Source organism: Enterobacter sp. DTU_2021_1002640_1_SI_PRY_ASU_LCPMC_013 (assembly GCF_032389435.1).
GTDB classification, from domain to species: domain Bacteria; phylum Pseudomonadota; class Gammaproteobacteria; order Enterobacterales; family Enterobacteriaceae; genus Enterobacter; species Enterobacter hormaechei_C.
Map to the genome: position 1 here is coordinate 228772 of NZ_CP135594.1, position 115343 is coordinate 344114.

95 protein-coding genes, 5 tRNA genes, 3 rRNA genes and 1 riboswitch (1 of these 104 running past the window's edge) are annotated in these 115343 nt (G+C 55.1%); of the genes, 73 read left to right on the top strand and 30 right to left on the bottom strand.

The window, feature by feature from the left end; all coding sequences use genetic code 11:
- Positions 1 to 57 precede the first annotated feature (57 nt).
- The gene (locus RS584_RS01135; RefSeq protein ID WP_315748805.1) at positions 58 to 2427 is read left to right on the top strand and encodes a molybdopterin guanine dinucleotide-containing S/N-oxide reductase; all 2370 of its coding nucleotides are present in this window, start codon (positions 58 to 60) and stop codon (positions 2425 to 2427) included.
- On the opposite strand, the gene RS584_RS01140 is transcribed toward RS584_RS01135, so the two are convergent.
- Positions 2396 to 2836, bottom strand: a complete 441-nt coding sequence (locus RS584_RS01140) for an N-acetyltransferase (protein WP_047057048.1) — start codon at positions 2834 to 2836, stop codon at positions 2396 to 2398. The genes RS584_RS01135 and RS584_RS01140 overlap by 32 nt on opposite strands.
- Entirely contained in the window at positions 2814 to 3395 is a 582-nt protein-coding gene (tag, locus tag RS584_RS01145; RefSeq protein ID WP_047057050.1) for a DNA-3-methyladenine glycosylase I, read from the bottom strand. Before tag ends, RS584_RS01140 begins: the two co-directional genes overlap by 23 nt.
- Positions 3396 to 3555: 160 nt before the next feature.
- On the opposite strand from tag, the gene RS584_RS01150 reads away from it, so the two are divergent.
- The 9 genes from RS584_RS01150 to dppF all read left to right on the top strand — a co-directional run bounded on the left by RS584_RS01150 (position 3556) and on the right by dppF (position 13965).
- Positions 3556 to 4098: a lipase gene (locus RS584_RS01150; protein ID WP_045342706.1), complete on the top strand. Its 543-nt coding sequence runs from the start codon at positions 3556 to 3558 to the stop codon at positions 4096 to 4098.
- A gap of 237 nt (positions 4099 to 4335) precedes the next feature.
- Positions 4336 to 5538, top strand: a complete 1203-nt coding sequence (locus tag RS584_RS01155; protein ID WP_015569982.1) for an MFS transporter — start codon at positions 4336 to 4338, stop codon at positions 5536 to 5538.
- A gap of 238 nt (positions 5539 to 5776) precedes the next feature.
- Positions 5777 to 7471, top strand: coding sequence for a kdo(2)-lipid A phosphoethanolamine 7''-transferase (eptB, locus tag RS584_RS01160; protein WP_045342707.1), 1695 nt, complete (start codon positions 5777 to 5779; stop codon positions 7469 to 7471).
- Between the two features lie 91 nt (positions 7472 to 7562).
- A tRNA-Pro gene (locus RS584_RS01165) sits at positions 7563 to 7639 on the top strand.
- 621 nt (positions 7640 to 8260) lie between these two features.
- Positions 8261 to 9868 (top strand): dipeptide ABC transporter periplasmic-binding protein DppA, encoded by a 1608-nt coding sequence (gene dppA / locus RS584_RS01170; protein ID WP_003860756.1) that lies wholly within the window; start codon positions 8261 to 8263, stop codon positions 9866 to 9868.
- A gap of 161 nt (positions 9869 to 10029) precedes the next feature.
- Positions 10030 to 11049 (top strand): dipeptide ABC transporter permease DppB, encoded by a 1020-nt coding sequence (dppB, locus tag RS584_RS01175; RefSeq protein WP_006810536.1) that lies wholly within the window; start codon positions 10030 to 10032, stop codon positions 11047 to 11049.
- 9 nt (positions 11050 to 11058) lie between these two features.
- A complete protein-coding gene (gene dppC, locus RS584_RS01180; protein WP_017383569.1) occupies positions 11059 to 11961 on the top strand; it encodes a dipeptide ABC transporter permease DppC in 903 nt (300 codons plus the stop codon).
- Positions 11962 to 11971: 10 nt separating this feature from the next.
- Positions 11972 to 12955: a dipeptide ABC transporter ATP-binding protein gene (dppD, locus tag RS584_RS01185; protein ID WP_315748807.1), complete on the top strand. Its 984-nt coding sequence runs from the start codon at positions 11972 to 11974 to the stop codon at positions 12953 to 12955.
- Entirely contained in the window at positions 12952 to 13965 is a 1014-nt protein-coding gene (gene dppF, locus RS584_RS01190) for a dipeptide ABC transporter ATP-binding subunit DppF (protein WP_017383568.1), read from the top strand. Before dppD ends, dppF begins: the two co-directional genes overlap by 4 nt.
- Positions 13966 to 14007: 42 nt before the next feature.
- Here the strand turns inward: dppF and coaA are convergent, their stop codons facing one another.
- Positions 14008 to 14958, bottom strand: coding sequence for a type I pantothenate kinase (gene coaA / locus RS584_RS01195; RefSeq protein ID WP_015569977.1), 951 nt, complete (start codon positions 14956 to 14958; stop codon positions 14008 to 14010).
- 317 nt (positions 14959 to 15275) lie between these two features.
- Here coaA and RS584_RS01200 point away from each other — a divergent pair.
- The 13 genes from RS584_RS01200 (at position 15276) to rpoC (ending at position 29338) form a co-directional block, all read left to right on the top strand.
- Positions 15276 to 15351, top strand: a tRNA-Thr gene (locus tag RS584_RS01200).
- An 8-nt stretch (positions 15352 to 15359) separates the two neighbouring features.
- Positions 15360 to 15444: transfer RNA gene (locus RS584_RS01205), tRNA-Tyr, on the top strand.
- A 116-nt stretch (positions 15445 to 15560) separates the two neighbouring features.
- Positions 15561 to 15635: transfer RNA gene (locus tag RS584_RS01210), tRNA-Gly, on the top strand.
- A 6-nt stretch (positions 15636 to 15641) separates the two neighbouring features.
- Positions 15642 to 15717, top strand: a tRNA-Thr gene (locus tag RS584_RS01215).
- A 118-nt stretch (positions 15718 to 15835) separates the two neighbouring features.
- Complete coding sequence (gene tuf, locus RS584_RS01220) at positions 15836 to 17020, top strand: elongation factor Tu (RefSeq protein ID WP_014885484.1); 1185 nt, start codon at positions 15836 to 15838, stop codon at positions 17018 to 17020.
- A gap of 227 nt (positions 17021 to 17247) precedes the next feature.
- On the top strand, positions 17248 to 17631 hold the full coding sequence (gene secE / locus RS584_RS01225; RefSeq protein WP_003862342.1) for a preprotein translocase subunit SecE: 384 nt from the start codon (positions 17248 to 17250) through the stop codon (positions 17629 to 17631).
- A 1-nt stretch (position 17632) separates the two neighbouring features.
- On the top strand, positions 17633 to 18178 hold the full coding sequence (gene nusG, locus RS584_RS01230; RefSeq protein WP_003862341.1) for a transcription termination/antitermination protein NusG: 546 nt from the start codon (positions 17633 to 17635) through the stop codon (positions 18176 to 18178).
- A 156-nt stretch (positions 18179 to 18334) separates the two neighbouring features.
- Positions 18335 to 18763 (top strand): 50S ribosomal protein L11, encoded by a 429-nt coding sequence (rplK, locus tag RS584_RS01235; protein ID WP_003862340.1) that lies wholly within the window; start codon positions 18335 to 18337, stop codon positions 18761 to 18763.
- 3 nt (positions 18764 to 18766) lie between these two features.
- Entirely contained in the window at positions 18767 to 19471 is a 705-nt protein-coding gene (gene rplA / locus RS584_RS01240; RefSeq protein WP_006810530.1) for a 50S ribosomal protein L1, read from the top strand.
- A 289-nt stretch (positions 19472 to 19760) separates the two neighbouring features.
- Positions 19761 to 20258, top strand: coding sequence for a 50S ribosomal protein L10 (gene rplJ, locus RS584_RS01245; RefSeq protein WP_003862338.1), 498 nt, complete (start codon positions 19761 to 19763; stop codon positions 20256 to 20258).
- Between the two features lie 66 nt (positions 20259 to 20324).
- Entirely contained in the window at positions 20325 to 20690 is a 366-nt protein-coding gene (gene rplL / locus RS584_RS01250) for a 50S ribosomal protein L7/L12 (protein ID WP_002445276.1), read from the top strand.
- Positions 20691 to 21009: 319 nt separating this feature from the next.
- Positions 21010 to 25038, top strand: coding sequence for a DNA-directed RNA polymerase subunit beta (gene rpoB / locus RS584_RS01255; protein WP_015569976.1), 4029 nt, complete (start codon positions 21010 to 21012; stop codon positions 25036 to 25038).
- Between the two features lie 76 nt (positions 25039 to 25114).
- Complete coding sequence (gene rpoC, locus RS584_RS01260) at positions 25115 to 29338, top strand: DNA-directed RNA polymerase subunit beta' (protein WP_017384083.1); 4224 nt, start codon at positions 25115 to 25117, stop codon at positions 29336 to 29338.
- Positions 29339 to 29396: 58 nt separating this feature from the next.
- On the opposite strand, the gene RS584_RS01265 is transcribed toward rpoC, so the two are convergent.
- The 10 genes from RS584_RS01265 to RS584_RS01310 all read right to left on the bottom strand — a co-directional run bounded on the left by RS584_RS01265 (position 29397) and on the right by RS584_RS01310 (position 38182).
- On the bottom strand, positions 29397 to 29714 hold the full coding sequence (locus RS584_RS01265; protein ID WP_003862327.1) for a PTS lactose/cellobiose transporter subunit IIA: 318 nt from the start codon (positions 29712 to 29714) through the stop codon (positions 29397 to 29399).
- Positions 29714 to 30022, bottom strand: coding sequence for a PTS sugar transporter subunit IIB (locus tag RS584_RS01270; protein ID WP_010425948.1), 309 nt, complete (start codon positions 30020 to 30022; stop codon positions 29714 to 29716). Before RS584_RS01270 ends, RS584_RS01265 begins: the two co-directional genes overlap by 1 nt.
- A 180-nt stretch (positions 30023 to 30202) precedes the next feature.
- Positions 30203 to 31744 carry a sensor domain-containing diguanylate cyclase gene (locus RS584_RS01275; protein WP_315748808.1) on the bottom strand — a complete coding sequence of 514 codons (1542 nt, stop codon included), beginning with the start codon at positions 31742 to 31744 and terminating at the stop codon, positions 30203 to 30205.
- Positions 31745 to 32082: 338 nt separating this feature from the next.
- On the bottom strand, positions 32083 to 33210 hold the full coding sequence (gene thiH, locus RS584_RS01280; protein ID WP_193042387.1) for a 2-iminoacetate synthase ThiH: 1128 nt from the start codon (positions 33208 to 33210) through the stop codon (positions 32083 to 32085).
- Positions 33210 to 33977 carry a thiazole synthase gene (thiG, locus tag RS584_RS01285; protein ID WP_015569972.1) on the bottom strand — a complete coding sequence of 256 codons (768 nt, stop codon included), beginning with the start codon at positions 33975 to 33977 and terminating at the stop codon, positions 33210 to 33212. The genes thiH and thiG overlap by 1 nt, the downstream gene beginning before the upstream one ends.
- 1 nt (position 33978) lies before the next feature.
- Positions 33979 to 34179 carry a sulfur carrier protein ThiS gene (gene thiS, locus RS584_RS01290; protein WP_015569971.1) on the bottom strand — a complete coding sequence of 67 codons (201 nt, stop codon included), beginning with the start codon at positions 34177 to 34179 and terminating at the stop codon, positions 33979 to 33981.
- On the bottom strand, positions 34163 to 34918 hold the full coding sequence (gene thiF, locus RS584_RS01295; RefSeq protein ID WP_023302918.1) for a thiazole biosynthesis adenylyltransferase ThiF: 756 nt from the start codon (positions 34916 to 34918) through the stop codon (positions 34163 to 34165). Before thiF ends, thiS begins: the two co-directional genes overlap by 17 nt.
- The gene (thiE, locus tag RS584_RS01300; RefSeq protein WP_315748810.1) at positions 34905 to 35546 is read right to left on the bottom strand and encodes a thiamine phosphate synthase; all 642 of its coding nucleotides are present in this window, start codon (positions 35544 to 35546) and stop codon (positions 34905 to 34907) included. The genes thiF and thiE overlap by 14 nt, the downstream gene beginning before the upstream one ends.
- Positions 35546 to 37441 carry a phosphomethylpyrimidine synthase ThiC gene (gene thiC, locus RS584_RS01305; RefSeq protein WP_315748811.1) on the bottom strand — a complete coding sequence of 632 codons (1896 nt, stop codon included), beginning with the start codon at positions 37439 to 37441 and terminating at the stop codon, positions 35546 to 35548. Before thiC ends, thiE begins: the two co-directional genes overlap by 1 nt.
- Before the next feature lie 79 nt (positions 37442 to 37520).
- A riboswitch (TPP riboswitch) is annotated at positions 37521 to 37630 on the bottom strand.
- Between the two features lie 54 nt (positions 37631 to 37684).
- Positions 37685 to 38182 (bottom strand): Rsd/AlgQ family anti-sigma factor, encoded by a 498-nt coding sequence (locus tag RS584_RS01310; protein ID WP_017384077.1) that lies wholly within the window; start codon positions 38180 to 38182, stop codon positions 37685 to 37687.
- Between the two features lie 95 nt (positions 38183 to 38277).
- On the opposite strand from RS584_RS01310, the gene nudC reads away from it, so the two are divergent.
- The 6 genes from nudC to RS584_RS01340 all read left to right on the top strand — a co-directional run bounded on the left by nudC (position 38278) and on the right by RS584_RS01340 (position 42630).
- A complete protein-coding gene (nudC, locus tag RS584_RS01315) occupies positions 38278 to 39051 on the top strand; it encodes an NAD(+) diphosphatase (protein WP_015569966.1) in 774 nt (257 codons plus the stop codon).
- Between the two features lie 38 nt (positions 39052 to 39089).
- Positions 39090 to 40154 (top strand): uroporphyrinogen decarboxylase, encoded by a 1065-nt coding sequence (hemE, locus tag RS584_RS01320; protein ID WP_315748812.1) that lies wholly within the window; start codon positions 39090 to 39092, stop codon positions 40152 to 40154.
- A 9-nt stretch (positions 40155 to 40163) separates the two neighbouring features.
- Positions 40164 to 40835: a deoxyribonuclease V gene (gene nfi, locus RS584_RS01325; RefSeq protein WP_003862312.1), complete on the top strand. Its 672-nt coding sequence runs from the start codon at positions 40164 to 40166 to the stop codon at positions 40833 to 40835.
- A 41-nt stretch (positions 40836 to 40876) separates the two neighbouring features.
- Positions 40877 to 41467: a YjaG family protein gene (locus tag RS584_RS01330; RefSeq protein ID WP_315748813.1), complete on the top strand. Its 591-nt coding sequence runs from the start codon at positions 40877 to 40879 to the stop codon at positions 41465 to 41467.
- 186 nt (positions 41468 to 41653) lie between these two features.
- A complete protein-coding gene (hupA, locus tag RS584_RS01335; RefSeq protein WP_002445246.1) occupies positions 41654 to 41926 on the top strand; it encodes a nucleoid-associated protein HU-alpha in 273 nt (90 codons plus the stop codon).
- An 11-nt stretch (positions 41927 to 41937) separates the two neighbouring features.
- Complete coding sequence (locus RS584_RS01340; protein WP_315749900.1) at positions 41938 to 42630, top strand: DUF1481 domain-containing protein; 693 nt, start codon at positions 41938 to 41940, stop codon at positions 42628 to 42630.
- Between the two features lie 96 nt (positions 42631 to 42726).
- Here the strand turns inward: RS584_RS01340 and purD are convergent, their stop codons facing one another.
- Both purD and purH read right to left on the bottom strand, forming a co-directional pair.
- Positions 42727 to 44019, bottom strand: a complete 1293-nt coding sequence (gene purD, locus RS584_RS01345; protein WP_193042390.1) for a phosphoribosylamine--glycine ligase — start codon at positions 44017 to 44019, stop codon at positions 42727 to 42729.
- A 15-nt stretch (positions 44020 to 44034) separates the two neighbouring features.
- Positions 44035 to 45624 carry a bifunctional phosphoribosylaminoimidazolecarboxamide formyltransferase/IMP cyclohydrolase gene (gene purH, locus RS584_RS01350; RefSeq protein ID WP_315748814.1) on the bottom strand — a complete coding sequence of 530 codons (1590 nt, stop codon included), beginning with the start codon at positions 45622 to 45624 and terminating at the stop codon, positions 44035 to 44037.
- 563 nt (positions 45625 to 46187) lie between these two features.
- Between purH and RS584_RS01355 the strand changes: the two genes are divergently transcribed.
- The 7 genes from RS584_RS01355 to aceK all read left to right on the top strand — a co-directional run bounded on the left by RS584_RS01355 (position 46188) and on the right by aceK (position 57301).
- Positions 46188 to 47729 (top strand): 16S ribosomal RNA (locus RS584_RS01355).
- A 198-nt stretch (positions 47730 to 47927) separates the two neighbouring features.
- Positions 47928 to 50833: ribosomal RNA gene (locus RS584_RS01360) — 23S ribosomal RNA — on the top strand.
- Between the two features lie 193 nt (positions 50834 to 51026).
- Positions 51027 to 51142: ribosomal RNA gene (gene rrf / locus RS584_RS01365) — 5S ribosomal RNA — on the top strand.
- The 16S, 23S and 5S rRNA genes sit together here, the layout of an rRNA operon.
- Positions 51143 to 51360: 218 nt before the next feature.
- Complete coding sequence (metA, locus tag RS584_RS01370) at positions 51361 to 52290, top strand: homoserine O-succinyltransferase MetA (RefSeq protein WP_017382604.1); 930 nt, start codon at positions 51361 to 51363, stop codon at positions 52288 to 52290.
- A 270-nt stretch (positions 52291 to 52560) separates the two neighbouring features.
- On the top strand, positions 52561 to 54162 hold the full coding sequence (aceB, locus tag RS584_RS01375) for a malate synthase A (RefSeq protein ID WP_032646862.1): 1602 nt from the start codon (positions 52561 to 52563) through the stop codon (positions 54160 to 54162).
- A gap of 31 nt (positions 54163 to 54193) precedes the next feature.
- On the top strand, positions 54194 to 55498 hold the full coding sequence (aceA, locus tag RS584_RS01380) for an isocitrate lyase (RefSeq protein WP_315748816.1): 1305 nt from the start codon (positions 54194 to 54196) through the stop codon (positions 55496 to 55498).
- Between the two features lie 51 nt (positions 55499 to 55549).
- Positions 55550 to 57301: a bifunctional isocitrate dehydrogenase kinase/phosphatase gene (gene aceK, locus RS584_RS01385; protein WP_315748817.1), complete on the top strand. Its 1752-nt coding sequence runs from the start codon at positions 55550 to 55552 to the stop codon at positions 57299 to 57301.
- A 23-nt stretch (positions 57302 to 57324) separates the two neighbouring features.
- Here aceK and iclR read toward each other — a convergent pair whose 3' ends face one another.
- Positions 57325 to 58152, bottom strand: a complete 828-nt coding sequence (gene iclR, locus RS584_RS01390; protein ID WP_125915538.1) for a glyoxylate bypass operon transcriptional repressor IclR — start codon at positions 58150 to 58152, stop codon at positions 57325 to 57327.
- Between the two features lie 193 nt (positions 58153 to 58345).
- On the opposite strand from iclR, the gene metH reads away from it, so the two are divergent.
- The 5 genes from metH to rluF all read left to right on the top strand — a co-directional run bounded on the left by metH (position 58346) and on the right by rluF (position 65510).
- Positions 58346 to 62029 carry a methionine synthase gene (gene metH, locus RS584_RS01395; protein WP_315748818.1) on the top strand — a complete coding sequence of 1228 codons (3684 nt, stop codon included), beginning with the start codon at positions 58346 to 58348 and terminating at the stop codon, positions 62027 to 62029.
- Between the two features lie 217 nt (positions 62030 to 62246).
- Entirely contained in the window at positions 62247 to 63878 is a 1632-nt protein-coding gene (locus tag RS584_RS01400) for a Na/Pi cotransporter family protein (RefSeq protein ID WP_003860350.1), read from the top strand.
- 95 nt (positions 63879 to 63973) lie between these two features.
- On the top strand, positions 63974 to 64267 hold the full coding sequence (locus RS584_RS01405; RefSeq protein ID WP_017382609.1) for a type II toxin-antitoxin system CcdA family antitoxin: 294 nt from the start codon (positions 63974 to 63976) through the stop codon (positions 64265 to 64267).
- Positions 64267 to 64584, top strand: coding sequence for a CcdB family protein (locus RS584_RS01410; protein ID WP_017382610.1), 318 nt, complete (start codon positions 64267 to 64269; stop codon positions 64582 to 64584). Before RS584_RS01405 ends, RS584_RS01410 begins: the two co-directional genes overlap by 1 nt.
- 53 nt (positions 64585 to 64637) lie before the next feature.
- Positions 64638 to 65510: a 23S rRNA pseudouridine(2604) synthase RluF gene (gene rluF / locus RS584_RS01415; RefSeq protein ID WP_022646725.1), complete on the top strand. Its 873-nt coding sequence runs from the start codon at positions 64638 to 64640 to the stop codon at positions 65508 to 65510.
- Here rluF and RS584_RS01420 read toward each other — a convergent pair whose 3' ends face one another.
- The 3 genes from RS584_RS01420 to lysC form a co-directional block, all read right to left on the bottom strand.
- Entirely contained in the window at positions 65511 to 65783 is a 273-nt protein-coding gene (locus RS584_RS01420) for a DUF3811 domain-containing protein (protein ID WP_017382612.1), read from the bottom strand.
- A 50-nt stretch (positions 65784 to 65833) separates the two neighbouring features.
- Complete coding sequence (panS, locus tag RS584_RS01425; protein ID WP_315748819.1) at positions 65834 to 66778, bottom strand: ketopantoate/pantoate/pantothenate transporter PanS; 945 nt, start codon at positions 66776 to 66778, stop codon at positions 65834 to 65836.
- Between the two features lie 93 nt (positions 66779 to 66871).
- A complete protein-coding gene (gene lysC / locus RS584_RS01430; RefSeq protein WP_045344657.1) occupies positions 66872 to 68221 on the bottom strand; it encodes a lysine-sensitive aspartokinase 3 in 1350 nt (449 codons plus the stop codon).
- Between the two features lie 374 nt (positions 68222 to 68595).
- Here lysC and pgi point away from each other — a divergent pair, with 374 nt between their 5' ends.
- The 6 genes from pgi to psiE all read left to right on the top strand — a co-directional run bounded on the left by pgi (position 68596) and on the right by psiE (position 74975).
- Complete coding sequence (gene pgi, locus RS584_RS01435) at positions 68596 to 70245, top strand: glucose-6-phosphate isomerase (RefSeq protein WP_315748820.1); 1650 nt, start codon at positions 68596 to 68598, stop codon at positions 70243 to 70245.
- Between the two features lie 366 nt (positions 70246 to 70611).
- Complete coding sequence (yjbE, locus tag RS584_RS01440; RefSeq protein ID WP_003860341.1) at positions 70612 to 70854, top strand: exopolysaccharide production protein YjbE; 243 nt, start codon at positions 70612 to 70614, stop codon at positions 70852 to 70854.
- A 63-nt stretch (positions 70855 to 70917) separates the two neighbouring features.
- Positions 70918 to 71556, top strand: coding sequence for a YjbF family lipoprotein (locus RS584_RS01445; protein WP_017382614.1), 639 nt, complete (start codon positions 70918 to 70920; stop codon positions 71554 to 71556).
- On the top strand, positions 71553 to 72290 hold the full coding sequence (locus tag RS584_RS01450) for a capsule biosynthesis GfcC D2 domain-containing protein (protein WP_047734705.1): 738 nt from the start codon (positions 71553 to 71555) through the stop codon (positions 72288 to 72290). The genes RS584_RS01445 and RS584_RS01450 overlap by 4 nt, the downstream gene beginning before the upstream one ends.
- A complete protein-coding gene (locus RS584_RS01455; RefSeq protein ID WP_032103673.1) occupies positions 72290 to 74386 on the top strand; it encodes a YjbH domain-containing protein in 2097 nt (698 codons plus the stop codon). Before RS584_RS01450 ends, RS584_RS01455 begins: the two co-directional genes overlap by 1 nt.
- A gap of 178 nt (positions 74387 to 74564) precedes the next feature.
- On the top strand, positions 74565 to 74975 hold the full coding sequence (psiE, locus tag RS584_RS01460) for a phosphate-starvation-inducible protein PsiE (protein ID WP_000202963.1): 411 nt from the start codon (positions 74565 to 74567) through the stop codon (positions 74973 to 74975).
- A 98-nt stretch (positions 74976 to 75073) separates the two neighbouring features.
- Here the strand turns inward: psiE and malG are convergent, their stop codons facing one another.
- The 3 genes from malG to malE form a co-directional block, all read right to left on the bottom strand.
- Positions 75074 to 75964: a maltose ABC transporter permease MalG gene (malG, locus tag RS584_RS01465; RefSeq protein ID WP_003860332.1), complete on the bottom strand. Its 891-nt coding sequence runs from the start codon at positions 75962 to 75964 to the stop codon at positions 75074 to 75076.
- A gap of 14 nt (positions 75965 to 75978) precedes the next feature.
- Positions 75979 to 77523: a maltose ABC transporter permease MalF gene (gene malF / locus RS584_RS01470; RefSeq protein ID WP_017694723.1), complete on the bottom strand. Its 1545-nt coding sequence runs from the start codon at positions 77521 to 77523 to the stop codon at positions 75979 to 75981.
- Between the two features lie 125 nt (positions 77524 to 77648).
- A complete protein-coding gene (gene malE, locus RS584_RS01475) occupies positions 77649 to 78839 on the bottom strand; it encodes a maltose/maltodextrin ABC transporter substrate-binding protein MalE (protein WP_017382618.1) in 1191 nt (396 codons plus the stop codon).
- A 371-nt stretch (positions 78840 to 79210) separates the two neighbouring features.
- Between malE and malK the strand changes: the two genes are divergently transcribed.
- The 3 genes from malK (at position 79211) to malM (ending at position 82723) form a co-directional block, all read left to right on the top strand.
- The gene (malK, locus tag RS584_RS01480) at positions 79211 to 80320 is read left to right on the top strand and encodes a maltose/maltodextrin ABC transporter ATP-binding protein MalK (RefSeq protein ID WP_003860329.1); all 1110 of its coding nucleotides are present in this window, start codon (positions 79211 to 79213) and stop codon (positions 80318 to 80320) included.
- Between the two features lie 42 nt (positions 80321 to 80362).
- The gene (locus RS584_RS01485; RefSeq protein ID WP_026094413.1) at positions 80363 to 81670 is read left to right on the top strand and encodes a maltoporin; all 1308 of its coding nucleotides are present in this window, start codon (positions 80363 to 80365) and stop codon (positions 81668 to 81670) included.
- 114 nt (positions 81671 to 81784) lie between these two features.
- The gene (gene malM / locus RS584_RS01490) at positions 81785 to 82723 is read left to right on the top strand and encodes a maltose operon protein MalM (protein ID WP_015570172.1); all 939 of its coding nucleotides are present in this window, start codon (positions 81785 to 81787) and stop codon (positions 82721 to 82723) included.
- Positions 82724 to 82809: 86 nt separating this feature from the next.
- Here the strand turns inward: malM and RS584_RS01495 are convergent, their stop codons facing one another.
- Both RS584_RS01495 and RS584_RS01500 read right to left on the bottom strand, forming a co-directional pair.
- Positions 82810 to 83943 carry a T6SS immunity protein Tli4 family protein gene (locus tag RS584_RS01495; protein ID WP_315748822.1) on the bottom strand — a complete coding sequence of 378 codons (1134 nt, stop codon included), beginning with the start codon at positions 83941 to 83943 and terminating at the stop codon, positions 82810 to 82812.
- Positions 83940 to 85481 (bottom strand): lipase/acyltransferase domain-containing protein, encoded by a 1542-nt coding sequence (locus RS584_RS01500; RefSeq protein WP_315748823.1) that lies wholly within the window; start codon positions 85479 to 85481, stop codon positions 83940 to 83942. Before RS584_RS01500 ends, RS584_RS01495 begins: the two co-directional genes overlap by 4 nt.
- Before the next feature lie 217 nt (positions 85482 to 85698).
- Here RS584_RS01500 and ubiC point away from each other — a divergent pair, with 217 nt between their 5' ends.
- A complete protein-coding gene (gene ubiC, locus RS584_RS01505) occupies positions 85699 to 86196 on the top strand; it encodes a chorismate lyase (protein WP_015570175.1) in 498 nt (165 codons plus the stop codon).
- 12 nt (positions 86197 to 86208) lie between these two features.
- A complete protein-coding gene (ubiA, locus tag RS584_RS01510) occupies positions 86209 to 87075 on the top strand; it encodes a 4-hydroxybenzoate octaprenyltransferase (RefSeq protein WP_015570176.1) in 867 nt (288 codons plus the stop codon).
- Between the two features lie 92 nt (positions 87076 to 87167).
- On the opposite strand, the gene plsB is transcribed toward ubiA, so the two are convergent.
- On the bottom strand, positions 87168 to 89588 hold the full coding sequence (plsB, locus tag RS584_RS01515; RefSeq protein WP_003860322.1) for a glycerol-3-phosphate 1-O-acyltransferase PlsB: 2421 nt from the start codon (positions 89586 to 89588) through the stop codon (positions 87168 to 87170).
- A gap of 154 nt (positions 89589 to 89742) precedes the next feature.
- Here plsB and RS584_RS01520 point away from each other — a divergent pair, with 154 nt between their 5' ends.
- The 4 genes from RS584_RS01520 (at position 89743) to RS584_RS01535 (ending at position 92558) form a co-directional block, all read left to right on the top strand.
- Positions 89743 to 90111, top strand: coding sequence for a diacylglycerol kinase (locus RS584_RS01520; RefSeq protein WP_017382619.1), 369 nt, complete (start codon positions 89743 to 89745; stop codon positions 90109 to 90111).
- A gap of 108 nt (positions 90112 to 90219) precedes the next feature.
- Positions 90220 to 90828, top strand: coding sequence for a transcriptional repressor LexA (lexA, locus tag RS584_RS01525; RefSeq protein ID WP_003860318.1), 609 nt, complete (start codon positions 90220 to 90222; stop codon positions 90826 to 90828).
- A gap of 63 nt (positions 90829 to 90891) precedes the next feature.
- The gene (dinF, locus tag RS584_RS01530; protein WP_023302925.1) at positions 90892 to 92229 is read left to right on the top strand and encodes an MATE family efflux transporter DinF; all 1338 of its coding nucleotides are present in this window, start codon (positions 90892 to 90894) and stop codon (positions 92227 to 92229) included.
- 119 nt (positions 92230 to 92348) lie between these two features.
- A complete protein-coding gene (locus RS584_RS01535; protein ID WP_003860314.1) occupies positions 92349 to 92558 on the top strand; it encodes a CsbD family protein in 210 nt (69 codons plus the stop codon).
- A gap of 47 nt (positions 92559 to 92605) precedes the next feature.
- Here the strand turns inward: RS584_RS01535 and zur are convergent, their stop codons facing one another.
- A complete protein-coding gene (gene zur / locus RS584_RS01540) occupies positions 92606 to 93118 on the bottom strand; it encodes a zinc uptake transcriptional repressor Zur (RefSeq protein WP_006810484.1) in 513 nt (170 codons plus the stop codon).
- A 117-nt stretch (positions 93119 to 93235) separates the two neighbouring features.
- On the opposite strand from zur, the gene RS584_RS01545 reads away from it, so the two are divergent.
- The 4 genes from RS584_RS01545 (at position 93236) to pspG (ending at position 96660) form a co-directional block, all read left to right on the top strand.
- Entirely contained in the window at positions 93236 to 93724 is a 489-nt protein-coding gene (locus tag RS584_RS01545) for a cupin domain-containing protein (RefSeq protein WP_047364525.1), read from the top strand.
- Between the two features lie 192 nt (positions 93725 to 93916).
- Positions 93917 to 95203, top strand: coding sequence for a conjugal transfer protein TraF (traF, locus tag RS584_RS01550; protein WP_410493172.1), 1287 nt, complete (start codon positions 93917 to 93919; stop codon positions 95201 to 95203).
- A gap of 82 nt (positions 95204 to 95285) precedes the next feature.
- Positions 95286 to 96281 (top strand): tRNA dihydrouridine(20/20a) synthase DusA, encoded by a 996-nt coding sequence (gene dusA / locus RS584_RS01555; RefSeq protein ID WP_315748826.1) that lies wholly within the window; start codon positions 95286 to 95288, stop codon positions 96279 to 96281.
- Between the two features lie 136 nt (positions 96282 to 96417).
- Positions 96418 to 96660, top strand: a complete 243-nt coding sequence (gene pspG, locus RS584_RS01560; protein WP_315748827.1) for an envelope stress response protein PspG — start codon at positions 96418 to 96420, stop codon at positions 96658 to 96660.
- Between the two features lie 184 nt (positions 96661 to 96844).
- Here the strand turns inward: pspG and RS584_RS01565 are convergent, their stop codons facing one another.
- The gene (locus RS584_RS01565; RefSeq protein WP_003860300.1) at positions 96845 to 97828 is read right to left on the bottom strand and encodes a quinone oxidoreductase; all 984 of its coding nucleotides are present in this window, start codon (positions 97826 to 97828) and stop codon (positions 96845 to 96847) included.
- A 60-nt stretch (positions 97829 to 97888) separates the two neighbouring features.
- Between RS584_RS01565 and dnaB the strand changes: the two genes are divergently transcribed.
- From dnaB to RS584_RS01595, 6 genes are all read left to right on the top strand, one after another.
- The gene (dnaB, locus tag RS584_RS01570; protein ID WP_003860298.1) at positions 97889 to 99301 is read left to right on the top strand and encodes a replicative DNA helicase; all 1413 of its coding nucleotides are present in this window, start codon (positions 97889 to 97891) and stop codon (positions 99299 to 99301) included.
- A 16-nt stretch (positions 99302 to 99317) separates the two neighbouring features.
- A complete protein-coding gene (gene alr / locus RS584_RS01575; protein ID WP_023295763.1) occupies positions 99318 to 100397 on the top strand; it encodes an alanine racemase in 1080 nt (359 codons plus the stop codon).
- Between the two features lie 109 nt (positions 100398 to 100506).
- Positions 100507 to 101700 carry an aromatic amino acid transaminase gene (gene tyrB / locus RS584_RS01580; protein WP_315748828.1) on the top strand — a complete coding sequence of 398 codons (1194 nt, stop codon included), beginning with the start codon at positions 100507 to 100509 and terminating at the stop codon, positions 101698 to 101700.
- A gap of 268 nt (positions 101701 to 101968) precedes the next feature.
- Positions 101969 to 102682, top strand: a complete 714-nt coding sequence (gene aphA / locus RS584_RS01585) for an acid phosphatase AphA (protein ID WP_017382626.1) — start codon at positions 101969 to 101971, stop codon at positions 102680 to 102682.
- A 112-nt stretch (positions 102683 to 102794) separates the two neighbouring features.
- Complete coding sequence (locus RS584_RS01590; protein WP_022650227.1) at positions 102795 to 103211, top strand: secondary thiamine-phosphate synthase enzyme YjbQ; 417 nt, start codon at positions 102795 to 102797, stop codon at positions 103209 to 103211.
- A 2-nt stretch (positions 103212 to 103213) separates the two neighbouring features.
- Positions 103214 to 103567: an MmcQ/YjbR family DNA-binding protein gene (locus RS584_RS01595; protein WP_017382628.1), complete on the top strand. Its 354-nt coding sequence runs from the start codon at positions 103214 to 103216 to the stop codon at positions 103565 to 103567.
- Between the two features lie 3 nt (positions 103568 to 103570).
- Here the strand turns inward: RS584_RS01595 and uvrA are convergent, their stop codons facing one another.
- Complete coding sequence (gene uvrA / locus RS584_RS01600; RefSeq protein WP_015570187.1) at positions 103571 to 106393, bottom strand: excinuclease ABC subunit UvrA; 2823 nt, start codon at positions 106391 to 106393, stop codon at positions 103571 to 103573.
- A gap of 251 nt (positions 106394 to 106644) precedes the next feature.
- Between uvrA and ssb1 the strand changes: the two genes are divergently transcribed.
- Complete coding sequence (gene ssb1, locus RS584_RS01605; protein ID WP_003860284.1) at positions 106645 to 107169, top strand: single-stranded DNA-binding protein SSB1; 525 nt, start codon at positions 106645 to 106647, stop codon at positions 107167 to 107169.
- A gap of 60 nt (positions 107170 to 107229) precedes the next feature.
- Here ssb1 and RS584_RS01610 read toward each other — a convergent pair whose 3' ends face one another.
- A complete protein-coding gene (locus RS584_RS01610) occupies positions 107230 to 107511 on the bottom strand; it encodes a YjcB family protein (protein WP_003860282.1) in 282 nt (93 codons plus the stop codon).
- Positions 107512 to 107954: 443 nt separating this feature from the next.
- Between RS584_RS01610 and RS584_RS01615 the strand changes: the two genes are divergently transcribed.
- Positions 107955 to 109355 (top strand): sensor domain-containing diguanylate cyclase, encoded by a 1401-nt coding sequence (locus tag RS584_RS01615; protein WP_315748829.1) that lies wholly within the window; start codon positions 107955 to 107957, stop codon positions 109353 to 109355.
- Between the two features lie 265 nt (positions 109356 to 109620).
- Positions 109621 to 111186 (top strand): EAL domain-containing protein, encoded by a 1566-nt coding sequence (locus RS584_RS01620; protein ID WP_315748830.1) that lies wholly within the window; start codon positions 109621 to 109623, stop codon positions 111184 to 111186.
- 6 nt (positions 111187 to 111192) lie between these two features.
- Here RS584_RS01620 and soxS read toward each other — a convergent pair whose 3' ends face one another.
- A complete protein-coding gene (gene soxS / locus RS584_RS01625; protein ID WP_003860277.1) occupies positions 111193 to 111519 on the bottom strand; it encodes a superoxide response transcriptional regulator SoxS in 327 nt (108 codons plus the stop codon).
- 98 nt (positions 111520 to 111617) lie between these two features.
- Between soxS and soxR the strand changes: the two genes are divergently transcribed.
- The 4 genes from soxR to RS584_RS01645 all read left to right on the top strand — a co-directional run.
- Complete coding sequence (soxR, locus tag RS584_RS01630; RefSeq protein WP_003860275.1) at positions 111618 to 112076, top strand: redox-sensitive transcriptional activator SoxR; 459 nt, start codon at positions 111618 to 111620, stop codon at positions 112074 to 112076.
- Positions 112077 to 112432: 356 nt separating this feature from the next.
- Positions 112433 to 113104 carry a glutathione S-transferase family protein gene (locus tag RS584_RS01635; protein WP_193042105.1) on the top strand — a complete coding sequence of 224 codons (672 nt, stop codon included), beginning with the start codon at positions 112433 to 112435 and terminating at the stop codon, positions 113102 to 113104.
- A 297-nt stretch (positions 113105 to 113401) separates the two neighbouring features.
- Entirely contained in the window at positions 113402 to 114751 is a 1350-nt protein-coding gene (gene ghxP, locus RS584_RS01640) for a guanine/hypoxanthine transporter GhxP (RefSeq protein ID WP_006810466.1), read from the top strand.
- A gap of 151 nt (positions 114752 to 114902) precedes the next feature.
- On the top strand, positions 114903 to 115343 hold the 5' end (the start) of the coding sequence (locus tag RS584_RS01645) for a Na+/H+ antiporter (RefSeq protein WP_003860270.1). The gene runs 1206 nt beyond the window's last position; the window shows 441 of its 1647 coding nt (coding positions 1-441); the start codon lies at positions 114903 to 114905; the stop codon falls past the right edge of the window.

Below are 115343 nucleotides of genomic sequence, written 5' to 3' on the forward strand. Positions count from 1 at the left end.
TACGGAGAAAATTCAGTGTATAACTCTGAAATTTGTCACAAACGATAAACTGCCTCAATGAAAGGCCGAAACACCTGCACGCAACCAGGAGCGCACGCTTTGAGCACCTCAACAAAAACCATTCTGACCGCCGCCCACTGGGGGCCGATGCTGGTCGAAACCGATGGCGACACTGTGCTGTCGTCTCGCGGGGCTTTGCCTTCGCGCCATCTCAACTCTTTACAGACCGTCGTTCGCGATCAGGTACACAGTAAAACCCGCGTCCGCTGGCCGATGGTGCGTAAAGGCTTTCTGGCGTCACCGGATAAGCCGCAGGGTATTCGCGGGCAGGATGAGTTCGTACGCGTGAGCTGGGACGACGCGCTGGCGCTGATCCATACCCAGCATAAACGCATTCGCGACAGCTATGGCCCGTCGTCCATTTTTGCCGGCTCCTATGGCTGGCGCTCGAACGGCGTGCTGCATAAGGCCGCAACCCTGCTGCAACGCTATATGAGCCTGGCCGGAGGATACACCGGCCATCTGGGTGATTACTCGACCGGCGCGGCGCAGGCGATCATGCCGTATGTCGTGGGCGGGAATGAGGTTTATCAGCAGCAGACCAGCTGGCCGCTGGTGCTGGAGCATGCGGAGGTGGTGGTGCTCTGGAGCGCCAACCCGCTCAATACCCTGAAAATTGCCTGGAATGCGTCCGACGAGCAGGGCGTTTCCTACTTTGATGCGCTGCGCAAAAGCGGCAAGCGCATCATCTGTATCGATCCGATGCGTTCTGAAACGCTGGATTTCTTCGGCGACAGCGCCGAGTGGATCGCGCCGCATATGGGCACCGACGTGGCGATGATGCTGGGCATCGCCCACACCCTGGTGGAGAACGGCTGGCACGATACGGAATTTCTGGCGCGCTGCACCACGGGCTTCGATAAATTTGCCGACTACCTGACGGGACAAACCGACGGTATCGCCAAAACCGCAGAGTGGGCTGCGGCGATTTGCGGCGTTGATGCCGTTAAAATCCGCGAACTGGCGGCGTTATTCCATAGCCGTGTCACGATGCTCATGTCCGGCTGGGGGATGCAGCGCCAGCAGTTTGGCGAGCAGAAGCACTGGATGCTGGTGACGCTCGCCGCGATGCTCGGGCAGATTGGCACACCCGGCGGCGGTTTTGGGCTTTCCTATCACTTTGCTAACGGCGGCAACCCGACGCGAAAAGCCGCGGTGCTGGCCTCCATGCAGGGCTCGGTGCAGGGTGGCGTGGACGCGGTAGATAAAATTCCGGTGGCACGCATTGTTGAAGCCCTGGAGAACCCAGGCGGGTTTTATCAGCACAACGGCCAGGATCGGCATTTCCCGGATATTAAGTTTGTCTGGTGGGCGGGTGGGGCCAACTTCACCCATCACCAGGATACTAACCGCCTGATCCGCGCCTGGCAGAAACCGGAGCTGGTGGTGATCTCGGAGTGCTTCTGGACCGCGTCAGCGAAACATGCCGATATCGTTTTGCCCGCCACGACCTCGTTCGAGCGTAACGATCTCACCATGACGGGGGATTACAGTAATCAGCATATGGTGCCGATGAAGCGCGTCGTGGCTCCCCGGGATGAAGCGCGGGATGATTTTGATGTCTTTGCCGACCTGAGTGACATGTGGGAAGCGGGCGGTCGGGAGCGTTTCACCGAGGGCAAAACCGATCTGCAATGGCTGGAAACGTTTTACCAGATTGCCAGCCAGCGCGGGGCTGCGCAGGGCGTGACGCTGCCGCCATTCGCTGAGTTCTGGGAGGCGAACCAACTCTTCGAAATGCCGGAAAGCGAGCAGAATGCGCGGTTTGTGCGCTTTGCTGACTTCCGTCGCGATCCGGAGAATCACCCGCTAAAAACCGAAAGCGGGAAGATTGTGATCTACAGCGAACGCATCGCCAGCTTTGGCTACGCGGACTGTCCGCCACATCCGGCGTGGCTGGAGCCGGACGAATGGCATGGCAATGCGCAGCCGGGGCAGCTTCAGCTGCTGTCTGCCCATCCCGCCCATCGTCTGCACAGCCAGCTCAACTATTCGGCTTTGCGCGAGCAGTATGCGGTGGCCGGTCGTGAGCCGATTGCGCTGAATAGCGATGACGCAAAGGCGCGGGGGATTAACCACGGCGACCTCGTTCGGGTCTGGAACGCGCGCGGGCAGGTGCTGGCAGGCGCCGTGGTGAGTGACGGGATCCGCCCTGGCGTTTTCTGCATTCATCAGGGCGCATGGCCTGATCTGGCGCTGGACGAGGGCGGTATTTGTAAGAACGGCGCCGTAAACGTGCTGACCAAAGATCTCCCCAGCTCGAAGCTGGGGAATGGCTGCGCGGGGAATACGGCGCTGGCATGGGTGGAGAAATATGAGGGGCCGGCGCTTACCCTTACGGCGTTTGATCCGCCTGCCAGCTCATGATCCACGTCGGGTGTTGGGTATCATCCTGCCAGGCGCTGTCTTCGATGCGAAAACCCTGAGCATGATAGAAATTCACCGCCCGCACGTTTTTCTGATACACCTCCAGAGTTAAATACGGATAGTGCTGCTGAACGTGGTTCAGCAGCGCACGCCCGATCCCCTTTCCGATGAACGCCGGGGCGACAAACAACGCCCCCACGAACTGGAACTGCATGACGCTGATAAAACCGCACAGGGTACTGTTTTCTTCCCAGACCCAGGTCTCGGCGGCGGGAAGGTATTCATCCCGCACTACCGCTTCATTCGCTTGCCAGTAACTTGCGTCGATAAACGGATGCGCCTCGGTGGTGCTCTCCAGCCACAGACTCAAAAGCGGAGCGGTGTCCTCACTTTGCCATTTGCGGATCATGGTGGCCCTCCGGATGGCAGAAGCAGTCCGTAATGTGGTCATTGACCAGCCCGCAGGCCTGCATAAAGGAGTAACAGATGGTGGTGCCCACAAACTTAAAGCCGCGTTTTTTCAGCGCTTTCGACAGGGCATCTGAGGCGGGGGTCGACGTTGGGATCTCTGCAAGCGTGGCGGCCTGCGTCACCTTCGGCTCGTTATCCACAAACGACCAGACGAATGCTGAGAAGGGTTCGCCGTTTTGCTCCATCGCCAGATAAGCACGCGCGTTACCAATAATGGCCTGAATTTTACCGCGATGGCGGATGATACCGGTATCCAGAACCAGCCTTTCCACGTCGTCGTCGTTCATGGCGGCAACCGCTACCGGATCGAACTGGTGGAAGGCTTTGCGATAGTTCTCACGCTTTTTCAGAACGGTGATCCACGACAGTCCGGCCTGCTGGCCTTCAAGGCAAATCATTTCAAACAGTTTTTTACCGTCGGTTTCCGGTACGCCCCATTCCTTGTCGTGATAATCGATATAAAGCTGATCCTGGCTTACCCAGCCGCAACGTTGCATAGGTCATCTCCCTTCCTGATACGGTAAACGCAAAAATTTCAATCTGCCCGGCTTGACGTGTCTGCTAAAGAGACAATAGTTAATACAGGGCTATACGCCCTAATACCTCTTCGAACAATGACATATATCGCCGAACTCGGCTCTTTCTGGAGTCGCTTTGATGATGATAAAAAAAATCAGTGGTCGCCATGCTGCTTCTGGCCTGGTGGGTGTTTCAGTCTGCCTGCTTTTTTGTAACACCGCTTTTGCGTGGCAACAGGAATATATCGTTTCAGATGCTCAAAGTAATACGACGGAACGCTATACATGGGACGCCGATCACCAACCTCGTTATGAAGATATTCTCGCGGAGCGTATTAACCGCACGCAGAATGCTGCGGGGTTTACCCTGAACGATCCCTCCGGTTCGGATGCGGAAACCGTTCTGAGCGTTGGCTGGAATTTTCCCGTGGCGGGACATTTCACCACCGGACCCGTAATGGCGTGGCGCACTGATGGCGCTCCCCCCGCACCAGTGAATGCGTTTGAGGATACAACCACCACGCAGTCGCTTACCGATCCACTCTGGCATGCCAGCGTGAACTCATTGGGGTGGCGTGTCGATACGCAGTATGGTGATTTACACCCTTGGGCGAAGATCAGCTATAACCAGCAAACTGAAGAAGAATATTTATATACGCTGGGATTGAGCGCCAAATTTTAAAGGGTTGTTACTTTTTAAACGCTGCGGTAACATATTTAATACAATAACGGCGAGGGCTGTAGCGATAGTGACCACTCACCTTTGAGCTTTTTCTTCTCCGGCAAGGTCATTCATTCCCGCTTCCAGGCATTTCATTCCGTTTCTCCTGCATTTCATGCCGTTTTACCCCTGGCGTTATAGGGTTTTGTTTATCGTGTCCTCAGCGAATTTCCTTAATTTATCTTGCAGGACACTGCCATGAACACATCAACTTATAACCGCACGCGTTGGCTGACGCTATTCGGCACCATCGTTACCCAGTTCGCACTGGGATCGGTCTATACCTGGAGCCTGTTTAACAGCGCCCTGTCTGATAAGATCGGCGCGCCGATAAGCCAGGTGGCGTTCTCCTTCGGCTTGCTGAGTCTTGGGTTAGCAATTTCCTCTTCCGTGGCGGGCAAACTTCAGGAGCGCTTCGGCGTGAAGCGTGTAACCATGGCCTCCGGGATCTTGCTGGGCGTGGGCTTCTTCCTGACGGCATATTCCGACAACCTGATGATGCTGTGGCTGAGCGCCGGGGTGCTGGTGGGGCTGGCGGACGGCGCAGGTTACCTGCTGACGCTGTCTAACTGCGTGAAGTGGTTCCCGGAGCGTAAAGGGCTTATCTCCGCGTTTGCCATCGGTTCATATGGCCTGGGCAGCCTCGGCTTCAAATTCATCGATGCGCATCTGCTGGCCTCGGTGGGGCTTGAGAAAACCTTTATGATCTGGGGCGTGATTGTGCTGGTGATGATCCTCTTCGGCGCAACGCTGATGAAAGACGCGCCGCAGCAGGAAGTGAAAACCGTTAACGGTGTGGTGGAAAATGATTTCACCCTTGCACAGTCCATGCGTAAACCGCAGTACTGGATGCTGGCGGTGATGTTCCTGACGGCCTGCATGAGCGGTCTGTATGTCATCGGCGTGGCGAAAGATATCGCGCAGGGAATGGTGAAACTGGACGCGGCGACGGCGGCGAACGCGGTAACGGTCATCTCCATCGCTAACCTCTCGGGTCGTCTGGTACTGGGTATCTTGTCTGACAAAATCGCCCGGATCCGCGTGATTACGCTGGGGCAGGTGATCTCCCTGGTGGGGATGGCGGCGCTGCTGTTCGCTCCGCTGAACGAAGCGACATTCTTTGCGGCGATAGCCTGCGTAGCCTTTAACTTTGGCGGCACCATTACCGTCTTCCCGTCGTTGGTGAGCGAGTTCTTCGGCCTGAACAATCTGGCGAAAAACTACGGTGTGATTTATCTCGGCTTCGGTATCGGCAGTATTTGCGGGTCGCTGATTGCCTCGCTGTTTGGTGGCTTCTACGTGACATTCTGCGTGATATTTGCCTTGCTGATTATTTCGCTGGCGCTGTCCACCACGATTCGTCAGCCGCAGCGCGAGGTATATAAAGAAGCGCATGCATGATTCGATAAAAAGGGGCCGCAGGGCCTCTTTTTTTATCGCCATATCACTTCCGGACTTGTTATTTTGTAAAAATTTTCATCGATTCACATTCTCTGCTGCCACTTTTCTTCCTCGCTGTGGTCTACTTATCGCGCTTGTAGACGTTTCTGATAACGGTTTATCTCGCACCTACTTACTCTGTCTGCTTTCTCAATGAGATTCGGCGGGTCTTTATACCCCTTCCCCCAGGGTTGTTTGCATGAAATATATCAGGTCTCTTACCCAGCAAAGATTGTGTCTGATGCTGGCTGTCTATATCGGTTTGTTTCTGAATGGCGCGGTGCTGTTCAGAAGAGTGGAAGGTTATTTTGAACACCTCACCGTAAGAAACGGGATTTTCGCCGCGATTGAAGTGTTTGGCTCAATTCTGGCAACCTTCTTCCTGCTACGTCTGCTCTCGCTTTTTGGCAGACGTACATGGCAGGTTCTGGCCTCGCTGGTGGTGATTATCTCTGCCGCCGCAAGCTATTACATGACATTCATGAATGTGGTCATTGGCTACGGTATTGTGGCCTCGGTGATGACCACGGACATCGATCTCTCGAAAGAGGTGGTGGGACAAGGGTTCATCGTGTGGACGATTTTGACCTGCCTGATCCCGCTCTTCTTTATCTGGAGTAATACCTGTCGCTATACCCTGTTACGCCAGCTGCGTACCCGTGGGCAACGCATCCGCAACGTCGCCGTCGTCCTTCTGGCGGGTCTGCTGGTATGGGCGCCTATTCGCCTGATGGAAAAACAGCAAAAACGGATCGAAAAAGCGACAGGCGTAGATATGCCAAGCTATGGCGGCGTGGTGGCTAACTCGTATCTGCCGTCTAACTGGCTGTCGGCGTTAGGTCTTTATGCCTGGGCTCAGGCGGACGAATCCAGCGATGTGAAATCGCTGATTAATCCGACCAAAAAGTTCACCTACCAGGCTCCGGCTGACGGGCTGGATGATACTTACGTGGTCTTCGTTATCGGCGAAACGACGCGCTGGGATCATATGGGTATTCTCGGTTATGACCGCGATACCACCCCGAAACTGGCACAGGAAAAGAACCTTGTAGCCTACCGCGGCTACTCCTGCGATACCGCCACGAAGCTCTCGTTGCGCTGTATGTTTGTTCGTGAGGGCGGTGCGAGTGATAATCCTCAGCGCACTCTCAAAGAGCAAAACGTGTTTGCTGTTCTGAAGCAGCTTGGATTTAGCTCCGATCTGTTCGCCATGCAAAGTGAGATGTGGTTCTACACCAACACCATGGCGGATAACATCGCCTACCGCGAGCAGATTGGCGCCGAGCCGCGTAACCGTGGAAAGAACGTTGATGACATGCTGCTGCTCTCTGAGATGGAACAGTCGCTGAAAAACCATCCGCAGGGTAAGCACCTTATTGTTCTGCATACCAAAGGGTCACACTACAGCTACTATCAGCGTTACACGCGCGATTTCGCCAAATGGACGCCTGAGTGCGTCGGCATTAACAAGAACTGTAGCAAGCAGGAGCTGATCAATGCCTACGATAACTCGATTCTGTATGTGGATACCTTCCTCAGCCGGGTGATCGACCAGCTTCGTGATAAGAAAGCGATTGTGATTTACGCGGCCGACCACGGCGAGTCCATCAACGAGAAAGAGCATTTACACGGCACGCCGCGTAAGCTGGCCCCGCCTGAGCAGTTCCGCGTGCCGATGATCATGTGGATGTCGGATAAGTACCTGGAAAACCCGGACAAAGCCAAAATGTTTGCCCATCTGAAGCAGCAGGCAGAGATCAAGGTACCACGCCGTCACGTTGAGCTGTACGACACCATTATGGGTTGTCTCGGCTATACCTCACCGAACGGTGGGATTAACGAAAACAACAACTGGTGTAAACTCCCTGATAACACCACAAAAGCCGCGCAGTAGCTGGTCTGGCGAGAATATCGCCAGTTGAATGGCTTTTTGAAAATAAGGGATTGACGGGGGCGCACCTCAGCAGTAAGATGCGCTCCGCATTCGGCGAGTAGCGCAGCTTGGTAGCGCAACTGGTTTGGGACCAGTGGGTCGGAGGTTCGAATCCTCTCTCGCCGACCACATTCTAAAAAGGGCTAACCGCAAGGTTAGCCCTTTTTGCATTAACGCGTTACCCCGCACGAGTCCTCAAAATACCCCTTAGCCCTGCTTCCCCCTGCCTGCTTGCGGTTTTGTGACATAATCCATTGTATTTTTTTATATATAGTTTGATCTTTTTTCGCGTTGCTTATGGATAACCTCAGCATTTTTCGCTGTGCGTTTTAACGTTCGCGGTATTTAGTGCTCAGATAATCACCATTCTGTAAGAAAATTTACCCATTCTGAATAAAACTTAATCACTGAGTGTTGCGAAATATGAAGATAATTGTGCTGCATCATGGCGAGTAGCATAAATTTCTCTGCTGAAAACTCACGGTCAGGGTTTTTTTAATCTTTGTTTGCGGTTTCTCACACTCCACGTAAATCCCCGCCACCTGTATTGACGTTTTCACATTCTGTTGACAGATTGTAGGGCACGAGGGGCATTTCAGGGAGGATCTGCGCTGCAACTCAAACGCTCTTCTGAAAGGATTCTCTATCCCTTTTAACGCCTTCGGGCATCACCGACCGGACCGGGTAAAAAATAAATAAAGGTCAGGCGGCGTAACACAACAAAGCAAAACATCACATTGGAGCACAATAATGAGTATTTCCTTGAAGAAGTCAGGGATGCTGAAGCTTGGTCTGAGCCTGGTGGCCATGACCGTTGCAGCAAGCGTACAGGCAAAAACCCTGGTTTACTGTTCTGAAGGCTCTCCGGAAGGCTTTAACCCACAGCTCTTTACCTCTGGTACGACTTACGACGCAAGCTCTGTACCGATCTATAACCGTCTGGTTGAATTTAAAACCGGCACCACGGAAGTAATTCCTGGCCTGGCTGAAAAGTGGGATATCAGCGAAGACGGTAAAACCTATACCTTCCACCTGCGCCAGGGCGTGAAGTGGCAGGACAGCAAAGAATTTAAACCTACGCGCGACTTTAACGCCGACGACGTTGTGTTCTCCTTCGACCGTCAGAAAAATGCCCAGAACCCGTACCATAAAGTGTCTGGCGGCAGCTATGAATACTTCGAAGGGATGGGTCTGCCAGACCTGATCGCTGAAGTGAAAAAAGTGGACGATAAAACCGTTCAGTTTGTGCTGACGCGTCCGGAAGCGCCATTCCTGGCTGACCTGGCGATGGACTTCGCCTCGATTCTCTCTAAAGAGTACGCTGACAACATGCTGAAAGCCGGCACGCCGGAAAAAGTGGACCTGAACCCAATCGGTACCGGCCCGTTCCAGCTGCTTCAGTACCAGAAAGATTCCCGTATTCTGTATAAAGCCTTCCCGGGCTACTGGGGCACCAAGCCGCAGATCGACCGTCTGGTCTTCTCCATCACGCCTGACGCATCCGTGCGTTACGCAAAATTGCAGAAAAACGAATGTCAGGTGATGCCGTATCCAAACCCGGCTGACATCGCGCGCATGAAGCAGGACAAAAATATCAACCTGCTGGAGCAGGCGGGCCTGAACGTGGGTTATCTCTCCTTCAACACCGAGAAGAAACCGTTCGATGACGTGAAAGTGCGTCAGGCGCTGACTTACGCGGTGAACAAAGAAGCGATCATCAAAGCCGTTTACCAGGGCGCGGGCGTTGCGGCCAAGAACCTGATCCCACCAACCATGTGGGGTTATAACGACGACATTAAGGACTACACCTACGATCCTGAGAAAGCGAAAGCGCTGCTGAAAGAAGCGGGCCAGGACAAAGGCTTCACCGTCGAGCTGTGGGCGATGCCGGTACAGCGTCCTTACAACCCGAACGCACGTCGTATGGCGGAAATGGTTCAGGCTGACTGGGCGAAGATTGGCGTACAGGCCAAAATTGTAACCTACGAGTGGGGCGAGTACCTGAAGCGCGCTAAAGCGGGCGAACACCAGGCGGTCATGATGGGCTGGACCGGCGACAACGGGGATCCGGACAACTTCTTCGCGACCCTGTTCAGCTGTGCGGCAGCGAAAGACGGTTCAAACTATTCTCGCTGGTGCTACAAGCCGTTTGAAGATCTGATCCAGCCGGCGCGTGCGACCGACGATCACAACAAACGTATTGAACTGTACAAGCAAGCTCAGGTTGTCATGCACGATCAGGCTCCGGCGCTGATTGTTGCTCACTCCACCGTGTACGAGCCAGTGCGTAAAGAAGTGAAGGGCTACGTGGTCGATCCACTGGGCAAACACCACTTCGAAAACGTGTCTGTTGAATAATAAGTAGGGTGTTCTCCCTCTCCCTGTGGGAGAGGGCAGGGGTGAGGGGCGTGCATGCATCCCCTCATCCTAACCCTCTCCCACAGGGAGAGGGAATTTACATTTGTGAGCAATACAGACGTCACGCCACTGGGCGTGCGTCATCAGAGAGAATCCGGGTTATGTTGCAGTTCATCCTCCGACGTCTGGGACTGGTTATCCCGACGTTTATCGGTATCACCCTTCTCACTTTTGCCTTCGTCCATATGATCCCGGGTGACCCGGTAATGATTATGGCAGGCGAGCGTGGTATCTCCCCTGAACGTCATGCGCAACTGCTGGCTGAACTCGGCCTTGATAAGCCGATGTGGCAGCAGTATCTCCACTATATCTGGGGTGTGTTGCACGGCGATTTAGGGATTTCACTGAAAAGCCGTCTTCCGGTGTGGGACGAGTTCGTGCCGCGCTTTAAAGCGACGCTGGAACTCGGTATCTGCGCCATGATCTTCGCGACCGCGGTAGGGATCCCCGTTGGCGTACTGGCTGCCGTTAAGCGTGGCTCTATTTTCGACCACACCGCTGTTGGCCTGGCACTGACCGGCTACTCCATGCCTATCTTCTGGTGGGGCATGATGCTGATCATGCTGGTCTCGGTGCAGTGGAATCTGACGCCGGTCTCCGGACGCGTCAGCGATATGGTTTTCCTTGACGACACCAACCCGTTAACCGGCTTTATGCTGATTGATACGGCGATCTGGGGCGAAGAGGGCAACTTCATTGATGCGGTTGCGCACATGATCCTGCCTGCAATGGTGTTGGGCACCATCCCTCTGGCGGTGATCGTGCGTATGACCCGCTCCTCCATGCTGGAAGTGCTGGGCGAGGATTATATTCGTACTGCCCGCGCTAAAGGCCTGACCCGTATGCGCGTCATCATCATTCATGCCCTGCGTAACGCTATGCTGCCGGTGGTGACCGTTATCGGTTTGCAGGTCGGTACGCTGCTGGCGGGGGCGATCCTGACCGAAACCATCTTCTCCTGGCCGGGTCTTGGACGCTGGCTGATTGATGCGCTGCAACGCCGTGACTATCCGGTTGTGCAGGGCGGTGTACTGCTGGTCGCGACGATGATTATCCTCGTCAACCTGCTGGTCGATTTGCTGTACGGCGTGGTGAACCCGCGTATTCGTCATAAGAAGTAAGGGGCCATCATGTCACAAGTTACTCAAAATAAAGTGGTCACCGCACCGGTGCCAATGACGCCGATGCAGGAGTTCTGGCACTACTTCAAGCGCAACAAAGGCGCGGTCGTCGGGCTGGTGTATGTTTCCATCATGATCCTGATTGCGGTGTTTGCGAACTTCCTTGCGCCGTATAACCCGGCTGATCAGTTCCGCGATGCGCTGCTGGCACCTCCTGCATGGCAGGACGGCGGAAGCCTGACGCACCTGCTGGGCACCGACGACGTGGGCCGCGATGTGCTGTCGCGCCTGATGTACGGCGCGCGCCTGTCGCTGCTGGTTGGCTGCCTCGTTGTCGTACTGTCGCTGATCATGGGGATCGTACTCGGCCTGGTGGCAGGCTACTTCGGCGGCATTGTTGATAACATCATCATGCGCGTCGTCGACATTATGCTGGCATTGCCAAGCCTGCTGCTGGCGCTGGTGCTGGTGGCGATCTTTGGTCCGTCGATTGGTAACGCCGCGCTTGCGCTGACGTTTGTTGCGCTACCGCATTACGTGCGTCTGACCCGTGCGGCGGTGCTGGTGGAAGTGAACCGCGACTACGTTACCGCCTCTCGCGTGGCGGGTGCTGGTGCGATGCGTCAGATGTTTATCAATATTTTCCCAAACTGCCTTGCGCCGCTGATTGTTCAGGCGTCGCTCGGTTTCTCTAACGCCATTCTTGATATGGCCGCTCTTGGCTTCCTTGGCATGGGTGCGCAGCCGCCAACACCGGAGTGGGGCACCATGCTCTCCGACGTGTTGCAGTTCGCGCAAAGCGCCTGGTGGGTCGTCACCTTCCCGGGTCTGGCGATTCTGCTGACGGTGCTGGCATTTAACCTGATGGGTGACGGTCTGCGTGATGCACTTGATCCCAAACTGAAGCAGTAAGAGGCACGAGATGGCGTTATTAAATGTAGATAAATTATCCGTGCACTTTGGCGACGAAGGCACACCGTTTCGCGCCGTGGACCGTATCAGCTACAGCGTAAATCAGGGCGAAGTGGTCGGGATTGTAGGAGAGTCGGGCTCCGGTAAGTCAGTGAGTTCGCTGGCGATTATGGGGCTGATTGACTACCCCGGCCGCGTGATGGCGGAAAATCTGGAGTTCAACGGTCAGGATCTGAAGCGCATTTCCGAAAAACAGCGCCGCCAGCTGGTGGGCGCGGAAGTGGCGATGATCTTCCAGGACCCCATGACCAGCCTGAACCCGTGCTACACCGTGGGTTTCCAGATTATGGAAGCCATTAAGGTGCATCAGGGCGGCAACAAGAAAACCCGTCGCCAGCGTGCTATCGATCTGCTGACGCAGGTGGGTATTCCCGATCCGGCATCGCGTCTGGACGTTTACCCGCATCAGCTTTCCGGCGGCATGAGCCAGCGCGTGATGATCGCCATGGCGATTGCCTGTCGACCAAAACTGCTGATTGCGGATGAACCAACTACCGCGCTGGACGTGACCATCCAGGCGCAAATCATCGAGCTGCTGCTGGAGTTGCAGCAGAAAGAGAATATGGCGCTGGTGCTGATTACGCACGACCTGGCGCTGGTGGCGGAAGCGGCACACAAAATCATCGTGATGTACGCGGGTCAGGTGGTGGAGACCGGAAGTTCGCACGATATCTTCCGCGCGCCGCGTCATCCGTATACGCAGGCGTTACTGCGCGCGCTGCCGGAGTTTGCCCAGGACAAAGCGCGTCTGGCGTCACTGCCGGGTGTGGTTCCGGGTAAATATGACCGTCCGCAGGGCTGCCTGCTGAATCCGCGCTGCCCGTATGCGACGGATAAATGCCGTGCCGAGGAGCCAGAGCTGAATCTGCTGGACGATGGTCGGCAGTCAAAATGCCACTACCCACTCGATGATGCCGGGAGGCCAACACTATGAGTACGCACGAGGCCACCACGCAACAGCCGCTGTTGCAGGCTATCGACCTGAAAAAACATTACCCGGTGAAGAAGGGGATTTTTGCCCCCGAGCGCCTGGTAAAAGCGCTGGACGGCGTCTCCTTCAGCCTTGAACGCGGTAAAACGCTGGCGGTCGTCGGGGAGTCGGGCTGTGGAAAATCCACGCTGGGCCGTCTGCTGACGATGATCGAAACGCCAACCGGCGGCGAGCTTTACTATCAGGGCCAGGATCTTCTCAAGCACGATCCGCAGGCGCAGAAGCTACGTCGCCAGAAAATCCAGATTGTGTTCCAGAACCCGTACGGTTCTTTAAACCCGCGTAAAAAAGTGGGGCAGATTCTGGAAGAGCCGCTGCTGATTAACAGCAATCTGAGCAAAGAGCAGCGTCGTGAAAAAGCGCTGGCGATGATGGCGAAGGTGGGGCTTAAAACCGAGCATTACGATCGCTACCCGCATATGTTCTCTGGCGGTCAGCGTCAGCGTATTGCCATCGCCCGTGGGCTGATGCTTGACCCGGACGTGGTGATTGCCGATGAGCCGGTCTCAGCGCTTGACGTGTCCGTTCGCGCGCAGGTGCTTAACCTGATGATGGATTTACAGCAGGATCTGGGACTGTCGTACGTCTTCATCTCCCATGACCTGTCCGTGGTTGAGCACATTGCCGATGAGGTGATGGTGATGTATCTGGGACGCTGCGTGGAGAAGGGGACGAAAGATCAGATCTTTACTAACCCGCGTCATCCGTATACGCAGGCGTTGCTGTCTGCAACGCCGAGACTGAACCCGGATGACCGCCGGGAGCGCATTAAGCTGACCGGCGAGTTGCCAAGCCCGCTTAACCCGCCGCCGGGATGTGCGTTCAACGCCCGCTGCCGTCGCCGCTTCGGCCCGTGCACGCAGTTGCAGCCACAACTGAAGGATTATGGCGGACAGCTGGTGGCCTGCTTCGCGGTCGATCAGGATGAAAACGGCGAAAAGCCGCAGGCATAAAGAAAAAAACCGGCGATAAGCCGGTTTTTTTACGTCTGAGGTCTACTTCCGTAAACGAATCTGGTCAACGGCGTGTTTCTCACTCTTGGTGAGGATCAGGCTTGCACGTTCGCGCGTCGGCAGGATGTTCTCTTTGAGGTTGACGTAGTTGATCTCATTCCACAGCCCGGTCGCCACGCTGATAGCCTCTTCTTCAGAGAGCTGGGCGTAGTTGTGGAAGTAGGAATCCGGGTCGGTGAACGCGCCTTCGCGGAACTTCAGGAAGCGGTTGATATACCAGCGTTGCAGCAAATCTTCCGGCGCATCGACATAAATTGAGAAATCGACAAAGTCAGAGACAAACACATGATGTGGATCGTGAGGATAATCCATCCCGCTTTGCAGGACGTTTAAGCCTTCCAGAATCAGGATGTCGGGCTGCACAACCGTTTTGTCGCCATCCGGGATGCGGTCGTAGATCAGATGCGAGTATACCGGCGCGGTAACGTGAGGTACGCCCGATTTCAAATCAGAGACAAACTTTACCAGGCGGTGCATATCATAAGAGAGCGGGAAGCCCTTCTTCTTCATCAGGCCGCGTTCTTTCAACACCTCGTTGGGATGCAGGAAGCCGTCGGTGGTGATCAACTCCACACTGCGGTGTTCCGGCCAGCGGCTCAGCAGCGCCTGTAGCACGCGCGCGGTGGTACTTTTACCCACTGCCACGCTGCCCGCAATACTGATGATATAAGGAATACGTTGACCGTTCGTGCCGAGGAACTGTTCCAGTACGGCCTGACGACGCAAATTGGAGCTGATATAGAAGTTAAGCAAGCGAGAGAGGGGGAGATAGATTTCTGCCACCTCTTCCAGGGAGAGATCTTCGTTTATCCCTTTTAGCCGTGCGATTTCACCTTCCGTCAGTGTCATAGGGACGGAGTCACGCAGGGCTGCCCACTGGCTACGGTTAAACTGAAGATAGGGCGTCATTAACGTTTGCTCTTTTTTGCTCATAAGCATGCTTCTGTGAACCATCACGAAACGGCGGGTGCGGGCTCATCACATAGTTAATTTTGGACAATGGGCAGGAGGTTAACACCAGATGAGAGGAATAATAAGAAAAAATATGGGAAAGCGATGCTTAACCGGGCAGGCATCACCTGGGGCTATAGCATGCCGAAATCAGGCGTTCATGTTGAATTTTTAACCGTGAACGGATGAATTTACAGCGGTTAGCCCAGGTTTCGAATAAAATGTGAGCGAAAGAACGTTTTATGCAATTTTTTAGTTGCATGACTGCGCAGGTCTCCATAGAATGCGCGCTACTTGATGCCGACTTAGCTCAGTAGGTAGAGCAACTGACTTGTAATCAGTAGGTCACCAGTTCGATTCCGGTAGTCGGCACCATCAAGTCCGGTGGGGTTCCCGAGCGGCCAAAGGGAGCAGACTGTAAATCTGCCGTCACAGACTTCGAAGGTTCGAATCCTTCCCCCACCACCACTTTCTGGCAGCGTCAACGCCGCCGGAGCTGGTTGGAAAAATTGACCAGCTCGAACAGAAAAGAGAGAAATCTCTTTTTTTGTTACAGAAAGAACTGGGTAGCCGAGTTTCAGGATGCGGGCATCGTATAATGGCTATTACCTCAGCCTTCCAAGCTGATGATGCGGGTTCGATTCCCGCTGCCCGCTCCAATACGTGCTGATATGGCTCAGTTGGTAGAGCGCACCCTTGGTAAGGGTGAGGTCCCCAGTTCGACTCTGGGTATCAGCACCACTTCACTTCTCCCTCCCTTTCTCTCTGTTTCAATGTAAATGTATTCAACAGTTCAGGCATTTTCGCCTGGTTGATGTGGTGATATCACCGATTTATCCGTGTCTTAGAGGGACAATCGATGTCTAAAGAAAAGTTTGAACGTACAAAACCGCACGTTAACGTCGGTACTATCGGCCACGTTGACCATGGTAAAACAACGCTGACCGCTGCAATCACTACCGTACTGGCTAAAACCTACGGCGGTGCTGCTCGTGCTTTCGACCAGATCGATAACGCACCAGAAGAAAAAGCTCGTGGTATCACCATCAACACCTCTCACGTTGAGTATGACACCCCGACTCGCCACTACGCACACGTAGACTGCCCAGGCCACGCCGACTATGTTAAAAACATGATCACCGGTGCTGCGCAGATGGACGGCGCGATCCTGGTTGTTGCTGCGACTGACGGCCCTATGCCTCAGACTCGTGAGCACATCCTGCTGGGTCGTCAGGTAGGCGTTCCTTACATCATCGTGTTCCTGAACAAATGCGACATGGTTGATGACGAAGAGCTGCTGGAACTGGTAGAGATGGAAGTTCGTGAACTGCTGTCTCAGTACGATTTCCCAGGCGACGACACTCCAATCGTTCGTGGTTCCGCGCTGAAAGCGCTGGAAGGCGACGCAGAGTGGGAAGCGAAAATCATCGAACTGGCTGGCTACCTGGATTCTTACATCCCAGAACCAGAGCGTGCGATTGACAAGCCATTCCTGCTGCCAATCGAAGACGTATTCTCCATCTCCGGTCGTGGTACCGTTGTTACCGGTCGTGTAGAGCGCGGTATCATCAAAGTAGGTGAAGAAGTTGAAATCGTTGGTATCAAAGAGACTGCGAAGTCTACCTGTACTGGCGTTGAAATGTTCCGCAAACTGCTGGACGAAGGCCGTGCTGGTGAGAACGTTGGTGTTCTGCTGCGTGGTATCAAACGTGAAGAAATCGAACGCGGTCAGGTTCTGGCGAAGCCAGGCTCAATCAAGCCACACACCAAGTTCGAATCTGAAGTGTACATTCTGTCCAAAGACGAAGGCGGCCGTCATACTCCGTTCTTCAAAGGCTACCGTCCACAGTTCTACTTCCGTACAACTGACGTGACCGGTACCATCGAACTGCCAGAAGGCGTAGAGATGGTAATGCCAGGCGACAACATCAAGATGGTTGTGACGCTGATCCACCCAATCGCGATGGACGACGGTCTGCGTTTCGCAATCCGTGAAGGCGGCCGTACCGTTGGCGCGGGCGTTGTTGCTAAAGTTCTCGGCTAATCGCTGATAACATTTGACGCAATGCGCAATAAAAGGGCATCATTTGATGCCCTTTTTGCACGCTTTCACATCAGAACCTGGCTCATCAGTGATTAATTTTGTCATAATCATTGCTGAGACAGGCTCTGCGGAGAGCGTATAATACGAAAAGCGAATAGCATTTCGATTGGTTTGCCTCGCACACGCGGGGTGAAAATGTTTGTAGAATACTTCTGACAGGTTGGTTTATGAGTGCGAATACCGAAGCTCAAGGGAGCGGGCGCGGCCTGGAAGCGATGAAATGGGTAGTTGTAGCCGTGCTGCTGATTGTGGCGATTGTCGGCAACTATCTTTATCGTGACATGATGCTGCCGCTACGCGCGCTTGCAGTGGTAATTCTGATTGCTGCGGCGGGTGGTGTCGCGCTGTTGACGACGAAAGGCAAAGCGACCGTTGCGTTTGCCCGCGAAGCGCGTACCGAGGTCCGCAAGGTCATTTGGCCGACTCGCCAGGAAACATTGCACACCACGCTGATTGTAGCGGCGGTAACCGCTGTAATGTCACTGATCCTGTGGGGACTGGATGGTATTCTGGTTCGCCTGGTATCCTTTATCACTGGCCTGAGGTTCTGAGATGTCTGAAGCCCCTAAAAAGCGCTGGTACGTCGTTCAGGCGTTTTCCGGTTTTGAAGGCCGCGTAGCTACGTCGCTGCGTGAGCATATCAAATTACACAATATGGAAGAGTTATTTGGCGAAGTTATGGTTCCGACCGAAGAAGTGGTTGAGATCCGTGGCGGCCAACGTCGCAAAAGCGAGCGTAAATTCTTCCCAGGTTACGTGCTGGTTCAGATGGTGATGAACGACGCGAGCTGGCACCTGGTGCGCAGCGTACCACGCGTGATGGGCTTTATCGGCGGCACATCTGACCGTCCGGCGCCAATCAGCGACAAAGAAGTTGATGCGATTATGAACCGCCTCCAGCAGGTTGGTGATAAACCGCGTCCGAAAACGCTGTTTGAACCGGGTGAGATGGTTCGTGTTAACGACGGTCCGTTTGCTGACTTCAATGGCGTCGTCGAAGAAGTGGACTACGAGAAGTCCCGCCTGAAAGTTTCCGTTTCTATCTTTGGTCGTGCGACCCCGGTAGAGCTGGACTTTGCTCAGGTAGAAAAAGCCTAAGCAGCGATCAAAAAAGCGACGATTTAATCGTTGCACAGGGCGCGAGATTGGAATACAATTTCGCGCCTTTTGTTTTTATGGGTCCCGACCCGTAAAACGAATTTTATTCACGGGGAGCCTCTCCGAGGCGTTATTACCCAATCAGAGGATTTTAGAATGGCTAAGAAAGTACAAGCCTACGTCAAGCTGCAGGTTGCAGCAGGTATGGCGAACCCAAGTCCACCAGTTGGTCCAGCTCTGGGTCAGCAGGGTGTGAACATCATGGAATTCTGTAAAGCGTTCAACGCCAAAACTGAATCCATGGAAAAAGGTCTGCCAATCCCAGTTGTAATCACTGTTTACGCTGACCGTTCTTTCACTTTCGTTACCAAAACCCCTCCAGCAGCAGTTCTGCTGAAGAAAGCAGCGGGCATCAAGTCTGGTTCCGGTAAGCCGAACAAAGACAAAGTGGGTAAAATTTCCCGCGCTCAGTTGCAGGAAATCGCGCAGACCAAAGCTGCCGACATGACTGGTTCCGACATTGAAGCGATGACTCGCTCCATCGAAGGTACTGCACGTTCCATGGGCCTGGTAGTGGAGGACTAAGAAATGGCTAAACTGACCAAGCGCATGTCCGTGATCCGTGACAAAGTTGATGCGACCAAACAGTACGACATCAACGAAGCTATCGCTCTGCTGAAAGAACTGGCAACTGCTAAGTTCGTTGAAAGCGTTGACGTTGCCGTTAACCTGGGCATCGACGCTCGTAAATCCGATCAGAACGTTCGTGGTGCAACTGTACTGCCACACGGTACTGGCCGTTCCGTACGCGTAGCTGTATTTGCTCAGGGTGCAAACGCTGAAGCTGCTAAAGCTGCCGGCGCTGAACTGGTAGGTATGGAAGATCTGGCTGATCAGATCAAGAAAGGCGAAATGAACTTTGACGTTGTTATTGCTTCTCCAGATGCAATGCGCGTTGTTGGCCAGCTGGGCCAGGTTCTGGGTCCACGCGGTCTGATGCCAAACCCGAAAGTGGGTACTGTAACCCCTAACGTTGCTGAAGCGGTTAAGAACGCTAAAGCAGGTCAGGTTCGTTACCGTAACGACAAAAACGGCATCATCCACACCACCATCGGTAAAGTGGACTTTGACGCTGACAAACTGAAAGAAAACCTGGAAGCTCTGCTGGTTGCGCTGAAAAAAGCAAAACCAACTCAGGCGAAAGGCGTGTACATCAAGAAAGTTAGCATCTCCACCACCATGGGTGCAGGTGTTGCAGTTGACCAGGCTGGCCTGAGCGCTGCTGCAAACTAATGCCTTTACGTGGGCGGTGATTTTGTCTACAATCTTACCCCCACGTTTGCTAACAAAAGTTAGCGGCTAAAAGAATTGTTCGTTGGAGCCTGGCCTATCCAGGCCTCCGTCGAAGACCGCAGGTGTTTCGCAAGAAACTTAATCCCCTGCGTAGACGGTGACAGAACGCTAAGATTATTTTAAATACTCTGGCTTGTTTCTGCTCACCGTATTAAGACGCTCTTCCCGTTGGGTTGAGTGAAGTGAGTTCCGGAACATGAGTTCCGGCAAACATCCAGGAGCAAAGCTAATGGCTTTAAATCTTCAAGACAAACAAGCGATTGTTGCTGAAGTCAGCGAAGTAGCCAAAGGCGCGCTGTCTGCAGTAGTTGCGGATTCCCGTGGCGTTACTGTAGACAAAATGACTGAACTGCGTAAAGCAGGTCGTGAAGCTGGCGTATACATGCGTGTTGTTCGTAACACCCTGCTGCGTCGCGTAGTTGAAGGTACTCAGTTCGAGTGCCTGAAAGACACGTTTGTTGGTCCGACCCTGATTGCATACTCTATGGAACACCCGGGCGCTGCTGCTCGTCTGTTCAAAGAGTTCGCGAAAGCGAATGCAAAATTTGAGGTCAAAGCTGCAGCCTTTGAAGGTGAGTTGATCCCGGCATCGCAAATCGATCGCCTGGCAACCCTGCCGACCTACGAAGAAGCAATTGCACGCCTGATGGCAACCATGAAAGAAGCTGCGGCTGGCAAACTGGTTCGCACTCTGGCTGCTGTACGCGATGCGAAAGAAGCTGCTTAATCGCAGTTATCTTTATAAAGCATTTGCTTACGTATAAACTTATTCTGATTTTCAGGAACAATTTAAATGTCTATCACTAAAGATCAAATCATTGAAGCAGTAGCAGCTATGTCCGTAATGGACGTTGTAGAGCTGGTTTCTGCAATGGAAGAAAAATTCGGTGTTTCTGCTGCTGCTGCTGTAGCTGTAGCTGCGGGCCCGGCTGAAGCTGCTGAAGAAAAAACTGAATTCGACGTAATTCTGAAAGCTGCTGGCGCGAACAAAGTTGCTGTAATCAAAGCAGTACGTGGCGCAACTGGCCTGGGTCTGAAAGAAGCTAAAGACCTGGTAGAATCTGCTCCAGCTGCGCTGAAAGAAGGCGTGAGCAAAGACGACGCAGAAGCACTGAAAAAATCTCTGGAAGAAGCTGGCGCTGAAGTTGAAGTTAAATAAGCCAACTTTTCTGGTTGCAGCCTAAGGAATTAGGCTGATGGCTGGTGACTTTTTAGTCACCAGCCTTTTTGCGCTGTAAGGCATCAGCAGCATTTCACACTGTTTGACTGCTGGTTGTCCTGACAATGCTTGTTTCTATCGACGACTTAATATACTGCGACAGGGTGCTCGCTCTGTGTAAATCGCAATGAAATGGTTTAAGCGTGATAGCAACAGGTATTGCGGAAAGTATTCAATTTTCCGGTCCACAAAATGGTGTTGCACAAACTGTCCCTTCGTCGGACAGATGGGTCGACTTGTCAGCGAGCTGAGGAACCCTATGGTTTACTCCTATACCGAGAAAAAACGTATTCGTAAGGATTTTGGTAAACGTCCACAAGTTCTGGACATTCCATATCTCCTTTCTATCCAGCTTGACTCGTTCCAGAAGTTTATCGAGCAAGATCCTGAAGGGCAGTACGGCCTGGAAGCAGCCTTCCGTTCCGTGTTCCCGATTCAGAGCTACAGCGGTAATTCCGAGCTGCAGTACGTCAGCTACCGCCTTGGCGAACCGGTGTTTGACGTTCAGGAATGTCAGATCCGTGGCGTGACCTATTCCGCACCGCTGCGCGTAAAACTGCGTCTGGTGATCTACGAGCGCGAAGCGCCGGAAGGCACCGTAAAAGACATTAAAGAACAAGAAGTCTACATGGGTGAAATTCCACTCATGACGGACAACGGTACTTTTGTTATCAACGGTACTGAGCGTGTTATCGTTTCCCAGCTGCACCGTAGCCCGGGCGTCTTCTTCGACAGCGATAAAGGTAAAACGCACTCTTCCGGTAAAGTACTGTATAACGCACGCATCATTCCTTACCGTGGTTCATGGCTGGACTTCGAATTCGATCCAAAAGACAACCTGTTTGTCCGTATCGACCGTCGTCGTAAGCTGCCTGCAACCATCATCCTGCGTGCACTGAACTATACCACTGAGCAGATCCTGGACCTGTTCTTTGAGAAAGTGATCTTTGAAATCCGCGACAACAAGTTGCAGATGGAGTTGGTGCCGGAACGTCTGCGTGGTGAGACCGCGTCGTTCGACATCGAAGCCGACGGCAAAGTGTATGTGGAAAAAGGTCGCCGTATCACCGCGCGCCACATCCGCCAGCTGGAAAAAGATGATATCAAACACATCGAAGTTCCGGTTGAATACATTGCAGGAAAAGTAGCCGCGAAAGATTACGTTGATGAATCAACTGGCGAGCTGATCTGCCCGGCGAACATGGAGCTGAGCCTGGATCTGCTGGCTAAGCTGAGCCAGTCTGGCCACAAACGTATCGAAACGCTGTTCACCAACGATCTGGACCACGGTCCGTACATCTCTGAGACTGTACGCGTCGACCCAACCAACGATCGTCTGAGCGCGCTGGTCGAAATCTACCGCATGATGCGTCCTGGTGAGCCACCAACTCGCGAAGCGGCTGAAAGCCTGTTCGAGAACCTGTTCTTCTCCGAAGACCGCTACGATCTGTCCGCGGTTGGTCGTATGAAGTTCAACCGTTCTCTGCTGCGCGACGAGATCGAAGGTTCCGGTATCCTGAGCAAAGACGACATCATTGAAGTGATGAAGAAGCTCATCGATATCCGTAACGGTAAAGGCGAAGTGGACGATATCGACCACCTCGGCAACCGTCGTATCCGTTCCGTAGGCGAAATGGCGGAAAACCAGTTCCGCGTTGGCCTGGTACGTGTAGAGCGTGCGGTGAAAGAGCGTCTGTCTCTGGGCGATCTGGATACCCTGATGCCTCAGGATATGATCAATGCGAAGCCGATTTCTGCGGCAGTGAAAGAGTTCTTCGGTTCCAGCCAGCTGTCTCAGTTCATGGACCAGAACAACCCGCTGTCTGAGATCACGCACAAACGTCGTATCTCCGCACTCGGCCCGGGCGGTCTGACCCGTGAACGTGCAGGCTTTGAAGTTCGAGACGTACACCCGACTCACTACGGTCGCGTATGTCCAATCGAAACGCCTGAAGGTCCAAACATCGGTCTGATCAACTCCCTGTCCGTGTACGCACAGACGAACGAATACGGTTTCCTCGAGACCCCGTATCGTAAAGTGACCGACGGTGTTGTTACTGACGAAATTCATTACCTGTCTGCTATTGAAGAAGGCAACTACGTTATCGCTCAGGCGAACTCCAACCTGGATGACGAAGGCCACTTTGTAGAAGATCTGGTTACCTGCCGTAGCAAAGGCGAATCCAGCTTGTTCAGCCGCGACCAGGTTGACTACATGGACGTATCCACCCAGCAGGTGGTATCCGTCGGTGCGTCCCTGATCCCGTTCCTGGAACACGATGACGCCAACCGTGCATTGATGGGTGCGAACATGCAACGTCAGGCCGTTCCAACTCTGCGTGCTGATAAGCCGCTGGTTGGTACCGGTATGGAACGTGCTGTTGCCGTTGACTCTGGTGTTACAGCAGTTGCTAAGCGTGGCGGTACCGTTCAGTACGTTGACGCATCCCGTATCGTTATCAAAGTTAACGAAGACGAGATGTATCCGGGCGAAGCGGGTATCGACATCTACAACCTGACCAAATACACCCGTTCTAACCAGAACACCTGTATCAACCAGATGCCATGTGTGTCTCTGGGTGAGCCAGTTGAGCGCGGCGACGTGCTGGCAGACGGTCCGTCCACCGACCTCGGTGAACTGGCGCTCGGTCAGAACATGCGCGTAGCGTTCATGCCGTGGAACGGTTACAACTTCGAAGACTCCATCCTCGTCTCCGAGCGTGTGGTTCAGGAAGATCGTTTCACCACCATCCACATTCAGGAACTGGCCTGTGTGTCCCGTGACACCAAGCTGGGGCCAGAAGAGATCACTGCCGACATCCCTAATGTGGGTGAAGCTGCGCTCTCTAAACTGGATGAATCCGGTATTGTTTACATCGGTGCGGAAGTGACCGGCGGTGACATTCTGGTTGGTAAGGTCACGCCGAAAGGCGAAACCCAGCTGACGCCAGAAGAGAAACTGCTGCGTGCTATCTTCGGTGAGAAAGCGTCTGACGTTAAAGACTCTTCTCTGCGCGTACCAAACGGTGTTTCCGGTACGGTTATCGACGTTCAGGTCTTCACCCGTGACGGCGTTGAGAAAGATAAGCGTGCGCTGGAAATCGAAGAGATGCAGCTCAAACAGGCTAAGAAAGACCTGTCTGAAGAACTGCAAATCCTCGAAGCAGGTCTGTTCAGCCGTATCTATGCGGTGCTGGTTGCCGGTGGCGTTGAAGCTGAGAAGCTCGACAAACTGCCACGCGATCGCTGGCTGGAACTGGGCCTGACCGACGAAGAGAAACAGAATCAGCTGGAACAGCTGGCTGAGCAGTATGACGAACTGAAACACGAGTTCGAGAAAAAACTCGAAGCGAAACGCCGTAAAATCACTCAGGGCGACGATCTGGCACCAGGCGTGCTGAAGATTGTTAAGGTGTATCTGGCTGTTAAACGTCAGATCCAGCCTGGTGATAAGATGGCAGGTCGTCACGGTAACAAGGGTGTTATCTCTAAGATCAACCCGATCGAAGATATGCCGCACGATGCTAACGGTACGCCGGTAGATATCGTACTGAACCCACTGGGCGTACCGTCTCGTATGAACATCGGTCAGATTCTGGAAACCCACCTGGGTATGGCTGCGAAAGGTATCGGCGATAAGATCAACGCCATGCTGAAACAGCAGCAGGAAGTCGCGAAACTGCGCGAGTTCATCCAGCGTGCCTACGATCTGGGTACCGACGTTCGTCAGAAAGTCGACCTGAACACCTTCAGCGATGAAGAAGTGCTGCGTCTGGCAGAGAACCTGCGCAAAGGTATGCCAATTGCAACGCCGGTATTCGACGGTGCAAAAGAAGCTGAAATTAAAGAGCTGCTGCAACTGGGTGGTCTGCCAACATCTGGTCAGATTACGCTGTTTGACGGCCGTACCGGTGAACAGTTCGAGCGTCCGGTAACCGTAGGTTACATGTACATGCTGAAACTGAACCACCTGGTCGACGACAAGATGCACGCTCGTTCTACCGGTTCTTACAGCCTGGTTACTCAGCAGCCGCTGGGTGGTAAGGCTCAGTTCGGTGGTCAGCGCTTCGGGGAGATGGAAGTGTGGGCGCTGGAAGCATACGGCGCAGCATACACCTTGCAGGAAATGCTCACCGTTAAGTCTGATGACGTGAACGGTCGTACTAAGATGTATAAGAACATCGTAGACGGCAACCATCAGATGGAACCGGGCATGCCAGAATCCTTCAACGTACTGTTGAAAGAGATTCGTTCGCTGGGTATCAACATCGAACTGGAAGACGAGTAATTCTCGCTCAAACAGGTCACTGCTGTCGGGTTAACGCCCGACAGCAGAGTGTGCTAACTCCGACGGGAGCAAATCCGTGAAAGACTTATTAAAGTTTCTGAAAGCGCAAACTAAAACCGAAGAGTTTGATGCGATCAAAATTGCTCTGGCTTCGCCAGACATGATCCGTTCATGGTCTTTCGGTGAAGTTAAAAAGCCGGAAACCATTAACTACCGTACGTTCAAACCTGAGCGTGACGGCCTTTTCTGTGCGCGTATTTTCGGGCCAGTAAAAGATTACGAGTGCCTGTGCGGTAAGTACAAGCGCCTGAAACACCGTGGTGTGATCTGTGAGAAGTGCGGCGTTGAAGTGACCCAGACCAAAGTACGCCGTGAGCGTATGGGCCACATCGAGCTGGCGTCTCCGACCGCTCACATCTGGTTCCTGAAATCTCTGCCGTCCCGTATCGGTCTGCTGCTGGATATGCCGCTGCGCGATATCGAACGTGTTCTGTACTTCGAATCTTATGTGGTTATCGAAGGCGGGATGACCAATCTGGAACGTAACCAGATCCTGACCGAAGAACAGTATCTGGACGCGCTGGAAGAGTTCGGTGACGAATTCGACGCGAAGATGGGTGCGGAAGCTATCCAGGCCCTGCTGAAGAGCATGGATCTGGAGCAAGAGTGTGAAACTCTGCGCGAAGAGCTGAACGAAACCAACTCCGAAACCAAGCGTAAAAAGCTGACCAAGCGTATCAAACTGCTGGAAGCGTTCGTTCAGTCTGGTAACAAACCAGAGTGGATGATCCTGACCGTTCTGCCGGTTCTGCCGCCAGATCTGCGTCCGCTGGTTCCGCTGGATGGTGGTCGTTTCGCAACGTCGGATCTGAACGATCTGTACCGTCGCGTGATCAACCGTAACAACCGTCTGAAACGTCTGCTGGATCTGGCTGCGCCGGACATCATCGTACGCAACGAAAAACGTATGCTTCAGGAAGCAGTCGATGCCCTGTTGGATAACGGTCGTCGTGGTCGTGCGATCACCGGTTCTAACAAACGTCCTCTGAAATCTTTGGCCGACATGATCAAAGGTAAGCAGGGTCGTTTCCGTCAGAACCTGCTCGGTAAGCGTGTTGACTACTCCGGTCGTTCTGTAATCACCGTAGGTCCATACCTGCGTCTGCATCAGTGCGGTCTGCCGAAGAAGATGGCACTGGAGCTGTTCAAACCGTTCATCTACGGTAAGCTGGAACTGCGTGGCCTCGCCACCACCATCAAAGCCGCGAAGAAAATGGTTGAGCGTGAAGAAGCTGTCGTTTGGGATATCCTGGACGAAGTGATCCGCGAACACCCGGTACTGCTGAACCGTGCACCAACTCTGCACCGTCTGGGTATCCAGGCCTTTGAGCCAGTCCTGATCGAAGGTAAAGCGATCCAGCTGCACCCGCTGGTTTGTGCGGCCTATAACGCCGACTTCGATGGTGACCAGATGGCTGTTCACGTACCGCTGACGCTGGAAGCCCAGCTCGAAGCGCGTGCGCTGATGATGTCTACCAACAACATCCTGTCTCCAGCGAACGGTGAACCTATCATCGTTCCTTCTCAGGACGTTGTACTGGGTCTGTACTACATGACCCGTGACTGTGTTAACGCCAAAGGCGAAGGCATGGTGCTGACTGGCCCGAAAGAAGCTGAGCGTATTTATCGCGCTGGCCTGGCCTCTCTGCATGCGCGCGTTAAAGTGCGTATCACCGAATACGAAAAAGATGAAAACGGCGAGTTCGTTGCGCACACCAGCCTGAAAGACACGACCGTTGGCCGTGCCATTCTGTGGATGATCGTACCGAAAGGTCTGCCTTTCTCCATCGTCAACCAGGCGCTGGGCAAGAAAGCGATCTCCAAAATGCTGAACACCTGTTACCGCATTCTGGGTCTGAAGCCGACCGTAATCTTCGCTGACCAGACAATGTACACCGGCTTTGCTTATGCAGCGCGTTCAGGTGCATCTGTTGGTATCGATGACATGGTCATCCCAGAGAAGAAACACGAGATCATCTCTGAAGCGGAAGCTGAAGTTGCTGAGATTCAGGAGCAGTTCCAGTCTGGTCTGGTAACCGCAGGCGAACGTTACAACAAAGTTATCGATATCTGGGCTGCGGCGAACGATCGTGTATCTAAAGCGATGATGGATAACCTGCAAACCGAAACCGTGATTAACCGTGACGGCGTAGAAGAGCAGCAGGTCTCCTTCAACAGCATCTACATGATGGCCGACTCCGGTGCGCGTGGTTCTGCGGCACAGATTCGTCAGCTGGCAGGTATGCGTGGTCTGATGGCGAAGCCAGATGGCTCCATCATCGAAACGCCAATCACCGCGAACTTCCGTGAAGGTCTGAACGTACTCCAGTACTTCATCTCCACGCACGGTGCGCGTAAAGGTCTGGCGGATACCGCACTGAAAACGGCGAACTCCGGTTATCTGACGCGTCGTCTGGTTGACGTTGCGCAGGATCTGGTCGTCACCGAAGACGATTGTGGCACCCTCGAAGGTATCACCATGACCCCGGTTATCGAGGGTGGTGATGTTAAAGAGCCGCTGCGCGATCGCGTACTGGGTCGTGTGACCGCGGAAGACATTCTGAAGCCGGGCACCGCAGACATTCTGGTTCCACGCAACACCCTGCTGCACGAACAGTGGTGTGACCTGCTGGAAGCGAACTCTGTTGACTCCGTGAAAGTGCGTTCCGTTGTATCCTGTGACACCGACTTTGGTGTGTGTGCGCACTGCTACGGTCGTGACCTGGCGCGTGGCCACATCATCAACAAAGGTGAGGCTATCGGCGTTATCGCGGCACAGTCCATCGGTGAGCCGGGTACACAGCTGACGATGCGTACGTTCCACATCGGTGGTGCGGCATCTCGTGCGGCTGCTGAATCCAGCATCCAGGTGAAAAACAAAGGTAGCATCAAGCTCAGCAACGCGAAGTCGGTTGTGAACTCCAGCGGTAAACTGGTTATCACTTCCCGTAACACCGAGCTGAAGCTGATCGACGAATTCGGTCGTACCAAAGAGAGCTATAAAGTGCCTTACGGTGCGGTTATGGCGAAAGGTGATGGCGAGCAGGTTGCCGGCGGTGAAACCGTTGCAAACTGGGACCCACACACCATGCCGGTTATCACCGAAGTAAGTGGTTTCATCCGCTTCACTGACATGATCGACGGCCAGACCATTACTCGTCAGACCGACGAGCTGACCGGTCTGTCTTCTCTGGTGGTTCTGGATTCTGCTGAACGTACTACCGGCGGTAAAGATCTGCGTCCTGCACTGAAAATCGTTGATGCTCAGGGTAACGACGTTCTGATCCCGGGTACCGATATGCCTGCGCAGTACTTCCTGCCGGGTAAAGCGATTGTACAGCTGGAAGATGGCGTACAGATCAGCTCTGGTGACACCCTGGCGCGTATTCCTCAGGAATCCGGCGGTACCAAGGACATCACCGGTGGTCTGCCACGCGTTGCGGACCTGTTCGAAGCACGTCGTCCGAAAGAGCCTGCGATCCTGGCTGAAATCAGCGGTATCATCTCCTTCGGTAAAGAGACCAAAGGTAAGCGCCGCCTGGTTATTACGCCAGTAGATGGCAGCGAGCCGTACGAAGAGATGATTCCTAAGTGGCGTCAGCTCAACGTGTTCGAAGGTGAACGCGTAGAACGTGGTGACGTGGTTTCCGATGGTCCAGAAGCGCCGCACGACATCCTGCGTCTGCGTGGTGTGCATGCTGTTACCCGTTACATTGTTAACGAAGTACAGGACGTATACCGTCTGCAAGGCGTTAAGATTAACGATAAACACATTGAAGTTATCGTTCGTCAGATGCTGCGTAAAGCAACCATCGAAAACGCGGGCAGCTCCGACTTCCTGGAAGGCGAGCAGGTTGAATACTCACGCGTTAAGATCGCTAACCGCGATCTGGAAGCGAACGGCAAAATCGGTGCGACCTTCGCACGCGATCTGCTGGGTATCACCAAAGCGTCTCTGGCAACCGAGTCCTTCATCTCTGCTGCATCGTTCCAGGAAACCACTCGTGTCCTGACCGAAGCGGCTGTTGCAGGTAAACGTGATGAACTGCGCGGTCTGAAAGAGAACGTTATCGTGGGTCGTCTGATCCCGGCCGGTACCGGTTATGCGTACCACCAGGATCGTATGCGTCGTCGCGCAGCGGGCGAACTGCCAGCTGCACCGCAGGTGACTGCCGAAGATGCATCCGCGAGCCTTGCAGAACTGCTGAACGCAGGTCTGGGCGGTTCCGACAACGAGTAATCGTTGATGCCGTAAATAAAAAACCCGCCTCGGCGGGTTTTTTTACATCTGTATGTCTTCAGTTCACTAACGGGATACGTCGATAAAGCTCAATCATATCGCCCGCCAGATCCTGAATAACCATCGCGTTCATCAGGTGATCCTGAGAGTGAACGGTGATCAGGTTAACCGGAAGTTTCCCGGTCCCTTCATCAAGACCGATAAGCTGCGTCTGGATCGTATGCGCATGTTTCACATATTCACGCGATTCTTCCATCGCTTTCTCGGCTTCATCAAAGTCGCCTTTTCGCGCCATCTGTAACGCCGTCAGGGCCGCGCTGCGCGCTGCGCCTGCGTTGACCAGCAGTTCCATAATCGTGGTTTCTAAGTCTTCCATTATGACTCCAGAAGTTTGAGCGCTTTTTCCAGTACGGCATCACCTTTCATCATGCCGTAATCCATCATGTCGATGACCGCAACCTTTTTTCCGAGCGGATCGGCCTGCGCCTGGAGTTTTGCCTGTTCGTATTTAACCTGTGGCCCCAGTAATACGATATCAGCCGTCGCGATGTTATCTTTAAACTCCGCGACCGGAACGGCTTTAATGGTTACTTCGACTCCTTTTTTCTGCGCGGCATCTTTCATACGTTGAACCAGCATGCTGGTTGACATTCCCGCTGCACAGCATAAAACGATGTTCTTCATAGTCAGCCTCGATCTACATGTGTTTATTGATAATTATCCCGTGCAGACCGCTTCAACAACCGCTTTACCGCGATTGTGTGTCAGGCATCACAAAGAAATCGGCATTTTTCTGAAACCGGTTACAATTTTACAGCGGAGAGCATTCTGCCCATCAGATCGGGCAGAATTTGAGGAAGGGTATTATCGGCTGGCCGTGCTTACGATGCGGTTTTTACCCTGTTGTTTAGCGGTATACAGCGCTTCATCTACGCTACCGATAAATTGTTCCAGCGGTTCGAAGTGCCACTCTCCCATCCCGGCGCTGAAGGTCACTCGCAGGTTCTCTTCCCGCCAGGTCCGCTTTTCAACGGCGGTGCGCCAGGCTTCCAGTAGCGCGTGCGCGGAGTTCATCAGCTCGGCCGGGAATATCACGCCGAACTCTTCTCCACCGTAGCGGTAAACGGAAACGTGGTGCGGCTGCATGATCTGAATACCTTCCCGCGCCACGTTGCGCAGCACAATATCCCCGCTCAGGTGGCCCCAGGTGTCGTTAATGGATTTGAAGTTATCGATGTCGATCAGCGCCAGAACGAAGGGTTGATGAGCGGTCAGCAGCTCATCCACATCGTTATCGAACGCACGGCGATTTTTGCAGCCTGTCAGCGCATCATGGGTGGCCTGACGGACATAGGCCAGCTCGCGTTCTTTATTGGTTCGAATGGTATGGCTGAGCATCGCCTCAAGGCGTGGTGCCTGGTTGACGTCGCCGGTTTTGATGGCGTTGATAATGTTCATCAGCACAGAACGCGAGGCATGACGAAGGTAAAGTCCGAACAAAATGATGATGATTGCCGCCAGCGCAAATCCCCAGCCGACGACGGTGGTTTCATGCCGGGTGATGACGGTAAGCGTGGCATCGGAGACCCGATAAATCACAAACCAGTCCGGATTGGTGAAAGAGTAGTAGTAATACCAGGTTTTACTTTTGGGGTCGAAAAGATGGCCTTCGCCGCTGGTCATTTTGTCCATCAGCGCTTCGCTTACGTACTGCTTAAAGAGCGCCCCCGTGTCCGGATGCAGCACAACGGCGCCGTCACGCTCCACGACAAAAAACTCACCCTGAACCGGCGCCACCATCTGGCGCAGGGTATACCCCATGGACGTTAAATCAAGATGGAAAGCGAGCGTGCCCTTCAGACGGCCTTCCGGTGAAATGACCGGCTTATAGAGGGTGACCGTAGGATGTTGGGTGAAATAGTCCAGATAGGGGCGGGTGTAGTGAGGAAAGTTGCTGGCTTCCGCTTGCCCGACAAACCATGGGCGGGTTCTGGCGTCGAACGACTTACTTTTCTCCGTTGGCAGCACTTCCGGCGCGCGCAGATGGTGCCCTTCTGTGTCCGCCAGAGAGATAGACGACACCGTCGGCATCAGGTTCTGCAAATGCATCAACATCTGCAAACCGTGTGTCGGATCGATATTTATTGTCTGATTCACTCTGTCGTTACGGGCGAAGTACATCGAAGCGCGACCAAGAATATAGTCATTTTCTCGCAGGATGGATTCGGTATAGTTCACCGCCAGATTATGGGTGAAGTTACCATTAATCTTATGATAATCCTCAAGAAAATCCTTTCTCTGTGAAAGGACGACCAGGACGGCGATCAGCGCGAAACTGAACAGGATCCCCGCGAAGCTGACCATAATTGGCCGGGTAAAAGAGAGCTTTTTACTGTGGAGTGCCATGAGTTGTACATCAATCCAGATGGTAGACGCGTTGCGTCTGTCGATACCCTCAGCATAGTCGCTGTCCGGTTGCTGGTAGTAAATTATACAGAAGGCGATTACCGACGAGATGATTTATCTTAAGCGTAGATAAGAAACGACGTATTTATTGTATCAATTGAATTTTGTTTAAGAGGCGGAGGGCAGGGCGAAACGAGGAAGAAGCATTTTCACCCTGGTCAGCGTCCGTTGCTGACGTGGTTAAGCATAAGAAAACCGGGCAGATCGCCTCAATCGCCCGGTTATGATCTTACGAGCCGCCTCGTAACCTTTTCGCATTTTTGCAGACAGTTTCAGCACTAATGCGAGGCTCTTCCCAGCCAGCTATCCCAGTCTTTCCACACCGGCTGTAGCCCCTGTGCAGTCAGGGCTTCCGCCACCGCTTCGGGCCGTCGCCCGTCGTGCGGTGCAAACTGTTCCAGTTCCGGGTGATCGTCCGCGTAACCGCCCGGCTGCGTTTTGGAAAAGGCGCTGACGTTATTGATCGCCAGCGGGATCGCGCGATCGCGAAACGCGGGGGATTCACGCGTGGAGAGCGACAATTCCACTTCCGGCGCGAACAGGCGAAATGCACACAGGGTTTGCACCAGCTGGCGCTCATCCATCAGCGAGGCGGGTTCAACGCCTCCCGTACAGGGACGCAGTCGCGGGAAAGAGATGGAATAGCGGCTTTGCCAGTAGTGCTGCTGTAGCCACAGCAGATGCTCCGCCACCATATAGCAGTCCACCCGCCAGCTGTCGGACAGACCGATAAGCGCGCCCAGCCCAATTTTATCGATACCGGCGCGCCCCAGCCTGTCCGGCGTTTCCAGCCGGAAGATGAAATCCTGCTTCTTCCCTTTCAGGTGATGCCGGGCATAGGTCGCCTCATGGTAGGTTTCCTGATAAACCATTACGCCGTCCAGCCCGAGGGTTTTCAGCTCCGCATATTCCTCCTGCGACAGAGGCTGCACTTCCATTTGCAACGAGGCAAATTCGCGGCGGATGGCCGGAAGATGCTGGCGAAAATAGTCCATCCCCACTTTGCCCTGATGTTCACCCGTCACCAGCAGGAGATGTTCAAAACCCATCTCACGAATAGCCGCACACTCGCGGGCGATCTCATGCTCATCCAGCGTTTTACGCTTAATACGGTTGCTCATGGAGAAACCACAGTAGGTGCAGTCATTGGCGCACAGATTAGAAAGATAGAGCGGCACGTAAAAGCTCACCGTGTTGCCAAAGCGCTGGCGGGTGAGGCGTTGCGCGCGCTGGGCCATCGGTTCAAGGTACGCGCTGGCTGCCGGAGAAAGCAGGGCCATCAAATCCTCGCGCGTCAAATGTTTGGCTGTTAATGCCCGCTCTACGTCCGCAGAGGTTTTACTGTTGATGCGTAAGGCAATATCGTCCCAGTTAAGCTGACGCCAGCGATCGGTAAAGGTAGCCATCAGAGCGCCTCCAGAAAATCGGTCAGCGGGCTGGTGGCCTGCGCCTGAACACTGCGCGAGCCGGGGCCGGACTGCCGAGCCAGCAGACCGGACTCCACGGCAAGGCGGAACGCACGCGCCATCATCACCGGGTCGTCGGCCACCGCAATCGCGGTATTGACCAGCACCGCATCGGCCCCTATCTCCAGCGCCTGCGCGGCGTGACTGGGTACGCCGATGCCCGCATCCACCACCACGGGCACGGTCGCCTGCTCAATAATGATTTCCAGCATCGCGCGGGTCTCCAGCCCCTGGTTGGAGCCAATGGGGGCGCCCAGCGGCATTACGGCCGCGCAGCCGACCTCTTCCAGACGCTTACAGAGCACGGGGTCGGCACCACAGTAGGGCAGAACGGTGAATCCCTGCTGCACCAGCTTCTCTGCCGCTTTCAGGGTTTCGATCGGATCGGGCAACAGCCAGCGGGCGTCCGGATGAATTTCCAGCTTCAGCCAGCGGGTGCCGAGCGCTTCCCGCGCCAGTTGCGCAGCGAAAATTGCTTCCTCGGCCGTTTTCGCACCGGAGGTATTCGGTAAGAGCGTCACGCCTGCCTCCAGTAACGGCGCAAGTATGGCATCGTTGTGCTGACGCAGATCCACGCGCTTCATCGCCAGCGTCACCAGCTGGCTGCCGCTTTCACGAATGGCATCCACCATCAGTTGCGGGGAGGCGAATTTTCCGGTTCCGGTAAACAGATGTGAATCAAAGACTTTGTCGGCAATACGTAACATCTCAGCCCCCTGCGATAACCTGAAACAGCAGGATCTGGTCGCCCTCATTGACCTGCTGATGTTCCCACCGCTCGCGCGGCAGGATCTGTTGATTGAGCGCCAGCGCCGTTCCCGGCTTCAGCTGGCGCAGCATGTCGAGCAGGGCGGCAACGGTGAGATCGTCGTCGCACGTCATCGGCTCATCGTTAAACAGAATGCGCATTGCGGCCTCCACATACCGGGCAGTGGCTGGCACGGTTCAACGCCAGATGACGCCAGCCGCTGGAGCGGGCATCGAACAGCCGAAGCGTGTTGCGTTCTGTCTCCATGCCGCTGAGCAACTTGATGGCCTCCAGCGCCTGAAGAGTACCCATCACGCCCACCACCGGGCCCAGAATGCCTGCCGTGCGGCAGTTACGCTCCGGTTCAGCCTCGTCCGGCCACAGGCAGCGGTAGCAGCCCTGTGCCCACGGCGGCGTAAGCACCATTATTTGCCCGCCGAAACCGACCGCGCTGGCGGTGATCAGCGGCGTGTTCTGCGCGACACAGGCCGCGTTGATGGCCTGACGCGTCGCCATATTGTCCGTACAGTCCAGCACCACGTCGGCAAGGGCCACTTCGCGTTGCAGATCTTCCCCGCTCAGCCGCGTCTGGAGTGCGACCAGTTCGATATCGGGGTTAAGCTGGTTCAGCCGCTGGCGCGTAACGTGCGCTTTAGGCTGGTTGATATCTTCTGTCGTAAAGAGAATTTGCCGTTGCAGATTGCTGAGATGTACCTCGTCGTCATCGGCCAGCACCAGCGTGCCCACGCCCGCGCCGGCCAGATACAGCGCGGCGGGGGTGCCTAATCCGCCCAGACCGACAATCAGTACCCGGCTGGCGAGCAGCTTTTGCTGCCCCTCGATGGCGATATCCTCCAGCAGGATCTGGCGGCTGTAACGCATAAAATCACGATCTTTCATCGCCTGCTCCTGCCAGTTGTAAAAGCTGCGCGGTGGCGGCCTGCCAGTCCGCCGCCTGGGTGATGGCGCTGACGACGGCGATACTGCCGACGCCGGTCTCCAGCACCGCGGGCGCACGTTCAAGGCTGATCCCGCCGATGGCGACGGTGGGGTAATCGGCAAGGCGCTTAACGTGGGCCGCCAGCTGCGTCAAACCCTGTGGAGCGGACGGCATCTGTTTGGTTTGCGTCGGGAAAACGTGCCCGAGCGCGATATAGGACGGGCGGGCTGCCAGCGCAATATCAATCTCCATATCGTCGTGCGTCGACACGCCCAGGCGCAGACCTGCTTTGCGGATGGCGTTGAGGTCGGTTGTCTCCAGATCTTCCTGTCCCAGATGCACGCCGTACGCCTGGTGTTTAACCGCCAGCCGCCAGTAGTCGTTGATAAACAGGCGGGCGTGGTAGCGACGTCCCAGCGCGATAGCGGCGACCACGTCGGCCTCTACCTCTTCATCGCGTTTATCCTTGATGCGTAGCTGGAGGGTGCGAACGCCAGCTTCCAGCAGGCGGGCGATCCACTCCACGCTGTCCACCACCGGGTAAAGCCCTAAGCGGAAGGGCACGGAGGGGAAATCGGGCTGGTACATTACGCCTCCTCCTTTTTGAGGTAGATTTCGCCGCCTTTCGCGCGGAAGGTTTCCGACATGTCCGCCATGCCGACTTCAATGGTCTGCGCGGCGGCGTAATCGCGTACTTCCTGGCTGATTTTCATCGAGCAGAATTTAGGTCCGCACATGGAGCAGAAGTGCGCAACTTTGCCCGATTCCTGCGGCAGGGTTTCGTCGTGATAGGCGCGGGCGGTGAACGGATCGAGGGCCAGGTTAAACTGGTCTTCCCAGCGGAATTCAAAGCGCGCTTTGGACATGGCGTTGTCGCGAATTTGCGCGCCCGGATGGCCTTTCGCCAGATCCGCCGCGTGGGCGGCAATCTTGTAGGTGATCAGCCCCTGCTTCACGTCCTCTTTGTTTGGCAGCCCGAGGTGCTCTTTCGGCGTCACGTAGCAGAGCATGGCGCAGCCGAACCAGCCGATCATCGCCGCGCCAATGCCTGACGTGAAGTGGTCGTAGCCCGGCGCAATATCGGTGGTCAGCGGCCCCAGGGTGTAGAACGGTGCTTCGTGGCAGTGCTCCAGCTCTTCAGTCATGTTGCGACGGATCATCTGCATCGGCACGTGGCCCGGGCCTTCAATCATCACCTGCACGTCGTACTCCCAGGCAATTTTGGTCAGCTCGCCCAGCGTGTGCAGCTCGGCAAACTGCGCCTCGTCGTTAGCATCGCGGATGGAGCCAGGACGCAGGCCGTCGCCCAGCGACAGGGAGACATCGTACGCGGCGCAGATCTCGCAGATTTCGCGGAAGTGCTCGTAGAGGAAGTTTTCCTGATGATGGGAAAGGCACCATTTCGCCATAATCGAACCGCCGCGTGAGACGATACCGGTCAGACGTTTCGCCGTCATCGGCACGTAGCGCAGCAGCACGCCCGCGTGGATGGTGAAGTAGTCCACGCCCTGCTCGGCCTGCTCCAGCAGCGTGTCGCGGAACGCTTCCCAGGTGAGGTTTTCGGCGATGCCGTTGACCTTCTCCAGCGCCTGATAAATCGGGACGGTGCCAATCGGCACCGGGCTGTTACGCAGGATCCACTCGCGGGTCTCATGAATATAGCGGCCAGTGGAAAGGTCCATCACCGTGTCCGCGCCCCAGCGCGTCGACCAGACCAGCTTTTCCACCTCTTCTTCGATGGAAGAGGTGACGGCAGAGTTGCCGATGTTGGCGTTGACCTTCACCAGGAAGTTGCGGCCGATAATCATCGGCTCGGATTCCGGGTGGTTGATGTTGGCGGGGATAATGGCGCGCCCGGCGGCCACTTCGTCACGCACAAATTCCGGCGTGATGTTTTCCGGCAGGCGAGCGCCAAACCCTTCACCAGGATGCTGGTGGCGCAGCACTTCGCTGCGGATGCGCTCGCGGCCCATGTTTTCGCGGATGGCGATGAACTCCATCTCCGGCGTGACGATACCCTGGCGCGCGTAGTGCAGCTGGGTGACGCATTTGCCCGCTTTAGCGCGTTTCGGCGTCAGCAGGCCGGTAAAGCGCAGCTCGTCCAGACCGTCGTCGGCCAGGCGCGCGTTGGTATACGCCGAGCTGCGCACGCTCAGTTCTTCGCAGTCGTTACGGGCGTCAATCCACGGCTGGCGCAGTTTTGCCAGACCCTGCTGTACGTTGATAGCAACAGAAGGGGCGCCGTACGGGCCGGAGGTGTCATACACCGGCACGGCTTCGTTGTCTTCAAACTGCGGGTTTTCTTTGCTGCCGCCGATAAGCGTCGGGCTGAGCTGGATTTCGCGCATCGGCACGCGGATATCAGCCTGTGAACCGGTGATGTAGATGCGCGTTGAGTTCGGGAAAGCGGTGCCTTCCAGGGTGTCGATGAAGCGTTGTGCGTGTTCGCGCTGTTCGCGGCGGGTCAGTTTTGTTGTAGACATAGCTCATTCCAGATGTGAAGGACATGGCTTGTCAGACGACGGATGAAGCAAGAGAAGATCGCCTCAGGGGCGATACAACAGCAGTGTGACTCTTGTTCCCTTCGCAGGTATTAACCTGATCAGGTTCCGCGGATCCCGAATTAACGGTCTCAGCCCGTGCTTTCACACTGGGCACTCCGACAAGAAAAATCCCCCTCGTGAGAGGGGCGAATGGTTGTAAATTACTCGTTAACGATTAAGAACTCAAGCAGGGCGCGCAACGTTATCGCTGGTGCTGATATTCAGGTTGTTGTCCAGCACGAGGGCGATGAGCTTGTCTTCCAGCGTGAATCGCTCTTCCAGCGCTTCGCCAAGGTCGGAAAGCGCCTGCTGAAACTCAAGATAGTTATCGTGATCGATAGCGTTCTCCAGCGTGGAATCGTAGTAGTCCATGATCTGCTGGGTGTTGGCTTCCAGCAGCGGACAGAGTTTGCTGGCCGCTAAATACGGCGTTGTCCCTTCCATTTCGCGGATAATGCGTTCATAAAGGTTGAAATGGCCGTCGGAAAGGTAGTCGACCAGGCTCTGACAGAAGTCGTCCAGCGCTTTTTCATTCAGCCGCATAAAGGATTCTTTGCCAGGCTTAAGACCAACCAGATTGTAATACGCCACGAGTAGATGCTTGCGCACATGTAGCCAGCGATCCACCAGGGTGTTACTTCCTCCAACGCGCTCAGTCAGGCTTTCCAGCTGGTTTAACATGGTCGACTCCATAAGGTTTAGAATGGGATCTGCTTATCCAAAATGTAACCATAATGCTAACAACATGTCAGTGAAGCGAAGGTAGTGCAATAGATATGGATCGTATTATTGAAAAATCAGATCTGGGTTGGTGGATCGTCAGTCACGAACAAAAATTATGGCTGCCCGGTGGGGAGATACCCTACGGTGCGGCAGACATCTTCGATCTCGTCGGCCAACCGGCGCTGCGGATCGGCGAGTGGCAGGGCGATCCGGTATGGTTGATCCAACAGGCTCGTCGTCAGGATATGGGATCCGTTCGTCAGGTGTTGGATCGGGATGTCGGCCTGTTCCAGCTGGCGGGGCGCGGCGTGCAGCTGGCGGAGTTTTACCGCTCGCACAAATACTGCGGCTACTGCGGCCACACCATGCACCCGAGCAAAACCGAGTGGGCAATGCTCTGCGGCCACTGCCGTGAACGCTACTACCCGCAAATCGCACCGTGCATCATTGTCGCCATCCGCCGTGATGATTCCATCCTGCTGGCGCAGCATACCCGCCATCGCAACGGCATTCACACCGTCCTCGCCGGGTTCGTGGAAGTCGGCGAAACGCTGGAACAGGCGGTGGCGCGCGAGGTGATGGAGGAGAGCGGCATTAAGGTGAAAAACCTGCGCTATGTGACGTCGCAGCCGTGGCCGTTCCCGATGTCCCTGATGACCGCGTTTATGGCGGAATACGACAGCGGCGAGATTGTTATCGATCAGAAAGAGCTGCTGGAGGCGAACTGGTATCGCTACGACGATTTACCGCTGCTGCCCCCACCGGGAACGGTGGCGCGTCGCCTGATAGAAGATACCGTGGCAATGTGTCGGGCCGAGTATGAGTAGTGTTACACTGACGGACTGACGCAATAAGGAACTGCAAAATGACCGAACTGAAGAACGATCGTTATCTGCGTGCGCTGCTGCGCCAGCCCGTTGATGTCACCCCGGTGTGGATGATGCGCCAGGCGGGACGCTATCTGCCAGAGTACAAAGCCACGCGCGCGCAGGCAGGCGATTTTATGTCGCTGTGCAAAAACGCCGAGCTGGCCTGTGAAGTGACGCTCCAGCCGCTGCGCCGCTTCCCGCTCGATGCCGCCATTCTTTTTTCGGACATTCTCACCATTCCGGATGCGATGGGCCTTGGGCTCTATTTCGAAACCGGAGAAGGCCCGCGTTTTACCTCTCCGATCAAAAGCAAAGCCGACGTTGATAAGCTGCCGATCCCCGATCCTGAAGGCGAGCTGGGCTATGTGATGAACGCCGTGCGCACCATTCGCCGCGAACTGAAAGGCGACGTGCCGCTGATTGGCTTCTCCGGTAGTCCGTGGACGCTGGCCACCTACATGGTGGAAGGCGGCAGCAGCAAAGCCTTTACCGTCATCAAAAAGATGATGTACGCCGAGCCGCTGGCCCTGCATGCCCTGCTCGACAAGCTGGCGAAGAGCGTCACGCTCTATCTCAACGCGCAGATTAAAGCGGGCGCGCAGTCGGTGATGATTTTCGACACCTGGGGCGGCGTGCTGACCGGACGTGATTATCAGCAGTTCTCCCTGTACTACATGCACAAAATTGTCGATGGCCTGCTGCGTGAAAACGAAGGCCGTCGCGTGCCGGTGACGCTGTTTACCAAAGGCGGCGGTCAATGGCTGGAAGCGATGGCGGCCACCGGCTGCGACGCGCTGGGCCTCGACTGGACTAGCGATATTGCCGATGCGCGCCGTCGCGTGGGGGACAAAGTGGCGCTCCAGGGCAACATGGACCCGTCCATGCTCTATGCGCAGCCTGCCCGTATCGAAGAAGAAGTGTCGACTATACTGTCTGGTTTCGGCCAGGGCGAAGGCCACGTCTTCAACCTCGGTCACGGTATTCATCAGGATGTACCGCCAGAACACGCTGGCGTATTTGTGGAGGCGGTGCATCGGCTTTCTGCCCAGTATCATAAGTAAGGAGTGGTTATGGATCTCGCGTCGCTACGCGCTCAGCAAATCGAACTGGCTTCATCAGTGATCCGCGAGGATCGTCTGGATACGGACCCTCCGCGGTACATTGGCGGGGCGGACGTCGGATTTGAGCAGGGCGGTGAAGTGACGCGAGCGGCGATGGTGGTGCTGAAATACCCTTCGCTGGAGCTGGTGGAGTACAAGGTGGCGCGTATCGCCACCACCATGCCCTATATCCCCGGCTTTCTCTCCTTCCGCGAATATCCCGCGCTGCTGGCCGCGTGGGAGCAACTCTCGCAAAAACCCGATCTACTGTTTGTTGATGGGCATGGTATCTCCCATCCGCGTCGCTTAGGCGTCGCCAGCCACTTTGGTCTGCTGGTGGACGTGCCGACCATCGGCGTAGCGAAAAAACGCCTGTGCGGCGCGTTTGAGCCGCTCTCTGCCGAACCGGGCGCACTGGCGCCGCTTATCCATAAAGGCGAGCAGCTGGCGTGGGTCTGGCGAAGTAAAGCGCGCTGCAACCCGTTGTTTATCGCCACCGGGCATCGGGTCAGCATGGATAGCGCACTGGCGTGGGTGCAACGCTGTATGAAGGGCTACCGTTTACCGGAGCCAACCCGCTGGGCTGACGCCGTGGCCTCTTCACGTCCGGCATTCATTCGTTGGCAGGAAATTCAGCCGTGATTCAGGTAAACTGCGGCTAATTTTCGATTCGAGACATCATCATGTTACAAAACCCGATTCATCTGCGCCTTGAGAAGCTGGAAAGCTGGCAGCACGTGACGTTTATGGCTTGCCTGTGCGAGCGCATGTATCCCAACTATGCCGCGTTCTGCAAGCAGACGGCGTTTGGCGAAGGCCAGATTTATCGTCGTATCCTGGATTTAATCTGGGAGACGCTGACGGTCAAAGATGCGAAGGTAAATTTTGACTTTCAGCTCGAAAAGCTGGAAGAGGCTATTCCGGCTGCGGATGATTTCGACCTGTATGGCGTCTACCCGGCCATTGATGCCTGTGTGGCGTTGAGCGAGCTGATCCACTCCCGTCTGAGCGGTGAAACCCTGGAACACGCCATTGAAGTCAGCAAGGCATCCATTACCACCGTTGCGATGCTGGAAATGACCCAGGAAGGCCGTGAAATGACCGACGAGGAACTGCGTGCTAACCCGGCGGTTGAACAGGAATGGGATATTCAGTGGGAAATTTTCCGTCTGCTGGCGGAGTGTGAAGAACGTGATATTGAGCTGATCAAAGGGCTTCGCGCGGACCTTCGCGAGGCCGGCGAGAGCAATATTGGTATAATTTTTAACCAATGAGACAACAAAACGTGATTTAACGCCTGTTTTGTCACTCCTCGACTCTTCCCTTTCGCCCCCCGTCTGGTCTACATTTGGGGGGCGAAAAAAAGTGGCTATCGGTGCGTGTATGCAGGAGAGTGCTTTTTTGGCATTTTCGTCGCACTCGATGCTTAGCAAGCGATAAACACATTGAAAGGATAACTTATGAACAAGACTCAACTGATTGATGTAATTGCGGACAAGGCTGATCTGTCTAAAGTGCAGGCTAAAGCTGCTCTGGAATCTACCCTGGCTGCTATTACTGAGTCTCTGAAAGAAGGCGATGCTGTACAACTGGTTGGTTTCGGTACCTTCAAAGTGAACCACCGCGCTGAGCGTACTGGCCGCAACCCGCAGACCGGTAAAGAAATCAAAATCGCCGCAGCTAACGTGCCGGCATTTGTTTCTGGTAAAGCACTGAAAGACGCAGTTAAGTAAGACGCGTGGCAGTGAACAGTTTTAACGAAGGGGCGGCAACGCCCCTTTTGTCATTCTGGCGTGGAACGCTCGCGCTGGCAGGCGTACTGTTGCTGTCTGCCTGTAGCCATGATTCCTCACTTCCCCCGTTTACCGCCAGCGGCTACGCTGACAACCAGGGTGCGGTCAGGATCTGGCGCAAAGATTCCAGCGATGAAGTCCATATGCTCACCGCGTTCAGCCCGTGGCATAATGGCAACACCTCGACCGCAGAATACCGCTGGCAGGGCGATGCGCTGTCGCTCATTGAACTGAATATCTACAGTAAGACTCCCGAACACGTAAAGGTGCGTTTCGACGACCGCGGCGAGCTGAGCTTTATGCAGCATGAGGTCAGTGGACTGAAACAGCAGCTTTCCAGCGATCAGGTCGCCCTCTACCGCTACCGTGCTGAACAACTCCGCCAGACCAGCGATGCGCTGCGTCAGGGCCGCGTGGTGCTGCGCCAGGGGCGCTGGCATGCCGACGGCACGGTGACCACCTGCGAAGGGCAGACGGTGAAGCCTGAGCTTGAATCCTGGGCAACCGAACACATTCAGCGTCGTCAGCGGCATTCATCTGTGGAGGTGAGTGTGGCATGGCTGGAAGCGCCGGAAGGCTCTCAGCTGTTGCTGGTGGCGAATGAAGATTTCTGCACCTGGCAGCCGACAGAGAAGAGTTTCTGAATTCTGTGGATTAAGCCGGATGGCGCTAACGCTTATCCGGCCTACGAACGATCCCCTCTCCCACGGGGAGAGGGTTAGGGTGAGGGCGAGGGGAAATTACTCTCCCTGCTCCCGCGCAATGGCACGATAGCCGATATCCTGGCGGCTGAAGCTGCCATTCCAGTGAATATCCGCCATCAGCGCATAGGCGCGCTTCTGCGCCTCTGCCACGGTCTGGCCCAGCGCGGTCGCACACAGCACGCGACCGCCGTTGGTGAGCACGCGGTCGTCGTCAGAGAGCTTTGTACCGGCGTGGAACACCTTCGCACCGTCAATCTCTTCCAGCGGCAGGCCGTGGATCTCATCTCCGGTGTTGTAGCTACCCGGATAGCCACCCGCAGCAATCACCACACCTAAAGAGGCACGCTCGTCCCACTCGGAAGTTTTCTCGTCCAGCTTGCCTTCGCACGCCGCCAGACACAGATCAACCAGATCGGACTTCATGCGCAGCATGATCGGCTGGGTTTCCGGATCGCCGAAGCGGCAGTTGAATTCAATCACCTTCGGGTTACCCTGCTTGTCGATCATCAGGCCTGCGTAAAGGAAACCGGTGTAGGTATTGCCTTCCGCAGCCATCCCCTTCACGGTTGGCCAGATGATGCGGTCCATGGTGCGCTGGTGTACTTCGTCAGTGACCACCGGAGCAGGGGAGTAAGCTCCCATCCCGCCGGTGTTTGGCCCCGTGTCGGCATTGCCTACGCGCTTGTGATCCTGGCTGGTCGCCATCGGCAGAACGTGCTCGCCGTCAACCATCACGATAAAGCTCGCTTCTTCGCCGTCGAGGAACTCTTCAATTACGATGCGGTGGCCCGCGTCGCCAAAGGCGTTACCCGCCAGCATATCCTGCACGGCGGCTTCCGCTTCTTCGAGGGTCATCGCCACGATAACGCCTTTCCCGGCAGCCAGGCCGTCGGCTTTGATCACGATGGGCGCGCCTTTTTCACGCAGGTAAGCCAGAGCAGGCTCTACCTCGGTGAAGTTCTGATATTCCGCCGTCGGGATGTTATGACGCGCGAGAAAATCTTTGGTGAAGGCTTTTGAGCCTTCCAGCTGCGCAGCCCCTTCCGTTGGGCCGAAAATTTTCAGGCCCGCGGCGCGGAAGGCATCTACAACGCCGATCACCAGCGGTGCTTCCGGGCCAACAATCGTCAGATCGATATTCTCGTTTTGGGCAAAGCTCAGCAGCGCCGGGATGTCGGTTACGCCGATGGCGACGTTCTGTAGTGCGGGCTCCAGCGCGGTCCCGGCGTTACCCGGTGCCACAAAGACGGTTTCAACCTGCGAAGACTGCGCTGCTTTCCACGCCAGGGCGTGCTCGCGCCCGCCGTTACCAATCACTAATACTTTCATTTTCTGCTCCGGGAATTAATGGCGGAAGTGGCGCATGTCGGTGAAGATCATTGCGATGCCATGCTCGTCGGCAGCGGCAATCACTTCGTCATCACGGATTGAACCGCCAGGCTGGATCACACAGGTGATGCCCACAGCAGCGGCCGCGTCGATACCGTCGCGGAACGGGAAGAAGGCGTCAGAGGCCATGGCGGAACCTTTGACTTCCAGACCTTCGTCACCTGCTTTAATACCCGCGATTTTCGCAGAGTAAACGCGGCTCATCTGGCCTGCGCCTATTCCGATGGTCATGTTCTCTTTGGCGTAGACGATGGCGTTGGATTTCACGAACTTCGCCACTTTCCAGCAGAACAGCGCGTCACGCAGTTCCTGCTCGGTTGGCTGACGTTTGGTGACGACATGCAGATCGGCTTCGCCCACCATACCCAGATCGCGGTCCTGAACCAGCAGCCCGCCGTTCACGCGCTTGAAGTCCAGGCCTGGAACGCGCTCTGCCCACTGGCCGCAAACCAGTACGCGCACGTTCTGTTTCGCCGCGGTGATTTTCAGCGCCTCTTCGGATGCTGATGGCGCGATGATCACTTCGACAAACTGACGGGAGATGATGGCCTGCGCGGTTTCCGCATCCAGCTCGCGGTTGAAGGCGATAATGCCGCCGAACGCGGAGGTCGGGTCGGTTTTGTAGGCGCGATCGTAAGCTTCCAGAATAGACGCACTTACCGCAACGCCGCATGGGTTGGCGTGCTTGACGATAACGCAGGCTGGCTCGCTGAACTCTTTCACGCATTCCAGCGCGGCGTCGGTATCGGCAATGTTGTTATAGGAGAGGGCTTTGCCCTGTACCTGCTGGGCAGTCGCTACAGAGGCTTCTTTTACCTCTTCTTCTATATAGAAGGCAGCCTGCTGGTGGCTGTTCTCGCCGTAACGCATATCCTGCTTCTTAATGAAGTTCAGGTTCAGCGTGCGCGGGAAGCGGCCAGATGGATCTTTGCTTTCACCGTGGTAGGCAGGTACCAGGCTACCGAAGTAGTTGGCGATCATGCTGTCGTAGGCGGCGGTATGCTCGAAGGCTTTGATGGCGAGATCGAAACGCGTTTCAAGCGTCAGGGACCCTTCGTTGGCATCCATCTCATTAATAATGGCGTTGTAGTCACTGCTCTTTACCACGATGGCCACATCTTTATGGTTCTTAGCTGCGGAGCGCACCATGGTCGGGCCGCCGATGTCGATATTCTCAACAGCGTCTTCCAGAGAACAGCCTTCGCGAGCAACGGTCTGGGCGAACGGGTAGAGGTTAACAACCACCATGTCGATGGGGGCAATATTGTGCTGCTCCATAATGCCGTCGTCCTGACCGCGACGGCCCAGAATACCGCCGTGCACTTTCGGATGCAGGGTTTTGACGCGTCCATCCATCATTTCCGGGAAACCGGTGTAATCGGACACTTCGGTTACCGGCAGACCTTTATCTGCTAACAGGCGAGCGGTACCGCCTGTGGAAAGCAGCTCTACGCCACGTGCAGAAAGTGCCTGAGCGAATTCGACGATACCGGCTTTATCAGAAACACTGAGCAGAGCGCGGCGGACTGGACGACGTTGTTGCATGGTAAATCCCCTGGATTTCACGATTACAGAGAGCGTTAGATGAATTTTCCTGTGAAAAACTCATCTAACACACCTGACGAGGCATCCTTGTGAAGCGCGAGCATTTTAACGAAAACGTTTGCGCAACGCTCGCACATTTTTACTTTTTCGTATCATTGTGGATAAGTCTGTGTGTAAAAAGGTATAAGGCGGGGTTTTGCTGTGGAATGCAGCAGTCAGTCATTTTTCTGTCATTTAGCGGTTGCGGCCTGCGGAGAACTCCCTATAATGCGCCTCCATCGACACGGAACATGTGAATCACTTCACAAACAGCCGGGTCGGTTGAAGAGAAAAAATCCTGAAATAACGGGTTGACTCTGAAAGAGGAAAGCGTAATATACGCCACCTCGCAACGGTGAGCGAAAGCCGCGTTGCACTGCTCTTTAACAATTTATCAGACAATCTGTGTGGGCACTCAAAGTGACATGGATTCTTAATGTCCTCGGACACTAAATGAATACCAAGTCTCAACGAGTGAACACGTAATTCATTACGAAGTTTAATTCATTGAGCATCAAACTTTTAAATTGAAGAGTTTGATCATGGCTCAGATTGAACGCTGGCGGCAGGCCTAACACATGCAAGTCGAACGGTAACAGGAAGCAGCTTGCTGCTTCGCTGACGAGTGGCGGACGGGTGAGTAATGTCTGGGAAACTGCCTGATGGAGGGGGATAACTACTGGAAACGGTAGCTAATACCGCATAACGTCGCAAGACCAAAGAGGGGGACCTTCGGGCCTCTTGCCATCGGATGTGCCCAGATGGGATTAGCTAGTAGGTGGGGTAACGGCTCACCTAGGCGACGATCCCTAGCTGGTCTGAGAGGATGACCAGCCACACTGGAACTGAGACACGGTCCAGACTCCTACGGGAGGCAGCAGTGGGGAATATTGCACAATGGGCGCAAGCCTGATGCAGCCATGCCGCGTGTATGAAGAAGGCCTTCGGGTTGTAAAGTACTTTCAGCGGGGAGGAAGGCGATAAGGTTAATAACCTTGTCGATTGACGTTACCCGCAGAAGAAGCACCGGCTAACTCCGTGCCAGCAGCCGCGGTAATACGGAGGGTGCAAGCGTTAATCGGAATTACTGGGCGTAAAGCGCACGCAGGCGGTCTGTCAAGTCGGATGTGAAATCCCCGGGCTCAACCTGGGAACTGCATTCGAAACTGGCAGGCTAGAGTCTTGTAGAGGGGGGTAGAATTCCAGGTGTAGCGGTGAAATGCGTAGAGATCTGGAGGAATACCGGTGGCGAAGGCGGCCCCCTGGACAAAGACTGACGCTCAGGTGCGAAAGCGTGGGGAGCAAACAGGATTAGATACCCTGGTAGTCCACGCCGTAAACGATGTCGACTTGGAGGTTGTGCCCTTGAGGCGTGGCTTCCGGAGCTAACGCGTTAAGTCGACCGCCTGGGGAGTACGGCCGCAAGGTTAAAACTCAAATGAATTGACGGGGGCCCGCACAAGCGGTGGAGCATGTGGTTTAATTCGATGCAACGCGAAGAACCTTACCTACTCTTGACATCCAGAGAACTTAGCAGAGATGCTTTGGTGCCTTCGGGAACTCTGAGACAGGTGCTGCATGGCTGTCGTCAGCTCGTGTTGTGAAATGTTGGGTTAAGTCCCGCAACGAGCGCAACCCTTATCCTTTGTTGCCAGCGGTTAGGCCGGGAACTCAAAGGAGACTGCCAGTGATAAACTGGAGGAAGGTGGGGATGACGTCAAGTCATCATGGCCCTTACGAGTAGGGCTACACACGTGCTACAATGGCGCATACAAAGAGAAGCGACCTCGCGAGAGCAAGCGGACCTCATAAAGTGCGTCGTAGTCCGGATTGGAGTCTGCAACTCGACTCCATGAAGTCGGAATCGCTAGTAATCGTGGATCAGAATGCCACGGTGAATACGTTCCCGGGCCTTGTACACACCGCCCGTCACACCATGGGAGTGGGTTGCAAAAGAAGTAGGTAGCTTAACCTTCGGGAGGGCGCTTACCACTTTGTGATTCATGACTGGGGTGAAGTCGTAACAAGGTAACCGTAGGGGAACCTGCGGTTGGATCACCTCCTTACCTTAAAGAACCTGCCTTTGTAGTGTCCACACAGATTGTCTGATGAATGATGAACTTCTGAATGTACTTTTGAGTGCATTAAGAAGTTTTGCTCTTTAAAAATCTGGATCAAGCTGAAAATTGAAACGACACACAGCTCATGTGTGTTCGAGTCTCTCAAATTTTCGCAATCAGAAGTGAAACATCTTCGGGTTGTGAGGTTAAGCGACTAAGCGTACACGGTGGATGCCCTGGCAGTCAGAGGCGATGAAGGACGTGCTAATCTGCGAAAAGCGCCGGCGAGGTGATATGAACCCTTGACCCGGCGATGTCCGAATGGGGAAACCCAGTGCAATCCGTTGCACTATCGTTAACTGAATACATAGGTTAACGAGGCGAACCGGGGGAACTGAAACATCTAAGTACCCCGAGGAAAAGAAATCAACCGAGATTCCCCCAGTAGCGGCGAGCGAACGGGGAGCAGCCCGGAGTCTGAATCAGCTTGTGTGTTAGTGGAACGGTCTGGAAAGTCCGACGGTACAGGGTGATAGTCCCGTACACGAAAGCACACTTGCTGTGAACTCGAAGAGTAGGGCGGGACACGTGGTATCCTGTCTGAATATGGGGGGACCATCCTCCAAGGCTAAATACTCCTGACTGACCGATAGTGAACCAGTACCGTGAGGGAAAGGCGAAAAGAACCCCGGCGAGGGGAGTGAAAAAGAACCTGAAACCGTGTACGTACAAGCAGTGGGAGCCTCTTTATGGGGTGACTGCGTACCTTTTGTATAATGGGTCAGCGACTTATATTCTGTAGCAAGGTTAACCGTATAGGGGAGCCGAAGGGAAACCGAGTCTTAACTGGGCGTTAAGTTGCAGGGTATAGACCCGAAACCCGGTGATCTAGCCATGGGCAGGTTGAAGGTTGGGTAACACTAACTGGAGGACCGAACCGACTAATGTTGAAAAATTAGCGGATGACCTGTGGCTGGGGGTGAAAGGCCAATCAAACCGGGAGATAGCTGGTTCTCCCCGAAAGCTATTTAGGTAGCGCCTCGTGAACTCATCTTCGGGGGTAGAGCACTGTTTCGGCTAGGGGGCCATCCCGGCTTACCAACCCGATGCAAACTACGAATACCGAAGAATGTTATCACGGGAGACACACGGCGGGTGCTAACGTCCGTCGTGAAGAGGGAAACAACCCAGACCGCCAGCTAAGGTCCCAAAGTCATGGTTAAGTGGGAAACGATGTGGGAAGGCACAGACAGCCAGGATGTTGGCTTAGAAGCAGCCATCATTTAAAGAAAGCGTAATAGCTCACTGGTCGAGTCGGCCTGCGCGGAAGATGTAACGGGGCTAAACCATGCACCGAAGCTGCGGCAGCGACGCTTATGCGTTGTTGGGTAGGGGAGCGTTCTGTAAGCCGTTGAAGGTGTGCTGTGAGGCATGCTGGAGGTATCAGAAGTGCGAATGCTGACATAAGTAACGATAAAGCGGGTGAAAAGCCCGCTCGCCGGAAGACCAAGGGTTCCTGTCCAACGTTAATCGGGGCAGGGTGAGTCGACCCCTAAGGCGAGGCCGAAAGGCGTAGTCGATGGGAAACAGGTTAATATTCCTGTACTTGGTGTTACTGCGAAGGGGGGACGGAGAAGGCTATGTCAGCCGGGCGACGGTTGTCCCGGTTTAAGCATGTAGGCGGAGGTTCCAGGTAAATCCGGTTCCTTGTTAACGCTGAGGTGTGATGACGAGGCACTACGGTGCTGAAGTGATAAATGCCCTGCTTCCAGGAAAAGCCTCTAAGCATCAGGTAACACGAAATCGTACCCCAAACCGACACAGGTGGTCAGGTAGAGAATACCAAGGCGCTTGAGAGAACTCGGGTGAAGGAACTAGGCAAAATGGTGCCGTAACTTCGGGAGAAGGCACGCTGATATGTAGGTGAAGCCCCTGCGGGCGGAGCTGAAATCAGTCGAAGATACCAGCTGGCTGCAACTGTTTATTAAAAACACAGCACTGTGCAAACACGAAAGTGGACGTATACGGTGTGACGCCTGCCCGGTGCCGGAAGGTTAATTGATGGGGTTAGCGGCAACGCGAAGCTCTTGATCGAAGCCCCGGTAAACGGCGGCCGTAACTATAACGGTCCTAAGGTAGCGAAATTCCTTGTCGGGTAAGTTCCGACCTGCACGAATGGCGTAATGATGGCCAGGCTGTCTCCACCCGAGACTCAGTGAAATTGAACTCGCTGTGAAGATGCAGTGTACCCGCGGCAAGACGGAAAGACCCCGTGAACCTTTACTATAGCTTGACACTGAACACTGGTCCTTGATGTGTAGGATAGGTGGGAGGCTTTGAAGCGTGGACGCCAGTCTGCGTGGAGCCAACCTTGAAATACCACCCTTTAATGGCTGGTGTTCTAACGTGGACCCGTAATCCGGGTTGCGGACAGTGTCTGGTGGGTAGTTTGACTGGGGCGGTCTCCTCCCAAAGAGTAACGGAGGAGCACGAAGGTTGGCTAATCCTGGTCGGACATCAGGAGGTTAGTGCAATGGCATAAGCCAGCTTGACTGCGAGCGTGACGGCGCGAGCAGGTGCGAAAGCAGGTCATAGTGATCCGGTGGTTCTGAATGGAAGGGCCATCGCTCAACGGATAAAAGGTACTCCGGGGATAACAGGCTGATACCGCCCAAGAGTTCATATCGACGGCGGTGTTTGGCACCTCGATGTCGGCTCATCACATCCTGGGGCTGAAGTAGGTCCCAAGGGTATGGCTGTTCGCCATTTAAAGTGGTACGCGAGCTGGGTTTAGAACGTCGTGAGACAGTTCGGTCCCTATCTGCCGTGGGCGCTGGAGAATTGAGGGGGGCTGCTCCTAGTACGAGAGGACCGGAGTGGACGCATCACTGGTGTTCGGGTTGTCATGCCAATGGCACTGCCCGGTAGCTAAATGCGGAAGAGATAAGTGCTGAAAGCATCTAAGCACGAAACTTGCCCCGAGATGAGTTCTCCCTGAGACTTTAAGTCTCCTGAAGGAACGTTAAAGACTATGACGTTGATAGGTCGGGTGTGTAAGCGCAGCGATGCGTTGAGCTAACCGATACTAATGAACCGTGAGGCTTAACCTTACAACGCCGAAGGTGTTTTGGCGAAAGAGACAGACACGATTTTCAGCTTAGATTCAGAGTCCGAAGGATTTTGCGCTGAGACAAGGCGGCAAACGAAGGAAAGGAAGGAGCATACTGAGGTATGTGACTGACTTTACGAAAGCAGCCAACGCAGTATCAGTGCGAAAGACACAGGACAGAGCACAAGAATTTGCCTGGCGGCTTTAGCGCGGTGGTCCCACCTGACCCCATGCCGAACTCAGAAGTGAAACGCCGTAGCGCCGATGGTAGTGTGGGGTCTCCCCATGTGAGAGTAGGGAACTGCCAGGCATCAATTAAGAAGAACCCCGTACCGTAAGGTGCGGGGTTTTTTGCTTTGTACGTTCTGAAAAGTCGGGTGGTGGCCCAGCCTTACCCGCCCTACATGCTTTCCCTCCTTGAAACTTTCTCACCCTTCGCTTGCAGACTCGACATTAACCCCGTTTCTGGGTATCGTTAGCTATCTGGATGTCTAAACGTTTATACGTATGCTGTGAGGATTTAAGGTTATGCCGATTCGGGTGCAGGACGAGCTACCAGCCGTCAATTTCTTGCGTGAAGAGAATGTCTTCGTAATGACAACTTCGCGTGCTTCTGGTCAGGAAATTCGCCCGCTGAAGGTGCTGATCCTTAATCTGATGCCAAAGAAGATCGAAACGGAGAACCAGTTCCTGCGTTTGCTCTCCAACTCTCCGCTTCAGGTTGATATCCAGCTGCTGCGCATTGACGCGCGTGAGTCACGCAACACGCCTGCTGAGCATCTGAATAACTTCTACTGTAATTTTGAAGATATTCGCGATGAGAATTTCGATGGACTGATCGTCACCGGCGCACCGCTGGGTCTGGTGGAATTTAATGACGTTGCCTACTGGCCACAGATCAGGCAGGTGCTGGAGTGGGCAAAAGATCACGTCACGTCCACCTTGTTTGTCTGTTGGGCGGTACAGGCCGCGCTGAATATCCTCTATGGCATTCCCAAGCAAACCCGCAGCGACAAACTTTCTGGCGTATACGAACACCACATTCTTCACCCGCATGCGCTGCTGACGCGTGGTTTCGATGACACTTTCCTGGCCCCGCATTCTCGCTACGCCGATTTTCCGGCACAGCTGATCCGCGATTACACCGACCTGGAAATCCTGGCCGAAACGGAAGACGGCGATGCCTACCTGTTCGCCAGTAAAGACAAACGCATCGCGTTCGTTACCGGCCATCCTGAGTACGATCCGCATACCCTCGCCTCAGAGTATTTTCGTGACGTTGAAGCGGGTCTGAATCCGGATGTCCCGTACAACTATTTCCCGAAAAATGATCCGCAAAACACGCCTCGGGCAACCTGGCGTAGCCACGGAAATTTGCTGTTTACCAACTGGCTCAACTATTACGTCTACCAGATTACGCCGTACGATCTGCGCCACATGAATCCGACGCTGGAGTAATCGTCTGCATTAAACGATCCTAAAGCGTTTCAGCTATTCAGATCAGGCACCTTCGGGTGCCTTTTTTATTTCCGAAATCCAACTCAACATCGAAGAAAACTTTAATTCCATATTAATCATGCAGTTGTGATTATATATAAATTAAAATGGAAATTGTTTTTGATTTTGGAAAAATTATAGATAGTCTTAATTCTGCTGAGCGAAAACTACACAACGATCTTTCGCTCGCGTCGGGGGCGTGATTTTGGATCTTTGATGAGGAGCAGAACGATGACTCAACAGGCAACAACGGTCGATGAACTGACCTTTACCCAGCCGAATGGTGAACAAGAACAGCAAGTTTTGACGGCAGAAGCGGTAGAGTTTCTGACTGAACTGGTGACTCGCTTTACGCCACAGCGTAATAAACTGCTGGCGGCGCGCATTCATCAACAGCAGGAGATCGATAACGGCAAGTTGCCAGGGTTTATTTCGGAAACCGCTTCCATTCGTCATGGTGAATGGAAAATTCGCGGAATCCCTGAAGATTTACAGGATCGTCGCGTAGAGATCACCGGTCCGGTAGAGCGCAAAATGGTGATCAACGCCATGAATGCCAACGTCAAAGTATTTATGGCGGACTTCGAAGATTCCCTCGCGCCGGACTGGCAGAAAGTTATCGACGGGCAGATCAACCTGCGCGACGCCGTCAACGGCACCATCAGCTATACCAACGAAGCCGGTAAAATTTACCAGCTCAAACCGAATCCGGCGGTGCTGATCTGCCGCGTACGCGGTCTGCATTTGCCAGAAAAACACGTCACCTGGCGCGGAGAAGCGATTCCGGGCAGCCTGTTCGACTTTGCGCTGTACTTCTTTCACAACTATAAAAACCTGCTGGCGAAAGGCAGCGGCCCCTATTTCTATCTGCCGAAAACCCAGTCCTGGCAGGAAGCGGCGTGGTGGAGTGAAGTCTTCAGCTACGCAGAAGACCGCTTTGGCCTGCCGCGCGGCACCATTAAGGCCACGCTGCTGATTGAAACCCTGCCTGCCGTATTCCAGATGCATGAGATCCTCCATGCGCTGCGTGACCATATTGTGGGCCTGAACTGCGGCCGTTGGGATTACATCTTCAGCTACATCAAAACCCTGAAAAACCATACCGACCGGGTATTGCCGGATCGTCAGGTTGTCACCATGGATAAACCGTTCCTCAGCGCCTACTCGCGCCTGCTGATTAAGACCTGCCACAAACGCGGCGCCTTTGCGATGGGCGGTATGGCGGCGTTTATCCCGAGCAAAGACGCAGAGCGTAACAATCAGGTGCTCAACAAGGTGAAAGCCGATAAAGAGCTGGAAGCCCGTAATGGCCACGACGGGACGTGGATTGCCCATCCTGGTCTGGCCGATACGGCGATGGAAGTCTTTAACCGCGTACTCGGCGACAACAAAAACCAGCTGTTTGTCACCCGTGAAGACGATGCGCCAATCGCAGAAGAACAGTTGCTGGCGCCGTGTGCGGGCGAACGCACGGAAGAGGGGATGCGCGCCAACATTCGCGTCGCCGTGCAGTACATCGAGGCATGGATCTCAGGCAACGGCTGCGTGCCTATCTACGGCCTGATGGAAGATGCCGCCACGGCGGAAATTTCACGTACCTCCATCTGGCAGTGGATCCATCATCAAAAAACGCTCAGCAACGGCAAACCGGTAACCAAAGCCCTGTTCCGTCAGATGCTGGCCGAAGAGATGCGGGTCATCCAGGACGAACTGGGCGAGCACCGCTTCAGCAGTGGGCGTTTTGACGATGCCGCACGTCTGATGGAGCAAATCACCACATCAGATGACTTAATCGACTTCCTGACCCTGCCGGGCTACCGCTTCCTGGCGTAATTCACCACATAACAATATGGAGCATCTGCACATGAAAACCCGTACCCAACAGATCGAAGAGTTACAAAAAGAGTGGACCCAACCGCGCTGGGAAGGCATTCGCCGTCCGTACAGCGCAGAGGAAGTGGTGAAGTTACGTGGCTCGGTTAACCCGGAATGTACGCTGGCGCAGAACGGCGCGGCGAAAATGTGGGATCTGCTGCATGGGGGAGCTAAAAAAGGCTATATCAACAGCCTCGGCGCGCTGACTGGCGGTCAGGCATTGCAGCAGGCGAAGGCCGGCATTGAAGCTATCTATCTTTCCGGCTGGCAGGTCGCGGCGGATGCTAACCTGGCCGCCAGCATGTATCCGGATCAATCTCTTTATCCGGCGAACTCGGTGCCGTCAGTGGTGGATCGGATCAACAATACCTTCCGCCGTGCGGATCAGATCCAGTGGGCTGCGGGTATCGAACCTCACGATCCGCGCTTTATCGACTATTTCCTGCCGATCGTCGCCGATGCGGAAGCCGGTTTCGGCGGCGTGCTGAACGCCTTTGAGCTGATGAAATCCATGATTGAGGCCGGTGCAGCGGCCGTTCACTTTGAAGATCAGCTGGCGTCGGTCAAGAAGTGCGGGCATATGGGCGGGAAAGTGCTGGTGCCAACCCAGGAAGCGATCCAGAAGCTGGTTGCCGCGCGTCTGGCTGCTGACGTGCTCGGCGTGCCGACGCTGGTGATTGCCCGTACCGATGCAGACGCGGCTGACCTGATCACCTCTGACTGCGACCCGTACGACAGCGAATTCATTACCGGCGAACGTACCAGCGAAGGGTTCTATCGCACGCATGCCGGTATTGAACAGGCGATCAGCCGCGGCCTGGCGTATGCCCCTTACGCCGACCTGGTCTGGTGTGAAACCTCCACGCCGGATCTGGCGCTGGCGAAGCGCTTTGCCGATGCGATTCATGCGAAGTATCCGGGCAAGCTGCTGGCCTATAACTGTTCGCCGTCCTTCAACTGGCAAAAGAATCTGGACGATACCACCATCGCCAGCTTCCAGCAGCAGCTGTCCGACATGGGCTACAAATATCAGTTCATCACCCTGGCGGGTATCCACAGCATGTGGTTTAACATGTTCGACCTGGCGCATGCCTACGCGCAGGGCGAAGGCATGAAGCACTATGTTGAGAAGGTGCAGCAGCCAGAATTTGCGGCGGGCAAAGAGGGATATACCTTCGTTTCGCACCAGCAGGAAGTGGGAACCGGCTACTTCGATAATGTGACCACGATTATTCAGGGCGGGACCTCCTCCGTCACGGCATTAACGGGCTCAACGGAAGAAGCACAGTTCTAATCTTTTCCCCCTCTCCCCCCTCGGGGAGAGGGTTGGGGTGAGGGGGAATATATGTCGCGTGGTCTGGAATTACTGATTGCCCAAACTATTTTGCAGGGCTTCGATGCCCAGTATGGCCGCTTTCTGGAAGTCACCTCCGGCGCGCAACAGCGTTTCGAGCACGCCGACTGGCATGCGGTTCAGCAGGCCATGAAGCAGCGTATCCATCTTTATGATCACCACGTAGGTCTGGTGGTGGAACAACTGCGCTGTATTACCGACGGTAAAAGCCCGGATGCGGAATTTTTACTGCGCGTGAAAGAGCATTACACCCATCTGTTACCCGACTACCCGCGCTTCGAGATTGCGGAGAGCTTTTTTAACTCCGTCTATTGCCGGTTATTTGACCACCGCTCATTATCTTCTGAGCGGTTATTTATCTTCAGCTCCCAGCCGGAGCGCCGCTTCCGTACCATTCCGCGTCCGCTGGCGAAAGATTTCTTTCCCGATCGCGGCTGGGAAAAGCTCCTGCACCGCGTCTTAACGGATTTGCCGCTGCGCCTGCCGTGGGAGAATAAACCCCGGGATATCGGCTATATCCACGCGTATCTCAGTGAAACCTTCGGCGAGGAGGTGCTCAGCCGCAGCCATTTGCAGGTTGCCAACGAGCTTTTCTACCGGAATAAGGCCGCCTGGCTGGTGGGCAAACTGGTTACGCCGACAGCCATCGTGCCGTTTCTGCTGCCCATTCACCGTACCGACGACGGCGAACTGTTTGTCGATACCTGCCTGACTACCAGCGCTGAGGCCAGTATCGTATTTGGCTTCGCCCGCTCCTATTTCATGGTCTATGCCCCACTGCCTGCCGCCCTGGTGGAGTGGCTGCGCGAGATCCTGCCGGGCAAAACCACCGCCGAGCTGTACATGGCGATTGGCTGTCAGAAGCATGCCAAAACGGAAAGTTATCGGGAATACCTGCGTTATGTCATCACGGCTGATGAGCAGTTTATCGAAGCGCCGGGTATACGCGGCATGGTGATGCTGGTTTTCACACTGCCCGGCTTTGACCGCGTGTTTAAGGTGATTAAGGATAAATTCGCCCCGCAGAAAGAGATGACCGCCGCTCACGTCCGCGCCTGCTATCAGCTGGTTAAAGAGCACGATCGCGTCGGGCGGATGGCGGATACGCAGGAGTTTGAAAACTTTGTGCTGGATAAGCAGCAGATCGATCCGGCGCTGATGTCGCTGCTAATGCAGGAAGCGCCGACGAAAATTACCGATCTTGGCGATAAGATTGCGATTAGCCATCTCTATATCGAACGCCGGATGGTGCCGCTAAATATCTGGCTGGAGCAATCCGAAGGCCAGGCTTTACGAGACGCCATTGAAGAGTACGGCAATGCGATTCGCCAGCTTGCCGCCGCCAATATTTTCCCCGGCGACATGCTGTTTAAAAACTTCGGCGTCACCCGTCACGGGCGGGTGGTGTTCTACGATTACGATGAAATTTGCTACATGACCGAGGTGAACTTCCGCGATATCCCGCCGCCGCGCTACCCGGAAGATGAACTGTCCAGCGAGCCGTGGTACAGCGTATCGCCGGGCGATGTGTTTCCGGAGGAGTTTCGCCACTGGCTGTGTGCCGACCCGCGCATCGGGCCGCTATTCGAAGAGATGCATGCCGATCTGTTCCGCGCCAGCTACTGGCGCGGGCTGCAAACGCGGATCAAAAATGGGCACGTGGAAGATGTCTATGCTTACCGCCGCAAGCAGCGGTTTTGCATCCGCTTTTCTCCCTCTCCCTGTGGGAGAGGGCCGGGGTGAGGGCATCAGGCGGCAATGCACGTTTAACGAATCCCACCATACGCCAGCGTCACCTCTTTCGCAGCCTTAATCACCAGCGCGCCCAGCTCGGTGACGCGGTCGTCGGTCATGCGTGAAATCGGCCCGGAGATGGAGATGGCGGCAAACGGCTCGCGGTGCTCGTCAAAAATACAGGATGCCAGGCAGCGCAGGCCCAGCGCATGCTCCTCATCATCAAACGAATAGCCGCGCTTGCGGGTCAGGGCTAGATCTTCTTTCAGATGCACGGGCGACACCAGCGTGGCGTGAGTATAGGCGTGCAGCCCTTTACGGTGCAGCAGCCCCGTTACCTGCTCTTCGCTCAGCTGCGAGAGAAACGCTTTCCCTGCGCCAGAGGCGTGCATCGGCAACTTGCCGCCAATCGGTGCGGACATGCGCATCAGCTGCGTACACTGCACCTGGTCGATGATAATCGCCTGGTGATCGCTCTGATCCAGCACGGCCAGGTTTACCGTCTCGCCGGACTCCTCCATCAGCTTGCGCAGAATCGGGTGGACAATTGCCAGCAGGTTGCGGCTTTGCAGGAAGCTGCTGCCAACAATAAACGCATGCGCCCCCACCGCCCAGTGTCCCAGCTCGCCCACCTGACGCACGAAGCCCAGCTGCTGCATGGTGGTAAGCAGGCGGTGCGTGGTGGAGTTCGGCAGGCCAGCCTGCTGGGCCAGCTCGGTCAGGGCCACGCTGCCGTGCGATTCGGCTATCCATTCCAGCAGCTTCAAACCGCGCGTCAGGGACTGAACCTGTCCGCCGGGTTGTGCGGCGGTGGTGGCAGCAGGTTTTCTGCCGCGTTTGGCGGGAACGGTTGCGACCATGACGATCTCCTTTTTCTGTATCGTGGAAATCATTTTCGTTTTATTTGGTAGTTTTGCAACCGCTTTCCTGACTGATCGGAGGAGTGATAGTGAACATGTCTCATGTTACCGCTGTGTGACTTTTCGACCCTGCGAGATTATGCCAGTATGGAACGCAGCCTTTTGGCCTTGTTGAGCGTTGTCGGGAGCAAGTGTGAGCAGCAAAGTAGAGCAACTGCGTGCGCAGTTAAATGAACGAATTCTGGTGCTGGACGGCGGCATGGGCACCATGATCCAGGGCTATCGTCTGAGTGAAGACGATTTCCGCGGCGAGCGCTTTGCCGACTGGCCCTGCGACCTGAAAGGGAACAATGACCTGCTGGTGTTAAGCAAACCATCTGTCATCAGAGATATCCACAACGCCTACTTCGAGGCGGGGGCGGATATTGTTGAAACTAACACCTTCAACTCGACAACCATCGCCATGGCGGATTATCAGATGGAATCCCTGTCGGCGGAGATCAACTTTGAAGCGGCGAAGCTGGCGCGCGCCTGCGCCGACGAATGGACGGCCCGTACGCCGGACAAGCCGCGCTACGTAGCCGGGGTGCTGGGCCCAACCAACCGCACCGCGTCGATTTCACCGGACGTGAACGATCCAGCCTTCCGCAATATTACCTTTGACCAGCTGGTGGCCGCGTATCGTGAGTCCACTAAAGCGCTGGTGGAAGGCGGTTCCGACCTGATCCTGATTGAAACCGTATTCGACACCCTCAACGCCAAAGCCGCGATCTACGCGGTGAAAGAGGAGTTCGAGGCGCTGGGCGTCGACCTGCCAATCATGATTTCCGGCACCATCACGGATGCTTCAGGCCGCACCCTGTCCGGCCAGACAACCGAAGCGTTTTATAACTCCCTGCGCCACGCCGAAGCGCTCTCCTTTGGCCTGAACTGCGCGCTGGGGCCGGACGAGCTGCGCCAGTACGTGCAGGAGCTTTCCCGCATCGCGGAATGCTACGTCACCGCCCACCCGAACGCCGGTCTGCCGAACGCGTTCGGTGAGTACGATCTGGATGCCGACACCATGGCGGCGCAAATCCGCGAGTGGGCCGAATCTGGCTTCCTCAACATCGTCGGCGGCTGCTGCGGCACCACGCCGGAGCATATCGCCGCCATGAGCCGCGCCGTCGCCGGGCTTCCACCGCGCAAGCTACCCGAGCTTCCGGTAGCCTGTCGTCTGTCCGGCCTGGAGCCGTTGACCATCGGCGACGACAGCCTGTTTGTGAACGTGGGTGAACGTACTAACGTTACCGGTTCTGCGAAGTTCAAGCGCCTGATTAAAGAAGAGAAGTACAGCGAAGCGCTGGACGTTGCTCGCCAGCAGGTGGAAAGCGGCGCGCAGATCATCGATATCAACATGGACGAGGGGATGCTCGATGCCGAAGCGGCAATGGTGCGTTTCCTCAACCTGATTGCCGGTGAGCCGGATATCGCCCGCGTGCCGATCATGATTGACTCTTCCAAATGGGAAGTTATCGAAAAAGGGCTGAAGTGCATTCAGGGCAAAGGCATCGTTAACTCCATCTCAATGAAAGAGGGCGTCGATACCTTTATCCACCACGCGAAGATGGTCCGCCGCTACGGCGCTGCCGTGGTGGTAATGGCCTTCGATGAAGTGGGCCAGGCCGATACTCGCGAGCGCAAGATTGAGATTTGCCGCCGCGCGTACAAAATTTTGACCGAAGAGGTGGGCTTCCCGCCGGAAGACATCATCTTCGACCCGAACATCTTCGCCGTCGCGACCGGCATCGAAGAGCACAACAACTACGCCCAGGACTTTATCGGCGCGTGTGAAGACATTAAACGCGAGCTACCGCATGCGCTGATCTCCGGCGGCGTGTCAAACGTGTCGTTCTCGTTCCGCGGCAACGACCCGGTGCGTGAGGCGATCCACGCCGTATTCCTCTACTACGCCATCCGCAACGGGATGGACATGGGGATCGTCAACGCCGGCCAGCTGGCAATTTACGACGATCTGCCAGCCGAGCTGCGCGACGCCGTAGAAGACGTGATCCTCAATCGTCGTGACGACGCCACCGAACGCATGCTGGATCTGGCGGAAAAATACCGCGGCAGTAAATCTGACGAATCAGCCAACGTTCAACAGGCCGAATGGCGCTCCTGGGATGTGAATAAGCGTCTGGAATACTCGCTGGTAAAAGGCATTACCGAGTTTATCGAGCAGGATACCGAGGAAGCGCGTCAGCAGGCCGCCCGTCCGATTGAAGTGATCGAAGGGCCGCTGATGGACGGTATGAACGTGGTCGGCGATCTGTTCGGCGAGGGCAAAATGTTCCTGCCGCAGGTGGTGAAATCCGCCCGCGTCATGAAGCAGGCGGTGGCGTATCTGGAACCCTTTATCGAAGCCAGCAAAGAGAAGGGCTCCAGTAACGGTAAAATGGTCATCGCCACCGTGAAGGGCGACGTACACGACATCGGCAAAAACATCGTTGGCGTGGTGTTGCAGTGTAATAACTACGAAATTATCGATCTTGGCGTGATGGTCCCGGCGGATAAAATCCTCAGGACCGCGCGCGAAGTGAATGCGGATCTGATTGGTCTTTCCGGGCTGATTACGCCTTCGCTTGACGAAATGGTCAACGTGGCAAAAGAGATGGAGCGCCAGGGCTTTACCATTCCGCTGCTGATTGGCGGGGCAACCACCTCGAAAGCCCACACGGCGGTGAAAATCGAGCAGAACTACAGTGGGCCGACGGTGTATGTCCAAAACGCCTCGCGCACCGTGGGCGTGGTCTCCGCGCTGCTGTCCGACACCCAGCGCGATGACTTTGTCGCCCGCACCCGCAAAGAGTATGAAACCGTCCGCATTCAGCATGGACGTAAGAAACCGCGCACGCCGCCGGTTTCGCTTCAGGCGGCGCGCGATAACGATCTGGCGTTCGACTGGTCCAGCTATACGCCGCCGGTCGCACACCGTCTGGGCGTGCAGGACGTGACGGCCAGCATCGAAACGCTGCGTAACTACATCGACTGGACGCCGTTCTTCATGACCTGGTCGCTGGCGGGCAAATATCCGCGCATTCTTGAAGATGAGGTGGTGGGCGAAGAGGCGAAGCGCCTGTTTAAAGATGCTAACGACATGCTCGACAGGCTGAGCGCAGAGAAAGCCCTCAACCCACGCGGCGTGGTGGGGCTGTTCCCGGCGAACCGCGTGGGCGACGACGTGGAAATCTACCGCGATGAAACCCGCACCCACGTGCTGGCCGTGAGCCACCACCTGCGCCAGCAAACCGAGAAAGTGGGCTTTGCCAACTACTGCCTGGCGGATTTCGTCGCACCGAAACTCTCCGGTAAAGCCGACTATATCGGCGCCTTTGCCGTAACCGGTGGTCTGGAAGAAGACGCGCTGGCGGATGCGTACGACGCGCAGCACGATGATTACAACAAAATAATGGTGAAAGCGATCGCCGACCGTCTGGCGGAAGCCTTCGCTGAATATCTGCATGAACGCGTACGTAAGGTGCACTGGGGCTACGCGGCGAATGAGAATCTCAGCAACGAGGAGCTGATCCGCGAAAACTACCAGGGCATTCGTCCGGCGCCGGGGTATCCGGCCTGCCCGGAACACACCGAGAAGGGCACTATCTGGAAGTTGCTGGACGTCGAAGCGCATACCGGCATGAAGCTCACCGAGTCGTTCGCCATGTGGCCGGGCGCGTCCGTTTCTGGCTGGTACTTCAGCCATCCGGACAGCAAGTACTTCGCCGTGGCACAGCTTCAGCGCGATCAGATTGAGGATTACGCCTTGCGCAAAGGCATGAGCGTGTCAGAGGTGGAACGCTGGCTGGCGCCGAATTTAGGCTACGACGCAGACTAACGTCACTTTTCCTTACAACAAACAGGGCACCGCTATGGTGCCTTGTCTCTTTCTTACGTTTAAACCCTTATACTGGAAGAAGGTTCTTACCATATTGCCCGGTGGCGCTGTGCTGACCGGGCCTACGCGTAGGCCGGATACGGCGTCGCCGTCATCCGGCAAGACAACGCGCATTAAGCCTCAGGAAAACAGATAACGATAAGGAGGAAAACCTACTGTGTTGACGTTGTTACACCTGCTCTCCGCAGTCGCACTGCTGGTATGGGGCACCCATATCGTTCGTACCGGCGTGATGCGCGTGTTTGGCGCACGTTTACGTACCGTTCTCAGCGGCAGCGTTGAGAAGAAGCCGCTCGCCTTCTGTGCGGGTATTGGCGTCACGGCGCTGGTGCAAAGCAGCAACGCCACCACCATGCTCGTCACCTCGTTCGTGGCGCAGGATCTGGTGGCGCTCGCCCCGGCGCTGGTGATTGTCCTTGGCGCCGACGTCGGTACCGCGCTGATGGCGCGTATCCTGACGTTCGATCTCTCCTGGCTGTCGCCACTGCTGATTTTTATCGGCGTCATTTTTTTCCTCGGCCGTAAGCAAAGCCGTGCCGGGCAGCTTGGCCGCGTCGGTATTGGCCTCGGGCTGATCCTGCTGGCACTGGAGCTGATTGTGCAGGCTGTCACGCCGATCACTCAGGCCAACGGTGTACAGGTCATCTTCGCCTCGTTAACCGGCGATATTATGCTGGATGCGCTGATCGGCGCGGTATTCGCCATCGTCAGCTACTCCAGCCTGGCAGCGGTCCTCCTGACGGCGACCTTAACCGCCGCAGGGGTAATTTCCTTCCCGGTGGCGCTGTGCCTGGTGATCGGTGCCAACCTCGGCTCTGGCCTGCTGGCGATGCTCAACAACAGCGCCGCCAACGCTGCCGCCCGCCGCGTGGCGCTGGGGAGTTTGCTCTTCAAGCTGGTGGGTAGCCTGATCATTCTGCCGTTTGTGCACCCGCTGGCGAACCTGATGGACAATCTCTCTTTGCCGAAAGCGGAGCTGGTGATCTACTTCCACGTCTTCTACAACCTGGTGCGCTGTCTGGCGATGGTGCCGTTTGCCGCACCGATGGCCCGCTTCTGCGAGCGGCTTATTCGTGATGAACCGGAGCTGGACGCGCGCCTTAAACCGAAGCATCTGGACACCTCGGTGCTGGATACTCCTGCGCTGGCAATCGCCAATGCCGCCCGCGAAACGCTGCGCATGGGCGACGCGATGGAAACCATGCTGGAAGGGCTGCAAAAGGTGATGCACGGCGAGCCGCGCGAAGAGAAAGAGCTGCGCAGGCTGGCGGACGACATCAATGTGCTATACACCGCCATCAAGCTTTATCTGGCGCGGATCCCCCAGGACGAGCTGGCGGAAGAGGAGTCGCGCCGCTGGGCGGAAATCATCGAGATGTCGCTTAACCTGGAGCAGGCTTCGGATATTGTCGAGCGTATGGGCAGTGAAATCGCAGACAAATCCCTGGCCGCACGTCGGGCGTTTTCTGTGGAAGGGCTGAAAGAACTGGAAGCGCTGCACGAACAGCTGGTCAGCAACCTTAAGCTGGCGATGTCGGTCTTCTTCTCCAGCGACGTGCCGAGCGCGCGCCGCCTGCGCCGCAACAAGCATCGTTTCCGCATCCTTAATCGCCGCTACTCGCACGCCCACGTTGAGCGTCTGCACCAGCAGAACGTGCAGAGTATCGAGACCAGCTCACTCCACCTGGGACTGCTGGGCGATATGAAGCGCCTGAACTCGTTGTTCTGTGCGGTGGCGTACAGCGTGATGGAGCAGCCGGATGAAGACGACGAGCGGGATGAGTATTAATCTCTGAAAGCGCCTCGCAAAACCCTTTTGTGAGGCGTGACACCTTCTAAAGAGCAATTCATTCTTAAGGCCTTACATTTTTAAGGGAATAGAAAATGCTCGTTTATTACGCTACACTTCGCCAATTCATGCGCATTCCAATGGGGGTTATCATGCGCACTACTAATGGCATTAAAAAATCAGTCAATGTTTCGTTAGCACCAGAAATTCTTGAAGAAGCGCGACGTCTTAAGCTCAATCTCTCTGCTGTACTCACGGCCGCTCTACAGGAGCAGTTTCGTGCGCATCAGCGCGCAGAGTGGTTAGCAGAAAATAAAGCGTCTATAGAGGCCATTAACCAGTGGGTTGATGAAAACGGCTCCTTTAGTGACTTTCAGAGGTCATTCTGATGGAGCAATATTTTGCTTATGCGAATGAAGGTAATGGGAAAAAAGCATATCCATGGCTTATTAATATGCAGCACCCTGTTGCTAATGTGATGAAACATGTACTGGTTGCTCCCGCCGTTGAATTAAGCCAGTTGGGCGGCATTCGTCCGCCTGCGAAAGTGTGCCCTGTCGTTGAAATCGCGGGTAAGTCCTGCGTTGTCATGATGCATATGCTGTCAGGCATCTCTTCAAAAGAGTTAGGTGAACGCGTTGCCGATCTTACTAACAGCAGTGCTTCATTGCGGGATGCACTCGATTTTCTGATCAGCGGTTACTAGGACTTTTTTGTCAGGCGCAAGGTAAGGTATATTTCGCCTTCACAGGAGAAACTATGCTGCCAACTCAATCAACCCGATTAAACAAATACATTAGCGAGAGCGGGATCTGCTCACGTCGCGAGGCTGACCGTTACATTGAACAAGGTAACGTGTTTCTTAACGGCAAACGCGCCACCATCGGCGACCAGGTGGTGCCTGGCGATGTGGTTAAAGTGAATGGTCAGGTCATCGAACCGCGTGATGCTGAAGACCTGGTGTTTATCGCGTTGAATAAACCGGTTGGGATTGTCAGCACCACGGAAGACGGTGAACGGGACAACATCGTTGATTTCGTGAACCACAGCAGCCGTATCTTCCCGATTGGCCGTCTGGATAAAGACTCTCAGGGGCTGATTTTCCTTACCAACCACGGTGACCTGGTCAACAAAATTCTGCGTGCTGGTAACGACCACGAGAAAGAGTACATTGTCACGGTGAACAAGCCGGTGACGGACGAATTTATTCGTGGCATGGGCGCGGGCGTGCCGATCCTCGGTACCGTCACGAAAAAGTGTAAGGTCAAGAAAGAAGCACCGTTCGCGTTCCGCATTACGCTGGTGCAGGGCTTAAACCGCCAGATCCGCCGCATGTGCGAGTACTTCGGTTATGAAGTGACGAAGCTGGAACGCACGCGCATCATGAACGTCAGCCTGTCCGGGATCCCGCTGGGCGAGTGGCGTGACTTAACGGATGACGAGCTGATCGAGCTGTTCAAACTTATCGAGAACTCCTCGTCCGAAGCGAAGCCGAAAGCTAAAGCCAAACCGAAAACGCAGGCGATTAAGCGTCCGGTGGTGAAGGCACCGCAGGCGGAAGAGAAAGGGCGGGGCAAGCCGGGCAACGGAAAACGCTTTACCCAGCCGGGGCGCAAAAAGAAAGGGCGCTGATTAGCGCCTTCCACGGGTTGATGTGCTGGCGGACCAGGAAAAAGTCGCCTCTGCATCGGGTTTATACGCCTGCTCTTTTTTCAGCTTGCGGGCTTTTTTCGCCGCGGCATCACGTTGCGCCATCAGTTTATCGATGTACTCTTTTTTAACCTGATTGGTTTCGGCGTTCGTCAGCGTGCGGCCATGCGCGATGCGGGCGCGGTCGAGAAGCGTTTTCAGTTCGCGCTGCTCGGCTTCGGTCATGTCTTTCTGGGTCAAACGTGGTGTAGCCATTGCTGAAGCCTCCTGATGGGGAGGCTTCAGTGTAAAGCAAGCCGGGTCAATTAACCCTGTTTCACCGCATCTTTTTTTGGTTGGTCATCAATCGGCTTACCGGACCAGTATCCAGCTAACAGCGAACCGGACAGGTTGTGCCAGACAGAGAACAGCGCCCCCGGCAGCGCTGCCAGCGGTGAGAAGTAAATTTTACCCAGCGCCGCTGCCAGGCCGGAGTTCTGCATCCCCACTTCGATCGCCAGCGTGCGGCAGGTGGATTCGTCAAAGCCAAACAGCTTTCCGCCCCAGTAACCGCCCAGCAGACCAATAGTGTTATGCAGCACAACCGCGACGATCACCACAAAGCCCACCGAAGCAATGTGCGATGCGGAACCGGCTACCACGGCGCTGATAATGGCCAGTATGCAGACCATCGAAAACGCGGGCAGATACGGCTCAACCGCTTTCACTACCTGCGGGAAGAGATGGTGGATCACCAGCCCCAGCGCAATCGGGATCACCACGATTTGCAGGATGCTGAGCAGCATGCCCATCACGTCCACCTGGATATGCGCGTCCACATACAGGCGGGTTAACAGCGGCGTGGCAATCACGCCCACCAGCGTGGAAACGGACGAGATGGTGACGGAGAGCGCCACGTCGCCTTTCGCCAGATAGATCATGACGTTAGATGCCGTACCGCTGGCGACGCTCCCCACCAGCACCATCCCGGCGGAAAGGTCGGGCGGCATCTTAAAGGCCATCGCCAGCAGCCAGGCCGCGAGCGGCATCACCAGGTAGTGCAGGAAAATCCCTGCCGCAACCGGTGCCGGGCGAGACAGCACGCGTTTGAAATCGTCAATTTTCAGATGCACGCCCATGCCGAACATAATCAGCATCAGCAGCGTGGTGACCCACGGACCAATGCCCGTGAACGTGGCAGGAGTGTAATACGCGAGTACAGAGAGCAGCAGCGCCCATAACGGGAACAGCCGGGTGATAGCGGAGAGCATAGTGAATTCCTTGCAGTATTGTCGTGTTGTTTTGTTATAAAAAAGCCGGGTCTGCGCCCGGCTTATCGATATTGTTTAACGTGCTAACGAATTTTATTCAAACAAATTCTGATGAAGTTTCTGCACGACCTGCTCGGCCTGATCGGCAGGGACCAGGAAGCAGAGGTTGTAGCTGGACGCGCCGTAGCAAATCATGCGGATATTGAACGGGTCGAGCACGCCGAACACCTCTTTGCCCACGCCGCACGCGCGCGACAGCTTATTACCGATGATGGCAACCAGCGCCAGATCTTCTTCCACCTCCACGCGGCACAACTCGGAAAGCTCAATCAGCAGCGACTGCGTCAGCAGGGTGTCGCCGGTAGAGGTGGAGCCGGTGGTGTCGAGCGTCAGCGCGATGCTGACTTCTGACGTGGTGATCAGGTCCACGGAGATATTGTGGCGCGCCAGGATGCCAAACACTTCCGCCAGAAATCCACGGGAGTGCAGCATATTATGGCTGTGCAGGGTAACCAGCGTCTGCTTACGACGCAGGGCCAGCGCGCGGAACAGCGGCGGGTTCTCGGTTTTCTTGCAGACCAGCGTCCCGCCCGCCTTTGGATCTTTACTGGAGCCAACGAAGACCGGAATGTCGCTGCGCACGGCGGGCAGCAGCGTGGCCGGGTGCAGCACTTTCGCGCCGAAAGTCGCCATTTCAGCCGCTTCTTCAAAGGCGATCACGTCAATACGTTTTGCCGCAGAGACCACGCGCGGGTCGGTGGTGTAGATACCCGGCACGTCCGTCCAGATATCCACGCGGGTGGCGTGCAGGGCTTCACCCAGAAGGGCGGCGGTGTAGTCGCTGCCGCCACGGCCCAGCGTGGTTGTGCGCCCTTTGGCTTCGCTGCCGATAAAGCCCTGGGTGATCACTATGCCTTCATCCAGGCGCGGGGCAAGCTGCTGGTTGGTCAGCTCTGCCAGGACTTCCACGTCCGGCTCGGCGCGGCCAAAGCGGTCGCTGGTGCGCATCACTTTACGCACGTCGAACCACTGCGCCTGAATATTGCGCTCGCGCATGATCTCAACGAACAGCAGGGTGGACATCAGTTCGCCGTGGCTGACCAGTTCATCGGTCAGTGCGCTGGAGGTGGCCAGCGACGCGGCTTCAGCCAGGGTGGTGATATTTTCCAGCAGGCGTTCCACTTCCTCACGAATGACGTTCGGGTTTTGCAGACGCTCGAGAATGTCGAACTGAATTTTGCGCAGTGCATCCAGCTTCACGAAACGCTCGGTCGCTTCCAGTCCTTCAGACAGGGAAACCAGCAGGTTCGTCACGCCGGCTGAGGCGGAAAGCACCACCAGGCGGGTATTCGGATCGGCCAGCACCACATCGGCGCTGCGGTTCATGGCATCGTAGTCTGCCACACTGGTGCCGCCAAACTTGGCGACCACAAAACTCGTCATAACAACCTCGTGTCAGGGAATGAATAGAGCGACCTTGGCACAAGAATGAAGCGAGAACAGGTGCAGGCGCAAAATACGGCCCTATAAATAAAATGCGGGGGAGGTCCTGTCAATGCTGGGATTATGCGGATTTTTCATGGGGGGGTACCCCTCAGAAACAGGACTTATAACAGGCCCATATTTTATGCTCCTTTTTCCCCCTTTTTGACCAACATTTCGCCACGCCGGAAGGGCGCGACAGCAGCTATACTTTTCGGGTCTTTTCACCTGCGTTTGATGCAGACCAGGGCAATGGCATAAAAACCATCACAATTTTTATTTGCAGGCGCTACAATCGACCGCAGTCACAATTCTCAAATCAGAAGAGTATTGCTATGAAAAACATCAACCCAACGCAGACCGCTGCATGGCAGGCACTACAGAAACATTTTGATGAAATGAAAGACGTCACTATCGCGGATCTGTTCGCGAAAGATGCCGATCGTTTCAGCAAGTTTTCCGCCACCTTCGATGACCTGATGCTGGTGGATTTCTCCAAGAACCGTATCACCGAAGAGACGCTGGCGAAGCTGCAAGATCTGGCGAAAGAGACTGAGCTGGCAGATGCCATCAAATCCATGTTCTCCGGTGAGAAAATCAACCGCACCGAAGACCGTGCCGTGCTGCACGTGGCCCTGCGTAACCGTAGCAATACGCCAATCATCGTTGACGGCAAAGATGTGATGCCGGAAGTGAACGCGGTGCTGGAAAAGATGAAAACCTTCTCTGAAGCGATCATCTCAGGTAGCTGGAAAGGCTACACCGGCAAAGCGATCACCGACGTCGTAAACATCGGTATCGGCGGCTCTGACCTCGGCCCGTTCATGGTGACCGAGGCGCTGCGCCCGTACAAAAACCACCTCAACATGCACTTCGTGTCCAACGTCGATGGGACCCACATCGCTGAAGTGCTGAAAAAGGTGAACCCGGAAACCACGCTGTTCCTGGTGGCGTCAAAAACCTTCACCACCCAGGAAACCATGACCAACGCCCACAGCGCGCGCGACTGGTTCCTGAAAACCGCGGGCGACGAAAAGCACGTGGCGAAACACTTCGCGGCGCTGTCCACCAACGGTAAAGCGGTGGGTGAGTTCGGTATTGATACCGCGAACATGTTTGAGTTCTGGGACTGGGTGGGCGGCCGCTACTCACTGTGGTCTGCGATCGGTCTGTCCATCATCCTGTCCGTGGGCTTCGACAACTTCGTTGAACTGCTCTCCGGCGCGCACGCGATGGACAAACACTTCTCCACCACCGCGCCTGAGAAAAACCTGCCGGTACTGCTGGCGCTGATCGGGATCTGGTACAACAACTTCTTCGGCGCTGAAACCGAAGCGATTCTGCCGTACGACCAGTACATGCACCGCTTTGCGGCCTACTTCCAGCAGGGCAACATGGAATCCAACGGCAAGTACGTTGACCGTAACGGCAACGCGGTGGATTACCAGACTGGTCCAATCATCTGGGGCGAGCCGGGCACCAACGGCCAGCACGCGTTCTACCAGCTGATCCACCAGGGTACCAAAATGGTACCGTGCGATTTCATCGCCCCGGCGATTACGCACAACCCACTGTCCGACCACCATCCGAAGCTGCTGTCTAACTTCTTCGCCCAGACCGAAGCGCTGGCGTTCGGTAAATCCCGCGAGGTGGTTGAGCAGGAATACCGTGACCAGGGTAAAGATCCGGCTACGCTGGAGCACGTTGTGCCGTTTAAAGTGTTCGAAGGCAACCGTCCAACTAACTCCATTCTGCTGCGCGAAATCACGCCGTTCAGCCTGGGTGCGCTGATTGCCCTCTACGAGCACAAAATCTTCACTCAGGGCGCTATTCTGAACATCTTCACCTTTGACCAGTGGGGCGTTGAGCTGGGCAAACAGCTGGCAAACCGCATTCTGCCAGAGCTGGGTGACGATAAAGCGATCGACAGCCACGACAGCTCCACCAATAGTCTGATTAACCGTTATAAAGCCTGGCGTGCGTAATAAATATGTCATGAACAATGCCGGCGATATGCCGGCATTTTTTTATCGGATAATTCCTGATGTCTGTTAGTTATCTCAAATTCTGAAGCTGAGTTTAATCCGAAAAAGACGGTAACCCCGTTAATTGCTGAGGTTTATTTTAAGAAAATACGGAGTGATGCTTTAATGTTATTATATTATAACTTATTGATTTATAATCATTGTATATTTAATTGATCCTTTTATCCTTCCATTCTTAACCATTAGTCTGAAAACCTCATCCCTATTTACCCCCACGGTAAACCCACTGCTTTAGTTGTGTATACTCGAATCCGCCTGAATTTCTTTTCGGGCAAATCTCCATTCATTCATTGAAGGGAAATTGTTATGAAGAAAGTACTGTATGGCATTTTTGCCATATCTGCGCTTGCGGCGACGTCTGTCTATGCAGCTCCGGTCCAGGTCGGGGAAGCAGCAGGGTCGGCAGCGACGTCTGCGTCTGCGGGGAGTTCTACCGCAGCCAGCACCAGCGCCGTAAGTTCAGCCGTAGGTGTCGCGCTGGCGGCAACCGGTGGCGGTGATGGCTCCAATACCGGAACCACGACCACTACGACGACCAGCACCCAGTAATAACGGGTGTTTTAATCATAACCACACTTCGGTGTGGTTATTTCGCCCCTTCGGAGAAGAGTCGTGAAGCGACCTGCAATCATCCTGATTTGCCTGCTGTTGCAGGCGTGCTCAGCTACCACCAAAGGGCTGGGCCACTCACTGTGGGACAGCATGTTCGGCACGCCGGGCGTGCATCTGACCGATGACGAACTGCAAAACATGCCGTATGCCAGTCAGTACATGCAGCTAAACGATGGTCCGCAACTGTTTGTGGTGCTCGCTTTCGATGAAAACGGGCAGCAGAAATGGGTGACGCAGGATCAGGCCACCATCGTGACACAGCATTCCCGCATCGTGAAAACGTTGCTCGGCGGCGACAACCTGCTTGAGGTGAACAACCTGGCTGAAGATCCGCTCATCAAGCCGAATCAGATCGTCGATGGCGCAAGCTGGACGCGCACGATGGGCTGGACCGAGCATAAACAGGTGCGCTACGCCACAGCCCGCTCCACCTTCCGCTGGGACGGTACGGACAGTGTCAAAGTGGGCAGCGACGAAACGCAGGTGCGCGTGCTGGATGAAGAAGTGACAACCGATCAGGCCACCTGGCATAACCGCTTCTGGGTGGACGAAGAGGGGCAAATCCGCCAGTCCTTACAGTATCTCGGTGCCGGTTTCTTCCCGGTGAAGGCCACCCTGATCAAGGCGGCGAAATCATGAAAATGTTCATCCACATTGCGCTTCTCGCCAGCCTGACTTCGCCGCTGGCGTGGTCTGCGGGAACGGTACAGGTCTACACCCCGGACAGCGAAAAACCTAAAACCTTAACCAATGCCGGGCATCTGCTCGATCTGGTGGGGCAGCCGAGGCTGGCGAAAAGCTGGTGGACCGGGGCGGTGATCAGCGAGCGTCAGGCGACGCTTGTAGCGGAACAAAAACATCAGGCGCTGCTCGCCCGACTGAGCGGGCTGGCACAACAGGAAGATGCCGACGATGCCGCGGCCATTACTAGCCTGCGTCAGCAGCTTCAGGCGGTTAAGGTGACGGGTCGCCAGAAGGTGAATCTCGATCCGGATGAGGTGCGCGTCGTGGAAAACGGCAATCCGTCGCTGGAAGGGGATTATACCCTGTGGCTTCCGGCTCAGCCTTCCACCGTCACCGTGATGGGGCTTCTCAGCAGCCCTGGCAAAAAGCCGTTTACGCCGGGCCGGGACGTGGCGAGCTATCTCGACGAGCAAAGTCTGCTCAGCGGAGCGGATAACAGCTATGCCTGGGTGGTCTATCCGGACGGGCATACGCAGAAAGCGCCGGTGGCTTACTGGAATAAACGCCATATCGAACCTATGCCAGGCAGCATCATTTTTGTCGGTTTTGCCGACCATTTCTGGACGAAAGCGTATGACGGGCTTAATGCCGATATCCTTCGCTCCCTGATACAGCGGATACCGGAATAATGAAAAAAACCTATCTCTACAGCATGCTTGCACTGTGCGTGAGTGCCGCCTGTCATGCAGAAACGTATCCGGCACCCATCGGCCCGTCGCAGTCCGATTTTGGCGGCGTGGGCTTACTGCAAACCCCAACCGCGCGTATGGCCCGCGAGGGGGAAATCAGCCTTAACTATCGCGATAACGATCAGTACCGTTACTACTCTGCGTCCGTGCAGCTGTTCCCCTGGCTGGAGACCACGCTGCGCTACACCGACGTCCGTACAAAACAGTACAGCAGCGTGGATGCCTTCTCCGGCGACCAGACTTATAAAGACAAAGCTTTCGACGTGAAGCTGCGCCTGTGGGAAGAGAGCTACTGGATGCCGCAGGTCTCCGTTGGTGCGAAGGATATCGGCGGGACCGGCCTGTTTGACGCGGAATACATCGTGGCCAGCAAAGCCTGGGGACCGTTTGATTTCTCGCTTGGTCTTGGCTGGGGCTATCTGGGTACCAGCGGCAACGTCAAAAATCCGTTCTGTACCTACAGCGATAAATACTGCTACCGCGATAACAGCTACCAGAAAGCGGGCTCCATCAACGGGGACCAGATGTTCCACGGCCCGGCCTCGCTGTTTGGCGGCGTGGAGTATCAAACACCGTGGCAGCCGTTACGTCTGAAGCTGGAGTACGAAGGAAACGACTACTCGCAGGACTTCGCCGGGAAAATTGAGCAAAAGAGCAAGTTTAACGTCGGCGCCATTTACCGCGTCACCGACTGGGCCGACGTTAACCTCAGCTATGAGCGCGGTAATACCCTAATGTTTGGCTTTACCCTGCGCACTAACTTTAACGACATGCGGCCGCACTACAATGACAACCCGCGGCCAAAATATCAGCCGGAGCCGCAGGATGCGATCATTCAGCACTCCGTGGTAGCGAATCAGCTGACGCTGCTGAAATATAACGCGGGCCTGGCGGATCCAAAGATCCAGACCAAAGGCGATACGCTGTACGTCACCGGCGAGCAGGTAAAATACCGCGACTCCCGCGAAGGGATCGAGCGCGCCAACCGGATCGTCATGAACGATCTGCCGGAGGGGATCCGCACGATCCGCGTGACGGAGAACCGCCTCAACCTGCCGCAGGTCACAACCGAAACCGATGTTGCCAGCCTTAAGCGTCATCTTGAAGGCGAACCGCTGGGACATGAAACCGAGCTGGTACAAAAACGCGTTGAGCCGGTGGTGCCAGAGAGCACCGAGCAGGGCTGGTATATCGATAAATCCCGCTTCGATTTCCATATCGATCCGGTGCTGAACCAGTCCGTGGGTGGGCCGGAAAACTTCTACATGTATCAGCTGGGAGCGATGGCGACGGCGGATCTGTGGGTGACCGACCACCTGTTGACCACCGGTAGTCTGTTCGGCAACATTGCCAACAACTACGACAAATTTAACTACACCAACCCGCCGAACGATTCAAAACTGCCGCGCGTGCGTACCCGCGTTCGCGAATATGTGCAGAACGATATCTACGTGAATAACCTCCAGGCCAACTACTTCCAGTACTTCGGCAACGGCTTCTACGGCCAGGTTTACGGTGGCTATCTGGAAACCATGTTCGGCGGCGCCGGGGCAGAAGTGCTTTATCGTCCTGTCGACAGCAACTGGGCGTTTGGGATTGATGCTAACTACGTGAAACAGCGTGACTGGCGCAGCGCGCAGGACATGATGAAGTTCACCGACTACAGCGTCAAAACCGGCCATCTGACCGCCTACTGGACGCCGTCATTCGCGCAGGACGTGCTGGTAAAAGCCAGCGTCGGCCAGTATCTGGCGGGTGATAAGGGCGGCACGCTGGATATCTCCAAACACTTCGACAGCGGCGTGGTGGTGGGCGGCTATGCCACCATCACCAACGTTTCGCCAGACGAGTACGGGGAAGGGGACTTCACCAAAGGGGTGTACGTGTCGATTCCGCTGGATCTGTTCTCATCAGGCCCAACCCGCAGCCGTGCGGCAGTGGGCTGGACGCCGCTGACGCGCGACGGCGGCCAGCAGCTTGGGCGTAAGTTCCAGCTGTATGACATGACCAGCGATAAGAATATTAACTTCCGCTGATGCTTATTTGCCCGGTGGCGCTGCGCTTACCGGGCCTACGAGAGTGTTTTTGTAGGCCGGGCAAACGCAGTGCCGCCCGGCAAGAATGTTCATCTGGACAAAACATAAACAAAAAATATAGATCCCCGTCACATTTTTGCGTTATACAGGAACCTCGCCCTGGAGAATGAGGTGCTGTATGACATCCCTGACGCGTCCGCGCGTTGAGTTTATCTCAACGATACTCCAGACCGTGCTGAACCTCGGTCTGCTGAGCCTTGGCCTGATCCTGGTCGTGTTTCTGGGTAAAGAGACGGTGCATCTGGCGGATGTGCTGTTCGCCCCTGAGCAAACCAGCAAATACGCGCTGGTGGAAGGCCTGGTGGTCTACTTTCTCTACTTTGAATTTATCGCCCTGATTGTGAAGTACTTTCAGTCCGGCTTTCACTTCCCGCTGCGCTATTTTGTCTACATTGGCATCACCGCCATTGTGCGGCTGATCATCGTCGATCATAAATCCCCGCTCGACGTGCTGATCTACTCGGCGGCGATCCTGCTGCTGGTGATCACCCTCTGGCTGTGCAACTCGAAGCGGCTGAAACGCGAATAAAAAAAAATGGCGGCCCGGAGGCCGCCGAATAACAGTCACAAGTTGGTTCAATACAATACGTCTAAAGTTGAGGGTTGCAGTGGCATAACAAATGAAACTTAACCTTTCACACCGCCCGCCGTCAGGCCGTTGACCAGCCAGCGCTGGGCCAGCAGGAACACCACGGTAATCGGGATGGCAGAGAGGACGGCCGCCGCGGCAAAGTCGCCCCACAGGTAGTTTTGCGGGTTGAGGTACTGCTGCATACCGACGGCGAGGGTGTAGCTGTTCACATCGCGCAGTAGCAGTGAGGCGACCGGGACTTCGGTGATGGCGGCGATAAACGACAGGATAAACACCACCGCCAGAATCGGCACCGACAGCGGCAGCAGCACCAGACGGAACGCCTGCCACGGTGTCGCCCCATCCAGCGCCGCCGCTTCTTCCAGCGAACCGTCGATGGTTTCGAAATAGCCTTTGATGGTCCACACGTGCAGGGCGATGCCGCCAAGATAGGCGAAGATCACGCCGCCGTGAGTGTTCAGGCCGATGAACGGCACATACTGCCCAAGACGGTCAAACAGGGCATACAACGCCACCAGCGACAGTACGGCCGGGAACATCTGGAAAATCAGCATCCCTTTCAGCAGCGTCGCTTTGCCCGGGAAGCGCATACGGGCGAAGGCGTAAGCGCAGGTAGTGGAGAGCGTCACGATGCCGATCGCAGTGATGGTCGCCACCTTCACCGAGTTCCATAGCCACAGCAGCACCGGGAACGGCGGCGGCGTGACGCGGCCATCCGCATGTTCCACGCTGAAGCCCAGCGCGAGCTTCCAGTGCTCCCAGGAGATTTCGTCCGGGATCAGGCTCCCGGTGGCGAAGTTCCCCGAACGCAGGGAGATGGCGATAACCATCAGCAGCGGGAACATGATCGCCGCGATGAAAATCAGCAGGCCTAAGTGCGTCGCGAGGAGGCGCAGTTTCTGAGATTTGGGTTGTACCATTGCCATGTTCAGTGCCCTCCTTAGTCAAATTTCATACGTGTGGCTTTCAGGTTCACAATCGCCAGGGCGCCCACCAGCAGGAAGATCAGGGTGGCAATCGCCGCCGCCAGGCCGAAGTCCTGACCGCCGCCGCCCTCGAAGGCGATGCGGTAGGTGTAGCTCACGAGCAGGTCGGTATAGCCTGCCGGCGTGGTGGTGCCGAGACGGTCCGGGCCACCGTTGGTCAACAGCTGAATCAGCACGAAGTTGTTAAAGTTAAAGGCGAAGCTGGCAATCATCAGCGGCGTCAGCGGCTTAATGAGCAGCGGCAGGGTAATTTTGAAGAAGTTCTGGAACGGACCCGCGCCGTCCATCGCCGAGGCTTCGTACAGGTCATCCGGGATAGCCTTCAGCAGCCCCATGCACAGGATCATCATGTACGGATAACCGAGCCAGGTGTTGACGATGATAATCATCGAGCGAGCGGTGGTTGGGTCGCTGAACCAGGCCGGTTTGATACCGAACAGCGCGCTCAGCATCATGTTGATTTCACCGAAGCTCTGGTTAAACAGCCCTTTGAAAATCAGAATCGAGATAAACGACGGCACGGCGTAGGGCAGAATCAGCAGCACGCGGTAAATCGCTTTGCCTTTCAGGGACTCCCACTGCACGAGGCAGGCCAGCACCATGCCTACGGCCACGGTCAGGATCACGGTTAGCACCGAGAAGACCACCGTCCAGACGAAGATGGCGAAGAACGGTTTCTGGATGCCTTCGTCGGTAAATACGCGGGTGAAGTTGTCCCAGCCGATGGTGACGGTATAGCCCGGGCTGAGTTTGTCGTCGCCCCAGCTGCCGTCGGCATTCACCGACTGATAGAAACCGATATCGTTGTTCGGACGGTACTTCACGCCGCTCTGGTTGTTGGTCAGCGTGCCGTCATCCGCCAGAGTATAAAGCGGCTGCGTGCCGGAGAACTGGCGCAGCGAGCTCATGGTCACTTTGCTTTCGTCTGGCAGCACGGCGGTGAGCTGGGTCAGCGCCTGACGATTCTGGGTAATGATACGCAGGTTCGCACGTTCACCTTCCGGCAGGGCCGCAGCCTCTTTTAAGGCCAGCTTCTGCTCGCCGCCAAATTTGAACGCGTCGGAAAGATAGGTTTTGCCGCTCTCACCGTCAGTGAGCGCTAACTTCCACTCGTCACCCGTGGGATACAGGCCGAAGTTAAAGGTTTTACCCGCCTGGTAAGAACGATCCAGAAGCACCTGGGTGGCACGCTCCTGCGCGAGCTGGTTGGTGCTGCTGTAGTTGGTAAAGGCAATCGCGATGGTGCAGATCAGCGGAAAGAGGACAAACAGCCCCATCCCGGCAACGCCCGGGTAGACATAGCGCCAGGCGTACGCTTTACGGTTGGCGAAAATATACAGGCCAACCGAGCTTAAAATCAGCGTCATGATGGCAAACAGGTATTCCCCTTGCACGTACATTAAAACAACAAGGTAACCCACCAGCAGACACAGCAGACCTATCACTGACCACTTCAGTGCGTCGCTTTGCCACCAGTGTTTCTTTTTAATGACATCCATGGGGTTCTTCCTCTACAACGTTTGATCTTTTCTCCCTCTCCTGGGGGAGAGGGCCGGGGTGAGGGCGTGCGGATAGCGACAACCCTCACCCTAACCCTCTCCCAGAGGGAGAGGGGACTACGGCATTACTTAGTAATACGGCCCTGAGCATCTTTCAGTGCGGCATCGACGGTCTGGCGACCGCTTGCTGCGTTGATGACGGCGGTACGGGTGGCGTACCAGAACGCAGCCATCTGTGGGATGTTCGGCATGATTTCGCCTTTCTGGGCGTTATCCATGGTGGCCGCAATACGCGGATCTTTCGCCAGCTGATCCTGGAACGATTTCAGCGCAACGGCGCCCAGCGGCTTGTCCTTGTTCACTTCATCCAGACCCTGATCGGTCAGCAGGTAGTTTTCGAGGAACTCTTTCGCCAGCTCTTTGTTCGGGCTGGCGGCGTTGATGCCCGCGCTCAGCACGCCCACGAACGGTTTAGACGGCTTGCCGTTGAAGGTTGGCAGCAGGGTCACGCCGTAGTTGATTTTGCTCTTGTCGATGTTGGTCCAGGCCCACGGACCGTTGATGGTCATCGCGGTTTCGCCTTTGTTGAACGCCGCTTCCGCGATGGAGTAGTCGGTATCCGCATTCATGTGTTTGTTCTTGATGAGGTCAACCAGGAAGGTCAGACCCGCTTTCGCGCCTGCGTTGTCCACGCCCACGTCTTTCACGTCATATTTGCCGTTTTCAAACTTGAACGCGTAACCGCCGTCGGCAGCAATCAGCGGCCAGGTGAAGTACGGCTCTTGCAGGTTGAACATCAGGGCGGATTTACCTTTCGCCTTCAGCTCTTTATCCAGAGCAGGGATCTCTTCCCAGGTCTTCGGCGGGTTTGGCACCAGGTCTTTGTTGTAAATCAGAGACAGCGCTTCAACCGCGATTGGGTAAGCGATCAGCTTGCCGTTATAGCGAACGGCGTCCCAGGTGAACGGGAACAGTTTGTCCTGGAAGGCTTTGTCTGGCGTAACTTCTGCCAGCAGGCCAGACTGCGCGTAGCCCCCGAAACGGTCATGCGCCCAGAAGATAATGTCCGGACCATCGCCAGTTGCCGCAACCTGCGGGAACTTCTCTTCCAGTTTGTCCGGGTGTTCTACGGTGACTTTGATACCGGTGTCTTTCTCGAATTTTTTGCCCACTTCGGCCAGACCGTTATAGCCCTTGTCGCCGTTAATCCAGATAACCAGCTTACCTTCTTCAATTTTGGCGAGAGCCGGTGCGGAAATCATCATTGCTGCGAGGGCGGACAATGCGAAAACGCGTGCGCCAGTCTTGATCTTCATATCTGCCATCCTTTATTGGTGATGTGCTCGTGGATACATAAGGTGGTTCAACGTGACTCAGTCTCCTTATTTGACATCCTCTTTCCATCCTCCCAGTCCCTACGCCCCACCCCCTGTTTGTGTGATCCCTGTAACATAAATTTAAGTTATGAGTGCTGGCGCACATAAAAACCCACTGAATTTTGCAGGCCGCTTCACGATTTTCGCCTCAGCCCCTCCGCTGCGGTCGCAGAGCCTGCTCTCTCATCCTCCCGCCTCCTCCCCCATAAAAAAGCCGGGGGGTGGAGGATTCACGAAAGTAATGGAACACGCATAGTGAACTTATCTTGAATGTTTCTGTCGGTGACAGGTTGTAACGAAGGGAGAAGGGCATGGCGAGCGTACAGCTGCGTAATGTAACGAAAGCCTGGGGCGACGTAGTGGTGTCAAAAGACATCAATCTGGACATCCACGAAGGTGAGTTTGTGGTGTTCGTGGGTCCATCAGGCTGTGGTAAATCGACTCTGCTGCGTATGATTGCCGGTCTTGAAACCATCACCAGTGGCGATTTATTTATTGGTGATACCCGAATGAACGACATCCCGCCAGCTGAACGCGGCGTGGGCATGGTGTTCCAGTCTTATGCCCTTTATCCGCATCTTTCCGTTGCCGAGAACATGTCCTTTGGCCTGAAGCTGGCCGGCGCGAAAAAAGAGACCATTAACCAGCGCGTCACCCAGGTGGCGGAAGTGCTCCAGCTGGCACATCTGCTGGAGCGTAAACCGAAGGCGCTCTCCGGTGGTCAGCGTCAGCGTGTGGCGATCGGCCGTACGCTGGTGGCCGAGCCGCGCGTGTTCCTGCTCGATGAACCGCTTTCTAACCTGGATGCCGCCCTGCGCGTCCAGATGCGTATCGAAATCTCCCGTCTGCACAAACGCCTTGGACGCACGATGATTTACGTCACCCACGATCAGGTCGAAGCGATGACGCTGGCCGACAAAATCGTGGTGCTGGACGCCGGTCGCGTGGCGCAGGTGGGCAAACCGCTGGAGCTGTATCACTACCCGGCAGACCGCTTTGTTGCGGGCTTCATTGGCTCGCCAAAGATGAACTTCCTGCCCGTAAAAGTGACCGCGACGGCAATCGAACAGGTACAGGTGGAGCTGCCAAACCGTCAGCAAGTCTGGCTGCCGGTCGACAGCGCCAACGTACAGGTGGGGGCCAATATGTCCCTCGGTATCCGCCCTGAGCATTTACTGCCGAGCCACATCGCTGATGTGACGCTGGAAGGTGAAGTTCAGGTCGTCGAACAGCTTGGTCACGAAACACAGATTCATATCCAGATCCCCGCCATCCGTCAGAACCTGGTCTACCGCCAGAATGACGTGGTGTTGGTAGAAGAGGGTGCCACATTCGCTATCGGTTTGCCGCCAGAGCGCTGCCATCTGTTCCGTGAGGATGGCACTGCATGTCGTCGGTTGCACAAAGAGCCAGGCGTTTAAGCATTCCAATTACAAAGAAAAGCAATGATCTCAGGAGATAGAATAATGATTACTCTGCGCAAAGTCCCTCTGGCTGTCGCCATTGCGGCAGGCATCCTGTCTGCCCAGGCGGGCGCCGTAGACTTTAAAGGTTATGCTCGTTCCGGCATTGGCTGGACCGGAAGTGGCGGTGAACAACAATGTTTCCAGGCAACAGGCGCACAAAGTAAATACCGTCTCGGTAACGAATGTGAAACCTACGCCGAACTGAAACTGGGCCAGGAAGTGTGGAAAGAAGGCGACAAAAGCTTCTATTTCGACACCAACGTAGCGTACTCCGTTTCTCAACAGAATGACTGGGAATCCACCAGCCCGGCCTTCCGTGAAGCTAACGTGCAGGGTAAAAACCTGATTGAATGGCTGCCAGGCTCTACCATCTGGGCCGGTAAGCGCTTCTATCAGCGTCATGACGTACACATGATCGACTTCTACTACTGGGATATCTCTGGTCCTGGTGCCGGTATTGAAAACATCGATCTGGGCTTTGGTAAACTCTCTCTGGCAGCGACCCGTTCTTCTGAGTCCGGCGGTTCTGCAACCTTCGCCGATCGTGATGCGAACGGCGACCGTATTTATGACAACGTGGTACCAAACGATGTCTTCGACGTCCGTTTAGCCGGTCTGGAAACCAACCCGGGCGGTACGCTGGAGCTGGGCGTTGACTACGGTCATACCAACATTCCTGACGACTACTACCTGCAACCTGGCGCCTCTAAAGATGGCTGGCTGTTCACCGCTGAACACACCCAGAGCATGATGAAAGGCTTCAACAAGTTCGTACTGCAATACGGTACGGATTCCATGACCTCTAACGGTAAAGGTATTCCACAGGGCGGCAGCATCGATAACGACGGCTCTATGTGGCGCGTGCTGGATCACGGTGCAATCACCCTGGCAGACCGTTGGGACCTGATGTACGTCGGTATGTACCAGAACATCGATCGTGACAACAACAACGGTACCGAGTGGTGGACCGTGGGTGTTCGTCCAATGTTCAAATGGACGCCGATCATGAGCACCTTGCTGGAAGTGGGCTACGACAACGTTAAGTCTCAGAAAACTGACGATAAAAACAGCCAGTACAAAATCACCCTGGCACAGCAATGGCAGGCAGGCGACAGCATCTGGTCCCGTCCGGCTATCCGCGTCTTCGCAACCTACGCGAAGTGGGATGAGAAATGGGGCTACGCGAACAACGGCGATACGGGCTACACCTCTGGCGTAGCGTATAGCGACACTTCCGCGAAAACCTTCAGCCGTGGCGACAACGATGAGTGGACCTTCGGCGCCCAGATGGAAATCTGGTGGTAATTCGTCAAGCCTGACGTAATGACCTGAAAAGAGGGGCGCAAGCCCCTCTCTCCTTAGGGTGCTGCGCGCTATTGCCTGGCCACCGCAGTGCTCACGCTATCAGAGGTAATAACAATGAAAATGAAGAAAAGTCTCGTCGCGCTGTGCCTCTCTGCGGGGCTGTTGGCCTGTGCGCCTGCGGTCACCTTTGCAGATGTGAATTTTGTTCCTCAAAATACCAGCGCTGCGCCAGCTATTCCGGCTGCGGCACTTCAGCAACTGGTGTGGACGCCAGTTGATCAATCGAAAACACAAACTACCCAGCTTTCAGCGGGGGGCCAGTCACTGAACGTGCCGGGTATCAGCGGTCCGGTCGCGGCTTTCAGCGTGCCGGCGAATATCGGCGAGCTGACCCTGACGTTGACCAGTGAAGTCAATAAACAGACCAGCGTCTTCGCGCCTAACGTGCTGATCCTCGATCAGAACATGACGCCATCCGCGTTCTTCCCAAGCGACTATTTCAGCTATCAGGAGCCTGGCGTCATGAGTGCCGATCGGCTGGAAGGCGTTATGCGCCTGACGCCAGCCCTGGGTCAGCAGAAGATTTATGTCCTGGTGTTCACGACTGAAAAAGATCTGCAACAGACAACGAAGCTTGTTGACCCGGCAAAAGCCTATGCGAAAGGTACGGGGAACTCTGTCCCGGATATTCCGGACCCGCTTGCCCGTCATACCACCGATGGTCTGATCAAGCTGAAAGTCTCCACCAACAGCGCCTCCAGCGTACTCGTAGGCCCGCTGTTTGGCTCATCTGGCCCGGGTCCGGTAACGGTGGGTAATACTGCCGCGCCTGTGTACGCCGCGCCAGCCGCAGCCCCAGCCGCAGCCCCAGCCCCGGCGAAAAAAGCCGAGCCCGTGCTTAACGATACTGAAACTTACTTTAACAACGCCATCAAGCAGGCGGTTAAAAACGGCGATGTCGATAAAGCGCTGAAACTGCTTGATGAAGCTGAGCGTTTAGGTTCGACCACTGCCCGTTCCACCTTTATCAGCAGTGTAAAAGGCAAGGGGTAACCGTCTCCCCACAGTGCTGATTTTGTTAGTCGTTTAGTGCGCCTTCACGGGCGCACTTTTTTTGCCACTACTCAGGGGCAATCTGTTCAGAACGCATTATCCCTGACGCGGAAAGAACGAATGATGCGATCCCAGATTTCCACTAGTTCAGCGTCGCTGTAATCAGGTGGGGATGAGACATCGCTTCCTTCAGGTAAGATTTCATTGCTTAATGTCAGATCAAGGCTGGGGTGTGCAAAATCAGCGTTGGTTTCATTGGCTACGGCGGTAAACATTAGTTGTTTTGACGGATTTTCGGATGATTTATCTGACGGGGCGGTGATTAGCCATTCACTGGCATTAAAACCGGCAATGCGTGCTTCTCCTTTTCGCAGCGTACTTCCGTCTATGCTATTGATATAAGACTGAATTTCCCCGCTGCGCTCCAGCATGGTTGTGCTTTCCTTAAGGGCGTTATTGCTCCAGACTGAAAAAGAAAACACCGAACTATACGGGTAAACAAAGGTAATATCTTCCTTAGGCTTCCCGGTTCCGTCGCGGATAAACCCTTGTGGAATGCAGGTGCCGGGCACGGAAGGAATATCCTCGTCACGCCGTCCGCTCAGTCGGGACATGAGGTCCTGTAATTCCGCCAGTTTCTGAGGTTTATCATTCGCCATCCAGTCAGGTCTTCCCGCTTCCTTGCGCAGATAAAACGCTCGCTCTTTAGCGAAGCGCGGATCAGAATAATCGGTAATCTCCTGCATGAGGATAAACGCTACTCCGTCAACGTAGAGATGACCTTCCAGAATGCGCCCAAATCCCGCCACACTCTCATTTTCATTACGGTCAAAAATGACCGCATTATCACTCAGCTTGTATATCTGCTTAAGAAATGGCTGATCAACAGGGTCCACGGTAGCGCTGTTTTTCAGTTTCTGTTCCCGCAACCGGATACGCTGCTCAAATGCCGGGCGGTAGAGTCGCTTGCTGCTGATGCGGATCTCATTAATCTGTGCCCGGTCAGTCAGGGTGTTTTCGAATGAGGCCGGAACCTCAAACACATAGCGCCCCACGCACTGGGATTTGGTGGTGGCAAAAAGGGTATTGACCATACGTTTTTCCTTGCCCGTTAACGCCGGGGGCGTATGCACGAATGTCACATAGTTATGGATGTAATATCCTGCCGCCAGCAGCAGGAGCGTCAGCGTGACAATCAGGGGGGATGTGTCTTTTTTCATGGGGCGGGAGCCTGCTGCACAATTTTCACCACCGAGCGAACCGTAAACACCAGAGCGTCGGAGAGATCGCTGTATACCGAGCGGGAGCGATCGACAGGATCGACAGCATAAGCTCCTTCATGATCGACATCTGTCGCCAGTACACCCTGTATACGGGAAGAGGAGGTGCGGACGGAGGTGGTCGGCACGGTCCCATCACCAGGGCTTGCGGATGAAATTAGTTGATGAGTTCTTAACGGAGACAGTTCAAAAGGGTTAGCTGCATTTTCCCTGCTCCTCTGTGCTTCCTTAACGCCCTGGGGGATCCGCTCTTCCCATGCCAGGAACCCATCAGACGGGTTGCTTTTGCTGGCTCCGTAAAATAGCCAGGTCTGGGGGTGGTATTTGCCGTTTAACTTCTCAATAAATTTTTTAACGATATTACTTATTGTTTTCTCATATTTATTCCATTCGACCCTGGTATCATCCAGCAGCAAATCCTGCTCACATAGCCGCCACCACGCTGTTTTGTTAAGATAAATTTCCTCATACGGATCGGCCACCGGGAGGGAAAGTTGAGTCTCTTTACTGTTGATTTTCAGCCATCCCGGACTATAAGCCATGCCCGGCAGAAGCTGTAACGGACCGGGAGACTGTGCCAGCACCGGCATCAGCTTTTCAGCACTGTCCCCGATAATCATTCCAGTAATGCCACGCTCACCGATCTTCATGCGGCGATAAGCTGCCGGTGAGCCGAGATCCGGCATGACGCCGTGTACGATACCCAGGATTGAGTCTTGTCCGCCCATATTTTCCGAGTAATGGCGGGCGACCAGTCCGCCCATCGAATGGGTGATCAGGACGACCTTGTTGACTGCCAGGCGTCCGTGATACGCACTCAGCACCTTACGGATATATTCGCCCAGCAACGCCGCAGAGTCCGCATTCGATTGCAGCCAGTTGTAACCAAAAACGTGCAGCGGGAATAAGAACTTGTGCCCGTGAGCCACTTCTTCTTCGCTCAGCACCTGCTCCTGAGGCTCGTTACCGATTCTGACGCCGATAAAACGCTGACGTGCCGTTTGCAACTGTGTCTCCCGAAAGTAATTATCCATCAGGATCTCGTCGTCGCTGAGCAGGTATTGCAGCCGGTCAAGCGCCTCACCGTAGCTCATGTAAAACGCACTTCCCCATCCGCGGGCGTGACGGGACGGGAATTTTTTCCCATCCGCACCGTCGTTTAAAATTTCCCCAGAGTCATCGACGACGGTGGTCGTCGGATCAAGCAGTTGCTTTCTTTTTTGGGGGCCAGCAAGTGGCCATTTTTTAAGCGATGACAAGCTGAACTGCCAGACTTTTTTATCTCCACTCTTTAAGTTTGACCCCATCACCCCAGGAATAAAAATCACCGGGATCACTTTTGTAGGGGGCTTGAGACAAACCGAGATGTGGTTTTTGTCTTTTGGCTGAGAAAAAACTTTATAATGAAACGTGCCATCGTCATCCCAGATGGGACGATGATAAGACCGATTAGGGGGGCTATTTTTGTTGTCATCCATGTATTAAGTTCCTGATATTCCTTCTCAAGAGCTGCATTAGCTCACAATTTATCCGCGCGATACTTAACCAAAATCAAGTTCTGCTATTGCTGCCACGAACATTTCTCCCGCGCTGTTGCACCATTGTTGCGATAGTGATCGCTAAATTTGGTTTGTCCGTCCTCATTTTGCCAATCTGCGATACAATGCCTTTACGTTATGTATCGGAGAGTCTGGCATGTCACACCCCGCGCTAACGCAGCTGCGTGCGCTACGCTATTTCGACCAAATACCCGCGCTTGACCCGGAGCAACTGGACTGGCTGCTGCTGGAAGATTCCATGACAAAACGTTTTGAGCAACAGGGTAAAACGGTCACGGTGACGATGATTCAGGAAGGGTTTGTCTCGCCTGCGGAGATTGCCAGCGAGCTGCCGCTGCTGCCGCAAGAAGAACGCTACTGGCTGCGTGAAATTTTACTGTGTGCCGATGGCGAGCCGTGGCTTGCCGGGCGGACGGTGGTTCCTGAGTCTACACTTTCCGGGCCGGAGCTGGCATTGCAACGCCTCGGCAAAACGCCCCTGGGGCGCTATCTGTTCACCTCGTCTGAACTGACCCGTGATTTTATTGAAATTGGTTGCGATGCCGATTTGTGGGGGCGCCGTTCCCGCCTTCGTTTGAGTGGCAAGCCGTTAATACTGACGGAACTTTTTTTGCCTGCATCGCCGTTGTACTAAGAGGGAGAAAAAATGGAGTGGAGTCTGACGCAGAATAAGCTGCTGGCCTATCACCGCCTGATGCGTACTGATAAACCCATTGGCGCGCTGCTGCTGCTGTGGCCGACCTTATGGGCGCTGTGGGTTGCCACGCCGGGCGTGCCGCCGCTGTGGATCCTGGCGGTGTTTGTGGCGGGCGTCTGGCTGATGCGCGCTGCGGGCTGTGTGGTTAACGACTATGCTGACCGGAAATTTGATGGACATGTTAAGCGCACCGCGAATCGTCCTCTGCCGAGCGGTCAGGTGACCGGGAAAGAGGCGCGCATTCTGTTCGTGGTGCTGGTGCTGCTCTCATTCATGCTGGTGTTAACCCTTAACACCATGACCATTCTGCTGTCAGTTGCTGCTCTGGCGCTGGCCTGGGTTTACCCGTTCATGAAGCGATACACCCATCTGCCGCAGGTGGTATTGGGTGCGGCATTTGGCTGGTCGATTCCCATGGCGTTTGCCGCGGTCAGCGAGTCCGTTCCGCTCAGTTGCTGGCTGATGTTCCTGGCGAATATTCTCTGGGCCGTTGCGTACGATACCCAATACGCGATGGTCGATCGCGATGACGATCTCAAGATTGGCATCAAATCGACGGCGATCCTGTTTGGTCGTCACGACAAACTGATCATCGGCATATTGCAGGTGGCGGTGCTGGCGCTGATGGTGGCGATTGGTCGCCTGAACGGGCTGAACTGGGAGTTTTACTGGTCCGTACTGGTGGCGGGGCTGCTGTTTGCGTATCAGCAGAAGCTGATCGCGAAACGCGAGCGTGAAGCCTGCTTTAAAGCGTTTCTGAATAATAACTACGTCGGGCTGGTGCTGTTTCTGGGCCTGGCGATGAGTTACTGGTGATAAAAAAGCCGGGTGGCGGCTTCGCCTTACCCGGCCTACGATTTAGCGGAACATGTAGGCCGGGTAAGCGTTAGCGCCACCCGGCTTTAGCATCATTCGCCCTGCGTCGAACTCTCAATCGTCAAACGCACATCCGCGGTAATCAGCTCTGCCAGCATCTGGTAAACCTTCATCGTCTCTTCCGGCTCGGCATCGCCCGTATCGCTAATGTAGCCCTCGTCGCGCAGCGTCAGCACCAGGGAGCTGAATACCGCTTTGTCGAAGAATTCCGGGGCGTTAATGCCATGCAGAACGGAAAGGCGCTGGGCCAGCGTCCGGCTCTCTTTTTCCAGCGTACCGCGGTTGATGGACGGATTTGCACTCAGCAACCAGAAGGTAATGGCGTAGCGCTGCAACGTCTCACGCGCACCGGAAGCCAGAAGCTGCAAGGTACGAGAACGTGACGGATTGATATGCAGTTCGTCATCACTGATGGTAATCAGCCCCTGCCGATGCATCTCTGCCGTCATTTTATCGAGCTCTGCCGCCAGTTCATCCTTACTCCAGCGCAGGAACAGCTCCGCTTTCAGCATTGGGTAGATGGCCTGAATATGGCGCAGCAGCTCCTGACGCGAAATACGGCGGTGCTGGGTAATAATGGCCGCCATCAGCGACGGCAGCATCAGCATGTGCGTGATGTTATTGCGGTAGTAGGTCATCAGCACGGCCTGCTCGCGCGGCAGAATGATGATGTCACCAATCGTATCTTTCTCGACTTCGAACTTGTTCATCTGCAACGCGTGATCGATCAGCTCGCTGGCGGTGGCAGACGGCACGGTCGAATCCACGGAATACGGCACGTTGCGCATGATATCCAGGTAGCAATCAATCTGCTCGGTCAGCTGTTCGCGGGTCAGTGAACGCTGGCGAGAGGCCAGAAGCGCGGTACAACACAGGTTCATGGCGTTTGCCGCACCAGCATTGTTGATGCGTACCATCAGCTCGGATGCAATGCCGTTGACCGTTGGCGTCAGCCAGGCCGGACGTACCGCTTCGATAGGATCGATAGACTCGCGCCACTCCGGAACATGATGGTTCAGATACGTCATCAGCGGCAGGGGCTCGCCAAAGTTCACGTAGCCCTGGCCGAGGTTGCGCAGTTTACTCAGCCCACGCAGCATCTGCGGCAGACTCTCTTTCTCTTTGGTCGCACCGCGCAGCTCTTTCGCGTAGGTGCCCACTTCCATCACGTGTTCATAACCGATGTAAATCGGCACCAGCGTGATAGGACGCGTACCGCCACGCAGCATGGCCTGAATGGTCATCGACAGCGTGCCGGTCTTCGGATCGAGCAGACGACCGGTACGCGAGCGACCGCCTTCAACAAAGTACTCCACGGAATAACCGCGGCTGAACAGCTCGCCCAGATACTCCCTGAAGACGGTGGAGTAAAGCTTGTTACCCTTGAAGGTACGACGAATAAAGAACGCACCCAGACGGCGGAAAATCGGGCCTGCTGGCCAGAAGTTCAGGTTGATACCGGCAGCAATATGCGGCGGCACCAGACCCTGGTGATAGAGCACGTAAGAGAGCAACAGGTAGTCCATGTGGCTGCGGTGGCAGGGCACATAGACAATCTCGTGGCCGTCGTGCGCTAACTGACGTACGCGCTCGGCGTTGTGGACGTTAATCCCCTGATAGAGGCGGTTCCACGTGAAGCCAAGGATACGGTCAGAGAGGCGAATCATCTCGTAGGAGAAATTCGCGGCGATCTCTTCCATCAGCGCTATCGCGTTCTGCTGCGCTTTCTCGTGCGAAATTTTCTTGCTGCGCGCTTCGTCTTCTACGGCACGGGCAATCGCTTTGGAAGCCAGCAGCTTGTTGAACAGATCCTGACGTGCCGGGAGACGTGGTCCAACGGCCGCCAGACGCTGACGTGCAAAGTGCATACGCGCAACGCGCGCCAGCTTTTGCGCAATGATTTTGTCAGTGCCGTGTTCATCCGCCATGCGGCGCAGTGAAACGGAAGGTGAGAAGCGGACAAAGCTGTCGCGTCCCAGCCAGGAGACGGCGAAGAACTTCTGAATGCCGTTGAGCATACGCAGCGGCGGGTTCTCTTCCCCTTTTTCGCGCCCCGGACGACGGCCAAACATCACCGACACCGGCACCATCTGCACATCCAGATCGGGGTTGCTGCGGTGCAGATCGAGGTAATCATGGAACAGCTTAATGGACTCTTCTTTCGGCGTGTAATAGGTGAACACGCGCGGCCCGCCATGGATGAACACGTAGCGCGGCAGCAGCGTACCGTCGACTTCCAGCGGTTCAAGCGGGTCAGGTAAATCGTGCGCCAGACATTGAGCGCGAAGCGTCAGCAGGTCTGCCTTCGAGTTATAAGGCAAAACGTACATAATAGGGCGCGACGTATCAAGCCCTAATTCCAGCGCAGGTTCTGCTGGGATAGACTTACTTTTTACCAGGACGCTTAATGGTAAATTAAGTAATTTGTAGTAAATTCGTGGCCAGCCGGACATAAACGATGTAAAGCCTCTGGTTAATAATGCAATTGCGGCGCAAGGATAACAGAAAGCGCGCAAAATTTCTGTTGTTACCCGTCATACTTCAGGTTGCAGCAAAACGCGCTGCGGCTTTAGTTACAGACGCTATTTATCATAAAAGGTTCTTTTAATGGCCAATAATACCACTGGGTTAACTCGAATCATTAAAGCTGCCGGTTATTCATGGAAAGGTTTCCGCGCGGCATGGGTTAATGAAGCCGCTTTCCGCCAGGAAGCGGTTGCCGCAATCGTTGCCGTTGTCATCGCCTGCTTCCTTGATGTTGATGCTATCACCCGCGTACTGCTCATCGGATCTGTCCTTCTGGTGATGATAGTGGAAATTCTGAATAGCGCTATTGAGGCCGTAGTTGATCGAATCGGGTCGGAATTCCATGAACTGTCTGGCCGGGCGAAAGACATGGGTTCCGCTGCCGTACTGCTGGCGATTATCACTGCGGCGATCACCTGGGTCACGCTGCTTTGGTCGCATTTCCGATGAGCCTCGAGGAATAATTAAGTCCCTGGTTTTTTGTGCAGTTTTTGGTTCCAAAATCGCCTTTGACTGTATATACTCACAGCATGACTGTATATACACCCAGGGGGCGGTATGAAAGCGTTAACGACCAGGCAGCAAGAGGTGTTTGATCTCATTCGGGATCATATCGGCCAGACGGGTATGCCACCCACGCGTGCAGAAATTGCGCAGCGTCTGGGCTTCCGTTCTCCTAATGCTGCCGAAGAGCACCTTAAAGCGCTGGCGCGTAAGGGCGTGATTGAGATTGTTTCCGGCGCCTCACGCGGCATTCGTCTGCTTGTGGAAGAAGAGAGCGGTATTCCGCTGGTGGGCCGCGTTGCCGCAGGTGAACCTCTGCTGGCGCAGCAGCACATCGAAGGGCACTATCAGGTTGACCCAGGCATGTTCAAGCCGAGCGCCGATTTCCTGCTGCGCGTTAGCGGAATGTCCATGAAAGATATCGGTATTCTGGATGGCGATCTGCTGGCGGTACACAAAACGCAGGACGTGCGTAACGGGCAAGTCGTGGTGGCGCGCATTGATGATGAAGTGACGGTTAAGCGCCTGAAAAAACAAGGCAATACCGTGCAGCTTCTGCCTGAAAACAATGAATTCTCCCCGATTGTGGTGGATCTCCGCGAGCAGAGCTTCTCTATTGAAGGACTGGCGGTCGGCGTTATCCGCAACGGTGAATGGCTGTAATCTCTTCCTGACAGGCTGTAGTTCCTCTACAGCCTGGCCTGTTTTCTGATTCCGGTAATTTCCATGGCATTGCTAACTTCTGCCGATAAGGCGTTGTGGCGTCTTGCGCTACCAATGATTTTTTCCAATATTACCGTTCCTCTGCTGGGGCTGGTGGATACGGCGGTTATCGGGCATCTCGATTCGCCGATTTATCTCGGCGGCGTCGCGATCGGCGCAACGGCGACCAGCTTCCTCTTTATGCTGCTGCTTTTTCTGCGCATGAGTACGACAGGCCTGACGGCCCAGGCGTATGGTGCAAAAGATCCTCTGCGTCTGGCGCGTGCGCTGGTTCAGCCGCTCATTCTGGCATTCGGTGCCGGCGCGTTAATCGTTCTGTTGCGTACGCCGCTGATTGATCTTGCGCTCCATATTGTAGGTGGCAGCGATGCCGTACTGGAACAGGCCCGGCGGTTCCTCGAAATTCGCTGGCTCAGCGCGCCCGCTTCACTGGCAAACCTGGTCCTGCTGGGCTGGCTGCTGGGCGTGCAGTACGCCCGTGCGCCGGTGATCCTGCTGGTGGTGGGCAACCTGCTTAACATTGTGCTCGATCTCTGGCTGGTGATGGGGCTGCACATGAACGTCCGGGGCGCGGCGCTGGCCACGGCGATTGCCGAGTACGGTACGCTGCTGATCGGTTTGGGGATGGTCTGGCGCGTGCTGGCGATGCGCGGTATCACCCTGGATCTGCTGAAATCGGCCTGGCGCGGCAACATTCGTAAGCTGCTGGCGCTTAATCGCGACATCATGCTCCGTTCGCTTCTGCTGCAACTCTGCTTTGGTGCATTAACCGTTTTTGGTGCGCGTCTTGGGCCTGAGATCGTTGCCGTCAACGCAGTGCTTATGACATTACTGACCTTTACCGCTTACGCGCTGGATGGTTTTGCTTACGCCGTGGAGGCGCATTCAGGGCAGGCCTATGGCGCGCGTGAAAGCGGCCAGTTACGTGAAGTCTGGCGTGCTGCCTGTCGTCAGGCGGGCCTGGTGGCGCTGGTCTTTGCTCTGGTATACGCCTGTTTTGGTGGGCATATTGTCGCGTTACTCACCTCGTTGCCCGCGCTACGTGAGCTGGCAGATCGCTACATCCTCTGGCAGGTAGTATTACCGGTGGTGGGCGTGTGGTGCTATTTGCTGGACGGCATGTTTATTGGTGCGACGCGAGGGGCGGAGATGCGCAACAGCATGGCCGTCGCGGCGGCGGGGTTCGGCCTGACGCTGCTAACCCTGCCGTATCTCGGCAATCATGGTCTGTGGCTGGCGCTGGCGGTCTTCCTCTCACTGCGTGGCCTTTCGCTGGCCGTTATCTGGCATCGTCACTGGCGAAACAATACCTGGTTTCCAGCCCCGCACGATATATCGTAACGGTTAAAGATTCCGAATATAAAAACAACTGCCGAATCCTTAACTACAATAATAATCACGTCCAGCAGAAAAGAACGAAGCGGACGATACTCATAGACGCTTAACACGAGGACACGATTATGAATAAAGACGAAATCGGCGGCAACTGGAAGCAATTCAAAGGTAAAGCGAAAGAACAGTGGGGTAAGCTGACAGATGACGATATGACCGTCATTGAAGGTAAGCGCGATCAGCTGGTAGGTAAAATCCAGGAGCGCTACGGTTACGAAAAAGATCAGGCGGAAAACGAAGTCAAAGACTGGGAAACCCGTAACGACTACCGCTGGTAACCGGCACTATCCCCAGGGGCGGCCCTGAGCCGCCTTTTTCTTTGGCTTTAACGCGGCTTTTTCTTCACCAGGATAGAGTGATCGTGCTGACAGGCATCCTGATGGCGGCATGACTCCACCTCCACGCAGGCAGAACATAAGCCGTGGGCTTCAATCACGTTATGGCGCAGCGCAAAGCCCATTCTGGCTGCCAGCGTATGCATAATATCTTCCACACCTTCCGCACACTCTTCCTTCACCACACCACAGCGATCGCAGATAAACATGGCGGACGTGTGAGTTGGCTGGTCAAAAAGATGGCACAGCACATAGCTGTTTGTTGATTCCACTTTATGCACAAACCCTTGCTCCAGCAGGAAATCCAGCGCCCGATAAACGGTCGGCGGTTTTGCCTGCGGCTCGCTTTCACGCAGCAGATCGAGCAGATCGTAGGCGCTGATGGCGCCCTGTTGCAGGCTCATCAGACGCAGTACCTCAAGGCGCTGCGGGGTCAGGCGCACATTGCGTTGCGCGCACAGCTTTTCAGCTTGCGCTAACAGCTCTTTTGTGGACTTGTCCATCGGGCACCTCGGATATGGTAAGGGGTGAAAACATTCACTTTATCATGTTCTGCTAAAAACACCGAGATCCGCCAGGCTGTGCTATACCTGACGCATCGTAAATCGGGAGATCGCAAAATGAAAAGACCTGACTGTATTCGGCACTGGCGGGACGTGGAAGGCGCTGATGACGCAACGTATCCTGACAGCAACGAACGTTTTTCTGTTGGCGCGCCGCTGGCCCGCAAACTGGGTCTCGGCCGCATTGGTATTCACCATGAACGGCTGCCGCCCGGACGCCGTACGTCTTATCCGCATGCGGAAAGCGACGAAGAGGAGTTTGTTTACGTTCTGGAGGGTTACCCTGAGGCCTGGATCAATGGCTATTTATGGAAGCTCGAACCCGGAGACAGCGTGGGATTTCCAGCCGGGACGGGCGTGTGTCATACCTTTATCAACAATACCGATGAAGAGGTGCGCTTACTGGTGGTGGGTGAGGCCAATAAAAAACATAACCGCATCTACTATCCGCTCAATCCGGTGTATGCCGCGACGCGCGAAGACCGCTGGGTCGACCATCCGCCTCAGTTTTTTGGGCCGCACGATGGAAAACCTGGGCGAAAATAATTTCCTCTTCTATAAATATTGATGGTCGTCACATATTACAACAGGCCGGGATGGAATTTAACTTAAGGAAATAGCGGGTCTTTTTGCACTTATTCACAGCAATAGTTCGTTCCTGTTTGGGTGATAACAGACAGGGTTAACTAATAACAAACTATTTACGAGCACACTGTGAAAAAACATTTTAAATTTTCGATGGTTAGCATCGCTGTCTCCTTTTTTATGGCAAATCAGGCGGAAGCAGCCAATACCTGGACGGAAGCGCGTAACGACGCAATGGGCGGAACGGGTGTCGCGGCAGGGAGCTATGGCAGCGGGGCGTTAATCAACCCCGCGTTACTGGCAAAATCTAAGCCCGAGGATGATGTTACGGTCATTTTGCCGTCCGTTGGCGTACAGGTGACCGATGAAGACAATCTTCAGGACGAGATTGATACCATTAACGACAAAATCAATCATTACAAGGATGTGGTTGATAGTCTGACCCCCATTGAAGTTATCACCAATCCATTAGGTTCGATCAATCAGTTCCAGGGCGCAGCGAAAGATCTCGCTGATGAACTGGACTACCTGAAAGGCAAGACCGCACACGCCACCGCAGGGGCGGGGATTGCCGTCAGTATCCCTAACGATGTCCTTTCCGTGGCCTTTATGGCAAAAGGCTATGCCCATGGCCGGGTCAGCTCTTCAATCGATCAGCAGGACATTGATTATCTGCGCGGTATACAACGAAGCGATGCGGTGGCTGCCGGTGTGGCGCTGGATGCCGCGCTAAACGGCACCGATCAGATCACCAAAAACCTTAACTCTACGGCGTCTGGTCGGGCGGCGATTGTATCCGACTACGGTATTGCGGTGGCCCGTCAGTTCGATCTTGGCGGCGTTCCGGTTTCCGTTGGCGTCACGCCGAAGCTGCAAAAAACCTGGCTCTATAACTACACCACCTCAATCTACGATTACGACAGTAATAAGTGGAACGACAGCCGCTACCGTACCGACGACACTGGCTTCAACGTCGATGCCGGCATTGCTGCTGATTTCGGTGAAAACTGGACGGTCGGCGTGAGCGGACAAAATCTGATGTCGCGCGATATCGATACCAAAGATATCCGCATTCGCAACGGGCGCACGGGAGAGGTGGTGAGTTATAAAGACACCTATCAGATCCGTCCGCTGGTCACTGCCGGGGCCGCCTGGCACAACGATCTGGTCACGTTGACCGCAGACGGCGATCTGACCGAAACCAAGGGCTTTAAAAGCGAAGACACCTCCCAGTACGTTGGCGTTGGTGCCGAAGTCACGCCACTGAGCTGGCTGGCAGTACGCGCCGGTTATCGTGCGGATATGAAAGGGAACGACAGCAACGTCTTTACCGGCGGTGTCGGTTTCGCGCCGTTCAACTCCGTCCACGTTGACCTGATGGGGCTTTATGGTGAAGACGAGACCTGGGGCGCAGGGGCACAGTTGAGCATGACGTTCTAAAGTACACCGGAGGCGCTGCGCCTCCGGCTTTTCTTTGTGCTATAGTAGCGCCCCTTTTCCACCAGATGCTTAAAACTTCGCCATGTCGTCAGAATTCCAGACCGCTTTCCCTGCACACCGTTTCTCCATTGCGCCAATGCTCGACTGGACGGACAGACACTGCCGCTATTTCCTGCGCCAGCTCTCCCGCCATACGCTGCTGTACACCGAAATGGTCACTACCGGCGCAATTATTCACGGCAAGGGCGATTATCTGGCGTACAGCGAAGAGGAGCATCCGGTTGCGCTGCAACTGGGTGGTAGCGATCCGGCTGCGCTGGCGCATTGCGCGAAGCTGGCTGAAGAACGCGGCTATGACGAGATTAACCTCAACGTCGGTTGCCCGTCTGACCGTGTGCAAAACGGTATGTTCGGCGCGTGTCTGATGGGTAATGCACATCTGGTGGCGGACTGCATCAAAGCGATGCGCGACGTCGTCTCTATCCCGGTCACGGTCAAAACCCGTATCGGCATAGACGACCAGGACAGCTACGAGTTCCTGTGTGATTTCATCAACACGGTATCAGGGAAGGGTGAATGCGAGATGTTTATCATCCACGCCCGTAAAGCCTGGCTCTCTGGCCTCAGCCCGAAAGAAAACCGCGAGATCCCGCCGCTGGACTACCCGCGCGTGTACCAGCTAAAACGCGACTTCCCGCACCTGACCATGTCGATCAACGGCGGTATTACGTCGCTGGACGAGGCCAAAGCGCATCTCGAACATATGGATGGCGTGATGGTCGGACGCGAGGCGTATCAGAATCCGGGCATTCTGGCGACGGTTGACCGGGAAATCTTTGGCGTTGACGGTGCTGACACCGATCCCGTGGCAGTAGTGCGCGCCATGTATCCGTACATTGAGCGCGAGCTGAGTCATGGTACGTATCTGGGCCACATTACCCGCCATATGCTTGGCCTGTTCCAGGGCATTCCTGGCGCGCGCCAGTGGCGTCGTTATCTCAGCGAGAACGCGCATAAGGCCGGTGCGGATATTGAGGTCCTGGAACACGCGCTGCGTCTGGTTGCGGATAAACGTTAAATTTCGCTAAAAGATGGTCAAATACGCCACGCCCTGCAAGACATTGCGGGGCGTTTTGCTTTCAGAACAACGACTTATTTTTGGCATGTTTCTTGTAACGATCGCAGCATCATTCGGGAACTCGTGGGAGAGCACCATGCTGGAACTACTTTTTGTGATTGGCTTCTTTATCATGCTGATGGTCACGGGCGTATCGCTGCTCGGTATCCTGGCCGCGCTCGTCGTGGCCACGGTGGTGATGTTTGTTGGCGGTTTATTTGCCCTGACGATTAAACTCTTGCCGTGGTTACTTCTGGCGATTGCGGTGGTATGGGCGATATGGGCGATTAAATCACCAAAACTGCCCACTTATCAGCGTAATAACCGCTTCCGTTACTAAGGTATTGAGGGGTACGTCACATACCTGCAACTTTTCCGGCAGCAATCCTTAGAACAGAATAGGATTTACTTATCGAATCTGTCACTATGGCTGCCGCTAAAGAATTCATCGAGCTGTACCCTACATACAGCCGAACTAAAAAAAGAAAGGGCTTCCCACGGGAAGCCCAATTTCTTTTTATGGCTCAGGGAATTAACAGACTTGATCCCTGCGTTGCCCGGCTCTCCAGCACCTCATGCGCGCGCTGCGCATCGGTCAGCGGATATTTCTGCGCCTCTGCCACATCCACTTTAATTACCCCACTGGCGATCAGCGAGAACAGCTCGTTGCTGGCTTCCTCAAGTTCTTCCCGGTTGGTGATGTAACCTTGCAGGGAAGGGCGAGTGACGTACAGTGACCCTTTCTGATTCAGAATGCCCAGGTTGACGCCGGTGACTGCCCCGGAGGCGTTACCGAAGCTCACCATCAGCCCGCGACGTTGCAGGCAGTCCAGCGAAGATTCCCAGGTGTCTTTCCCCACCGAGTCATACACCACGCGGACCTTTTTGCCGCCAGTGATCTCTTTCAGCCGCTCAACGATGCTCTCTTCCCGGTAGTTGATCACCTGCCATGCGCCCGCGTCCAGCGCGCGCTGCGCTTTTTGCGCGCTGCCTGTGGTGCCGATCAGCTTCGCGCCCAGGGCTTTCGCCCACTGGCAGGCAATCAGCCCCACGCCACCTGCGGCTGCGTGAAACAGGAATTGCTCGTCAGGCTTAATTTCGTAGGTTTTGCGCAGCAGATAATAGACCGTCAGCCCTTTCAGGAATGAGGCGGCAGCCTGCTCGAAGCCGATCGCATTTGGCAGAAGCGCCGCTTTCTCGGCCGGAACGTTATGGATGGAGCTATAAGCGCCCAGCGCCGACTGCGCGTACACCACGCGATCGCCTTCCTTAATGTGCTTAACCGCGCTGCCCACTTTGCTGACGATACCGGCCGCCTCGGTGCCCAGTCCGCTCGGCATCGACGGAGGCGGATAGAGGCCGCCGCGAATATAGGTATCGATGTAGTTAATGCCGATCGCTTTGTTTTCCACCTGGATTTCGTTCTCGCCAGGCGCAGCGGGGGTAAATTCCACCGCTTTGAGTACGTCAGGGCCACCATGCTTGTGAAATTCAATACGTGTTGCCATGCTTCCTCCAGAATGTGGTAATCTTTCGACCCACTCTTTATCTCGGTAACTCCATTCACTATGGCAGGAAACAAACCCTTCAACAAACAGACTGAACCTCGTGAGCGTGATTATCAGGTCGCCGGGTTAAAAGTCCCGCCGCACTCGATTGAAGCGGAACAGTCGGTGTTGGGCGGTTTAATGCTGGATAACGAACGCTGGGACGACGTCGCCGAGCGCGTTGTCGCGGAAGACTTCTATACCCGCCCGCACCGCCATATCTTTACGGAAATGGCGCGTTTGCAGGAGTCGGGCAGCCCTATCGACCTGATTACGCTCGCAGAATCGCTGGAGCGTCTGGGACAGCTCGACAGCGTCGGCGGATTTGCCTATCTGGCAGAACTGTCCAAAAACACGCCAAGTGCCGCGAACATCAGCGCTTACGCTGATATCGTTCGTGAACGTGCCGTTGTCCGCGAGATGATCTCGGTGGCGAATGAGATCGCCGAGGCCGGTTTCGATCCCCAGGGGCGCACCAGCGAAGATCTGCTCGACCTGGCGGAATCCCGCGTCTTTAAAATCGCCGAAAGCCGTGCGAACAAAGACGAAGGCCCGAAAAATATCGCCGATGTGCTCGACGCCACGGTTGCGCGTATTGAGCAGCTTTTCCAGCAGCCGCACGATGGCGTGACGGGGGTGAACACCGGTTATGACGATCTCAACAAGAAAACGGCAGGTCTTCAGCCATCGGATTTGATTATCGTCGCGGCGCGTCCGTCGATGGGTAAAACGACATTTGCGATGAACCTCGTCGAAAACGCGGCGATGTTGCAGGATAAGCCGGTGCTTATCTTCAGTCTTGAGATGCCCTCTGAACAGATCATGATGCGTTCTCTGGCATCCCTGTCGCGTGTGGATCAGACCCGCATCCGTACCGGTCAGCTGGACGATGAGGACTGGGCGCGGATCTCCGGTACCATGGGGATTTTGCTGGAAAAACGGAACATCTATATCGATGACTCCTCCGGCCTGACGCCGACGGAAGTGCGTTCCCGCGCGCGCCGTATCGCCCGTGAACACGGTGGCATCGGCCTCATCATGATCGACTACCTTCAGCTGATGCGCGTTCCGTCGCTTTCCGACAACCGTACGCTGGAGATTGCCGAGATTTCCCGCTCGCTCAAGGCGTTAGCCAAAGAGCTGCACGTGCCGGTGGTGGCGCTATCGCAGCTTAACCGCTCTCTGGAACAACGTGCAGACAAGCGCCCGGTCAACTCCGACCTGCGTGAATCCGGCTCCATCGAGCAGGATGCCGACTTAATCATGTTCATCTACCGTGATGAGGTTTATCACGAGAACAGCGATCTGAAAGGGATCGCCGAAATTATTATTGGTAAGCAACGTAACGGCCCCATCGGTACGGTACGTCTGACCTTTAACGGCCAGTGGTCGCGTTTCGACAACTATGCCGGTCCTCAATATGATGATGAGTAATTTCTAAGGAATTCAAATGCAAGCGGCAACTGTTGTTATTAACCGCCGCGCTCTGCGACACAACCTGCAACGTCTGCGAGAACTGGCGCCCGCCAGTCAGCTCGTTGCAGTCGTGAAAGCGAACGCTTACGGACACGGTCTTCTTGAGACCGCGCGAACGCTCCCCGATGCCGACGCTTTTGGCGTCGCCCGTCTCGAAGAAGCTCTCCGCCTGCGCGCAGGTGGAATTACGCAACCGATACTGCTCCTGGAAGGCTTTTTTGAAGCCTCGGACCTGCCGACCATTGCCGATCAGCACCTGCACACGGCGGTGCATAACGAAGAACAGCTGGCCGCGCTGGAAACGGCTGAACTGAGCGAGCCGGTCACCGTCTGGATGAAGCTCGACACGGGCATGCACCGTCTGGGCGTGCGGCCGGAAAGCGCGGAGGCGTTTTATCAGCGTCTGAGTCAGTGCAAAAATGTGCGTCAGCCAGTGAATATCGTCAGCCACTTTGCCCGCGCCGATGAGCCTGAATGCGGCGCAACGGAACAGCAGCTTGATATCTTCAACACCTTCTGCGAAGGCAAACCGGGGATGCGCTCCATTGCGGCGTCCGGCGGGATCCTGCTATGGCCGCAGTCGCACTTCGACTGGGCGCGTCCGGGCATCATTCTTTATGGCGTTTCGCCGCTGGAGAACAAACCCTGGGGGCCGGACTTTGGCTTTAAGCCGGTTATGTCGCTGGTTTCAAAGCTGATTGCCGTGCGTGAGCACAAAGCGGGAGAGCCGGTGGGTTACGGCGGCACCTGGACCAGCGAGCACGACACGCGTCTTGGCGTGGTGGCGATGGGCTACGGCGACGGCTATCCCCGCGCAGCGCCAACTGGGACGCCGGTGCTGGTCAATGGACGCGAAGTCAAGATTGTCGGTCGCGTGGCGATGGACATGATTTGTGTTGATCTTGGGCCCGACGCGCAGGATAAAGCGGGGGACGATGCGGTGATGTGGGGCGAAGGCCTGCCGGTAGAGCGTATTGCTGAAATAACAAAAGTGAGTGCTTACGAACTTATCACGCGCCTTACCTCAAGGGTCGCGATGAAATACGTCGACTAAGCATGAGCGGGATGCGATGCATCCCGCTTCTGTTAACATCCCCTCGATCTTCTTCCGCTTCCGGTTTATTGTTGAATTCCCTGCCTCATAATTATCCGGAGAACATCGCGTGTTTCAGAAAGTAGACGCCTACGCCGGCGACCCTATCCTCTCCTTGATGGAGCGTTTCAAAGAAGATCCTCGCAGCGACAAAGTGAACCTCAGCATTGGTCTTTACTACAACGAAGACGGCATCATTCCTCAGTTGAAAGCCGTTGCCGAAGCTGAAGCGCGTCTGAACGCAACCCCGCACGGTGCTTCGCTTTATCTGCCGATGGAAGGATTAAACACCTACCGCAACACTATCGCGCCGCTGCTGTTTGGTGCGGACCACGCGGTGCTCGCGCAAAAGCGCGTGGCGACTATCCAGACGCTGGGTGGCTCGGGTGCGCTGAAGGTAGGCGCAGATTTCCTGAAAAAGTACTTCCCGGATTCCGGCGTGTGGGTCAGCGACCCGACGTGGGAAAACCACGTTGCGATCTTCGAGGGCGCGGGCTTTAAGGTGGCGACCTATCCGTGGTTCGACAGCGAAACCAACGGCGTGCGCGTTGATGCGCTGCTGGAAAAACTGAACACCCTGCCGGAGCGCAGTATCGTATTGCTGCATCCGTGCTGCCATAATCCGACCGGTGCGGACCTCACCAATGCCCAGTGGGATGCGGTGATCGAGATACTGAAGGCGCGTAACCTGATCCCGTTCCTCGACATCGCCTATCAGGGCTTTGGCGCGGGCATGGAGGAAGACGCCTACGCCATTCGCGCGATTGCCAGCGCGGGGCTTCCCGCTCTGGTCAGCAACTCGTTCTCAAAAATCTTCTCCCTGTACGGCGAACGCGTTGGCGGCCTGTCCGTGGTGTGTGAAGACGCCGAAGCCACGGGACGCGTACTCGGTCAGCTGAAAGCGACGGTCCGCCGGATCTACTCCAGCCCGCCGAACTTTGGTGCGCAGGTGGTGGCGACAGTTCTCGGTGACGAAACGCTGAAAGCGTCCTGGCTTGCGGAAGTGGAAGCGATGCGTAAGCGCATCCTGTCGATGCGTCAGGAGCTGGTTAACGTCCTGAAAGAGGCCATGCCTGGGCATAACTTTGATTATCTTCTCAAGCAACGCGGGATGTTCAGCTACACCGGACTGAGCGCAGCGCAGGTCGATCGCCTGCGCGAAGAGTTCGGTGTCTACCTGATCGCCAGCGGCCGTATGTGCGTGGCGGGTCTGAATGCCAGCAACGTCCAGCGCGTGGCGCAGGCGTTTGCATCCGTAATGTAAGCATTCACTTACTTGCATACTGTATGTAGGCCGGGTAAGGCGTAGCCGCCACCCGGCTTTTTTGTTCGCGCCGGTGCCAGTCATTGCCCGGTGGCGCTTCGCTTAACGGACCTACACGTTTCTTCTGCGCTTTGTGATCGTCTTCTTTTTATTCAGCTCCATAAGTAAAAACTCCTTTCCTTCCCCTACCGCTGGGGTTATGGTCGGATAGTTTTTTGACCATCCGCTCAAAATAAAAAGATAACAAACTGAATATTCAGGGGAAAATATGCGCAAGATCACACTGGCGCTCAGCGCCGCCTGCTTATTGTTCTCGCTTAATAGCGCCGTTGTTGCACGGGCTTCTGCACCCACGCCGCTTTACACCGGCACTACCGCCGCCATTCTTGCCGAACAGGCCCCCATTCACTGGGTTTCAGTGGCACAAATCGAAAATAGCCTGACGGGTCGCCCGCCGATAGCCGTGGGCTTCGATATTGACGATACCGTTCTCTTCTCCAGCCCCGGTTTCTGGCGCGGCAAAAAAACGTACTCCCCGGACAGCGAAGCCTATCTGAAAAACCCGGAATTCTGGGAAAAGATGAACAACGGCTGGGATGAGTTCAGTATCCCGAAAGAGGTTGCCCGCGCGCTGATCGCCATGCACGTAAAGCGCGGCGACAGCATTTACTTCGTGACCGGACGTAGCCAGACCAAAACCGAAACCGTCTCGAAAACGCTACAGGATGATTTCCTGATCCCGGCGGCCAGCATGAACCCGGTCATTTTTGCCGGGGACCAGGAAGGGCAAAACACCAAAACACAGTGGCTGGAAAAGAAAAATATCAAAGTGTTCTACGGGGATTCAGATAACGACATCACCGCGGCGCAAGACGTGGGAGCCAGAGGCATCAGGGTGTTACGCGCCTCGAACTCCACCTACCGACCGCTGCCGATGGCCGGAAAATTTGGTGAAGAGGTGATCGTTAACTCTGAATACTGACGCATTAACGGCGGGGTGAATGCTTTTTTAATCAAATCTCGCTGCGCGGGTTTTACCTTTCGCTTTCTTGCTGCACACTTAGAAAGATTCACCTTTCATAATGGAGCAGCACATGTGGTATCAACAGACCCTGACCTTAAGCGCAAAACCACGCGGATTTCACCTTGTGACGGACGAAGTCATCGGGCAAATCCGCGACCTGTCGCGCGTCAAAACGGGTTTGCTGCATCTGCTGCTTCAGCACACATCTGCTTCTCTCACGCTCAATGAAAATTGCGATCCCACCGTCCGGTCTGACATGGAGCGGCATTTTCTGAAAACCGTCCCGGATAACGCCCCGTATGAGCATGATTACGAGGGGGCGGACGATATGCCTTCGCACATCAAATCCTCTTTGCTGGGCGTCTCGCTGATGCTGCCGGTCCACAACGGACGGCTACTGCTGGGAACGTGGCAGGGGATCTGGCTGGGAGAACATCGCATTCACGGTGGTTCGCGTAAAATTATCGCAACGCTACAAGGGGAATAAAGATGACAATTTCGGAGATACTTCAGTACTGCATGAGCAAGCCGGGTGCGGAACAAAGCGTTCACAGCGACTGGAAAGCCACGCAGATCAAAGTGGGGGATGTGCTGTTCGCGATGGTGAAAGAGGTGGATGCGCGGCCTGCGGCATCACTGAAAACCAGTCCGGAACTGGCCGACTTACTGCGCCAGCAGCACGATGATGTCAGGCCAAGTAAGCATCTGAATAAAGCGCACTGGAGTACGGTGTTTCTCGACGGCTCGCTGCCAGATTCGCAAATTTACTACCTGGTGGATGCGTCGTATCTACAGGCGGTTGAACTGCTGCCGGAAACGATCCGACAGCAGCTCTCCGTGTGACGATTACAGCAACGGTTTGAGGAAGCGCGCGGTGTGCGAGGCTTCGCACTCTGCAACGGTCTCTGGCGTACCGGAGACGAGGATTTCACCACCGCCGCTGCCGCCTTCCGGGCCGAGATCGACAATCCAGTCAGCGGTTTTAATCACGTCCAGGTTGTGCTCAATCACCACGATGGTGTTGCCCTGATCGCGCAGCTGGTGCAGCACGTCCAGCAGCTGCTGGATATCCGCAAAGTGCAGGCCGGTGGTCGGCTCATCCAGAATATACAGCGTCTGACCGGTACCGCGTTTGGACAGCTCACGCGCCAGCTTCACGCGCTGCGCTTCACCGCCGGACAGCGTTGTCGCTGACTGCCCCAGACGAATATAGGTCAGACCCACATCCATGAGGGTTTGCAGCTTACGCGCCAGCGCAGGGACGGCGTCAAAGAACTCGCGCGCCTCTTCGATGGTCATATCCAGCACTTCGTGGATGGTCTTGCCTTTGTACTTAATCTCCAGCGTTTCGCGGTTATAACGCTTACCTTTACACTGGTCGCACGGCACGTAGATATCCGGCAGGAAGTGCATCTCAACCTTGATTACGCCGTCGCCCTGGCACGCTTCACAGCGGCCGCCGCGCACGTTAAAGCTGAAACGGCCTGGCGTATAGCCGCGTGAACGCGCTTCCGGCACGCCGGCAAAGAGTTCACGTACGGGCGTAAAGACGCCGGTATAGGTCGCCGGGTTGGAACGCGGCGTACGGCCAATCGGGCTCTGATCGATGTCGATAACCTTGTCGAAATGCTCCAGCCCCTGAATGTCGCGGTACGGCGCAGGCTCGGCCAGCGTCGCGCCGTTCAGCGCCGTCTGCGCAATCGGGAACAGCGTATCGTTGATCAGCGTCGATTTACCGGAACCGGACACGCCGGTGATGCAGGTAAACAGCCCGACAGGCAGTGTCAGGGTCACGTCCTTCAGGTTGTTGCCGCGCGCGCCGGTCAGCTTCAGCACTTTTTCCGGGTTCGCCGCAACGCGCTGTTTTGGCACTTCAATTTTGCGCTTGCCGCTCATGTACTGACCGGTCAGCGATTCGGGCACCGCCATAATGTCTTTCAGCGTCCCTTCCGCCACCACCTGTCCGCCGTGTACGCCAGCGCCCGGGCCGATGTCGATCACGTGGTCCGCGGCGCGGATCGCATCTTCGTCGTGCTCGACCACGATTACCGTGTTGCCGAGGTTACGCAGGTGAACCAGCGTGCCGAGCAGGCGTTCGTTGTCGCGCTGGTGCAGGCCGATAGACGGCTCATCCAGCACGTACATCACGCCGACTAAGCCCGCGCCAATCTGGCTCGCCAGACGGATACGCTGGGCTTCACCGCCGGACAGCGTTTCAGCCGAGCGGGAAAGCGTCAGGTAGTTCAGGCCGACGTTCACGAGGAACTTGAGGCGATCGCCGATCTCTTTCAGCACTTTTTCAGCGATTTTCGCGCGCTGGCCGGAGAGCTTCAGGTTGTTGAAGAAGTCCATTGCGTGACCGATGCTCATGTCTGAGATGGTCGGCAGTGCCGTGTTTTCGACAAACACGTGACGCGCTTCGCGACGCAGACGTGTACCCTCGCAGGTGGCGCAGGAGCGGTTGCTGATGAACTTCGCCAGCTCCTCACGCACCGCGCTGGATTCGGTCTCTTTGTAGCGGCGCTCCATGTTGTGCAACACCCCTTCGAACGGGTGGCGACGCACGGAAGTGTCACCGCGATCGTTCATGTACTTGAACTCAATATTCTCTTTGCCGGAACCGAACAGGATCACTTTATGTACGTTCGCGCTCAGGCTGGCCCACGGGGCTTCAACGTCGAACTTATAGTGCTCAGCCAGCGATTTCAGCATCTGGAAGTAGTAAAAATTACGCTTATCCCAGCCGCGAATAGCGCCACCCGCCAGCGACAGTTCCGGGTTCTGGATCACACGGTCCGGGTCGAAATACTGCTGAACGCCCAGGCCGTCACAGGTCGGGCACGCGCCCGCCGGGTTGTTGAACGAGAACAGGCGCGGTTCCAGCTCGCGCATGCTGTAGCCGCAAATCGGGCAGGCAAAGTTGGCGGAGAAGAGCAGCTCTTCCGCTTTCGGGTCGTCCATATCGGAGACCACGGCCGTGCCGCCAGAGAGTTCCAGCGCCGTTTCAAAGGACTCCGCCAGACGCGTCGCCAGATCTTCACGTACCTTAAAGCGGTCAATCACCACTTCGATGGTGTGTTTCTTTTGCAGCTCCAGCTTTGGCGGATCGGACAGGTCACACACTTCACCGTCGATACGGGCGCGGATATAGCCCTGGCTTGCCAGGTTCTCCAGCGTTTTGGTGTGCTCGCCCTTACGCTCTTTAATGATCGGCGCCAGCAGCATCAGGCGTTTGCCTTCCGGCTGCGACAGCACGTTATCCACCATCTGGCTGACGGTCTGGGCCGCCAGCGGGACGTCGTGATCCGGGCAGCGCGGCTCGCCCACGCGCGCATACAGCAGACGCAGGTAGTCATGGATTTCGGTAATGGTACCGACCGTGGAGCGCGGGTTATGCGACGTGGATTTCTGCTCAATGGAGATAGCAGGGGACAACCCTTCAATGTGGTCGACATCCGGTTTTTCCATCAGCGACAGGAACTGACGCGCGTACGCCGAGAGCGATTCAACGTAACGACGCTGTCCTTCGGCATACAAAGTGTCGAAAGCCAGTGAGGATTTGCCAGACCCCGAAAGCCCGGTCACGACGATGAGTTTGTCGCGAGGGATTATGAGGTTGATATTCTTGAGATTATGGGTGCGGGCGCCCCGAACTTCGATCTTATCCATTCACCTTTCCCGGTTGGAACACGGATTGCCTGATTTGTTTGAAGGACAAACGGCTGTCAGAAACGGCTAATTATGACACAAAATGACCTGTTTGAATATACAGTATTGGAATGCATTTTCTGATTCACTGTGTAACAATGTCGAGTCCGCGAGAGAACTCTGGAACATGCTACGCAACTATCAAAGTGTCGTATGGAAATGGTACACTCGCGCGTTTACACTATTAAGAAACGTATTCAGGAGACACGAACATGGCCAGCAGAGGCGTAAACAAGGTGATTCTCGTCGGTAATCTGGGCCAGGACCCGGAAGTACGCTACATGCCGAGTGGTGGCGCAGTTGCCAACATTACGCTGGCTACTTCCGAATCCTGGCGTGATAAAGCGACCGGTGAAATGAAAGAGCAGACCGAATGGCACCGCGTTGTGCTGTTTGGCAAACTGGCTGAAGTGGCCGGTGAGTATCTGCGTAAGGGTTCTCAGGTCTATATCGAAGGCCAGCTGCGTACCCGTAAATGGACCGATCAATCCGGTCAGGAAAAATACACCACGGAAGTGGTGGTGAACGTTGGCGGCACCATGCAGATGCTGGGTGGCCGTCAGGGCGGCGGCGCACCAGCAGGTGGCGGCCAGCAGCAGGGCGGTTGGGGCCAGCCTCAGCAGCCGCAGGGCGGCAATCAGTTCAGCGGTGGCGCGCAGTCTCGTCCGCAGCAGCAGTCTGCTCCGGCACCGTCTAACGAACCGCCAATGGATTTCGACGACGATATCCCGTTCTGATATCCAGACGCGTGAAACACAAAAAACCCAGACAATGTCTGGGTTTTTTATAACAGGCTGTCAGGTAATCACCATCGGCCAGTCTGGCGGAGTGTGGCTCATGGCTTCAACCATCACCACTTTAATGTTTTCCCAGACGGCGGCTATATCCACCAGCGTAATGCCAAGCAAACCTGTCGCGAACCAGCATGCGGCGCCCAACCCTAACAGGGTGCTAATCACAGCAAGACCTGCGTAGTCGGACTTTCGAAACTGAATGTTTAACGTGCTGGCCAGGAACATCAAAACCGCGCTCAACAACGGCCAGCGCAGGAGCACCATGCTGGTGGTAATGGTTGCCATAAAACCCATCCTCGACAAAACAAACGAACTGGAATGAAACAATGTTTCTCGTTACATAAGATGTGTGAACTATATCACATTTGCTGTTTTATTCGCCAGTATCCGTGTGGGGTAAAAGTGGGTTTATTACCAGGGAAAATATATCGTCGTCGCTCATATCTGCGTCTGGTCGGAATTTTTATTTTTAATTCATTCAGATAGCAAAACCTTTGCAAAACACCATCGGCTGTATAGCGTTTACAGCAGTATATCTATGGATTATGCTTGTGTGGAACAATAAATGTACCCGCAAAAATAATTCATCGCATTGAATTAATTGCCTTTTTTGGATTTTGTATTCTTTGTTTTACACTCAGCATGCTCTTTGATTTCGTGGTCTTATTCTTTAATTCAGATATGAATTATTGCGGTTGCTCTCTCGATTAATGACCTGCGAAAAGATAATGAAAGAAAAAAGACGCGAGATTATTAACGACAGCATGCAGGCGCTGCATGCCCTGGCGAAGCTGATGCCGCAACTCAACGCGCAGTGTTCGCCGGTTGAAATGCTGGAAATTATCAACAGCGCACTGGGGGCAAATCTCTCATGGGTCAGTGTCGAATCCGCAGACGGGCCGCGGGTGGTTTGTGCCGGCGACGTGACGTGTCACGCCTTTAACGTGGCGGATTTTCTTGCCAGCACCCTGTTGCAGCGGCATCAGCGCGCCTGGCGGGTGATCTACTGGAAAGAGCATATTGGCCGGGCGGTATTTTCCCCTCAGCACCCAGGCTATGCGCGGCTGCAAAGCGGCGTGCTGTGTAAATTCTCAGCGCATGGCAGACAGTGCAGTGGTTATTTCTTTTTGGCTTTTAATGAAAAACTGACCTCGTTGCCGATATTAAAAAATATCGTGGTGGTATTGGTTGAGAAGCTAAAAGATTATTTTGATGACATCATCGTGCGGGAAAAAACGGCGCAGGAAATGCAGCACGTCGTCACGCAATATAAAACCTTATTTGAGCGTGCTCCGGTATTAATGAACGCCTTTGACAGGCATAACCGGTGTGTATTGTGGAATGCCGAATGCGAAAAAGTCTTTGGCTGGAGTATGACTGAAATCGGCGAGCATCCCGATCCGCTGGCCCTGTTTTACCCGGATCCTGAGGAGCGACAGCGCGTGCAGGAGTCGGTTCGTTTCGCACCGCTTAAGGATATGTACGAATGGCACCCGGTGCGTAAAGACGGGACGCAGTTAACCATTCTCTGGTCAAACATCCTTTTACCGGATAACTCCATTCTCAATATTGGCCTGGATATCACCGAACGTAAAAAAGCAGAACAGCAGCTGACCGTCAAAGCCACCACGGACGATCTGACGGGCTGTCTGAATCGCTCGACAATCTTACAGCGTCTCAAAATAGCGCTGGCAGCCAGTTCGCCGCAGGATGTCAGTAGCCACTTCTGTCTCCTGATGTTCGACCTCGATTATTTCAAGCAGATCAACGATCGGTGGGGACATCAGGTTGGCGATGCGGCATTGATCCACTTTTGCGACCGTATTCGCGAGGTGAGCCCGGCCGGGTCGGCGCTGGGACGGGTGGGTGGCGAAGAGTTTGTTCTTCTGCTGGCGCACACGGATGGTATGGCCGCTACGTTGCTCTCTTCCCGGCTGCGTGCCGCGCTGATCTCAAAACCGCTGCGTGTGGGCGATAAAACGCTGGTACTCTCTTTCAGCGCCGGGGTGGTTGAAGTCTGTCAGGGGCAACGGGATACTTCTGCCATACTGATGCGTGCCGATAAGGCATTATATGACGCCAAGCGTACGGGAAGAGGAAAAACGGTCCTGGCGTCTGATTATTTATAAATCAGCATAAGAACAAAGAGCAGGCTATTTCAGCCAGCGAATTTTCCACACCTGTCGCGGGTAATTATTTTCCTTATCAGAAACGAAATGAATACTTTTAGTTTGGCTTACGGGAAAATATTATCGGCATCACGAATTTTAGGATTTTTAATACCAAAAGTCAGTTGCTAACTTCCCATGATTCATGCAACGTAATCACCTGTTTATCAAAGCAGCCGGTCTTCATTGCTACAGGCGTACAACATGCAGGGATACAGAGCGGGAAATGAATCGTAGCGCGCTGCGCAACATGCTCAAAGTGGTCGGGATTATCATGGTAGTTATGCTGCCGGTGATGCTTGCGCTATGGTTTGCCCAGCTTAGAGCCGTGTCGGAAATCAGCGCCCAGCTGCGCACGTTTGCTGAACTTGCTTTAAACAAAACTGAACGGGTTATTCAACAGGTTGATCTGGCCCGGGAAGACGCGGAAAAATATCAGGGAAAAGTGTGTACGCCGGAGCATCGTCAATATATGTTGAACGTTTCCCGCGGTCGTCTTTTTGTTGCCGATTTAATTTATGCTGAAGGCCAGTCGTTTCTCTGCTCGACCCTTTTTACGCCGGATCATCCTTACACCATTCCCGCTGCCAATTACACACGTAAACCCGACGTTGCTATCTATTATTTTCGCGATACGCCATTTTTTAATGGTTATAAAATGATATATATGCAGCGCGGAAATTATGTCGCAGTGGTCAACCCGCTTTCGTACAGTGAGGTGATGTCAGACGATCGTTCCCTGTCGTGGGGGGTGTATGACACCGTCAGCAATGCATTCTTTTCTGTAAGCCAGAAAGCCAATATTTCTTTATTGCATTCGATGCTTCGACATCAGGAAACGACTTTTCAGAAAGGTGACCGTTTTTATACGATCGTGAAATCCGGGCAGCGGCCGATTGCGGCCATCGTTTCAACCTCCAGCGTCCGTTTTTATAAAACGCTTTATCATCAGGCTACCCTGACGCTACCGCTGGGGATAATTTGCAGCATTATTATTCTGCTGGTGTGGTCGCGTACACACCGTGAATTCAATTCGCCTGGCCGACTTCTGCACCGGGCGCTGAATAAACGCCAGCTGTGCGTCCATTATCAGCCCATTATTGATATTAAAAATAACCAGTGCGTGGGGGCAGAGGCGTTGTTGCGCTGGCCTGGATTCAACGGTCAGGTTATGAGCCCGGCGGAATTTATTCCCCTGGCAGAAAAAGAGGGGATGATTGAGCGCATTACGGATTACGTCGTGGAGGAGGTGTTCAGCGATCTGGGCCATTTTCTTGCCGCTCATCCCGATCTGTATGTCTCGATTAACCTGTCGGCGTCGGATTTTCACTCTTCGCGTCTTATCGCCCTGATCTCCGACAAAGCCCGCTTTTACTCGGTTCGCGCGCAGCAAATCAAAATTGAGGTGACGGAGCGGGGGTTTATTGACGTGCCGAAAACCACGCCGGTCATTCAGGCGTTTCGCCAGGCGGGGTATGAAGTGGCGATTGATGATTTCGGAACCGGCTACTCTAACCTGCATAACCTCTATTCGCTGAACGTCGATATCCTGAAAATCGACAAATCCTTTATCGATACCTTAACCACCAACAGCACCAGCCACCTGATTGCCGAGCACATCATTGAGATGGCGCAAAGCCTGCGGCTGAAAACCATTGCGGAAGGGGTCGAGACGGGGGAGCAGGTGAGCTGGTTGCTGAAGCGTGGCGTGCAGTATTGTCAGGGATGGCACTTCGCGAAAGCGATGCCGCCCCAGGCATTTATGGCCTGGCAGCAGCAACCCTTGCGTTAGCACGCATTAATTGAGCTGATGACGGTAGTCGCTCGGCGTACGGTCAAACTCGCGGCGGAAGACGCGGGAAAAGGTCTGCTGCGACACATAGCCCAGATCCATTGCGATATCAAAAATGGGCCGCTGCGTGGAGCGTAACGCCTGCGCCGCCAGCAGGAGCCTGCGCTGGCGAATGTAATCACCCAGCGTTTGATGCATTACGGTGCGGAACATTCTCTGTAAATACCATTTCGAATAGCCCGACTTCTTAGCGACCACATCAATGTTCAACGGCTGGTCGATATGTTCATCAATCCATTCAATAAGTGTCTGAATAATTTGCTGATGCGACATAAGGTTACCCCTCTGTGGAGACATCTGTCCTGGTTGATTCGTCGTTTTCTCTGCGGGGGAGTATAATTCCTCAAGTTAACTTGAGGTAAAGAGGTTTTATGGAAAAGAGATTACCGCGCATCAAAGCGCTGTTAACCCCCGGTGAAGTGGCTAAGCGAAGCGGTGTGGCGGTGTCGGCACTCCACTTCTATGAAAGCAAAGGGTTAATAAAAAGTATCCGTAACGCCGGAAACCAGCGGCGCTACACCCGCGATGTGCTCCGCTACGTGGCGATCATCAAAATTGCGCAACGTATCGGCATTCCTCTGGCCACCATCGGTGACGCGTTCGGCGTATTGCCGGAAGGGCACTCGCTGAGCGCGAAGGAGTGGAAGCAGCTGTCGTCCCAGTGGCGAGAAGAGCTGGATCGTCGTATTCACACGCTGGTGGCCCTGCGCGATGAGCTGGACGGCTGCATTGGTTGCGGGTGTTTATCACGCAGCGATTGTCCGCTGCGTAACCCGGGTGACAGGCTGGGCGAGCAGGGAACGGGGGCGCGGTTGCTGGAGGAGGATTGAGAGGTGTTTGCCGGGTGGCGCTTCGCTTACCCGGCCTACGCTCTCGGTTTTGCAGGTCGGGTAAGGCGCAGCCGCCACCCGGCAACAAGCATAAAGAACTAAAGCGCCACTAAGGGCGCTTTAGTTTTTTCCGGTCTTTGTCTTTCTCTCTATCCCGCTGGCTCACGGGAGGGTTTCCCCCGACATCAGTACCCCTCGTGTCGAGCTTGTGGAGGAGGTTCCGGTTTGTACTGACACTTTAATTCTATGCCCGGCCGCCGTTTTTGCCACCGGAGACGGTGAGATTTTAGCCAAATTTTTTTCGTGAAGTTGTTCAGTTTTCTATAGTTAAAAAGTATGAATCACCGGAGAACATCATGCTAACGGTCCACCATCTTAATCAGTCTCGTTCACATCGCGTCCTCTGGGCGCTGGAAGAGCTGGGTCTGACGTATGAGATTGTGCGCTACCAGCGCGAGAAATCCATGCTTGCACCGGATTCGCTCAAAAAAGTGCATCCGCTGGGGAAATCCCCGGTACTGGAAGATAACGGACTGGTGCTGGCCGAATCAGGCGCGATTCTGGAATATCTTCAGGAAACGTACGATTCGACGTCACGATTCAAACCGTTAGATCCCGCCCATAAAGTGCAGTATCGCTTCTGGCTGCATTACGCCGAAGGGTCTTTGATGCCGCTACTGTTAATGAAGCTGGTGTTTAACAGCCTCGGCAAACCACCCGTCCCGTTTGGCCTGCGCACGCTGGGTAAGGCGCTGGGGCAGGGGGTGCAAAAAGCGTATCTTAACCGCCAGCTGGAAACGCATGCGCGCTTTATTAACGATCATCTTGCCGAAAACAGCTGGTTTGCCGGCGACACGCTGACCATGGCTGATATCCAGATGAGTTTTCCCCTCTTCGCCTTGCTGGCGAGAGGCGGCATCGACAATCTCGACCACATAGCGGCGTGGAAACAGAGAGTGGAAGCACGTCCGGGCTGGCAGACAACGCTTGCGAAAGGCGGCCCGCTGACGATCCCCGGCGAGGGATGAAATGTAACGAAATTGCGCATGGACGATAACGTTTGCGCATCCTCTGCTTAATTGTTCATCGTCATGAGGTAATTTTAGCGAAAAACGAGAAAGTTCAGTTGAAAAGGGCGGGTATTAGGCTAGATAATCGTTTGCCTACATTTGACCACCCGTTTTGTAAGCGCGGAGCTAAACGTTTGCTTTTTTTGTGACGCCCCTTTCGTCGCAAACGCAGCACAAGGATTTGACGTTTCGCTGGCAGTGGAGTCTCCACCACGCTTACGGACTTTCAATAAAAATTTTCAGGGGATGTTTTCTATGTCTACGCCATCTGCGCGTACCGGCGGTTCACTTGACGCCATGTTTAAAATTTCTGCTCGCGGCAGCACCGTGCGCCAGGAAGTTGTTGCCGGTCTGACCACGTTTCTGGCGATGGTGTACTCCGTCATCGTGGTGCCAGGCATGCTCGGCAAAGCGGGCTTCCCGCCAGCGGCGGTCTTCGTTGCCACCTGCCTGGTTGCGGGTGTGGGTTCGATTGTGATGGGCCTGTGGGCGAACCTGCCGCTGGCGATCGGGTGCGCCATCTCCCTGACCGCGTTTACCGCCTTCAGCCTGGTGCTGGGCCAGCATATCAGCGTCCCGGTAGCGCTCGGCGCCGTGTTCCTGATGGGCGTGCTGTTCACCGTAATTTCAGCAACCGGCATTCGTAGCTGGATTTTGCGCAACCTGCCGCAGGGCGTGGCGCACGGCACCGGCATTGGTATTGGCCTGTTCCTGCTGCTGATCGCTGCCAACGGCGTGGGTCTGGTCATCAAGAACCCGCTGGACGGCCTGCCGGTTGCGCTGGGTAACTTCGCGAGCTTCCCGGTGATCATGTCGCTGGTGGGTCTGGCGGTGATCATTGGCCTGGAAAAACTGAAAGTGCCGGGCGGCATTCTGCTGACCATTATCGGCGTGTCCATCGTCGGCCTGATCTTCGACCCGACCGTTCATTTCTCCGGGATTTTCGCCATGCCGTCGCTGAGCGATGACAAAGGCAACTCCCTGATTGGCAGCCTGGATATTGTGGGCGCGCTGAACCCGGTGATCCTGCCAAGCGTGCTGGCGCTGGTAATGACCGCAGTGTTTGACGCCACGGGCACCATCCGCGCGGTGGCCGGTCAGGCTAACCTGCTGGATAAAGACGGACAGATTATTGACGGCGGCAAAGCGCTGACCACCGACTCCCTGAGCAGCGTTTTCTCTGGCCTGGTGGGTGCGGCGCCTGCGGCGGTGTACATTGAGTCCGCAGCGGGTACGGCGGCAGGCGGTAAAACCGGCCTGACGGCCATCACCGTTGGCGTGCTGTTCCTGCTGATCCTGTTCCTCTCTCCGCTCTCTTATCTGGTGCCGGCTTACGCGACCGCACCTGCGCTGATGTACGTCGGCCTGCTGATGCTGAGCAACGTGGCGAAAATCGACTTCGCGGATTTTGTTGATGCTATGTCCGGCCTGATCACTGCGGTATTCATCGTGCTGACCTGTAACATCGTGACCGGCATTATGATCGGTTTCGCCTCGCTGGTGATTGGGCGTCTGGTCTCCGGTGAGTGGCGTAAGCTGAACATCGGTACCGTGGTCATCGCCGTTGCGCTGGTGGCGTTTTACGCGGGCGGCTGGGCCATCTGAATTGACTTTTTATGCGAAAACGGGTGGCTCAGCCGCCCGTTTTTATTTTCAGGACTCATCCTGTTGCCTTTTACGTTACTCTGGAGAGGATAGAATAAGAGGCACGACGCCTCAGGTTTGGCATATAAGAAACACAGCAAACAGGGAACGCATGGAAATTTTCTTCACAATACTCATCATGACCCTTGTGGTCTCATTATCCGGGGTGGTTACACGCGTACTGCCCTTCCAGGTCCCCCTGCCTTTAATGCAAATAGCTATCGGTGCGCTGCTGGCGTGGCCGACGTTCGGTCTGCACGTGGAGTTCGATCCGGAACTGTTCCTCGTGCTGTTCATCCCGCCGCTGCTGTTTGCCGATGGCTGGAAAACGCCGACGCGCGAATTTCTGGAGCACGGGCGAGAGATCTTCGGCCTGGCGCTGGCGCTGGTGGTGGTCACCGTGGTCGGGATTGGTTTTCTGATCTACTGGGCCGTACCGGGGATCCCGCTCATACCCGCCTTTGCGCTGGCCGCCGTGCTGTCGCCTACCGACGCCGTGGCGCTGTCCGGCATTGTGGGCGAAGGGCGCATTCCAAAGAAAATCATGGGCATT

What these genes read in the sequence shown, in the direction of transcription:
- RS584_RS01310 (WP_017384077.1), bottom strand. Translation starts at nt 38,182, where the DNA reads ATGTTAAACCAGCTGGAAAGCCTGACTGAGCGCGTTGGAGGAAGTAAC.
- RS584_RS01140 (WP_047057048.1), bottom strand. Translation starts at nt 2,836, where the DNA reads ATGATCCGCAAATGGCAAAGTGAGGACACCGCTCCGCTTTTGAGTCTG.
- RS584_RS01520 (WP_017382619.1), top strand. Translation starts at nt 89,743, where the DNA reads ATGGCCAATAATACCACTGGGTTAACTCGAATCATTAAAGCTGCCGGT.
- RS584_RS01495 (WP_315748822.1), bottom strand. Translation starts at nt 83,943, where the DNA reads ATGAAAAAAGACACATCCCCCCTGATTGTCACGCTGACGCTCCTGCTG.
- secE (WP_003862342.1), top strand. Translation starts at nt 17,248, where the DNA reads ATGAGTGCGAATACCGAAGCTCAAGGGAGCGGGCGCGGCCTGGAAGCG.
- zur (WP_006810484.1), bottom strand. Translation starts at nt 93,118, where the DNA reads ATGGACAAGTCCACAAAAGAGCTGTTAGCGCAAGCTGAAAAGCTGTGC.
- pspG (WP_315748827.1), top strand. Translation starts at nt 96,418, where the DNA reads ATGCTGGAACTACTTTTTGTGATTGGCTTCTTTATCATGCTGATGGTC.
- psiE (WP_000202963.1), top strand. Translation starts at nt 74,565, where the DNA reads ATGACATCCCTGACGCGTCCGCGCGTTGAGTTTATCTCAACGATACTC.
- RS584_RS01330 (WP_315748813.1), top strand. Translation starts at nt 40,877, where the DNA reads ATGTTACAAAACCCGATTCATCTGCGCCTTGAGAAGCTGGAAAGCTGG.
- tuf (WP_014885484.1), top strand. Translation starts at nt 15,836, where the DNA reads ATGTCTAAAGAAAAGTTTGAACGTACAAAACCGCACGTTAACGTCGGT.
- dppB (WP_006810536.1), top strand. Translation starts at nt 10,030, where the DNA reads ATGTTGCAGTTCATCCTCCGACGTCTGGGACTGGTTATCCCGACGTTT.
- nfi (WP_003862312.1), top strand. Translation starts at nt 40,164, where the DNA reads ATGGATCTCGCGTCGCTACGCGCTCAGCAAATCGAACTGGCTTCATCA.
- metA (WP_017382604.1), top strand. Translation starts at nt 51,361, where the DNA reads ATGCCGATTCGGGTGCAGGACGAGCTACCAGCCGTCAATTTCTTGCGT.
- malM (WP_015570172.1), top strand. Translation starts at nt 81,785, where the DNA reads ATGAAAATGAAGAAAAGTCTCGTCGCGCTGTGCCTCTCTGCGGGGCTG.
- pgi (WP_315748820.1), top strand. Translation starts at nt 68,596, where the DNA reads ATGAAAAACATCAACCCAACGCAGACCGCTGCATGGCAGGCACTACAG.
- RS584_RS01275 (WP_315748808.1), bottom strand. Translation starts at nt 31,744, where the DNA reads ATGGCACTCCACAGTAAAAAGCTCTCTTTTACCCGGCCAATTATGGTC.
- rplK (WP_003862340.1), top strand. Translation starts at nt 18,335, where the DNA reads ATGGCTAAGAAAGTACAAGCCTACGTCAAGCTGCAGGTTGCAGCAGGT.
- dnaB (WP_003860298.1), top strand. Translation starts at nt 97,889, where the DNA reads ATGGCAGGAAACAAACCCTTCAACAAACAGACTGAACCTCGTGAGCGT.
- RS584_RS01155 (WP_015569982.1), top strand. Translation starts at nt 4,336, where the DNA reads ATGAACACATCAACTTATAACCGCACGCGTTGGCTGACGCTATTCGGC.
- coaA (WP_015569977.1), bottom strand. Translation starts at nt 14,958, where the DNA reads ATGAGCAAAAAAGAGCAAACGTTAATGACGCCCTATCTTCAGTTTAAC.
- rplL (WP_002445276.1), top strand. Translation starts at nt 20,325, where the DNA reads ATGTCTATCACTAAAGATCAAATCATTGAAGCAGTAGCAGCTATGTCC.
- thiH (WP_193042387.1), bottom strand. Translation starts at nt 33,210, where the DNA reads ATGGCTACCTTTACCGATCGCTGGCGTCAGCTTAACTGGGACGATATT.
- ssb1 (WP_003860284.1), top strand. Translation starts at nt 106,645, where the DNA reads ATGGCCAGCAGAGGCGTAAACAAGGTGATTCTCGTCGGTAATCTGGGC.
- rluF (WP_022646725.1), top strand. Translation starts at nt 64,638, where the DNA reads ATGCTGCCAACTCAATCAACCCGATTAAACAAATACATTAGCGAGAGC.
- dusA (WP_315748826.1), top strand. Translation starts at nt 95,286, where the DNA reads ATGTCGTCAGAATTCCAGACCGCTTTCCCTGCACACCGTTTCTCCATT.
- lexA (WP_003860318.1), top strand. Translation starts at nt 90,220, where the DNA reads ATGAAAGCGTTAACGACCAGGCAGCAAGAGGTGTTTGATCTCATTCGG.
- malK (WP_003860329.1), top strand. Translation starts at nt 79,211, where the DNA reads ATGGCGAGCGTACAGCTGCGTAATGTAACGAAAGCCTGGGGCGACGTA.
- RS584_RS01455 (WP_032103673.1), top strand. Translation starts at nt 72,290, where the DNA reads ATGAAAAAAACCTATCTCTACAGCATGCTTGCACTGTGCGTGAGTGCC.
- yjbE (WP_003860341.1), top strand. Translation starts at nt 70,612, where the DNA reads ATGAAGAAAGTACTGTATGGCATTTTTGCCATATCTGCGCTTGCGGCG.
- rplA (WP_006810530.1), top strand. Translation starts at nt 18,767, where the DNA reads ATGGCTAAACTGACCAAGCGCATGTCCGTGATCCGTGACAAAGTTGAT.
- purH (WP_315748814.1), bottom strand. Translation starts at nt 45,624, where the DNA reads ATGCAACAACGTCGTCCAGTCCGCCGCGCTCTGCTCAGTGTTTCTGAT.
- soxS (WP_003860277.1), bottom strand. Translation starts at nt 111,519, where the DNA reads ATGTCGCATCAGCAAATTATTCAGACACTTATTGAATGGATTGATGAA.
- ubiC (WP_015570175.1), top strand. Translation starts at nt 85,699, where the DNA reads ATGTCACACCCCGCGCTAACGCAGCTGCGTGCGCTACGCTATTTCGAC.
- soxR (WP_003860275.1), top strand. Translation starts at nt 111,618, where the DNA reads ATGGAAAAGAGATTACCGCGCATCAAAGCGCTGTTAACCCCCGGTGAA.
- hupA (WP_002445246.1), top strand. Translation starts at nt 41,654, where the DNA reads ATGAACAAGACTCAACTGATTGATGTAATTGCGGACAAGGCTGATCTG.
- malE (WP_017382618.1), bottom strand. Translation starts at nt 78,839, where the DNA reads ATGAAGATCAAGACTGGCGCACGCGTTTTCGCATTGTCCGCCCTCGCA.
- RS584_RS01270 (WP_010425948.1), bottom strand. Translation starts at nt 30,022, where the DNA reads ATGAAGAACATCGTTTTATGCTGTGCAGCGGGAATGTCAACCAGCATG.
- RS584_RS01450 (WP_047734705.1), top strand. Translation starts at nt 71,553, where the DNA reads ATGAAAATGTTCATCCACATTGCGCTTCTCGCCAGCCTGACTTCGCCG.
- aceK (WP_315748817.1), top strand. Translation starts at nt 55,550, where the DNA reads ATGTCGCGTGGTCTGGAATTACTGATTGCCCAAACTATTTTGCAGGGC.
- panS (WP_315748819.1), bottom strand. Translation starts at nt 66,778, where the DNA reads ATGCTCTCCGCTATCACCCGGCTGTTCCCGTTATGGGCGCTGCTGCTC.
- uvrA (WP_015570187.1), bottom strand. Translation starts at nt 106,393, where the DNA reads ATGGATAAGATCGAAGTTCGGGGCGCCCGCACCCATAATCTCAAGAAT.
- lysC (WP_045344657.1), bottom strand. Translation starts at nt 68,221, where the DNA reads ATGACGAGTTTTGTGGTCGCCAAGTTTGGCGGCACCAGTGTGGCAGAC.
- malF (WP_017694723.1), bottom strand. Translation starts at nt 77,523, where the DNA reads ATGGATGTCATTAAAAAGAAACACTGGTGGCAAAGCGACGCACTGAAG.
- traF (WP_410493172.1), top strand. Translation starts at nt 93,917, where the DNA reads ATGGTTAGCATCGCTGTCTCCTTTTTTATGGCAAATCAGGCGGAAGCA.
- aceB (WP_032646862.1), top strand. Translation starts at nt 52,561, where the DNA reads ATGACTCAACAGGCAACAACGGTCGATGAACTGACCTTTACCCAGCCG.
- thiS (WP_015569971.1), bottom strand. Translation starts at nt 34,179, where the DNA reads ATGCGCATTCTGTTTAACGATGAGCCGATGACGTGCGACGACGATCTC.
- dppF (WP_017383568.1), top strand. Translation starts at nt 12,952, where the DNA reads ATGAGTACGCACGAGGCCACCACGCAACAGCCGCTGTTGCAGGCTATC.
- RS584_RS01135 (WP_315748805.1), top strand. Translation starts at nt 58, where the DNA reads ATGAAAGGCCGAAACACCTGCACGCAACCAGGAGCGCACGCTTTGAGC.
- RS584_RS01405 (WP_017382609.1), top strand. Translation starts at nt 63,974, where the DNA reads ATGCTCGTTTATTACGCTACACTTCGCCAATTCATGCGCATTCCAATG.
- thiC (WP_315748811.1), bottom strand. Translation starts at nt 37,441, where the DNA reads ATGTCTACAACAAAACTGACCCGCCGCGAACAGCGCGAACACGCACAA.
- iclR (WP_125915538.1), bottom strand. Translation starts at nt 58,152, where the DNA reads ATGGTCGCAACCGTTCCCGCCAAACGCGGCAGAAAACCTGCTGCCACC.
- RS584_RS01620 (WP_315748830.1), top strand. Translation starts at nt 109,621, where the DNA reads ATGAATCGTAGCGCGCTGCGCAACATGCTCAAAGTGGTCGGGATTATC.
- alr (WP_023295763.1), top strand. Translation starts at nt 99,318, where the DNA reads ATGCAAGCGGCAACTGTTGTTATTAACCGCCGCGCTCTGCGACACAAC.
- RS584_RS01150 (WP_045342706.1), top strand. Translation starts at nt 3,556, where the DNA reads ATGATGATAAAAAAAATCAGTGGTCGCCATGCTGCTTCTGGCCTGGTG.
- RS584_RS01420 (WP_017382612.1), bottom strand. Translation starts at nt 65,783, where the DNA reads ATGGCTACACCACGTTTGACCCAGAAAGACATGACCGAAGCCGAGCAG.
- nusG (WP_003862341.1), top strand. Translation starts at nt 17,633, where the DNA reads ATGTCTGAAGCCCCTAAAAAGCGCTGGTACGTCGTTCAGGCGTTTTCC.
- thiE (WP_315748810.1), bottom strand. Translation starts at nt 35,546, where the DNA reads ATGTACCAGCCCGATTTCCCCTCCGTGCCCTTCCGCTTAGGGCTTTAC.
- rpoB (WP_015569976.1), top strand. Translation starts at nt 21,010, where the DNA reads ATGGTTTACTCCTATACCGAGAAAAAACGTATTCGTAAGGATTTTGGT.
- RS584_RS01265 (WP_003862327.1), bottom strand. Translation starts at nt 29,714, where the DNA reads ATGGAAGACTTAGAAACCACGATTATGGAACTGCTGGTCAACGCAGGC.
- thiF (WP_023302918.1), bottom strand. Translation starts at nt 34,918, where the DNA reads ATGAAAGATCGTGATTTTATGCGTTACAGCCGCCAGATCCTGCTGGAG.
- rplJ (WP_003862338.1), top strand. Translation starts at nt 19,761, where the DNA reads ATGGCTTTAAATCTTCAAGACAAACAAGCGATTGTTGCTGAAGTCAGC.
- dppD (WP_315748807.1), top strand. Translation starts at nt 11,972, where the DNA reads ATGGCGTTATTAAATGTAGATAAATTATCCGTGCACTTTGGCGACGAA.
- RS584_RS01565 (WP_003860300.1), bottom strand. Translation starts at nt 97,828, where the DNA reads ATGGCAACACGTATTGAATTTCACAAGCATGGTGGCCCTGACGTACTC.
- RS584_RS01610 (WP_003860282.1), bottom strand. Translation starts at nt 107,511, where the DNA reads ATGGCAACCATTACCACCAGCATGGTGCTCCTGCGCTGGCCGTTGTTG.
- dppA (WP_003860756.1), top strand. Translation starts at nt 8,261, where the DNA reads ATGAGTATTTCCTTGAAGAAGTCAGGGATGCTGAAGCTTGGTCTGAGC.
- nudC (WP_015569966.1), top strand. Translation starts at nt 38,278, where the DNA reads ATGGATCGTATTATTGAAAAATCAGATCTGGGTTGGTGGATCGTCAGT.
- plsB (WP_003860322.1), bottom strand. Translation starts at nt 89,588, where the DNA reads ATGTCCGGCTGGCCACGAATTTACTACAAATTACTTAATTTACCATTA.
- RS584_RS01590 (WP_022650227.1), top strand. Translation starts at nt 102,795, where the DNA reads ATGTGGTATCAACAGACCCTGACCTTAAGCGCAAAACCACGCGGATTT.
- dppC (WP_017383569.1), top strand. Translation starts at nt 11,059, where the DNA reads ATGTCACAAGTTACTCAAAATAAAGTGGTCACCGCACCGGTGCCAATG.
- tag (WP_047057050.1), bottom strand. Translation starts at nt 3,395, where the DNA reads ATGCAACGTTGCGGCTGGGTAAGCCAGGATCAGCTTTATATCGATTAT.
- thiG (WP_015569972.1), bottom strand. Translation starts at nt 33,977, where the DNA reads ATGTTACGTATTGCCGACAAAGTCTTTGATTCACATCTGTTTACCGGA.
- ghxP (WP_006810466.1), top strand. Translation starts at nt 113,402, where the DNA reads ATGTCTACGCCATCTGCGCGTACCGGCGGTTCACTTGACGCCATGTTT.
- purD (WP_193042390.1), bottom strand. Translation starts at nt 44,019, where the DNA reads ATGAAAGTATTAGTGATTGGTAACGGCGGGCGCGAGCACGCCCTGGCG.
- RS584_RS01615 (WP_315748829.1), top strand. Translation starts at nt 107,955, where the DNA reads ATGAAAGAAAAAAGACGCGAGATTATTAACGACAGCATGCAGGCGCTG.
- ubiA (WP_015570176.1), top strand. Translation starts at nt 86,209, where the DNA reads ATGGAGTGGAGTCTGACGCAGAATAAGCTGCTGGCCTATCACCGCCTG.
- RS584_RS01595 (WP_017382628.1), top strand. Translation starts at nt 103,214, where the DNA reads ATGACAATTTCGGAGATACTTCAGTACTGCATGAGCAAGCCGGGTGCG.
- malG (WP_003860332.1), bottom strand. Translation starts at nt 75,964, where the DNA reads ATGGCAATGGTACAACCCAAATCTCAGAAACTGCGCCTCCTCGCGACG.
- RS584_RS01535 (WP_003860314.1), top strand. Translation starts at nt 92,349, where the DNA reads ATGAATAAAGACGAAATCGGCGGCAACTGGAAGCAATTCAAAGGTAAA.
- RS584_RS01545 (WP_047364525.1), top strand. Translation starts at nt 93,236, where the DNA reads ATGAAAAGACCTGACTGTATTCGGCACTGGCGGGACGTGGAAGGCGCT.
- RS584_RS01410 (WP_017382610.1), top strand. Translation starts at nt 64,267, where the DNA reads ATGGAGCAATATTTTGCTTATGCGAATGAAGGTAATGGGAAAAAAGCA.
- RS584_RS01635 (WP_193042105.1), top strand. Translation starts at nt 112,433, where the DNA reads ATGCTAACGGTCCACCATCTTAATCAGTCTCGTTCACATCGCGTCCTC.
- RS584_RS01500 (WP_315748823.1), bottom strand. Translation starts at nt 85,481, where the DNA reads ATGGATGACAACAAAAATAGCCCCCCTAATCGGTCTTATCATCGTCCC.
- eptB (WP_045342707.1), top strand. Translation starts at nt 5,777, where the DNA reads ATGAAATATATCAGGTCTCTTACCCAGCAAAGATTGTGTCTGATGCTG.
- dinF (WP_023302925.1), top strand. Translation starts at nt 90,892, where the DNA reads ATGGCATTGCTAACTTCTGCCGATAAGGCGTTGTGGCGTCTTGCGCTA.
- aceA (WP_315748816.1), top strand. Translation starts at nt 54,194, where the DNA reads ATGAAAACCCGTACCCAACAGATCGAAGAGTTACAAAAAGAGTGGACC.
- hemE (WP_315748812.1), top strand. Translation starts at nt 39,090, where the DNA reads ATGACCGAACTGAAGAACGATCGTTATCTGCGTGCGCTGCTGCGCCAG.
- aphA (WP_017382626.1), top strand. Translation starts at nt 101,969, where the DNA reads ATGCGCAAGATCACACTGGCGCTCAGCGCCGCCTGCTTATTGTTCTCG.